Source organism: Micromonospora sp. LZ37 (assembly GCF_059359015.1).
Genome location: NZ_JCADBL010000008.1, coordinates 1 through 111,765, shown reverse-complemented (window position 1 = coordinate 111,765; position 111,765 = coordinate 1). Strand labels below are relative to the sequence as shown.

The 111,765-nt window shown below is 72.5% G+C and carries 106 protein-coding genes, 1 tRNA gene and 2 pseudogenes (1 of these 109 only partly in view); 56 read left to right on the top strand and 53 right to left on the bottom strand.

Annotation, left to right across the window (positions count from 1 at the left end; all coding sequences use genetic code 11):
- Both AC5L3Z_RS17890 and AC5L3Z_RS17885 read right to left on the bottom strand, forming a co-directional pair.
- Positions 1-825, bottom strand: the 5' portion of a protein-coding gene (locus tag AC5L3Z_RS17890; protein ID WP_494843419.1) for an alpha/beta fold hydrolase. Its footprint begins 12 nt before the window's first position; only the first 825 of its 837 coding nucleotides appear in the window; its start codon is at positions 823-825; its stop codon lies off the left edge, out of view.
- Positions 822-1,784, bottom strand: coding sequence for a TIGR03557 family F420-dependent LLM class oxidoreductase (locus tag AC5L3Z_RS17885; protein ID WP_494843417.1), 963 nt, complete (start codon positions 1,782-1,784; stop codon positions 822-824). Before AC5L3Z_RS17885 ends, AC5L3Z_RS17890 begins: the two co-directional genes overlap by 4 nt.
- 369 nt (positions 1,785-2,153) lie before the next feature.
- On the opposite strand from AC5L3Z_RS17885, the gene AC5L3Z_RS17880 reads away from it, so the two are divergent.
- Positions 2,154-3,488: a cellulase family glycosylhydrolase gene (locus AC5L3Z_RS17880; RefSeq protein WP_494843415.1), complete on the top strand. Its 1,335-nt coding sequence runs from the start codon at positions 2,154-2,156 to the stop codon at positions 3,486-3,488.
- Between the two features lie 79 nt (positions 3,489-3,567).
- Here AC5L3Z_RS17880 and AC5L3Z_RS17875 read toward each other — a convergent pair whose 3' ends face one another.
- From AC5L3Z_RS17875 to AC5L3Z_RS17850, 6 genes are all read right to left on the bottom strand, one after another.
- A complete protein-coding gene (locus AC5L3Z_RS17875) occupies positions 3,568-4,836 on the bottom strand; it encodes an RNA polymerase sigma factor (RefSeq protein WP_494843725.1) in 1,269 nt (422 codons plus the stop codon).
- A gap of 1 nt (position 4,837) precedes the next feature.
- Complete coding sequence (locus tag AC5L3Z_RS17870; protein WP_494843413.1) at positions 4,838-5,239, bottom strand: YciI family protein; 402 nt, start codon at positions 5,237-5,239, stop codon at positions 4,838-4,840.
- 104 nt (positions 5,240-5,343) lie between these two features.
- Positions 5,344-7,560: an alpha-galactosidase gene (locus AC5L3Z_RS17865; protein WP_494843411.1), complete on the bottom strand. Its 2,217-nt coding sequence runs from the start codon at positions 7,558-7,560 to the stop codon at positions 5,344-5,346.
- Positions 7,561-7,728: 168 nt separating this feature from the next.
- Positions 7,729-8,640: a carbohydrate ABC transporter permease gene (locus tag AC5L3Z_RS17860; RefSeq protein ID WP_494843409.1), complete on the bottom strand. Its 912-nt coding sequence runs from the start codon at positions 8,638-8,640 to the stop codon at positions 7,729-7,731.
- Positions 8,637-9,596, bottom strand: coding sequence for a carbohydrate ABC transporter permease (locus tag AC5L3Z_RS17855; protein ID WP_494843407.1), 960 nt, complete (start codon positions 9,594-9,596; stop codon positions 8,637-8,639). The genes AC5L3Z_RS17860 and AC5L3Z_RS17855 overlap by 4 nt, the downstream gene beginning before the upstream one ends.
- Before the next feature lie 21 nt (positions 9,597-9,617).
- Positions 9,618-10,946: an ABC transporter substrate-binding protein gene (locus tag AC5L3Z_RS17850; protein ID WP_494843405.1), complete on the bottom strand. Its 1,329-nt coding sequence runs from the start codon at positions 10,944-10,946 to the stop codon at positions 9,618-9,620.
- A 279-nt stretch (positions 10,947-11,225) separates the two neighbouring features.
- On the opposite strand from AC5L3Z_RS17850, the gene AC5L3Z_RS17845 reads away from it, so the two are divergent.
- The 4 genes from AC5L3Z_RS17845 to AC5L3Z_RS17830 all read left to right on the top strand — a co-directional run bounded on the left by AC5L3Z_RS17845 (position 11,226) and on the right by AC5L3Z_RS17830 (position 16,025).
- Positions 11,226-13,274, top strand: a complete 2,049-nt coding sequence (locus AC5L3Z_RS17845) for a beta-galactosidase (protein ID WP_494843403.1) — start codon at positions 11,226-11,228, stop codon at positions 13,272-13,274.
- A gap of 44 nt (positions 13,275-13,318) precedes the next feature.
- Positions 13,319-14,095, top strand: a complete 777-nt coding sequence (locus AC5L3Z_RS17840) for a DeoR/GlpR family DNA-binding transcription regulator (RefSeq protein ID WP_494843401.1) — start codon at positions 13,319-13,321, stop codon at positions 14,093-14,095.
- Between the two features lie 98 nt (positions 14,096-14,193).
- Positions 14,194-14,997, top strand: a complete 804-nt coding sequence (locus AC5L3Z_RS17835) for a hypothetical protein (RefSeq protein WP_494843400.1) — start codon at positions 14,194-14,196, stop codon at positions 14,995-14,997.
- A gap of 98 nt (positions 14,998-15,095) precedes the next feature.
- Complete coding sequence (locus AC5L3Z_RS17830) at positions 15,096-16,025, top strand: sporulation protein (RefSeq protein WP_494843399.1); 930 nt, start codon at positions 15,096-15,098, stop codon at positions 16,023-16,025.
- An 88-nt stretch (positions 16,026-16,113) separates the two neighbouring features.
- Here AC5L3Z_RS17830 and AC5L3Z_RS17825 read toward each other — a convergent pair whose 3' ends face one another.
- Complete coding sequence (locus AC5L3Z_RS17825; RefSeq protein WP_494843398.1) at positions 16,114-16,491, bottom strand: hypothetical protein; 378 nt, start codon at positions 16,489-16,491, stop codon at positions 16,114-16,116.
- 265 nt (positions 16,492-16,756) lie between these two features.
- Between AC5L3Z_RS17825 and AC5L3Z_RS17820 the strand changes: the two genes are divergently transcribed.
- Positions 16,757-17,176 carry a hypothetical protein gene (locus tag AC5L3Z_RS17820; protein WP_494843397.1) on the top strand — a complete coding sequence of 140 codons (420 nt, stop codon included), beginning with the start codon at positions 16,757-16,759 and terminating at the stop codon, positions 17,174-17,176.
- Between the two features lie 67 nt (positions 17,177-17,243).
- Here AC5L3Z_RS17820 and AC5L3Z_RS17815 read toward each other — a convergent pair whose 3' ends face one another.
- The 3 genes from AC5L3Z_RS17815 to AC5L3Z_RS17805 all read right to left on the bottom strand — a co-directional run bounded on the left by AC5L3Z_RS17815 (position 17,244) and on the right by AC5L3Z_RS17805 (position 21,764).
- The gene (locus tag AC5L3Z_RS17815; RefSeq protein ID WP_494843395.1) at positions 17,244-19,598 is read right to left on the bottom strand and encodes a HelD family protein; all 2,355 of its coding nucleotides are present in this window, start codon (positions 19,596-19,598) and stop codon (positions 17,244-17,246) included.
- Positions 19,599-19,736: 138 nt separating this feature from the next.
- Entirely contained in the window at positions 19,737-21,254 is a 1,518-nt protein-coding gene (locus AC5L3Z_RS17810) for a tetratricopeptide repeat protein (protein ID WP_494843394.1), read from the bottom strand.
- 57 nt (positions 21,255-21,311) lie between these two features.
- Positions 21,312-21,764 (bottom strand): MarR family winged helix-turn-helix transcriptional regulator, encoded by a 453-nt coding sequence (locus tag AC5L3Z_RS17805; RefSeq protein WP_494843393.1) that lies wholly within the window; start codon positions 21,762-21,764, stop codon positions 21,312-21,314.
- Between the two features lie 57 nt (positions 21,765-21,821).
- On the opposite strand from AC5L3Z_RS17805, the gene AC5L3Z_RS17800 reads away from it, so the two are divergent.
- Both AC5L3Z_RS17800 and AC5L3Z_RS17795 read left to right on the top strand, forming a co-directional pair.
- On the top strand, positions 21,822-22,343 hold the full coding sequence (locus AC5L3Z_RS17800; protein WP_494843391.1) for a VOC family protein: 522 nt from the start codon (positions 21,822-21,824) through the stop codon (positions 22,341-22,343).
- A 25-nt stretch (positions 22,344-22,368) separates the two neighbouring features.
- The gene (locus tag AC5L3Z_RS17795) at positions 22,369-23,274 is read left to right on the top strand and encodes a hypothetical protein (protein ID WP_494843390.1); all 906 of its coding nucleotides are present in this window, start codon (positions 22,369-22,371) and stop codon (positions 23,272-23,274) included.
- Here AC5L3Z_RS17795 and AC5L3Z_RS17790 read toward each other — a convergent pair.
- From AC5L3Z_RS17790 to AC5L3Z_RS17775, 4 genes are all read right to left on the bottom strand, one after another.
- Entirely contained in the window at positions 23,234-23,752 is a 519-nt protein-coding gene (locus tag AC5L3Z_RS17790; RefSeq protein ID WP_494843389.1) for a potassium channel family protein, read from the bottom strand. The genes AC5L3Z_RS17795 and AC5L3Z_RS17790 overlap by 41 nt on opposite strands.
- Before the next feature lie 126 nt (positions 23,753-23,878).
- Positions 23,879-24,058 carry a DUF4236 domain-containing protein gene (locus tag AC5L3Z_RS17785; RefSeq protein ID WP_208569874.1) on the bottom strand — a complete coding sequence of 60 codons (180 nt, stop codon included), beginning with the start codon at positions 24,056-24,058 and terminating at the stop codon, positions 23,879-23,881.
- Between the two features lie 159 nt (positions 24,059-24,217).
- Positions 24,218-24,673, bottom strand: a complete 456-nt coding sequence (locus AC5L3Z_RS17780; protein WP_494843387.1) for an RrF2 family transcriptional regulator — start codon at positions 24,671-24,673, stop codon at positions 24,218-24,220.
- A 7-nt stretch (positions 24,674-24,680) separates the two neighbouring features.
- Positions 24,681-25,598 (bottom strand): helix-turn-helix transcriptional regulator, encoded by a 918-nt coding sequence (locus AC5L3Z_RS17775; protein WP_494843386.1) that lies wholly within the window; start codon positions 25,596-25,598, stop codon positions 24,681-24,683.
- A gap of 162 nt (positions 25,599-25,760) precedes the next feature.
- On the opposite strand from AC5L3Z_RS17775, the gene AC5L3Z_RS17770 reads away from it, so the two are divergent.
- On the top strand, positions 25,761-26,537 hold the full coding sequence (locus AC5L3Z_RS17770; protein ID WP_494843385.1) for an SDR family oxidoreductase: 777 nt from the start codon (positions 25,761-25,763) through the stop codon (positions 26,535-26,537).
- Between the two features lie 104 nt (positions 26,538-26,641).
- Here the strand turns inward: AC5L3Z_RS17770 and AC5L3Z_RS17765 are convergent, their stop codons facing one another.
- A complete protein-coding gene (locus AC5L3Z_RS17765; protein ID WP_007457244.1) occupies positions 26,642-27,073 on the bottom strand; it encodes an SsgA family sporulation/cell division regulator in 432 nt (143 codons plus the stop codon).
- Positions 27,074-27,367: 294 nt separating this feature from the next.
- Here AC5L3Z_RS17765 and AC5L3Z_RS17760 point away from each other — a divergent pair, with 294 nt between their 5' ends.
- Together AC5L3Z_RS17760 and AC5L3Z_RS17755 are read left to right on the top strand one after the other, a co-directional pair.
- A complete protein-coding gene (locus AC5L3Z_RS17760) occupies positions 27,368-27,943 on the top strand; it encodes a TIGR02611 family protein (protein WP_494843382.1) in 576 nt (191 codons plus the stop codon).
- A 94-nt stretch (positions 27,944-28,037) separates the two neighbouring features.
- Positions 28,038-28,112: transfer RNA gene (locus AC5L3Z_RS17755), tRNA-Val, on the top strand.
- Between the two features lie 172 nt (positions 28,113-28,284).
- On the opposite strand, the gene AC5L3Z_RS17750 is transcribed toward AC5L3Z_RS17755, so the two are convergent.
- Entirely contained in the window at positions 28,285-29,145 is an 861-nt protein-coding gene (locus tag AC5L3Z_RS17750; RefSeq protein ID WP_494843380.1) for a class I SAM-dependent methyltransferase, read from the bottom strand.
- Between the two features lie 228 nt (positions 29,146-29,373).
- On the opposite strand from AC5L3Z_RS17750, the gene AC5L3Z_RS17745 reads away from it, so the two are divergent.
- Entirely contained in the window at positions 29,374-29,985 is a 612-nt protein-coding gene (locus tag AC5L3Z_RS17745; RefSeq protein ID WP_494843378.1) for a hypothetical protein, read from the top strand.
- Between the two features lie 27 nt (positions 29,986-30,012).
- Here the strand turns inward: AC5L3Z_RS17745 and AC5L3Z_RS17740 are convergent.
- Positions 30,013-30,873, bottom strand: a pseudogene (locus tag AC5L3Z_RS17740) (tyrosine-type recombinase/integrase); the annotation flags it as partial.
- Between the two features lie 274 nt (positions 30,874-31,147).
- Between AC5L3Z_RS17740 and AC5L3Z_RS17735 the strand changes: the two are divergent.
- Positions 31,148-32,242: a hypothetical protein gene (locus AC5L3Z_RS17735; protein ID WP_494843376.1), complete on the top strand. Its 1,095-nt coding sequence runs from the start codon at positions 31,148-31,150 to the stop codon at positions 32,240-32,242.
- A gap of 319 nt (positions 32,243-32,561) precedes the next feature.
- Here AC5L3Z_RS17735 and AC5L3Z_RS17730 read toward each other — a convergent pair whose 3' ends face one another.
- From AC5L3Z_RS17730 to AC5L3Z_RS17720, 3 genes are all read right to left on the bottom strand, one after another.
- Positions 32,562-33,551: a hypothetical protein gene (locus tag AC5L3Z_RS17730; protein WP_494843374.1), complete on the bottom strand. Its 990-nt coding sequence runs from the start codon at positions 33,549-33,551 to the stop codon at positions 32,562-32,564.
- A gap of 153 nt (positions 33,552-33,704) precedes the next feature.
- On the bottom strand, positions 33,705-34,034 hold the full coding sequence (locus AC5L3Z_RS17725; RefSeq protein ID WP_494843372.1) for a hypothetical protein: 330 nt from the start codon (positions 34,032-34,034) through the stop codon (positions 33,705-33,707).
- A 72-nt stretch (positions 34,035-34,106) separates the two neighbouring features.
- Positions 34,107-34,346, bottom strand: a complete 240-nt coding sequence (locus AC5L3Z_RS17720) for a hypothetical protein (RefSeq protein WP_494843370.1) — start codon at positions 34,344-34,346, stop codon at positions 34,107-34,109.
- A 567-nt stretch (positions 34,347-34,913) separates the two neighbouring features.
- Between AC5L3Z_RS17720 and AC5L3Z_RS17715 the strand changes: the two genes are divergently transcribed.
- On the top strand, positions 34,914-35,108 hold the full coding sequence (locus tag AC5L3Z_RS17715; RefSeq protein WP_494843368.1) for a helix-hairpin-helix domain-containing protein: 195 nt from the start codon (positions 34,914-34,916) through the stop codon (positions 35,106-35,108).
- Between the two features lie 53 nt (positions 35,109-35,161).
- On the opposite strand, the gene AC5L3Z_RS17710 is transcribed toward AC5L3Z_RS17715, so the two are convergent.
- Complete coding sequence (locus tag AC5L3Z_RS17710) at positions 35,162-35,683, bottom strand: GNAT family N-acetyltransferase (protein ID WP_494843366.1); 522 nt, start codon at positions 35,681-35,683, stop codon at positions 35,162-35,164.
- A gap of 238 nt (positions 35,684-35,921) precedes the next feature.
- On the opposite strand from AC5L3Z_RS17710, the gene AC5L3Z_RS17705 reads away from it, so the two are divergent.
- The 3 genes from AC5L3Z_RS17705 (at position 35,922) to AC5L3Z_RS17695 (ending at position 38,082) form a co-directional block, all read left to right on the top strand.
- Positions 35,922-36,596, top strand: coding sequence for a DUF6368 family protein (locus AC5L3Z_RS17705; RefSeq protein ID WP_494843364.1), 675 nt, complete (start codon positions 35,922-35,924; stop codon positions 36,594-36,596).
- A gap of 59 nt (positions 36,597-36,655) precedes the next feature.
- Positions 36,656-37,363 (top strand): hypothetical protein, encoded by a 708-nt coding sequence (locus tag AC5L3Z_RS17700; protein WP_494843363.1) that lies wholly within the window; start codon positions 36,656-36,658, stop codon positions 37,361-37,363.
- 266 nt (positions 37,364-37,629) lie between these two features.
- Positions 37,630-38,082: a MarR family winged helix-turn-helix transcriptional regulator gene (locus AC5L3Z_RS17695; RefSeq protein WP_494843362.1), complete on the top strand. Its 453-nt coding sequence runs from the start codon at positions 37,630-37,632 to the stop codon at positions 38,080-38,082.
- 41 nt (positions 38,083-38,123) lie between these two features.
- Here AC5L3Z_RS17695 and AC5L3Z_RS17690 read toward each other — a convergent pair whose 3' ends face one another.
- Complete coding sequence (locus AC5L3Z_RS17690; protein WP_494843360.1) at positions 38,124-39,386, bottom strand: PP2C family protein-serine/threonine phosphatase; 1,263 nt, start codon at positions 39,384-39,386, stop codon at positions 38,124-38,126.
- A gap of 108 nt (positions 39,387-39,494) precedes the next feature.
- Here AC5L3Z_RS17690 and AC5L3Z_RS17685 point away from each other — a divergent pair, with 108 nt between their 5' ends.
- Entirely contained in the window at positions 39,495-40,238 is a 744-nt protein-coding gene (locus tag AC5L3Z_RS17685; RefSeq protein ID WP_494843359.1) for an ABC transporter permease, read from the top strand.
- A 42-nt stretch (positions 40,239-40,280) separates the two neighbouring features.
- Here AC5L3Z_RS17685 and AC5L3Z_RS17680 read toward each other — a convergent pair whose 3' ends face one another.
- The gene (locus tag AC5L3Z_RS17680; RefSeq protein ID WP_494843358.1) at positions 40,281-41,603 is read right to left on the bottom strand and encodes an MFS transporter; all 1,323 of its coding nucleotides are present in this window, start codon (positions 41,601-41,603) and stop codon (positions 40,281-40,283) included.
- Positions 41,604-41,748: 145 nt separating this feature from the next.
- Here AC5L3Z_RS17680 and AC5L3Z_RS17675 point away from each other — a divergent pair, with 145 nt between their 5' ends.
- From AC5L3Z_RS17675 to AC5L3Z_RS17660, 4 genes are all read left to right on the top strand, one after another.
- Positions 41,749-42,255, top strand: a complete 507-nt coding sequence (locus AC5L3Z_RS17675; RefSeq protein WP_494843357.1) for an ABC transporter substrate-binding protein — start codon at positions 41,749-41,751, stop codon at positions 42,253-42,255.
- Positions 42,256-42,443: 188 nt separating this feature from the next.
- Positions 42,444-42,911, top strand: coding sequence for a hypothetical protein (locus AC5L3Z_RS17670; protein ID WP_494843356.1), 468 nt, complete (start codon positions 42,444-42,446; stop codon positions 42,909-42,911).
- A 180-nt stretch (positions 42,912-43,091) separates the two neighbouring features.
- Positions 43,092-43,994: a hypothetical protein gene (locus AC5L3Z_RS17665; protein WP_494843354.1), complete on the top strand. Its 903-nt coding sequence runs from the start codon at positions 43,092-43,094 to the stop codon at positions 43,992-43,994.
- A gap of 155 nt (positions 43,995-44,149) precedes the next feature.
- Positions 44,150-44,539, top strand: coding sequence for a hypothetical protein (locus tag AC5L3Z_RS17660; protein WP_494843352.1), 390 nt, complete (start codon positions 44,150-44,152; stop codon positions 44,537-44,539).
- Here the strand turns inward: AC5L3Z_RS17660 and AC5L3Z_RS17655 are convergent.
- A complete protein-coding gene (locus AC5L3Z_RS17655; protein WP_494843350.1) occupies positions 44,497-45,837 on the bottom strand; it encodes a GH1 family beta-glucosidase in 1,341 nt (446 codons plus the stop codon). The two genes, AC5L3Z_RS17660 and AC5L3Z_RS17655, sit on opposite strands and share 43 nt — an antisense overlap.
- A gap of 116 nt (positions 45,838-45,953) precedes the next feature.
- On the opposite strand from AC5L3Z_RS17655, the gene AC5L3Z_RS17650 reads away from it, so the two are divergent.
- Positions 45,954-46,955 (top strand): LacI family DNA-binding transcriptional regulator, encoded by a 1,002-nt coding sequence (locus tag AC5L3Z_RS17650; protein WP_494843723.1) that lies wholly within the window; start codon positions 45,954-45,956, stop codon positions 46,953-46,955.
- Between the two features lie 111 nt (positions 46,956-47,066).
- Here the strand turns inward: AC5L3Z_RS17650 and AC5L3Z_RS17645 are convergent, their stop codons facing one another.
- Positions 47,067-47,927: a helix-turn-helix transcriptional regulator gene (locus tag AC5L3Z_RS17645; RefSeq protein ID WP_494843348.1), complete on the bottom strand. Its 861-nt coding sequence runs from the start codon at positions 47,925-47,927 to the stop codon at positions 47,067-47,069.
- A gap of 96 nt (positions 47,928-48,023) precedes the next feature.
- On the opposite strand from AC5L3Z_RS17645, the gene AC5L3Z_RS17640 reads away from it, so the two are divergent.
- The 3 genes from AC5L3Z_RS17640 to AC5L3Z_RS17630 all read left to right on the top strand — a co-directional run bounded on the left by AC5L3Z_RS17640 (position 48,024) and on the right by AC5L3Z_RS17630 (position 53,726).
- Positions 48,024-48,905, top strand: coding sequence for a phytanoyl-CoA dioxygenase family protein (locus AC5L3Z_RS17640; protein WP_494843346.1), 882 nt, complete (start codon positions 48,024-48,026; stop codon positions 48,903-48,905).
- Positions 48,906-49,028: 123 nt separating this feature from the next.
- A complete protein-coding gene (locus AC5L3Z_RS17635) occupies positions 49,029-51,821 on the top strand; it encodes a LuxR C-terminal-related transcriptional regulator (RefSeq protein ID WP_494843344.1) in 2,793 nt (930 codons plus the stop codon).
- Between the two features lie 111 nt (positions 51,822-51,932).
- On the top strand, positions 51,933-53,726 hold the full coding sequence (locus AC5L3Z_RS17630; RefSeq protein ID WP_494843342.1) for a S8 family serine peptidase: 1,794 nt from the start codon (positions 51,933-51,935) through the stop codon (positions 53,724-53,726).
- Positions 53,727-53,799: 73 nt separating this feature from the next.
- Here AC5L3Z_RS17630 and AC5L3Z_RS17625 read toward each other — a convergent pair whose 3' ends face one another.
- The 3 genes from AC5L3Z_RS17625 to AC5L3Z_RS17615 form a co-directional block, all read right to left on the bottom strand.
- Positions 53,800-54,456: a hypothetical protein gene (locus tag AC5L3Z_RS17625; protein ID WP_494843340.1), complete on the bottom strand. Its 657-nt coding sequence runs from the start codon at positions 54,454-54,456 to the stop codon at positions 53,800-53,802.
- A 357-nt stretch (positions 54,457-54,813) separates the two neighbouring features.
- Positions 54,814-55,911 (bottom strand): hypothetical protein, encoded by a 1,098-nt coding sequence (locus tag AC5L3Z_RS17620; RefSeq protein WP_494843338.1) that lies wholly within the window; start codon positions 55,909-55,911, stop codon positions 54,814-54,816.
- Positions 55,912-56,149: 238 nt separating this feature from the next.
- A complete protein-coding gene (locus tag AC5L3Z_RS17615; RefSeq protein ID WP_494843336.1) occupies positions 56,150-56,827 on the bottom strand; it encodes a C39 family peptidase in 678 nt (225 codons plus the stop codon).
- Positions 56,828-57,285: 458 nt separating this feature from the next.
- On the opposite strand from AC5L3Z_RS17615, the gene AC5L3Z_RS17610 reads away from it, so the two are divergent.
- A complete protein-coding gene (locus AC5L3Z_RS17610; protein WP_494843334.1) occupies positions 57,286-58,257 on the top strand; it encodes an MBL fold metallo-hydrolase in 972 nt (323 codons plus the stop codon).
- A gap of 19 nt (positions 58,258-58,276) precedes the next feature.
- Here AC5L3Z_RS17610 and AC5L3Z_RS17605 read toward each other — a convergent pair whose 3' ends face one another.
- Positions 58,277-59,467 (bottom strand): MFS transporter, encoded by a 1,191-nt coding sequence (locus tag AC5L3Z_RS17605; RefSeq protein WP_494843332.1) that lies wholly within the window; start codon positions 59,465-59,467, stop codon positions 58,277-58,279.
- 206 nt (positions 59,468-59,673) lie between these two features.
- The gene (locus AC5L3Z_RS17600; protein WP_494843330.1) at positions 59,674-61,110 is read right to left on the bottom strand and encodes an MFS transporter; all 1,437 of its coding nucleotides are present in this window, start codon (positions 61,108-61,110) and stop codon (positions 59,674-59,676) included.
- A gap of 86 nt (positions 61,111-61,196) precedes the next feature.
- Here AC5L3Z_RS17600 and AC5L3Z_RS17595 point away from each other — a divergent pair, with 86 nt between their 5' ends.
- On the top strand, positions 61,197-61,724 hold the full coding sequence (locus AC5L3Z_RS17595) for a winged helix-turn-helix transcriptional regulator (protein WP_494843328.1): 528 nt from the start codon (positions 61,197-61,199) through the stop codon (positions 61,722-61,724).
- A 33-nt stretch (positions 61,725-61,757) separates the two neighbouring features.
- Here AC5L3Z_RS17595 and AC5L3Z_RS17590 read toward each other — a convergent pair whose 3' ends face one another.
- The 3 genes from AC5L3Z_RS17590 to AC5L3Z_RS17580 form a co-directional block, all read right to left on the bottom strand.
- Positions 61,758-62,711 carry a TerC/Alx family metal homeostasis membrane protein gene (locus AC5L3Z_RS17590; RefSeq protein WP_494843326.1) on the bottom strand — a complete coding sequence of 318 codons (954 nt, stop codon included), beginning with the start codon at positions 62,709-62,711 and terminating at the stop codon, positions 61,758-61,760.
- Positions 62,712-63,211: 500 nt separating this feature from the next.
- Positions 63,212-63,487: a DUF2283 domain-containing protein gene (locus AC5L3Z_RS17585; protein ID WP_494843324.1), complete on the bottom strand. Its 276-nt coding sequence runs from the start codon at positions 63,485-63,487 to the stop codon at positions 63,212-63,214.
- A 39-nt stretch (positions 63,488-63,526) separates the two neighbouring features.
- Positions 63,527-64,003 carry a MarR family winged helix-turn-helix transcriptional regulator gene (locus AC5L3Z_RS17580; RefSeq protein WP_494843322.1) on the bottom strand — a complete coding sequence of 159 codons (477 nt, stop codon included), beginning with the start codon at positions 64,001-64,003 and terminating at the stop codon, positions 63,527-63,529.
- Positions 64,004-64,109: 106 nt separating this feature from the next.
- On the opposite strand from AC5L3Z_RS17580, the gene AC5L3Z_RS17575 reads away from it, so the two are divergent.
- The 11 genes from AC5L3Z_RS17575 (at position 64,110) to AC5L3Z_RS17525 (ending at position 81,450) form a co-directional block, all read left to right on the top strand.
- A complete protein-coding gene (locus AC5L3Z_RS17575; RefSeq protein ID WP_494843320.1) occupies positions 64,110-64,670 on the top strand; it encodes an NADPH-dependent FMN reductase in 561 nt (186 codons plus the stop codon).
- Between the two features lie 215 nt (positions 64,671-64,885).
- The gene (locus AC5L3Z_RS17570; RefSeq protein ID WP_494843318.1) at positions 64,886-65,989 is read left to right on the top strand and encodes an LLM class flavin-dependent oxidoreductase; all 1,104 of its coding nucleotides are present in this window, start codon (positions 64,886-64,888) and stop codon (positions 65,987-65,989) included.
- Positions 65,986-66,600 (top strand): FMN reductase, encoded by a 615-nt coding sequence (locus tag AC5L3Z_RS17565; protein ID WP_494843316.1) that lies wholly within the window; start codon positions 65,986-65,988, stop codon positions 66,598-66,600. The genes AC5L3Z_RS17570 and AC5L3Z_RS17565 overlap by 4 nt, the downstream gene beginning before the upstream one ends.
- Before the next feature lie 75 nt (positions 66,601-66,675).
- A complete protein-coding gene (locus tag AC5L3Z_RS17560; RefSeq protein ID WP_494843314.1) occupies positions 66,676-67,665 on the top strand; it encodes a D-cysteine desulfhydrase family protein in 990 nt (329 codons plus the stop codon).
- A 161-nt stretch (positions 67,666-67,826) separates the two neighbouring features.
- Positions 67,827-68,831, top strand: a complete 1,005-nt coding sequence (locus AC5L3Z_RS17555; protein WP_494843312.1) for a LacI family DNA-binding transcriptional regulator — start codon at positions 67,827-67,829, stop codon at positions 68,829-68,831.
- A 209-nt stretch (positions 68,832-69,040) separates the two neighbouring features.
- Positions 69,041-70,420, top strand: coding sequence for an ABC transporter substrate-binding protein (locus AC5L3Z_RS17550; RefSeq protein WP_494843310.1), 1,380 nt, complete (start codon positions 69,041-69,043; stop codon positions 70,418-70,420).
- A gap of 79 nt (positions 70,421-70,499) precedes the next feature.
- Positions 70,500-71,456 carry a carbohydrate ABC transporter permease gene (locus AC5L3Z_RS17545; protein ID WP_494843308.1) on the top strand — a complete coding sequence of 319 codons (957 nt, stop codon included), beginning with the start codon at positions 70,500-70,502 and terminating at the stop codon, positions 71,454-71,456.
- Positions 71,457-71,470: 14 nt separating this feature from the next.
- Complete coding sequence (locus tag AC5L3Z_RS17540) at positions 71,471-72,358, top strand: carbohydrate ABC transporter permease (RefSeq protein ID WP_494843306.1); 888 nt, start codon at positions 71,471-71,473, stop codon at positions 72,356-72,358.
- Between the two features lie 29 nt (positions 72,359-72,387).
- Positions 72,388-74,040, top strand: coding sequence for a glycoside hydrolase family 13 protein (locus AC5L3Z_RS17535; protein ID WP_494843304.1), 1,653 nt, complete (start codon positions 72,388-72,390; stop codon positions 74,038-74,040).
- 156 nt (positions 74,041-74,196) lie between these two features.
- Positions 74,197-77,064 (top strand): discoidin domain-containing protein, encoded by a 2,868-nt coding sequence (locus tag AC5L3Z_RS17530; RefSeq protein WP_494843302.1) that lies wholly within the window; start codon positions 74,197-74,199, stop codon positions 77,062-77,064.
- A 99-nt stretch (positions 77,065-77,163) separates the two neighbouring features.
- On the top strand, positions 77,164-81,450 hold the full coding sequence (locus AC5L3Z_RS17525; RefSeq protein WP_494843300.1) for a galactose-binding domain-containing protein: 4,287 nt from the start codon (positions 77,164-77,166) through the stop codon (positions 81,448-81,450).
- Positions 81,451-81,617: 167 nt separating this feature from the next.
- On the opposite strand, the gene AC5L3Z_RS17520 is transcribed toward AC5L3Z_RS17525, so the two are convergent.
- Positions 81,618-82,586, bottom strand: coding sequence for a hypothetical protein (locus AC5L3Z_RS17520; protein ID WP_494843298.1), 969 nt, complete (start codon positions 82,584-82,586; stop codon positions 81,618-81,620).
- A 226-nt stretch (positions 82,587-82,812) separates the two neighbouring features.
- Between AC5L3Z_RS17520 and AC5L3Z_RS17515 the strand changes: the two genes are divergently transcribed.
- On the top strand, positions 82,813-83,199 hold the full coding sequence (locus AC5L3Z_RS17515) for a DUF2267 domain-containing protein (RefSeq protein ID WP_494843296.1): 387 nt from the start codon (positions 82,813-82,815) through the stop codon (positions 83,197-83,199).
- Between the two features lie 432 nt (positions 83,200-83,631).
- Complete coding sequence (locus AC5L3Z_RS17510; RefSeq protein WP_494843294.1) at positions 83,632-85,164, top strand: multicopper oxidase family protein; 1,533 nt, start codon at positions 83,632-83,634, stop codon at positions 85,162-85,164.
- 75 nt (positions 85,165-85,239) lie between these two features.
- Here the strand turns inward: AC5L3Z_RS17510 and AC5L3Z_RS17505 are convergent, their stop codons facing one another.
- Positions 85,240-85,794 carry a dihydrofolate reductase family protein gene (locus AC5L3Z_RS17505; RefSeq protein WP_494843292.1) on the bottom strand — a complete coding sequence of 185 codons (555 nt, stop codon included), beginning with the start codon at positions 85,792-85,794 and terminating at the stop codon, positions 85,240-85,242.
- Between the two features lie 107 nt (positions 85,795-85,901).
- On the bottom strand, positions 85,902-86,300 hold the full coding sequence (locus AC5L3Z_RS17500) for a hypothetical protein (RefSeq protein WP_494843290.1): 399 nt from the start codon (positions 86,298-86,300) through the stop codon (positions 85,902-85,904).
- Positions 86,301-86,598: 298 nt separating this feature from the next.
- On the opposite strand from AC5L3Z_RS17500, the gene AC5L3Z_RS17495 reads away from it, so the two are divergent.
- Positions 86,599-86,988, top strand: coding sequence for a nuclear transport factor 2 family protein (locus AC5L3Z_RS17495; RefSeq protein WP_494843288.1), 390 nt, complete (start codon positions 86,599-86,601; stop codon positions 86,986-86,988).
- Between the two features lie 47 nt (positions 86,989-87,035).
- On the opposite strand, the gene AC5L3Z_RS17490 is transcribed toward AC5L3Z_RS17495, so the two are convergent.
- The gene (locus tag AC5L3Z_RS17490; RefSeq protein WP_494843286.1) at positions 87,036-87,665 is read right to left on the bottom strand and encodes a TetR/AcrR family transcriptional regulator; all 630 of its coding nucleotides are present in this window, start codon (positions 87,663-87,665) and stop codon (positions 87,036-87,038) included.
- A 200-nt stretch (positions 87,666-87,865) separates the two neighbouring features.
- On the opposite strand from AC5L3Z_RS17490, the gene AC5L3Z_RS17485 reads away from it, so the two are divergent.
- Entirely contained in the window at positions 87,866-88,552 is a 687-nt protein-coding gene (locus tag AC5L3Z_RS17485; protein ID WP_494843284.1) for a hemerythrin domain-containing protein, read from the top strand.
- A gap of 178 nt (positions 88,553-88,730) precedes the next feature.
- On the top strand, positions 88,731-89,171 hold the full coding sequence (locus AC5L3Z_RS17480) for a hypothetical protein (RefSeq protein ID WP_494843282.1): 441 nt from the start codon (positions 88,731-88,733) through the stop codon (positions 89,169-89,171).
- Between the two features lie 40 nt (positions 89,172-89,211).
- On the opposite strand, the gene AC5L3Z_RS17475 is transcribed toward AC5L3Z_RS17480, so the two are convergent.
- Positions 89,212-90,189 (bottom strand): GGDEF domain-containing protein, encoded by a 978-nt coding sequence (locus tag AC5L3Z_RS17475; RefSeq protein WP_494843280.1) that lies wholly within the window; start codon positions 90,187-90,189, stop codon positions 89,212-89,214.
- 393 nt (positions 90,190-90,582) lie between these two features.
- Here AC5L3Z_RS17475 and AC5L3Z_RS17470 point away from each other — a divergent pair, with 393 nt between their 5' ends.
- The 6 genes from AC5L3Z_RS17470 to AC5L3Z_RS17445 all read left to right on the top strand — a co-directional run bounded on the left by AC5L3Z_RS17470 (position 90,583) and on the right by AC5L3Z_RS17445 (position 96,604).
- The gene (locus AC5L3Z_RS17470) at positions 90,583-91,089 is read left to right on the top strand and encodes a hypothetical protein (RefSeq protein WP_494843278.1); all 507 of its coding nucleotides are present in this window, start codon (positions 90,583-90,585) and stop codon (positions 91,087-91,089) included.
- Between the two features lie 167 nt (positions 91,090-91,256).
- A complete protein-coding gene (locus AC5L3Z_RS17465) occupies positions 91,257-92,681 on the top strand; it encodes a cytochrome ubiquinol oxidase subunit I (protein ID WP_494843276.1) in 1,425 nt (474 codons plus the stop codon).
- 3 nt (positions 92,682-92,684) lie between these two features.
- On the top strand, positions 92,685-93,719 hold the full coding sequence (cydB, locus tag AC5L3Z_RS17460) for a cytochrome d ubiquinol oxidase subunit II (protein ID WP_494843275.1): 1,035 nt from the start codon (positions 92,685-92,687) through the stop codon (positions 93,717-93,719).
- 281 nt (positions 93,720-94,000) lie between these two features.
- Positions 94,001-94,123 (top strand): ribosomal protein bL36, encoded by a 123-nt coding sequence (locus AC5L3Z_RS17455; protein ID WP_334524974.1) that lies wholly within the window; start codon positions 94,001-94,003, stop codon positions 94,121-94,123.
- 285 nt (positions 94,124-94,408) lie between these two features.
- A complete protein-coding gene (locus tag AC5L3Z_RS17450) occupies positions 94,409-95,974 on the top strand; it encodes a right-handed parallel beta-helix repeat-containing protein (protein WP_494843274.1) in 1,566 nt (521 codons plus the stop codon).
- A gap of 156 nt (positions 95,975-96,130) precedes the next feature.
- Complete coding sequence (locus AC5L3Z_RS17445; protein ID WP_494843273.1) at positions 96,131-96,604, top strand: molybdenum cofactor biosysynthesis protein; 474 nt, start codon at positions 96,131-96,133, stop codon at positions 96,602-96,604.
- Positions 96,605-96,688: 84 nt separating this feature from the next.
- Here the strand turns inward: AC5L3Z_RS17445 and AC5L3Z_RS17440 are convergent, their stop codons facing one another.
- Both AC5L3Z_RS17440 and AC5L3Z_RS17435 read right to left on the bottom strand, forming a co-directional pair.
- Positions 96,689-97,114: a nuclear transport factor 2 family protein gene (locus tag AC5L3Z_RS17440; protein ID WP_494843272.1), complete on the bottom strand. Its 426-nt coding sequence runs from the start codon at positions 97,112-97,114 to the stop codon at positions 96,689-96,691.
- A 226-nt stretch (positions 97,115-97,340) separates the two neighbouring features.
- The gene (locus AC5L3Z_RS17435) at positions 97,341-98,918 is read right to left on the bottom strand and encodes a Na+/H+ antiporter (protein WP_494843271.1); all 1,578 of its coding nucleotides are present in this window, start codon (positions 98,916-98,918) and stop codon (positions 97,341-97,343) included.
- A 235-nt stretch (positions 98,919-99,153) separates the two neighbouring features.
- Between AC5L3Z_RS17435 and AC5L3Z_RS17430 the strand changes: the two genes are divergently transcribed.
- Complete coding sequence (locus AC5L3Z_RS17430; RefSeq protein WP_494843270.1) at positions 99,154-100,230, top strand: NYN domain-containing protein; 1,077 nt, start codon at positions 99,154-99,156, stop codon at positions 100,228-100,230.
- A 190-nt stretch (positions 100,231-100,420) separates the two neighbouring features.
- On the opposite strand, the gene AC5L3Z_RS17425 is transcribed toward AC5L3Z_RS17430, so the two are convergent.
- The 3 genes from AC5L3Z_RS17425 to AC5L3Z_RS17415 all read right to left on the bottom strand — a co-directional run bounded on the left by AC5L3Z_RS17425 (position 100,421) and on the right by AC5L3Z_RS17415 (position 102,501).
- A complete protein-coding gene (locus AC5L3Z_RS17425) occupies positions 100,421-100,813 on the bottom strand; it encodes an MmcQ/YjbR family DNA-binding protein (RefSeq protein WP_494843269.1) in 393 nt (130 codons plus the stop codon).
- A gap of 74 nt (positions 100,814-100,887) precedes the next feature.
- Complete coding sequence (locus AC5L3Z_RS17420) at positions 100,888-101,403, bottom strand: 2'-5' RNA ligase family protein (RefSeq protein ID WP_494843268.1); 516 nt, start codon at positions 101,401-101,403, stop codon at positions 100,888-100,890.
- 135 nt (positions 101,404-101,538) lie between these two features.
- Positions 101,539-102,501, bottom strand: coding sequence for a glycoside hydrolase family 88 protein (locus AC5L3Z_RS17415; RefSeq protein ID WP_494843267.1), 963 nt, complete (start codon positions 102,499-102,501; stop codon positions 101,539-101,541).
- Positions 102,502-102,652: 151 nt separating this feature from the next.
- Here AC5L3Z_RS17415 and AC5L3Z_RS17410 point away from each other — a divergent pair, with 151 nt between their 5' ends.
- Together AC5L3Z_RS17410 and AC5L3Z_RS17405 are read left to right on the top strand one after the other, a co-directional pair.
- Positions 102,653-103,030: an SCP2 sterol-binding domain-containing protein gene (locus tag AC5L3Z_RS17410; protein WP_494843265.1), complete on the top strand. Its 378-nt coding sequence runs from the start codon at positions 102,653-102,655 to the stop codon at positions 103,028-103,030.
- On the top strand, positions 103,027-105,090 hold the full coding sequence (locus AC5L3Z_RS17405) for an amylo-alpha-1,6-glucosidase (protein WP_494843263.1): 2,064 nt from the start codon (positions 103,027-103,029) through the stop codon (positions 105,088-105,090). The genes AC5L3Z_RS17410 and AC5L3Z_RS17405 overlap by 4 nt, the downstream gene beginning before the upstream one ends.
- A 71-nt stretch (positions 105,091-105,161) precedes the next feature.
- Here the strand turns inward: AC5L3Z_RS17405 and AC5L3Z_RS17400 are convergent, their stop codons facing one another.
- From AC5L3Z_RS17400 to AC5L3Z_RS17390, 3 genes are all read right to left on the bottom strand, one after another.
- The gene (locus AC5L3Z_RS17400) at positions 105,162-105,914 is read right to left on the bottom strand and encodes a Pr6Pr family membrane protein (RefSeq protein ID WP_494843262.1); all 753 of its coding nucleotides are present in this window, start codon (positions 105,912-105,914) and stop codon (positions 105,162-105,164) included.
- Positions 105,915-105,971: 57 nt separating this feature from the next.
- Positions 105,972-106,784, bottom strand: a complete 813-nt coding sequence (locus AC5L3Z_RS17395; RefSeq protein ID WP_494843260.1) for a hypothetical protein — start codon at positions 106,782-106,784, stop codon at positions 105,972-105,974.
- A gap of 126 nt (positions 106,785-106,910) precedes the next feature.
- Positions 106,911-107,417, bottom strand: a complete 507-nt coding sequence (locus AC5L3Z_RS17390; protein ID WP_494843259.1) for a DinB family protein — start codon at positions 107,415-107,417, stop codon at positions 106,911-106,913.
- Between the two features lie 120 nt (positions 107,418-107,537).
- Here AC5L3Z_RS17390 and AC5L3Z_RS17385 point away from each other — a divergent pair, with 120 nt between their 5' ends.
- Complete coding sequence (locus AC5L3Z_RS17385) at positions 107,538-108,434, top strand: DUF72 domain-containing protein (RefSeq protein WP_494843258.1); 897 nt, start codon at positions 107,538-107,540, stop codon at positions 108,432-108,434.
- 56 nt (positions 108,435-108,490) lie between these two features.
- Complete coding sequence (locus AC5L3Z_RS17380) at positions 108,491-108,667, top strand: hypothetical protein (protein ID WP_334616358.1); 177 nt, start codon at positions 108,491-108,493, stop codon at positions 108,665-108,667.
- 59 nt (positions 108,668-108,726) lie between these two features.
- On the opposite strand, the gene AC5L3Z_RS17375 is transcribed toward AC5L3Z_RS17380, so the two are convergent.
- Together AC5L3Z_RS17375 and AC5L3Z_RS17370 are read right to left on the bottom strand one after the other, a co-directional pair.
- Entirely contained in the window at positions 108,727-109,116 is a 390-nt protein-coding gene (locus AC5L3Z_RS17375; protein WP_494843256.1) for a hypothetical protein, read from the bottom strand.
- A gap of 117 nt (positions 109,117-109,233) precedes the next feature.
- Positions 109,234-109,860, bottom strand: coding sequence for a hypothetical protein (locus AC5L3Z_RS17370; protein ID WP_334524931.1), 627 nt, complete (start codon positions 109,858-109,860; stop codon positions 109,234-109,236).
- A gap of 190 nt (positions 109,861-110,050) precedes the next feature.
- Between AC5L3Z_RS17370 and AC5L3Z_RS17365 the strand changes: the two genes are divergently transcribed.
- Positions 110,051-110,221 carry a hypothetical protein gene (locus AC5L3Z_RS17365; RefSeq protein ID WP_334524928.1) on the top strand — a complete coding sequence of 57 codons (171 nt, stop codon included), beginning with the start codon at positions 110,051-110,053 and terminating at the stop codon, positions 110,219-110,221.
- A 39-nt stretch (positions 110,222-110,260) separates the two neighbouring features.
- Here AC5L3Z_RS17365 and AC5L3Z_RS17360 read toward each other — a convergent pair whose 3' ends face one another.
- The 3 genes and pseudogenes from AC5L3Z_RS17360 to AC5L3Z_RS17350 all read right to left on the bottom strand — a co-directional run.
- Complete coding sequence (locus tag AC5L3Z_RS17360; RefSeq protein ID WP_494843255.1) at positions 110,261-111,124, bottom strand: alpha/beta hydrolase family protein; 864 nt, start codon at positions 111,122-111,124, stop codon at positions 110,261-110,263.
- A gap of 22 nt (positions 111,125-111,146) precedes the next feature.
- Positions 111,147-111,659: a glycosyltransferase family 9 protein gene (locus tag AC5L3Z_RS17355; RefSeq protein WP_494843721.1), complete on the bottom strand. Its 513-nt coding sequence runs from the start codon at positions 111,657-111,659 to the stop codon at positions 111,147-111,149.
- A pseudogene (locus AC5L3Z_RS17350) lies at positions 111,602-111,765 on the bottom strand (hypothetical protein); the annotation flags it as partial. The pseudogene AC5L3Z_RS17350 and the gene AC5L3Z_RS17355, both read right to left, overlap by 58 nt.

Here is a 111,765-nt window from a genome sequence, read left to right as displayed (position 1 = left end):
GGTTGGGGCGAGCAGGGTGCGGATCGCGCCGGCCACCTGCTCCGGGGCGGTGGTGACGACGTTGTGCGCGGCGCCCGGCACGGTGGCCGTCCGGGCGTGCGGGACGAGCTGGGCGGCCCGGTCCCGCCACGATCGGGGGACGACCGGGTCCCGGTCGCCGGTGAGCACCAGGGTGGGCGCGGCCACCCGGACGAGGTCGGCCTCGATGGCGTTGCGCACCGAGTGCGACAGCGTGGCGTAGACCCGCCAGGGGCGGGCGTCGGCGACGTCCCGGGCCAGGATCGGCGCCTGCAACGGCGCCTCCCGCAGGGTGTCGACCAGCCAGCGGCCGAACTGTCCGCGGCGGGTGCGGGCCGCCGGGTCGCTGGTCGGCCCGGCCAGCACCAGGGCGCGTACCGCCTCGGGGTGGTGGGCGGCGAGCGCGGCGGCCACCTCGGCGCCGAACGAGTGGCCGAGCAGGCAGACCGGCGGCAGCCGGTACGCGGCCAGCCAGGCGGCCAGGTGCGCGGCGTGCTCCCGTACGTCGTAGGCCCGGTCGGGGTGCTCACTGAGGCCGAAGCCGGGCAGGTCGGGCACGTACACCGGATGGGTCGGGGCCAGCGCGACGGCCAGCGGGGTGAGGTAGCGGTGCGAGACGGCGAGTCCGTGCACCAGCACCACCGGGGCGGCGTCCCGGGTGGGGTCGCCGCCGCGCCGGGTATGCGTACGCAGCCCGTTCACCAGCCGCCACTCGCTGGTCAGCCCGGCGGCCGGTCGGGGCGCGGCGAGCGCCAGGCGCAGCTCGGTCGGGCCGAACCGCCCCGGCGCGGTGAGCGTGCCGGTCACAGCTCACGGAGCCGGGGTAGCAACTGCTCCTGCGCCCAGTCCAGGAACATCGGCTGGGTCTCGCCGCCCACCTGCACGATCGCCACGTGGGTGAAGCCGGCGTCGACGAACTGCTTGAACGCCTCGACGTGCCGGTCCACATCGGGGCCGCAGCTGATGCCCTGGGCGACGTCCTCCTCGCGGACGAACTGGGTGGCGGCGGCGAACGCCTCCGGGCCGGGCAGGTCGGCGTTGACCTTCCAACCCATGCCGAACCAGCGGAACTGGTCGTGCACGATCTTGCGGCACTCGGCCTCGTCCGGGCCGTAGCAGATCGCGACCTGGCCGAAGCGGGGCTGGCCGACGCCGCCCGCGTCGTCGTAGAGCTGGATGATCCGGGGGTCCGGCTCGGTGGCGACCAGGCCGTCGGCGTACTCGGCGGCGAGCGCGGCCGACGACGGCCCGGAGGCCGCGACGGCCATCGGGACGGGCCGGTCGGGCCGGTCCCACAGGTACGCCTCGGGCACGTCGAAGTGGTTGCCGGAGAAGGTCAGGGTCTCGCCGTTGAGCAGCGGCCGGATGATCTGGAGCGCCTCCTCGAACATCTCGTGCCGCTGCTGCACGTGCGGCCAGCCGCCGACCACGTGCTCGTTGAGGTTCTCCCCGGCGCCGAGGCCGAGGGTGAACCGGCCGTCGGAGAGCGCCCCGACGGTGCTGGCCTTCTGCGCCACCACGGCCGGGTGGTAGCGGAGGATCGGGCAGGTCACGAAGGACATCAGCTCGGCCCGCTGGGTGGCGTGGGCGACCGCGCCGAGCACCGACCAGGCGTAGGGGGAGTGGCCCTGGGTGTCGAGCCACGGGTAGTAGTGGTCGGACATCACCAGCTGGTCGAAGCCGGCGGCCTCCGCCCGCACCGCGTAGTCGACCAGTTGCTTCGGACCGGCCTGCTCGCACATCAGGGTGTAGCCGACGGTGACCATCCTGGTTGCTCCTTCCGCCCGACGGATCGTCACCGGATACCCCGGTCGACGCCGGCCAACCCCCGGTGTCCGTTTCTCCGGACGCCGGCCGGTGCGCCCTGGACGGAAGTCGGGGTCGGCTGCACGGCGAGACTTAACCGGTTCATCGCTCGCAGGTGGCGTGATGTGGAGAGCCGTCACCATTGGCCGACGCCGTCGAGCGGGCTGCCAACTTAACCGGTTGCTATCCGAAGCGCATCGGCCTACGCTGATGTCCGCGCTGTCAGGGAGTACCGGGCGACGGCTGTCGGGCTGCAGCCGTGCGCCACCGTCACCACCCAACCGCCACCCCGCCAAGGGCAACGGGGTCGACCCTTCCCGAGGAAAGCCATGGAAAAGCGACTCACCGTCGCCGGCGTCGCCCTGCTCACCGTCCTCGCCGCCGTCTTCACCTTCGTTCAGCCGGCCCACGCCGCGGCCGGTTTCTCGGTCGCCAACGGCCGGCTCTACGACGCCAACGGCGCCGAATTCGTCATGCGCGGCGTCAACCACGCCCACACCTGGTACCCCCAGCAGACCCGCTCCTTCGCCGACATCAAGGCGTTGGGCGCCAACACCGTCCGGGTGGTGCTCTCCAGCGGCGACCGCTGGACGAGGAACAGCGCCGCCGACGTCGGCAACGTCATCTCCCTCTGCAAGGCCAACCGGTTGATCTGCGTGCTGGAGGTGCACGACACCACCGGCTACGGCGAGGAGGGCGCCGCGGTCACCCTGGACCGGGCCGTCGACTACTGGCTCAGCATCGCCGGTGCGCTCAACGGCCAGGAGAGATACGTCATCGTCAACATCGGCAACGAGCCGTACGGCAACCAGAACTACGGCTCCTGGACCACGGACACCGCGAACGCGATCAAGCGACTGCGCGCCGGCGGGATCGCCCACACCATCATGGTGGACGCCCCGAACTGGGGCCAGGACTGGTCGTTCACCATGCGGAACAACGCCGCCACGGTCTTCAACGCCGACCCGGCGCGCAACACCGTCTTCTCGATCCACATGTACGGCGTCTTCGACACCGCCGCCGAGATCACCGACTACCTGGGCCGGTTCCGCAGCGCCGGGCTGCCCATCGTGGTCGGCGAGTTCGGCTTCGACCACTCCGACGGCAACCCGGACGAGGACACCATCCTGTCGTACAGCCAGGCCAACCGGATCGGCTGGCTCGGCTGGTCGTGGAGCGGCAACGGCGGCGGCGTGGAGTACCTCGACATGGCCACCGGCTTCGACCCGGCGCGGTTGACCAGCTGGGGGCAGCGCATCTTCAACGGCGCCAACGGGATCAGGGCCACCGCCAGGGAGGCCTCGGTCTACGCCGGCAGCACGCCGACGCCGCCGACCCCCACCCCGCCCACTCCGCCCCCGGCCGGCGGTTGCACGGCCAGCTACACCGTCGTCAACCAGTGGCAGGGCGGCTTCCAGGGTGAGGTGAAGGTGACCGCTGGCTCGGCCGCCATCACCGGCTGGACGACGAGGTGGACCTTCGCCGGAGGCCAGACCGTAAGCCAGTCCTGGAACGTCGCGCTGAGCGGCTCGGGCGGGGCGTACACCGCCCGCAACGTCGACTACAACGGCCGGCTCGGCGCCGGCGCCAGCACCAGCTTCGGCTTCCTCGCCAGCTGGAACGGTACCAACCCCGTGCCGGCGGTGAGCTGCACCGCGAGCTGACGTGCGTCGGTCCACCGGTGGCCGGGTCCGCACGGACCCGGCCACCTCCGGCGAGGCGACCACTTCTTCCCGGAGACCGTCACTGTCGCACTCCACCGGGCGCCGGTCCGGTCGCCAGCCGCGCGGCCCGCATCGTCAGGTAGCGCTGCTCGGGCAGACTGGTCGTCCCGCCCGCCGCCGCCCGGTAGTGCGCCACCGCCCGCTCCCGGTCGCCGGCCATCTCGTACAGGTGCGCCCGGGCCGCGTCGAGGCGGTGGTGTCCGGCCAGCCGCGCATCGTCGGCGAGGGTGGCGAGCGCGTCCAGCCCGGCGGCCGGGCCGTGCACCATGGCGGTCGCCACGGCCCGGTTGAGCGCGACGACCGGGTTGCCGGAGAAACGTTCCAGCACCTGGTAGAGGGCGAGGATCTGCGGCCAGTCGGTCGCCTCGGCGGACGGCGCCTCGTCGTGCAGCGCCGCGATCGCGGCCTGCACCTGGTACGGCCCGACGGGCCCGCGGGACATCGCCCGGGTGACCAGCGCGGTCCCCTCGGCGATCGCGGCGGCGTCCCAGCGGCCCCGGTCCTGCTCGGCCAGCGGGATCAGCTCACCGGACGGGCCGGTGCGGGCGGTGGCGCGGGCGTCGGTGAGCAGCATCAGCGCGAGCAGCCCGGCGACCTCGCTGTCGTCCGGCAGCAGCGCGTGCATCTGCCGGGTCAGCCGGACCGCCTCCTCGGCGAGGTCCACCCGGCGCAGGTCGGGGCCGACGCTGGCGGTGTGCCCCTCGGTGAAGATCAGGTAGAGCACGTGCAGCACCGCGGCCACCCGGGTCTGCCGCTCGGCGTCGTCGGGCATCCGGAAGCCGGTCCCGGAGCCCTTGACGCGGTGCTTGGCGCGGCTGATCCGCTGCGCCATGGTGGCCTCGGGGACGAGGAAGGCCCGGGCGATCTCGGCGGTGCTCAGTCCGCCCACCGCGCGCAGGGTCAGCGCGATCGCCGACGCGGAGGAGAGCGCCGGGTGGCAGCAGAGGAAGAACAGCACCAGGGTGTCGTCCCGGTCCGACGGGCGGGCGAGATCGGCGGGCGGGGCGACGGAGACCGGCTCCCGCCGGGCGGCCCGGTTCTCCCGGTCGCGGCGAGCCGTCTCGGCCCGGACCAGCTCGATCATGCGGCGGTACGCCACCTGGACCAGCCAGCCGCGCGGGTTGTCCGGCAGCCCGTCGACCGCCCACCGGGTGGCCGCGTCCAGCAGCGCCTCCTGCACCGCATCCTCGGCCGTGGCGAAGTCGCCGAACCGGCGGGCGAGCACGCCGAGGACCTGCGGCGCGAGCTCACGCAGCAGGTCCTCGACGGTGCGGCCCCCGACGTCCAGGTCACATCTCCCGGGGCGGGGCCGACATGATCGGGTGCACCTCGACGGGCATGTTCAGCGGTCGCCCGCCGGGCCCGGGCGCGGTGGAGATGTGCGCGGCGATCTGGTAGGCCCGCTCCGGGGTGTCGCAGTCGACGATCCACCAGCCGGCGAGGAACTCCTTGGTCTCGGCGAACGGCCCCTCGGTGACCACCGGAGCGCCGCCCGCGCCGGCCCGGACGATCCGCGCCTGCTGCGGCCCGGCCAGGCCCTCCGCCTGGACCAGTTCGCCCTCGGCGGCGAGCTTGCCGTTGGTGTCGACCATGAACCCGATGTGCGCCTGGATCTCCTCCGCCGTCCAGGTGTCGATCGACGGGAAGTCGGTGCCGGCGGCGCTGAACTGCATCAGCAGCATGTACTTCATGATTCGCTCCTCACGCCCGGGCACCGATTCTCGGTGCCTGCACCCTGAGGTAGAAGCCGCCGCTCCGGTTCTCGACATCCGCGACGAGAAAATCCCGGAGAATCTCAGTCGACCGCGGTGACCTCCAGCAGCAGCGCCTGCTCCGGGTGCAGGGCCGGCAGTTGCAGTCCCACCGCCGCGAGCACCGCCCCGCTCAGCGTGGCCCCCTTCGGCAGCCAGCCGGGCTCGGTCATCTGCAGCACCGCCGGCTCCGGTACGCCCGCCGCCGGCCGCACCGCGTACCGGCGGCGTGGGTCCAGGCCGGGTAGCCGGACCGGCCCGGGGATCTGCGCGGCGGAGGTGTTCAGCCGGGACACCGCGTACACGGCCCGGGAACCGTCGTGGGCGACCACGCCGTGCGCCTGGACGGCCGGGTCGGGGTGGTCGACCCGGACCACCCGCCCGGCGTGCAGCAGCGGGCGCAGCCGCTTGTGCAGCGCCACCCAGGCGGCCAGCTCGGCGCGTTCGGCCGGGGTGATCGACCCGATGTCCCATTCGATGCCGTGGTGGCCGAAGAGCGCGGTCACCGCCCGGAAGGCCAGGTCGTGCACCCGGTGGGTGGTGTGCGAGCGCTCCGGTCCGATGTGCGTGCCGACGAGTTCCGGCGGGAGCAGCAGCCCGGTCCAGCGCTGGATGGCCAGGCGTTCCAGGGCGTCGTTGCAGTCGCTGGCCCAGACCCGGTCGGTGCGGCGCAGGATCTCCAGGTCGACCCGCGCGCCCCCGGAGGAACAGCTCTCGATCTCCACGCCCGGGTGCCGGCGGCGCAGCTCGTCCAGGAGCCGGTAGACCGCGACGGTCTGCGCGTGCACCCCGGGTCGTCCGGCGTGGCCGGCCTCGGTGAGGTCCCGGTTGTGGTCCCACTTGAGGTACGCGATGCCGTCGTGCTCGGTCAGCAGCGCGTCGAGCCGGGACAGCAGGTGGTCGTAGGCCGCCGGGTGGGCCAGGTCGAGGACCTGCTGGTGCCGCCACTCGGGGGGCAGCCGGCCGGGTGCGGCGAGCACCCAGTCCGGGTGGGCGCGGAACAGGTCGGAGTCGGGGTTGACCATCTCCGGCTCGACCCAGAGCCCGAACTGCATGTCGTGCCCGCGCACGTGGTCGATCAGCGGTTGCAGCCCGTCCGGCCAGACGTCGGCGTCGACGTGCCAGTCGCCGAGGCCGGCCCGGTCGTGGCGGCGGCCCCGGAACCAGCCGTCGTCGAGGACGAACCGTTCGACCCCCACCTCGGCGGCCCGGTCGGCGAGGCTCCTGAGCCGGTCCAGGTCGTGGTCGAAGTAGACCGCCTCCCAGACGTTCAGCGTCACCGGTCGGACCGAGCGCGGATGCTCGGGTCGGGCCCGCAGGTGGGTGTGCAGCACGTCGCTGAGCCCGTCCAGGCCGACGGTCGAGTGCACGGCGTAGAGCAGGGGGGAGGCGTACTCCTCGCCGGGGCCGAGCAGGATCTCGCCGGGGGCGAGCAGTTCGCCACCGCCCAGCGTGGACTCCCCGGTGGGGCGGCGTTCGGCGACGGTGACGTGGTCGCCGCTCCACGCGGTGTGCACCGCCCACACCTCACCGTGGCCGAATCCGAAGCCGGGCGTGCCGGCGACGAGCAGCAGGGTGGCGTCGTGGCCGGTGCGGCCGTGCCGGCCCTCGCGTACCCAGGCGCCCATCGGCCACGGGTGCCGCTGCGGCGCGCGTTCCCGGCACCAGCGGCCGGTCAGGTCGAGCAGTTCGGTGGCGACCGCCGGCACCGGCAGCACCGGCGTCAGCTCCCGCACCTCGTAGGGGGCCGCGCCGTCGTTGCGCAGCCGGTGCCGCAGCGTCAGCAGGCCGGTCGCGTCGAGGGTGAGTTCGGTGGTCAGCGTGAGACCGGCGGCCGGGTCCGCCGCCCGCACGGTCACCCGCGCCGCGCCCGGCCCGCCGTGGTCACCGTCCTCTCCGGATACGACCACCGCGTCACCGCCGAGGGCCGTGCGGCCCGGTTCCGGGCCGCCGTCGGACACGTCCACGCCGTCGAGGCGGAAGGCGGTGGACCAGTCCCGGCCGGCGCGGTGGCCGGCCAGGCCGGGGCGCCCGCTCCAGCCGGCGCTCGCCTCGGGCAGCAGGGACAGCACGGTCGGCGCGTCGAAGCTGCTCGGCACGACCGGCGGGATGGTCGCGTCGACCAGCGCGGGCAGCTCGTCGGCGGGGAGTGGGCCGAGGTCGGTGCCCCAGTGCACGACCCGGGGCAGGCCGGGACCGCGCGCGTCGAGCACCAGGCTGGTCCGCGCCCGGCGCAGGTGGATGACGCTCGGATTCGTCATGGCCGCTCATCTTTCCGTGAGGGCACACCCGGTTCCGTCACAGTGGGTGGCGGGACCGGGCGGCCGGATCGCGTTGAGCGACATGCCTGTCGGCCGTGGTCCTGACCGACAGGCATGTCGCTGTTCCGGAGGTCCGGTGGGCCGGGAGTCGGACGCCCGGCCCCGACGTCAGCCCTTCGAGGCGCCCAGGGTCAGCCCCCGGACGAACTGCTTCTGGAGCAGGAAGAAGATCACCAGGGTGGGAATCGCCACCAGCACCGAGCCGGCAGAGACGAGGTTGTTGTCGGTGAAGAACTCGCCGCGCAGGTTGTTCAGCGAGCTGGTCACCGGGAACTTGTCGCCGGTGCGCATCAGCACGGTGGCCCAGAAGAACTCGTTGTAGATCCAGGTGACCTCGAGGGTGGCCAGCGCGGCCAGGGCCGGCCGGCACAACGGCATGGTCACCTGCCAGTACTGCCGCCACACGCTCGCCCCGTCGACCATCGCCGCCTCGTACAGGTCGCGGGGGAGGGCCTTCATGTAGTTGCTGAGCACGAAGACGCAGAAGCCGCACTGGAAGGCCACGTTGACCAGGATCAGCCCCCAGTAGCTGTCGTAGAGCAGCTCCGAGTCGCTCATGAAGGCCGGCAGCGGGACCTGGGTGAAGAGCCGGAACAGCGGGATCAGCAGCGCCTGCTGCGGCAGCAGGTTCGCCGCGGTGAAGAGTCCGAGCAGGACGAGGTTGAGCTTCCAGCTGAACCGGGCGATCACGAACGCCACGCAGGAGGCCAGGAAGAGCGTCAGCAGCACCGCCGGAACCGTGATGTAGACCGAGTTGACGAAGTGCTTGCCGAACTCGGCGGTCTGCCAGGCGGTGACGTAGTTGTCGAAGGTCCAGCCGCCGAGCGAGACGTAGCCGTTGGCGGCGGTGTAGTCGTACGACCGCAGCGAGGTCAGCACCGCCCAGAAGATCGGGAAGAGCCAACCGACGGCCATCGCCCCCAGGAAGAGGTGCAGGGCCACCCGGGCGGGCCGCAACGGCGCGCGCCGCGGGGCCGGCGTGGTGGCCGCCGGCTCACGGGTCAGGGTCGCGGTGCTCATCGCCGGTCCTCCCTCATCACGGTGGTCAGGTAGATGGTGATGAAGACCAGCGAGACGATCAGCATGATGGTCGCCAGCGCGGAGCCGAAGCCGATCCGGCTCGCCTCGCCCACCACGTTCTGGGTGACCAGGGCGGAGATCAGTTCGAGGCCGTTGCGGCCCTTGTTGATGACCCAGACCAGGTCGAACGCCCGCAGCGACTCGATCACCGTCACCACCAGCACGATGATGTTGATGGGCCGCATCACCGGGAAGACCACCCGGAAGAAGGTGCTGGTCTCCGAGGCGCCGTCGACCGCGGCGGCCTCCCGCAGCGACGGGTCGACGCCCTTCAGCCCGGCCAGGTAGAGCAGCATGATGTAGCCGACGTGCCGCCAACCGGCGGCGAAGAGCACCGCCCAGATGTTGACGTTCGGGTCGCCGTACCAGTCGGTGTCGGTGCCGAGGAGGGCGTTGAGCAGCCCCTGGTCGCGGGAGTAGATCAGCTGCCAGACGAAGCCGATCAGCGCCAGCGACAGCACCACCGGCAGGTAGAGCGCGGTCTGGTAGAACCGGCTGCCGCGGATCTCCTTGTCCAGCAGGACGGCGAGGAACATCCCGATCGGGGTGGCGACCACGAAGAGCGCCGCCAGCCAGAGCAGGTTGTTCTGCACGGCCGGGGTGAACGGCGGGTAGATGTTGACCACGTCGGAGTAGTTGCGGCCACCGACCCACTCGATCTCGCTGACCGGGCCGATGCCGTCCCAGTCGGTGCCGGAGAGCGCCACGGTCGCCAGCGCCGGCAGCCAGACCAGGCCGACGACGAGCAGCAGTGGTACGAGCACCATCAGCGTGATGATCACGCGGTCGGTGGTGGACAGGAGCCGTAGCCGGCGGCCGCGACCACCCTTGGTGGTGGTGGTCGCGGCCGGCGACGGCACGGCGGGATCCGCTTGGATCAGGGGCAGGTCGGACACGATGTCCTTCCCCTCTCGCCGTCAGCTTGTGAAGATCGACTTCTTCTGGTTCTCGATGCTGGTCAGCAGCCCGGCGACGTCCTTCGGGTCCTTGATGAACTGCTGGAGCGCCGGGATGATCACCGTGGAGGCGAAGTCCGGCCGGGTGTCGCGGTCGAGGAACTGGGCGATCTCGGTGGCCGAGCCCACCAGCTCCGCGGCCTTCTTCTGCAACGCGGTGTAGCCGCTGGTGTCGGCGCCGGTGTTGGCGACCAGGGTGCTCGGGTCGTTCTTCACGGTGATGTTGGCGGCGTCCTTGGAGCCGACGTACTCCAGCAGCTTCTTGGCGTTCGCCTCGGACTTCGGCTTGCGGGCCATCATGTAGCCGTCGATCGGCGCGTCCAGGGCCTTCGCCCCGATCGCCGGGTCGATCTCCGGGAAGGTGAAGAAGTCCAGGTCGCTCTGCTCTTCGTTGCTGAACTGCTGGGCGACGAAGAGGCCGAGCAGGTACATACCGCTCTTCTTCTGCTGCAGCGACTGGGCGGCCTCCTGCCAGGTGCGGCCGAGGGCGTCCGGCTGGTGCAGGGGCAGCAGGCCGGCCCAGGTGTCGAAGACCTTCTTGACCTTGTCGGAGGTCCAGGCCTCCTTGCCGGCCATCAGGTCGACGTGGAACTGGTAGCCGTTGATCCGCAGGTTGAGGATGTCGAAGGTGCCCATCGCCGGCCAGCCGTCCTTGTCGGCGAACGCGATGGGGTTGAGCCCGTCCTTCTTCATCTGCGCGCCGAGGGCGTTCAGGTCGTCGAGGGTCTTCGGCACCTGGTAACCGCGCTGCTGCCAGACGGACTTGCGGTAGAAGACCGCCCACGGGTAGTACGACGCCGGCACGAAGTACTGCTTGCCGTCGTCGCCGGTGGACGCCTTCTTGAACGCGTCGGAGTAGCCGGAGAGCTTGCCCCACACGTCGCTGACGTCGCCGGCCAGGCCCTTGGCGGCGAAGAAGCGCATCCGGTAGCCGGCGAACCACATGAACACGTCGTCCGGCTTGCCCTGCAGGTAGTTGTTGATGTTCTCCTGGAAGGTGTTGTGGTCGACGGTGTTCACCGCGGGCTGGATGCCGGAGGAGGTCTGGAACCCGGCCATCACCTTGGCGATGACGTCCTTGGGCTTCGGGTCCGACTGGTTCGAGCCGACCGAGACCGACTTGCTCTCCGACCCGGAGCCGGAGTCGGAGCCGCATCCGGCGAGCAGTCCGGTGCCGAGCAGCGCGCCCGCGCCGGCCGTGCCGGCGAGCAGCGAGCGCCGTCCGACGCCGGCGACGGAGGGCGGTACGAGCCGGGCCAGGTACTCGGCTTCGGTACGGGGACGGGACATGGTGCCTCCTGCGTAAGAAGAGGTGCGCTGCGCCCAAGGGCCGTCAGTGGTGGCGGGGTCCGACCTCCGGGAATGCCAACAAAGATCCACCGAGAACCAACATTGGCAAACACGAACTGCCGGTGGCGCTTGAAGCTACCCCTCCCTGCGCCGCTGTCAAGAGGGCAGCTCCGGATCGATATGGCAGTGTTGGCAACGGATTCCGGAGGTAAACGTTGGAAATTCTGCCGGTGTTGGAAAGTGTTGACTTGTTCGATCAGGCGGGGCACGCTCTCCGGCATGCGACAGGACCTCACGTGGCAGGGCGACGGGATCTTCTACGGCGCCGACTACAACCCGGAGCAGTGGCCCGAAGAGGTCTGGGCCTCCGACGTGGCGCTGATGCGCCGTGCCGGCGTCGATCTGGTCTCCGTCGGGATCTTCTCCTGGGCGCTGCTCGAACCGTCCCCCGGCCGGTGGGAGTTCGGCTGGCTGGACCGGGCCCTGGACGTCCTGCACGACGGCGGGATCCGGGTCGACCTCGCCACCGCCACCGCCAGCCCGCCGCCGTGGCTGGCCCACCGGCACCCCGAGACCCTGCCCCGCACCGCCGACGGCACCGTGCTCTGGCCCGGCGGGCGGCAGGCGTACTGCCCCAGCTCACCGGTCTTCCGCGAGCGCTCGCTCGCCCTGGTCGAGGCGGTCGCCGGCCGGTACGCCGACCACCCGGCCGTGGTGATGTGGCACGTCTCCAACGAGCTGGGCTGCCACAACGTGCACTGCTACTGCGACGTCAGCGCCGAGGCGTTCCGCGGCTGGCTGCGCGAGCGCTACGGCGACCTGGACCGGCTCAACGACGCCTGGGGCACCACCTTCTGGAGCCAGCGCTACGGCGACTGGGCCGAGATCAACCCGCCGCGCACCGCGCCGACCTTCGCCAACCCCACCCAGCAGCTGGACTTCCTGCGCTTCTCCTCCGACGAGCAGCGCGCCCAGCTGCGCGCCGAGCGGGCGGTGCTGAAGCGGCTGGTCCGCCAGCCGGTCACCACGAACTTCATGATCGGCACCGGGATCAAGTACCTGGACTACCACTCCTGGGCGTCCGACGTGGACGTGGTCTCCAACGACCACTACCTGACCGCCGCCGACCCCCACTCGCACCTCGGGCTGGCGCTCGCCGCCGACCACACCCGCGGCGTCGCCGGTGGCGACCCCTGGCTGCTCATGGAGCACTCCACCAGCGCGGTCAACTGGCAGCCGCGCAACATCGCCAAGACCCCCGGCCAGCTGCGTCGCAACAGCCTCGCCCACGTGGCCCGGGGCGCCGACGGGGTGCTCTTCTTCCAGTGGCGCGCCTCCCGGGCCGGCGCCGAGAAGTTCCACTCCGCGCTCGTCCCGCACGCCGGCACCGACACCAAGGTGTTCCAGGAGGTCTGTCGGCTCGGCGCCGACCTGAAAGCCCTCGCCGAGGTGCGCGGCAGCCGGGTCGAGGCCGAGGTGGCCGTCCTGTTCGACTGGGACGCCTGGTGGGGAGTGGAGCTGGACTCCCACCCCAGCGTCGACGTCACCTACCTCGACCGGATCGAGGCGCTGTACCGGGCGCTCTGGCGGGCCGGCGTCACCACCGACGTGGTGCACCCCTCGGCCGACCTCTCCGCGTACAAGCTGGTCCTGGCGCCCACGCTCTACCTGGTCCGCGACGCCGACGCCGAGGCCCTGCACCGGTACGTCGAGGGCGGCGGCACCGCCCTGGTCACGTACTTCAGCGGCATCGTCGACGAGCACGACCACGTCCGGCTCGGCGGCTACCCGGGCGCGTTCCGCGAGCTGCTCGGCATCCGCACCGAGGAGTTCTTCCCGCTGCGTGCCGGCGAGACGGCACGCCTCGACGACGGCGCCACCGCCGACGTCTGGACCGAGTGGCTGCACCCGGAGGGCGCCGAGGTGCTCGCGTCGTACGCCGACGGGCCGCTGCCCGGCGTGCCCGCCCTGACCCGGCACCGGGTCGGCGACGGCGCCGCCTGGTACGTCGGCACCCGGCTGGACGAGGCGGCCACCGGCCGGCTGGTGGCCCGGCTGCTCGCCGAGGCCGGCGTGCGCGCACCGGCGGAGGCCCCGAGCGGCGTGGAGGTGGTCCGCCGCCGCGCCGGCGAGCGGTCCTGGCTCTTCGTGCTCAACCACACCGACGCCGAGGTCCGGCTCGACGTGACCGGCGTCGAGCTGCTCGGCGGGGCACGCTGCGCCGGCGACCTGGTCGTCCCGGCCGGTGAGGTGGCGGTGGTGCGCGAGGAAGGCGGCGCGGGGGCACCGCGGCCGGTCGACGCGTCGGACCCCCCGTCCCCGGCCTGACCTGCGTACCGTTTGCCCGTCCGTCCCGTGGAGCAGGAGGTCTGATGCTGGCCCAGCAACGGCAGAGCGCCATCCTGGAGCTGATCCGGCAGCGCGGCGGCGTGCGGGTCAGCCACCTGGTCAGCCGGTTCGGGGTCTCCGACATGACCATCCGGCGGGACCTGGAGGTGCTCGCCGAACGGGGGCTGGTCGACAAGGTGCACGGCGGGGCGACCCTCGCCGGGCCCGGCTCAGCCGAGGAGCCCGGGTTCGCCGCCAAGTCGATCCGGCAGCGGGGGGAGAAGCGGGCCATCGCCGAGCGGGCGGCGGCGATGGTCGAGCCGGGCATGGCGGTCGCGCTCTCCGCCGGCACCACCACCGCCGCGCTTGCCACGCTCCTGGCCGACGTGCGGGGGCTGACCGTGGTCACCAACTCGATCCCGGTCGCCGACGCGCTCTACCAGAACCCGCGCGCGGACCAGACCGTCGTGCTGACCGGCGGCATCCGTACCCCGTCGGACGCGCTGACCGGGCCGGTGGCCGAGGCGGCGATCGCCGCCCTCAACGTCGACCTGCTCTTCCTCGGGGTGCACGGAATGAGCCCGCGCACCGGCTTCACCACGCCGAACCTGCTGGAGGCGGCGGTCAACCGACGGCTGATCGGGGCGGCCCGGCGCCTGGTGGTGCTGGCCGACCACACCAAGTGGGAGACGATCGGCATCGCGACCATCGCACCGCTGGAGGAGGCGGACGTGCTGATCACCGACGCGAAGCTGCCGCCGGACGGGCGCCGGCAGATCGGCGAGCAGGTCGGCGAGCTGGTGGTCGTCGAGGCGGACTGAGTCGGGTCCCTCCACTGTGGTGTGCATCACCGTCGATGGACAACGGTCGGTGTGGCAAATGGCTATGCTCCTGCCGTTCGCCGACGTACGGGGGAGACATGACGACGAACCAGCAGTGGCCGGCTGGGTCGGGCGGACCGGAGCCGGTTCCCGGGCAGCATCTGGACGGCCCACCGGTCGGACCGCCGCTGACCGCCGGCCCGCCGACCGGGACGCCGCCGCAGCCCGCCCGGGGTCCGGGGAAGCGGCGGGTGGTGATCGGCGTGCTGGTGGTGGTCGCCCTCTGCCTCGGCCTGTGCGGGGTTGGCCAGTTCGTGACCAACCTGATCAATGAGGACGACTGGGAGGGCCTGGGTCAGCCGGTGCCGGCGTCGTCGGTTCCCGTCGACCTCAAGCCCACCTGGAAGCGACCGAACGGCTTCATCCCGGGCACCGGGGTCGACCCGCAGATCCGGTACGACCTGGAGACGTGGGTGCTGGCCTCGGCGGGGGTGCGTGAGCCGATGACGAGCAGGTGCGAGGGCACCGTCAAGGTCGGCATCCCGCCGAACCTCGACTGCACGGTCACCTTCGCCGGCCAGCCCGTCGACTACGAGGTCGACCTCACCGACAAGGGCAGTGGGGTCTTCGAGTGGAGGGCGTCGGCCAAGCAGACGGTGGTGACCCGGGCCGGCCTGCTCGCGCTCGTCGACCGACGTTACGGGTCCGGCGCCACGGGCTGGTCCGACCTTCGCTGCGAGGAGTTCCCCGAAATCGCTACCGTGCCCGTCGGCCAGCCTCTGCCGCAGCACTGCTACGCCAAGCGGAAGGACGACATCAAGACCGCCCGGATCAAGCTCACCCCCAGCGACCAGGGCGAACCGGCGCTGGAGACCGAGCTCCAAGAGGAGGGTCTGCGCTGACGTGCCTCCCAGGCACTTCACAGCCGTTCGGGTTACCGTGCCGTCCGTAGCTGTGCGCGCTCAACTGTGCAGCGCGCGTCCGTGAAGCGGGAGTTGTGATGGTGTTCAAGAAGATGCTGAGCGCGTTCGGCGTGGGCGGGCCCAGCGTCGACACGGTGCTGGCCAACCCGAACACCCGGCCCGGCCTGACCCTCGACGGTCAGGTCAACCTGCTCGGCGGGGACGCCCCCGCCAACATCGAGCAGGTGACCGTCGGGCTGGTCACCCGGGTCGAGATCGAGGGCGGCGACACCGAGTACGCCGGCATCATGGAGTTCCAGCGGATGACGGTCAGCGGCCCGCTCCAGCTGGCGCCGAAGCAGCAGCTCGCCATCCCGTTCCAGCTCCCGGTGCCGTGGGAGACGCCGATCACCGACGTCTACGGCCAGCGCCTGCACGGCATGACGATGGGGCTGCGCACCGAGCTGGCGATCGCCCGCGCCGTCGACAAGAGCGACCTCGATCAGGTCAACATCCACCCGCTGCCGGTGCACGAGCGGATCCTGGAGGCGTTCCAGCGGCTCGGCTTCCGGTTCAAGCACGCCGACCTGGAGCGCGGCCACATCCGCGGCACCCAGCAGACGCTGCCGTTCTACCAGGAGATCGAGTTCTTCGCCGCGCCGCAGTACGCGCAGAGCGCCACCGAGGTCGAGCTGACCTTCGTGACCAGCCCGCACGGCGTCGAGGTGATCCTGGAGTGCGACAAGCGCGGCGGCTTCCTCAGCCCCGGGCACGACGCCTTCGGCCGTTACACCGTCTCGCACGCCGACGCCGACCGGGTCGACTGGGCGCAGGTCGTCGACGGCTGGCTGCGCGAGACCACCTCCCGTTACGGCGGCCTGCGCGCCGCCGGCCACGGCCACCACGGCCGGGGCCACGGCATGGGCGGGATGGTCGCCGGCGCGGCCCTCGGCGTGGCCGGCGGGATGGTCGCCGGTGAGCTGATCGAGGACGCCTTCGAGGGCGACTTCGGTGGCGACTTCGAGTGACCCGCTGACGAGAGTGACCCGCTGACGACGTCGGCCCCCGGGACAGCTGTCCCGGGGGCCGATGTACTCAGGAACTGATCTCGTACGGTCAGTGGCGGGCCTTGCGCTCGTCACCGCTGCGGAAGTTGCTCCCGGCCTTGGCCAGACCGCGGCTACCCATGTAGCCGATGGTCAGCAGCGTGATGAAGAACCAGGCCTGCGGGGCGCGGAAGATGTCCACCCCGACGGAGTTCTTCCCGACCAGGTACGACGCGGCGAGGATACCGATCACACCGGCGACGTAGACCCAGAATTCGGTCGTCGCGAACGACGGCTTGGTCTCCGTACCCGGCGCCTGCATCGGCTGATCGCGATGCCCGTCGTGCATCGCCGGCATCGGACGGGTGGTCTCGTTGACGGCCGTCCGGTTGGAGACGTCCTGCATCGGCCGGTTGATCGGCCTGGTGGATGCAGCCTGCGTGCTCATCTGGTCCTCCTCAGGATTTGATGAGTACCTGCACTCCCTCGCCCCGTCACCGCGTATCGGCCACGGCACGGTTCGCCTGCTGTGGCGGGGGCACGAGGGGGTTACCCGGGGGCTCCGAGCAGCTAACACCGGATCCCGGCCGGATCGGCGCCGGTGGCGGGGCCGCGGGCGCGGTGCCACCGCCGGGGTACGTCGGCGCTGCCGGTTTGTCCGTCGGCTCAGCGGGCAGGCAGTGGATTACCGCCAGTTCTGCGAGGTGATGAACGTGCCTGAGAACGATCCGATGCGACAGTCCACCCGCAAGGCCGAGGAACGGCTCACCGCCGGCGTGTACGGCGAGGGCGCCCTGGACGAGGTGACCGTGCCGCAGACGGACGAGCTGCGGGTGATCCAGGAGCTGGACCCGGACGATCCGGCCGACTCGCCGATCGCCGCGGAGGTGCTGCGCGACGGCGGCCCGACCCGGGGGCAGGGTGCGGTCACCACGACCGGTGGCACCGCCGGCCCGGCGAGCGTGCGACGGGTGGCCAGACAGCCGGACCGGCACCCCGACGTGGCCCCGACCACCACCGGTGACGCCACCACCAGCGGCCTGAGCACCCCGGCCGGCGGCTCCACCAGCGACAAGTCCGCCACCGGCAGCCAGGTCGGCAACTTCACCAACGACAAGGCGAATCCGGGCTGACCCGCCGCGCGACGACCGCGGAAGTGGTGGCCTCCCGGGGAGGCCACCACTTCCCGTGTCGGGCGGGTCAGCGGGCGGGGCGGAGGATGCCCAGGCGCTGGGTGGCGCGGGTGAGGGCGACGTAGAGGTCGCTGCGCCCGCGCGGGGACTCCGCGACGATGCCGTCGGGGTCGACCACCAGCACCGAGTCGAACTCCAGGCCCTTGGCCTGGCCGACGGTGAGCACCACCACCCGGTTCTCCAGTTCGGGCTGCTCGCCGACGGCCGCCTCGGGCAGCGCGGCGACCACCGCGCCGGCCAGCTCGTCGATCCGGCCGGCCGGGACGATCACCCCGAGCCGGCCGTCGGCCAGCCCGGCGGCCTCCCGCGTCGTCGCCTCGACCAGCTCCCCGGCGAGCCGCCCGGCGGCGACCGTACGGTCCCACGGCGGCACGCCGCTGGCGCGTACCGAGCGCGGCGGGCGGAGCGCCGGATCGATCTCGGCGAGCACGTCGGCGGCGACCGCCATGATCTCCGCCGGGGTGCGGTAGCTCACGGTCAGCTCCTCCAGCCGCCAGCGCCGCGCCACGTACGGCTCCAGCGCCTCACCCCAGGACGGGGTGCCGGAGAGCGCGCCGGTCTGCGCCACGTCCCCGACGATGGTCATCGAGCGGCTCGGGCAGCGCCGCATCAGCAGCCGCCACGCCATCGGGGACAGCTCCTGCGCCTCGTCGACGATGACGTGCCCGAACGCCCAGCTCCGGTCGGCGGCGGCCCGCTGGGCGGTGGTCAGCCGGTCGGCCTCCTCCTGCCGTTCCAGCAGCCGGTCGGCGTCGATCAGGTCGGTGACGCCGAGGATCTCGCCGCCGTCCGCCTCGTCCTCCACGTCGATCGAGCGGGAACCGCGGGCGATCTCCAGGACGCCCTCGGCGTACTCGCGCTGGAAGGAGCGGATGCGTTCGCGGCGGGCGGCGGCGGCCCGCTCGTCCTCGCCGAGCAGCTCGGCGGCCTCGTCGAGCAGCGGCACGTCGGCCGGTGTCCAGCCGCCGCCCGGCTCGCGGTGCAGCAGCGCCCGCTCCGCCCCGGTGAGCATCGGCGCGGCGGCGGCGATCCGGTCGGTGCAGGCGTACAGGTCGGCCAGCAGCCGCTGCGGGGTGAGCACCGGCCAGAGCCGGTCGAGCGCGGCCTTGACCTCGGGCTCCTCCCGCAGTTCGCGGCGGATCTCGGCGAGGTCCGCCTCGTCGAGCAGGTTCTCCCCGCCCAGCGGGTCGGCGCCGATCCGCTCGGCGACCTGGCCGGCGAGCGCGTGCACGATCTCGACGTCGAAGAGCGCCCGGGCCAGGTTGTGCGGCCGGTCGGCGCGGCGGACCCGGTCGCGGGCCGCCCGGACGGTCTCGGGTTCCAGCCGGAGGATCTCCTGCTGCGGCAGTTCGATCTCCAGCGCCTCGTCGGGCACCCACTGCCGGTCGCGGACGGCGGCGGCGAGCACCTCGGCCAGCACCGCCCGCCCCTTGAGCGCCGCGACCTCGGCCGGCTCGGCCCGCCGCGCGCTCACCCCGGGGAAGAGGTCGCCGGGGGTACGCAGCAGCACGCCCGTCTCGGCCAGCGCCGGGAGCACCTGGGAGATGTAGCGCAGGAACGTCGCGTTCGGCCCGACCAGCAGGACGCCGCGGGTGGAGAGCTGCTGGCGGTGGGTGTAGAGCAGGTACGCCGCCCGGTGCAGCGCCACCGCGGTCTTGCCGGTGCCCGGACCGCCCTGCACCACCATGACGCCCGGCAGGTCGGCGCGGATGATCCGGTCCTGCTCGGCCTGGATGGTCTCCACGATGTCGCGCATCCGCCCGGTCCGCCCGGCGTTGAGCGCCGCGAGCAGTGACGCCTCGCCGGTCAGCTCCTCGTGGGCGGTGGGGGAGGCGGCGGCGATGTCGAGCATCTCGTCGTTGAGCCCGGTGACCTTCCGCTGCCGGGTCCGCAGGTGCCGGCGACGGCGTACGCCCTGCGGGTTGGCGGCGGTGGCGAGGTAGAACGCCCGGGCGGCGGGGGCCCGCCAGTCCATCAGCAGCGGGTCGTAGTCGCCGCTGGTCTCGAAGATCCCGATCCGGCCGATGTAGTGCCGGGCGCCGTCGGCGTCGTCGAGGCGGCCGAAAGCCAGGCCGTTCTCGACCGCGGAGAACTGCTCGACCTGGTCGGCGTACATCCGTACGGAGCTGTCGCGCTGGGACCGGGCCTGCAACGTGCCGCCGGTGGTGCGCAGCTCCTCGGCGAGCCGTCGGGCGGCCTGCTCGCGCATGCCGTCCAGCCGGTCGTAGAGCATGGAGACGTACTCCTGCTCACGGCCGATCTCGTCCTCGTGCCGCTCCAGCTCCCCGGAACCGCCGGATTGCGTTGACAAGCCGTCTCCTTGTCGATTATTATTGCGCCAGGAATGGCTGCGATCAGCCATTCCTTTTTGTGTCTGAACTGAGAAAGATACCGTGCGGCGGGCCACCGCACCAAGCCCCGTGACCACGTCACACTCCCACGCCACGGCCCCGCCGCCCCTACGCGCCGCGCGTTGGCCGGCCCTCAGCGCCGACGGCCCTCAGCCGCGGCGGGTGCAGACCTCGCGGGCCTTGGCCACGGTGTCGGTGTTCCAGACCACGGCCACGGTGAAGCAGTAGTCGGTGGCGCGGTCCAGCCCGTAGACCACGAAGCTGGTCGTCCCGGCCGGCAGCTCCCGGAAGGCACGCGGATCCTGGCCGGCCCGGCCACCGGAGATGACCACCGGCCCCTCGGCGCCCGCCGGGTACGTCCAGTCCAGCGCGATGTTGTCCCGGCGGTCCCGCAGCTTGACCGCGCCCGGCGCGGTCCCCGGCGGGGCCGCCGCCACGGTGGGGGAGGCCGGCGGTGCCGAGGCCGTGGCGGCGGTCGGCGGCTGCGCCGCGGGAGGGCCGTCGTCGCCGTCCACCTGAGACACTCCGGCCACCACCGCGGCGGTGCCCAGCAGCACCACGGCCACCCCGGCGACCACCGCCGGCGTGCCCGGGAACCGGCGCGGCGGCGGCGCGTGGTGCCCGGGCACCACCACCGGCAGCAGGCGGGACCGGTCCGGGCCGGGATCCACCCGACGCACCCCGTCGGCCTCCTCGGCGTACCCGCCGGCCAGCCCGACCACGGACGGGGGGACCGGGTCGTGCGGCGGTCGGTCGGCGTCGGGGGCGGGCTCGGGCGGCCACCGGCCCTCCCGCGGGTCGTCCGGGAACGCGCCGTCGTCCGGGGGGAGCCGCTGCCCGGGCACCGTCGGCGGGTACGTCTCGTCGGGCAGGGTCACCGGCCAGACCGTCGGGTCGGGCGGCCCCTCCGACCACGGCGGGGTCCGGGCGGCCGGCACCACCGGTACCTCCGGCGCCGGCGGCTCCTCGTCGGGGCAGACGTGGTCGGGGTCGGCGGCGGCCCGGGCCAGCGCGGCGACCTGACGGGCCAGCGGGTCGTCGGGGGTGAGGTACGCCGCGGCGAGCTCGCGGGCGAGCGCGAGGTTGTCGTGCCCCTCGGTGAAGCGGCCACAGTCACGCTGCATGGCCCCGAGCCGGGCCAGCATCTTGATGCCGCTGGGCTGCCCGTCGCCGTAGACCTCCCGGTGCAGCTCCCAGGCGTCCTGGAGGCGTTCCCGGGCCTGCCCGCACTGGCCGCGGGCGTACTCCACGGTGGCCAGGTCGGCGTGCGCGGCGAGCACCCGCAGTGACTCCGGACCGTCCCGGGCGGTCAGCTCCAGGATCACCTCGGAGTAGAGCCGGGCCGCGCGCGCGTCGCTGCCGACCCGGTGCAGCACCGCCGCGAGGGTCGCCGCCGCCGAGATGGTCCGCTCGTCGGAGCGGCCGTGGAGCCGGCTCGCCGCCGAGTACGCGAAGGCCGCCCAGCCGCGCGCGGAGTGCGGCTCGCCGAGCGCCACCAGCACCCGCGCCTGGAGCCCGGCGGCGTCGGCCAGCTCGGGCGAGGCGTGGTCCGGGCGGGGGTCGGCGTCGGTCAGCGCGTCGGAGAGCAGCCGCTGGGCGCCGGCCAGGTCGCCCGCGGACACCAGGTGGTGCGCCTGGACAGTCAGTTCACCGAAGCCGGAGGACACGCCCCATCGTGCTCACCCGGCGACGGTAAGTACAACCCTTGCCCGGGCGCAAGTTGGTCAAGAAGCGGTCAGGTGGTCGGTGAGGCTCTCGCTGATCCGGCGCAGCTGGTCGACCTGGGCGGGGGTGAGGGCGTCGAAGAGGTGACGGCGTACCCCTTCGACGTGGCCGGGCGCGGCGGCGGCGAGGGCGTCGAAGCCGGCGTCGGTGAGCACGGCGACCTGGCCGCGCCGGTCGGTCGGGCACTCCTCCCGGCGGATCCAGCCGGCGGTCTCCAGTCGGGCGACGGCGTGCGAGAGCCGGCTCCGCGAGGAGCCGGTCGTCTCGGCCAGCTCGCTCATCCGCAGCTGCCGGCCCGGTGCCTCGGAGAGGCGGACCAGGATCTCGTAGTAGGCGTGCGGAATCCCCGCGTCGCGTTGCAGTTCGCGGTCGAGGGTCTCCATCAGCGCCCGGGAGGCGGTGAGGAAGGCCCGCCAGGTCCGCTGCTCGTCAGGGTCCAGCCACCGGGTCATGAACACATCATACGACATGTGGTTGAATGCTCAACAAAGCCGCGCTAGCCTCGACCCATGGGTATCCACCGCCTGAACCACGCCGTGCTCTACGTCGCCGACCTCGACCGCAGCGTCGCCTTCTACCGGGACGTGCTGGGCTTCCGCCCGGTCGCGATGACCCCGGACGGCTTCCGCGGCGCCACCTTCCTCCAGGCGCCCGACTCCACCAACGACCACGACCTCGGCCTCTTCGAGATCGGCGCGGCGGCCGGGCGGTCGCAGGCCGGCCGGGCCACCGTCGGCCTCTACCACCTGGCCTGGGAGGTGGACACCCTGGACGAGCTGGCCGCCACCGCCGACCGGCTGGCCGCCGCGGGCGCCCTGGTCGGCACCTCCGACCACGGCACCACCAAGAGCCTCTACGGGCACGACCCCGACGGGCTGGAGTTCGAGATCGTCTGGCTCGTCCCGGCCGACCTGCTCGACGACGCCGCGTTGAGCGCCCGCAAGCGGATCGGCCGGCTCGACCTGGACCGGGAGCGCCGGCGCTACGGCGGCCAGACCCGCGGCGGGGTGGGGATCTCCGTCCCGGCCTGAGCCGGCCATAGGGTAGAACGGCAGGATGTCGACCGACGCCGTCCTGCGTGAGCTGCTCGTCCGCCAGCTCGACCACTGGTTGCCGGGGGCGATGCACCGTTCCCGGCGGGCCACCCTCGCGCTGGCGTACGCCGGCGACCCCGGCACCGCCGAGGCGGCCCTGCGGGTGGTGGCCGAGTTCGCCGACCGGCTGCGCGGCCGGCGGCTGACCGTGCTGGTGCTGGCCGGCGGGGGACCGGAGCTGACCGCCCGGCTCGGCGCGGTCGAGGCGACCCTGCCCGCCGACGTCGCCGTGCACGTGGTGCCCGGCGACCCGAGCCGGCTGCCGGTCACCCTGAAGGCCGCCGGGGCCGCCGGCGCGCCACTGCTGACCCTGGTCGACGGCGTCCTGCCCGACCCCGCCGTGCTGGCCGCCGCGGCCGGTGGCCGCCCGGCCGAGCTGCTGGTCACCGGGCCCGCCCCGGCGACGCTGCGCCCGGCGCTGACGGCGGCCGGTTTCCCGCTCGTCACCGAGGTGGAGCTGGTCCCCGCCGACGGCTCGCCGGCCCGGCTGCTGGCGTTCGGCACCGGACTGGACAAGAGCCTGGAGGCGTTCAAGGACGCGCTCTGGGAGGCCGACGAGTTCGCCGGGGTGCGCTACCGCGACCCGGCCGACCCGGCCGGGGGGCTGCTGGAGATCGCCCTGCACCCCGAGCCGGGGCCGCTGCGCCGCGAACTGCTCGCCGAGCTCCACCGGTCCGGCCCCCGGACGGTCACCGAGTTGCGCCGGCACACCCTGACCGCGACCGTCTACCGGGCCGCCGACACCGTCCGGACCCTCGACACCCTGCTCCAGGCCGGCGCGGTGCGCCGCGACCCGGAGCACGGCCGGCTCGGCGGCGACGTGACGATCAGCCCCGGCCCTGCCCCGGACGCTCGGTCAACTGCCTGACCACGATGGACGCGCCGGTGGCGATCACCCCGATGCTGAAGGCCATCTGCGCGCAGACCACCAGCCGGGCGACCTGCCCCTGCGGGTGCACGTCGCCGTAGCCGATGGTGGTGAGGGTGGCCAGGGCGAAGTAGAGCGCGTCGATCCGGGTGTCCAGGTTGGCGAACTCGTCGGGCCGGCTCATCGCGACGACGTAGTCGGCGAGCGCGAAGGTCAGCAGCCCCGCGAACAGGGCGACGGAGAGCCGGATCAGCGAGCGGACCTCGGACTCGCCGCGCGGCGCGGCGGCGGTGAGCTGCCGGCGTACCTGCCGGGTGACCAGCAGCGCGACGGTGGCCACCAGGAGCGCGGCGGCGGTGGAGCGCAGCACCAGGCGGGTGGTGTCCGGGTCGGCCTGGACCGGCACCAGGAAGTAGGCGAGAAGCAGCAGTGCCGCCACCACCAGCGCGTGCCGTCGGTCCCGTCGGTTGCCGCCCATGCGGCGATTGTCCGACGGGGACGCCGCGGCCAGGCCGGAAACGGCGAACCGGGGCCCGTCGTACGGCCGGCGGAACGTCGAGCGGGGTGCCGGTGAATCACCGGCACCCCGCTCGACCTCGGGACGTCATGCCCGGGACTTGTCCTGCTTCCAGGAGAGCGGCCCCGGCAGGTCGACCCGGTGCGCCTTGGCCTTCGAGTTCCAGGACCAGCGACCGATCTTGATGCTCCACGAGGAGAAGCCGTTCTCGGTGAAGTTCAGGATGATCGGCCCGTACTTCTTGCGCTTGCGGAACATCAGACCCATCGTGGGCTCCCTTCGCGTTCCCGGTAATGCCCTGCTGTCTCGATCCCGAACATGCCCGGACGGGCAAATCACGAAACCTGCGCCGGTTCCGTAGTGGACGGTGCCAGCGTGGCCCCTGCCGGGAAGTGCCGCCGGACGACGAACGACGCCCACGGTCTATCAGCGGGGTTCCCAGGCGTCCGGCAGAGCGGTCAGCTTCCGCACGTGCGCCGGCATCCGGCCGCTGACCACCTCGGCCAGGCTCACCTCGTCGAGGACCTGCCGGACGGCGGCCCGCACGGCGACCCAGAGCCGGGGCAGGTTCTCCGCCGCGCCGTCGTAGCGGGTCTCCTCCGGGCGCAGGCCGCGCACGCCGGCCAGCGGACCCTCCACGGCGCGCAGGATCGCCCCGACGGTGACCTCGCGGGGCGGCCGGGCCAGGGTGTAGCCGCCCTCCGCGCCCCGTTGGGCCCGGACGATCCCGGCCCGGCGCAGGTCGGCCAGGACGGCCTCCAGGAACTTGCGGGGCATGTCCTGCTCGGTGGCGATCGCCTGGGTGGAGAGCAGCGACGGGTACGCGGTGGCCAGGCTCAGGGCCGCCCGTACCGCGTACTCGCCGCGCGCGGAGATCTGCACCCCGCCATCATGCCCGGCCGTCACGCACCGGGACGTCGGTGGGCCGGCGCGGCCGGACGATCCGCGCGGGCGGCTGGTCCCGGGCGGCCCGGAACGCGCCCGGGCTCATCCCGACCTCCCGGGTGAAGAAGCGGCCGAAGTTCGTCGGCTCGGGAAAGCCCAGCCGGCGTCCGATCCGGGCCACCGGCTCGTCGGTGGCGGCGAGCAGCCGGCTGGCCTGGAGCGCGACCCGCTCGTCCACCACCTGCTTGGCGCTGCGCCCGGTCACCGCCAGGCAGGCCCGGGTCAGGGTCCGCACCGAGCAGCCCAACCGGGCGGCGTAGTCCTCGACCCGGCGGGTGTGCTGGTAGCCGCGCTCGATCTCCCGGCAGAGCCGGTGGAAGGTGGCCAGCTCGGCCCGCTGCGGGGCGTCCGCGTCGCCGGGCGCACCCTGCCCGCTCCGGGCGCCGCGCGGGAGCAGGGCCAGCCGGAGCAGGAGCACGGCGAGCTGGTGGCGGAGCAGGCCGCGGGCGGCCGGGTCGTCACGGTGCCGGCGGGTGTCCACCGCCAGCTGGCTGACCTCGTTGATCACCGCGTCCTCGTCCTCGCCGGCGAGCTGGTGGTGGGCCGGGACGGCGTCCGGGTCGACGTCCAGGCCGCGCAGCGCGTCGGCGTGCCAGCGCACCACCGTCGCGTCGAGCGGCGTGGTGCGGCGCAGCACCTGCCCGGGGTGGACGCGCAGCAGCGTGCCGGGGCGGCAGGGCAGGGGCCGGAAGTCCAGCTCGGCGGTGCCGTGGCCGCCGGTCACCAGGACGAGCAGGTCCGCGTCGAGCAGGACCGGCCGGCGCCACCCGGGTTCGGGGGCGAGGTCGCCGAGCTCCAGCAGGGTGATCTCGGACCAGGGCAAATCGTTACGGGCCGGGGAGAGCTGACCGGAAGGGACCATCCCGTCGACGGTAACCGGCGGGGCGGGCGGTCGCATCCTGGGCGAGGTACTCCGCCGCCACCCCCGGTGGCCCGCGGCCCGGCGTCGCTCCAGGGTTGTCCGGCCGTCGGGGCCGGGCTAGGTTACCGAGCGGTAGGCAGCCGGCGCGGCGAGGAGATGGGCATGACGGACCTGTTCGCGGTCGACGGCAAGACGGTGCTGGTCACCGGCGGTTCCCGGGGGATCGGGCTGATGATCGCGCGAGGATTCGTCCGGGCCGGCGCCCACGTGATCATCTCTTCCCGGAAGGCCGACGTGTGCGAATCGGTGGCCCAGGAGCTCTCCGCCGAGGGGCGCTGCGAGGCGATCCCCGCCGACCTGGCCGACGACGCGGGCGCCGAGGGGCTGGCCGCCGCCGTCCGCGCGCGCACCGACCGGCTCGACGTGCTGGTCAACAACGCCGGGGCGACCTGGGGTGCGCCGCTGGAGGCGTACCCGGAGAGCGCCTTCGACAAGCTCTGGGCGGTCAACGTCAAGGCGGTCTTCCGGCTCACCACCGCGCTGCTGCCGGCGCTGCGCGCCGCGGCCAGCCCCGACGACCCGGCCCGCGTGATCAACATCGGCTCGGTCGACGGGCTCCGGGTGCCGTTCATGGAGGTGTACGCGTACTCCGCGACCAAGGCGGCCGTGCACATGCTGACCCGCAGCCTCGCCCACCAGCTGGCCGGCGAGCACATCACGGTGAACGCGATCGCCCCGGGCCCGTTCGAGAGCAGGATGATGGCGTTCGCGCTGGACGACCCGACCTCCCGGGCGGCGATCGAGCAGCGGGTGCCGCTGGGGCGGATCGGTCGGCCCGAGGACATGGCCGGCACGGCGATCTACCTGTCCTCCCGGGCGGGGGCGTACCTCACCGGCGCGGTGATCCCGGTGGACGGCGGCATCACCACGCACGGCTGAGCGCCCCCGGGGAATGGTGCGGGGCGCACGGTTTCGGGCGTACCTGATCGTGTAGCCGGAGCCGCGCGGACTCGGCAGATCCGCGCGGCCCCGGTTCGGTCTGGTCAGCGACCGGCGAGCAGCCGGTTCACCGCCGTGTCGACGTCCAGGTGCTCGGCCTCGCGGCCGCGCGGGACGACGACGTAGGTCCGCCGCAGGAAGCGCACCAGGACGCTGCGCGGCACCTCGAAGAGAGCGTTGCCGTCGGGCGACGACAGCGCGAGCGCGACGAAGTCGCCGCGCGGGGTGGCCCAGGGCCAGACCCGGACGTCGCCGATGCCGGCCGGCTCGTCGAGGCCCGTGACCAGCAGTTCGCGGGCGAAGGACCAGCTCACGGCCTCGCCGCCGGCGGATTCGGCGTGGAACAGGACATGGACCGCATACGGGTCAGCAGGGTCGTAGCGCAGGCTGGCACGCACCGGCAAGGCGGTGGCGTCAGGTGCGACGAGCCTTAGCGACGTCTCGACCTCTACGGTCGTCGGTCGGATGACACTCATGGACGTTCTCCCCCCGGCACCGCTGCGGAACGCGCGTGTCCCGCTTTTCCCATACTCAGGTGCTACCTCTGGCTACGCTCCGCCATACGCTGACTTCACCCAGTGGTGGGAAGGGGGTCGGAAACGCCGCGAGAATGTGAGAATTCTTGTAGGATTTCCGGTTCTGCCCAGTGCGGGGGCCCGCCCGAAGTCGGGTGGTTCAGTCGTCGACTTACTCCGGTAACGTCCAGTGGTCTGCAGTAGTGACGGGCCGGGACGACACTGGGGGGTGAAATGGTCACCAACCGTTCCTCAATGGATGCGTCGAGGGCGACCGAATCACCGAAAGTAGGGGTCCTAGCAGCCGAAAGGCGGGGGTACGGGGTGCCGATGGAGCGACACGAACGGGACGGACGGCCGGCGTCGGGGGACGCCCCCCATGGCCGTGGCCCCCGTGCTGCCGCCGGCGGCACCGCGCTGGCCGAGCGGCGCGTCACCGGGTGGCGCGGACGGGTCCGGACCACCCTCGAACTCATCCGGGCGAACCCCACCGGCCGGATCGCGCTCAAGATCTTCATCGCCATCGCCGGCGCCCTCGTCGTCACCGTCGGTATCGCCCTCATCCCGCTCCCCGGGCCGGGCTGGCTGATCGTCATCGGCGGGCTCGCCATCTGGGCGGTCGAGTTCCACTGGGCGCGACGGCTGCTCGCCTTCACCCGGCGACACGTCCACGCCTGGACCCGATGGGTGACCTCCCGGTCACTGCCCGTCCGGTTCGTGCTCGGGGCGGTGGGCCTGGTCTTCGTCGCGGTCGTGGTCTGGCTGTCGCTCAAGTACAGCCTCGGCATCGACCTCGTGGCGCGGCTGCTGCACTACCTGGCCACCAACTGAGCTGCCGATCATCGGGTGAGCCGGGGTCGCCCGCGGCACGCGGACCCCGGATTTCCGGTCCGGTCCCACGATCAGGTAGAGTCATCGTCGCTGAGGGCGATTAGCTCAGCGGGAGAGCGCTTCGTTCACACCGAAGAGGTCACTGGTTCGATCCCAGTATCGCCCACCATGAATATGGCAAGCTCAAGGCCCCTCAATCGAGGGGCCTTGACTCGTATCTGAGGATCAGTCATTCCTCCGAGGCAGCGAGAAGGCAGCAAGGACTTCAACACCCAGCGGTCCCGCTCAGCAAGCAGGCAGCCAAACCGGCGAGCAGGAGCGGACAATCCCGGACCTGGACCTCAGGGCCGCAGCGCGCGTAGGAACGCTATGGCTGCAGTGCGGCGGGTAGGCGTCCTGGCAGCTGCCAGGGCAGCCATGTGCGCGTCGAGGCGCTCGCGCTCGTCGTTGGTCAGCGCGGCGGCGATGGCTTCGCCATACGTCGGGACCAGGGGGTTGGGGGCGACCCGCTTGAGCGCGTCCCAGTCGCTGATCGGCTCGGCGGGTACGTCGAGCTGGGCGCGGTAGTCCAGCTCCACCGCCTCGAAGCCCGAAGTCTCTGCCCAAGTCATGAGGTCGCGCTCGTCGAAGTCGACCATCGGCTGTGTGCGTCCCCGGTACACGTTGCGGACCTTGGCGACCAGGTCGTCGACGGGGGAGCCGCCCAAGCCGAACAATTCGTCGGGGCGGTGCTGCAGCAGGAAGCGGTTGATGGGCTCGAAGAGGGAGAGCCTTCCGTCTGGCCGCAGCACTCGGAAGAACTCCGCGAACGCGGTGGCTTTGCGGTCGGAGTAGATGAGTACTGACCGGGTGGTGACGACGTCGACGGAGGCATCCGCAACGCCGGCAAGGTCCTCGGCCGGCGACCGTACGAAGCTGCACCGCTCATCGCCGTCGGCGATCCGCCGGCACTGGTCGAGCAGGTCCTGCGACACGTCGCTGAAGATGACACGGCCGTCCGGGCCGAGACGGTCGAGCGCACCAAACCCAATTAATCCGGTTCCGCATCCGACGTCGAGGAGGACGTCATCGGGTTTCAGATCGGCTCGGTCGAGGACGCCGTCGCGGAACCACGCCAGGTCTGAGGCGTACCGGGCGCGCAGGGTGGCGCTTCCGCCGTCTCGGCGCGTCAACAACCACTGTGCCCACCTGTCGGTCGTCATCGCGTCACGATAATGCCGGCCCGAGCACCGCACTGGCCCGTCACACAGCGATAGCGGGCCAAGATCCGGACTACCTGCGGAACGAGCGCCCCAAGGTCCGCGTCCAGCGGCTGATTTGATGCCAGCAGTACAGCAGCGAAGTACAGCAGTCGTGCCACACAGCAATGGTCAGCGGGCGGGTGACGACCAGGCGAGGTGATGTCCGCCCGTGCTGTTACCTTGCCGGCCGTGAATGATCAGCTGACGTGGATCGACCGGATCATCGACGTGACCGGGTGGCGCCATGAGCCTGAGGGCGGTGCCGGCTGGGAGCAGGCGGAGGCCGAGCTCGGCGTCACGCTGCCTAGCGACTTCAAGGAGTTGTGCCGGCGGTTCGCGCCGGGCCTGTTCATGGGGGTCCTTGGCCTACTGCGGCCGACCACCGATCACGACTCGACGTCGCTGCTCGGGTGGTGGGCCTCCATGCGGCGTTGGTTGAGCGAGCAAGAGGACTTCGCCGCGCGCGCGTACGACCCGTACGAGCTGTACGGGCCCGACAAGGGGTCCGGGCTGATCGAATGGGGTCACGACTCGTCCGGGGGTCAGTACTTCTGGCTGGCGGACCGCTTGGTGGAGTCTGATCGGTGGCCCGTGGTCGCTCGGCACGACCCGCCAGAACCGTGGCACCGGTACGACATGTCCATGACGGAGTTCGTCTACCGCATGCTCGCGGACCCGGAGTTGGAGTCGTTTTCGATGGTCACTCCGACGTGGCGACCGTTCTACCTGCCGTACTGGCAGCCATTTCCCAGCACCCCTGAGGAGTGGGAGGCTCTCGGCGACCCGAACCGCGAGAACTGAACCAGTACCCGTCTCTGCCCGTGTGGGTCAGATGCGGAGCGAGTCGCCGAGGCGCTTGAGGGCTTCGCGCGTCGCCTTTGATGAGACCTGCGTGTAGATCTCCATCGTCACGGAGAAGCGGGCGTGCCGGAGGACCTGCATGGCGACTCTCGGATGGACGTCGAGGTCCGCAAGGGGGTGGCACAAGTTCGCCGCGCGTCGTGGATGGTGATCGGCCGGACACCGGCCTTCTCGCACCGGGTCTGCCAGGAGCGCTGGAAGTTGCGCGGCTCGATGGGTGTGCCATAGCGGGTGGTGAATAGGGGGCCATTTCCCTGCCATGCCTCACCGGCTGCTGCTCGTGCCTCGCCGCGCTGTTCGCTTCGGAGCTTGAGCGCCGTCAGGCAGATGTCGGGCAGAGGGAGTGTGGCGTCGGATGCCTGGGTCTTGGTGTCGCGGAGAAGGCTGCCCGCGCACCCGTTGCAGTTGGCGGCCGATGGTCAACTTTCCGGCGTTGAGGTCGACGTCTGCCCAGGTGAGTCCGAGGGCTTCGCCCTTGCGTAGGCCGGTGACAAGGACCAGGGCGTAGGCGGCGTAAAGCGGGTCCTCGTCGGCTCGGGCCGAATCGAGGAACTTGCGGGCCTCGTCGCTCGACCAGGACTTGCCCCGCCGTCGGCGGACGGTGGCGGGGGTGACCGGCGCGGCCGGGTTCTTGGCGATGAGGTCTTCGGCCTGGGCGTGGGTGAGGGCGGCCCGCAGCGCGGCGCGGATGTCGCTGACCGTGCGCGTCGATGGGACGGCCTGGCAGCAGCGGCCGACCGCGCAGCAGCTCCGCTTGTGCTTCGGCCGGGCGGCGTCCTTGCCCTGGGCGCAGCACTGGCAGGTGCGGGCCACCTGGTTGATCCAGGTTGATCGCCGCTGCCGCAACGAACGGGACGGGGGAGGCTGCCGACAGCAACGGTGACAGCAACGAGCGGGGACGCCACCAGCCAGCAGCACACTTGGCCAGACGGTCGTTCGAGGTGGGCGACGCGGCAGGACGCGGCAGGACGAAGTGCCCAGAACTTACAAGCGAGGGATCTACCGCGGAAGGCTGGCTGTCAGGGCCAGGGCCTGTCGTCTCGCTCCTGGTCCGGGACGGCGCTGGACACCAATCGGCGTAGAGATCCCCTAGCCTTGTCGCGTGTCTGAGCCGTGGTCTGTGGTGAAGGAAGGCGAGGTGCTGTCGTGTGCCGGCGCGCAAGCGCAGGCGCTACCGGCGGGCGACGTCACCTACGTGGTCGGGCCGTCGGCGACGGTGGTCATTGTTCAAGCCGGGGACCGGCCCGACGGCAGCGCAGTGCAGAACCTCGACGAGCTGACACTGCACGAGCCCTTCCCCGAGGGCCTGGAAGCACGGCTGGCCAGCTCCGGACTTCCGCGCCTCGGATTCGTTCGCCTGCCGCAGGGATACATGTCGCTAGGTGAATTGCGACTTGCAGTCAGCCGTCACAGGCCGGGCGACATAGCGGAGGACAGCCCGTTTCCGTACCGTCTGCCCGGCAGACTTTCGTTCTGCCAGCTGCACATCGTGGACCGTCTGCCGTTCGATGTTCTCGACCGCGTGCGGCCCACACCACAGCATCCGCTTCCCAGCCTCGACTGGCTACGGTTCCTGCCCCGTGACCCTGTCGCCGCGATGCGAGAGTTCGTGGTCGGTTGGTACGCCGACATCCCACGCGGCGACGATGCGCTTGAAGACCTGGACCGGCCGCTTCCCGAACCGTTGCTTGCCTTCTACCGGGTGGCAGCCGGCCGTGAAGAGGTGTACGGGTTGCACAACCAGATCTACACCGCCGACGAGTTGGAGGACGAGGACGACGGGCTGGTGCAGTTCGGGGCGGAGAACCAGGGCGTCTTCGTGATGTTGCTAGATCCGACCGAGGCAGACCCGAGGGTCCAGTACAGCGGACTTCACGCGGAACATGAGCGGGAGCCTCTGAGCGCCTACCTGCTCCAGTTCCTCCTCTCCGAGGCGTCATATTCCAGTCCCTTCGGCGGCCATGCGACGGTCATGGCCGAACAGGCGCAGCGGCTGATCGAATCGCTGCGCCAGGTTCCTCTGCAACCCATGCGATGGCCGGGAGACCCGACCCAGCACTACGTCGCTCCCGGCCTCGTCGTCGCAACCGCGACCTCCCCCGACGGCTCAGTAGAGGTATACGCCGGGAGCCGACACCGGTCGGCACTCCGACCGCTGCGCGACCCAGGCTTCACCTGGGAACGGTTCGACGGCTAGCCCAAGCAGCACTTCGCTGCCGGGGCAGGAAGCAGCGAGAAGGCAGCGAAACGTAGCCGGATCGCCCGAATCCGAACCACCGACTTACTCCAGGCGGGCATGCGTCGCGGCATCGGCTGGGCACGACAGCCGACCCTCGGCCGCCACCGCCGGCAAGGTGGGAGAGCTACGTCGTCACTCGTGACGAGGTCCCGAGTCTGCGCTGACCTGCAGGAACAGTCGTGGGTGGTGGCTGTGGGGTGGCCACCACCCATACTCATCGCGCCTGCGGTGGTCGGTCGCCCGTGACCTCGGCATCATCGACGCCACCCATGCCAGGTCAGGGACCCCACAGCAGAAGCCGGAAGGGGTCCTCGCCGGAGGTGAGCCAGGTGCCGTCGCCGAGCGCCATCGGGTCCTCCGATACGGGCATCGGGTACTCCACCTGGCCGAGCACCTCGCCTCGCGCCGTGTCGATCAGCCAGTGCCGCGGGTGCCCGTACCTCTGCCTGGTGCTCGCGATGACCCTGCCCTCGTCGACGAAGCCGCACTCGTACCCCCAGAAGTGCTCCTCCTCGGCGTCCGACGGCGCCTCAGGGTGCGGTGGAAGCCGGTGGTCCGCGGCGACCTCGTGCACCACCGCGCCGTCGGGAAGACGATGGATCGCCGGCTGCCTCCCTGAGTGAGCGATGGTCAGGAACCGCCTCCCGCAGGGGCTGACATCGACGAGGCAGCGGTCGTCGTCACCGAGGCGGTCGACGGTGAGCCGAGTGCCGTCCCACCGGCCCCACCGCAGCGGCGCACCGTCCTGGCCTTCGCCGACGCTGAGGCCCATCTGGCCCGGGTCCGGGTGAGGGATGTGGTGGGAGCCGGCGGCCGCGGTGCCGGTCGAGGCCCGCCCCAGGACGCGACCGTCGACGGCGTCGAGCACGAGCCACTCCTCGTCGTACTCCGGCTCGACGTCACCCGGCAGCGGGGTACGTACGTGAGCCCACACCGTGGAGCCGTCCGCGCTGATCCAGCAGGAGCCCCGATCGGGGTGGCGGTGCCCGTCGCTGCCCGCGTATTCGGTGTAGGAGTGGTGGATTGACAAGCAGGACGAGGCCCAGCATGAGTGCCGCACCCGCCAGCGCAGCCTGCCGGCTGCGTCGACCGCGTGCAGCGCGTGCTGACCGCTGAAGACCGCCAGGTCGAGGGTGGGACTCACGGCATCACGCCCGCCCGCCCCGCGCGGCCATGGCGCCGGGAACCGGGCGGCGGGGGCGTCGTCACCGGCGAGGAGCCGGCCAAGGTCGTACGCCAACAGCTCGTCGTCCCGGCGGATCACCACGAGGCGGCGATGCGGCCACCGCTGGACGGCGGGCGTGTCTGCGGTCTGGGGGAAATCGGGTACGCGCGGGGCGTTCGCCGGTACGCGAAAGGATGCCAGGAGACGAGGGGTGAGGAGCACGGGGCCATCCTGCCAAGATTTGGCCTACGACCCTCAGGCCGGCGCCTGCCGGGAGAGCCTGATCAGGTACTGCTCGATCCCGGCGCTCTGCTGTTCGAGGTCGTTGACCTGTCGGTTGGTGTTCCCGTCGCGCATCGCTGCGAGGATGGTCCGCTGCGCCCTCTGAGCATGCTCCCGCCCCCGGTGGTACACCGAGACGTGGTAGGCCCCGGGTCCCTGCGGCGGGTCGATGCCGTCGAAGCCCGACCCCGTGCTGTCACTGAGAACCAGCTGCCCGCTGGGGCACTCCAGGCGGGCGGTGTGGGCGAAGGCCCAGCCAGGCGGGGAGGCGCCGTCGTCGGGCCGGGGCTCCCACACCTCCACGGTGACGGCCTGTCGGCCCCACCGCGGGTCCGAGCTGGCAGGCCGTGCGTACGCGAACCGTCGCGCAGGACCTTACGCCGGGTCCCGCAGGTCGTGAATCGTCACGTGCTCCGACGCCAGGGCATCTGCGTGGCAGTCGGGACCATGCAGGTCCAGGGACGCCAGATCAGTGGTGATGGCTGCGGCCGGATCGAAGTAGTCCCGGTCGAGTTCGAAGGTGACACGGGTGCCCCTGCCGGCTGGGCCGTCGAACCTCTCGGGCGCGCTGACGGGCCGAAGGCCGGCGAGTTCCTGGCGAACCGTGGCCGTCATGCCACAACTCCACGGTGGTCCGCATGCTCAGGGCTGCCGCTGCGGCACTGAGCCATCTCTCGGGGCCGAGCAGCGAGCCGTGGTAACTCAACTGAGGCACGCCCTTCCCGTTCCAGGGAGCGGACTGATCGTCCGCCACCGAGAAGGCGAGATCGGTGAAGACCTCAGCGGTGACCCGTGGCATGTGCGCTGGAGCTACCGCGGTGGCCGGATGGAGGGCGTGACTCAGCACGGCGCAGAGCACCCGCGTCGCGAGCTCCGGATTCTTCCGCGCCACCCCGAAGTACATTCCGGGCGTCTCGCGCACGGACTCGTCGAACTCCAACACTCGGACATGTTCGAGGCCGTACGTCATGTGGCTCTCCGGCACACGAGCCACGCTACCGCCGGCAGTTCGCCTGTCCCAGGTCCCTCGGGTGGAGAGCTACCGATGGGGCGATGGCTGCCGGACGACTGGGTTCGCAACGTGGACTGCCCTTGCCCTGCCGGCCGTCGACAGCCCTTCGGCTGGCGCGGACAGCCGTGATCGCGGGGCTCGCAGATACCCATCCGCTTAGGATCCGAGGCGTGAGTTCTTCCCTCGACACCCTGCCGAAGACCAGTGCGCCAGCGACGCGTGCCCTGAACAACGCCGGCTACTTCACGCTGCGCGACCTGGCAGGGGTGCCGCGTGCCGAGCTGGCCAAGCTGCATGGCATGGGCCCGAAAGCGCTCGGGATCATTCAGAGTGCGCTGGAGCAGCACAACCTGAGTCTGGGATAGGACGTGCGTGACAGATCAGTCTCCGAACGTGGTTGACACGTCCGACTGGAGGATCATGCGCTCGGGTTCGGAGGCACGTTGTCCATGAGGGTGTAGCGGCGCAGACGTACGGGTCGGCCGTCAGGGCTGGTCCAGGCGGCGGTGGTGGTGTGGGTGTGCTGCCAGCCGCTGCGCTCGTACAGGGCGATGGCGGCGGCTGACCGGGGATGGTCGACGATCTGCAGAGTGAGGCCGAGTTGGTGCTCGGCGGCCCATTGGCGGGTGTGGTGCAAGAGCATGGTTGCCACGTTGTGGCGGCGGGCGGCCGGGGCGACGAACAGCCGGCTGACCTCGGCGATGGTCGCTGAGGCCGGGTCTGTCGCGGAGCCGGCGCGGTGGACGGCGACGTGGCCGACCAGGGTGCTGGGTCCTGCCTCGGCGATCCAGGCGTGCAGGGCGTTGTCCGGAGACAGCCACCGGTGTGGGTCGGCGGGCCAGTTCAGCGGGTAGCGGTCGAGCCGATGCACGTCGGCGAGGACCGGGAGGCAACGTTGCAGGTCCGCTGGTTTCCGGTCTCGGATGCTGAGGTCGTCCATCCGGTCATCATCGCGGGATGACAGCGAGCCACTACCCGAGGCCGACCGCGGACCGTCCCTTGTTACGCCGGGGCTTCCCGGTGGTCGTCGCAGGGCGGGGGCGATGTTCCTGCCGGCGGGGACTCGCAGGCGCCGTCACTGGTCCCGCCCTGCGGACAGCCTGTCAGCGCGAGACAAACGATCGTCGTCAGGGCGACCGACATGATCCGTCTCATTCCCTCACGCACCCTTCGTCCTCATGACCGTAGCGCTTCCGTGCCTGCCACGAGGGGCCGATTCATTGAGCGCAATCACAACGTACCGTGCGGAGGGTTGCCCAGCCGCCGCCGCGAACGCCGCCGGCATCCTCCTGCTCGGTCCCAGCCGCAAGCGGGAGGCGAATTTCCGCTGCGCCATGTGTGGCGACAGCGAGGGTGATGCTGTCTACTCCTTGCCCATGGGTGGAACGGCGTTGGGGGTGCTGAGCCCCCACACCGCTGAGCGCATCGAGCCGATCGTGGTCGAGGAGATGACCGCTGAGGGGCTGACCCGGTATGAGCGCGACCCGAGCTACTGGTACTCCGCCGACGGACTGCCCTACGGCTATGACATCCACTCGCCGGGCGTCGAGATCGATCCGGAGGAGCTGCGACTCGTCGAGCGAGCCACCGGGGCGACGATGCGCTGCGCCATCGGGCTGCACATTTTCGTCAGCGACCCAACTGGCCGACCTGTCCTGGCTCGGATGGCTCAGCGAGTGGCGCGGCGGACCGACGGCTGGGTGTTCGTCGAGTTCCACGACCCGCCCACGGCGGACCTGCTCCGCCACCTCGGAGGTGCGGGCCGCTGCGTAAGGGTCGACGATGCCGTCCATCTCGACGCGGCGGCGATGGCCGCCTGGATCGCTCACCCCCACTTTCACGTCGTCAAGTGAGTGCGTCCGGTTGTCGGGGCGTCCGTGGCCCGGGGAAGCCGGGCGAGGATGAGCGGGAGATGTCCGCCCACGCTGTTACCTTGCCGGCCATGGATGATCATCTGCCCTGGATCGACCGAATCGTCGAGGTGACCGGGTGGCGCCAGGATCCCGCGGAAGCCGACTGGGAACAGGTGGAGGCCGGGCTCGGCGTCGCGCTGCCGACCGACTTCAAGGAGCTGTGTCGGCGCTTCGTGCCCGGGGCCTTCTACGGGTACCTGGACCTGCTGCGGCCGACCGACGATCACAACGCCCAGCCGCTGCTCCGGACGTGGGCCTTTTGCCGGCAGTACGCGCACGAGCACGGGTCCTCGGGGTTGTGGGCCCCCTATGACATGTACGGGCTCGGCGAAGGGCCGGGACTGATCCAGTGGGGTGGCGACCAGAGGGAGGGGGAGTACTACTGGCTCGCGGACCGCTCGACCGAATCCGACCGGTGGCCTGTGGTCGCCCGGACGGAGGGCGGTGACCCGTGGCACCGGTTCGACATGTCGACCGCCGAGTTCGTCCACCGGCTGATCGCGGACCCGCAGTTCACCCCGTTCACGGTTGCCGATCCGTCGCGGCGGGCCTTCTACCTGCCGTACTGGGGGCCGTTCCCGATGAGCGCGGAGGACTGGGACGCTCTGACCGATCCCAGTCGTGACCCGCTGGAAGGGTCGGGGCCGGGGTCAGAAGACCTGGAAGAAGCAGCCCACGGCGACGGCGGCCGTGAGCACCACCACTGACACGGACGTGAGGGGCTTGGAGATGCGACGCATGGTGATCCTCCGTTGCATGGTCGAGATGCTCACACGCTGTGCCGGATGAGCCAATCGTCCGAGTTGTGGGTGTTTCGCGCCGAGTCCGGCACGGTGACCGGCTGCAGGGCGCGCCGCCAGTTACGAGCATATGCTCGTATTTGCGGAGCTGCCAGGATGCCCGAACGAGGCGAGCGACGCCTCGGAGCCGCGAGCACGACGCGCCGGACGTGGGCGGAGGCCAGGGGAGGATCATGAGCGTTACGCCGACGAACCTCGACGATCCGTGCAACTGCCTGGCGCTGCGCCGGGCCGCCCGGTACCTCACGGCGACCTACGACAAGGCCCTCAGCCCGGTCGGCCTTCGTGCGACGCAGTTCACCATCCTGCGGCAGCTCAGTGCCCACGGCGCGATGACGATCACCAGGCTCGCCGACATGATCTCCATGGATCGGACGACGATGGCCACCAACCTCAAGCCGCTCGCGCGGGAGCAACTGGTGACCATCGCGCCGTCGGCGACGGACCGCCGCGCGAGGGTCGTCACGCTCACGCCGGACGGCCTCACCCGCATCGACGCGGCGCTGCCGCTGTGGCGCGGCGCGCAGGTCCGCTTCGAGGAGAAGTTCGGCGCCGACGAGGCAGCCCGACTGCGGGTGTCCCTCGGCGCTGTCCTCGACACCGGCTTCCAGCCCTGGGCCGAGTGAGGCTCGGCCCTGTCTGCCAGCCCGCCGTCCCGCTTCCGCCCTCAGGCGTACCGAATAGCGCTCGCTCGGTGGGGGTCGGCGCCGGCTGTGGTGGAGCGGTCGTCCCCGTGGTCGCCGTGCCAGTCGAGGACGAGCATGCAGGCGTCGTCGGGCAGGGTGGGTCCGGCCACGTCGAGGACGGCGTCGCCGAGTACGCGGACGACCTCCCTGGGGTGCAGCTCGGTGAGGTCCGGCAGCCGTGCGGGCAGGTCGAGGTGGGCGGCGCCGCGTTCCAGCATGCCGTCGGTCAACAGGACGAGCCGGTCGCCGGGGCGCAGCGGGACGTCGGTCGTGCGGTAGCTCCCCTGTCGCAGTACGCCGAACGGCGGATCGACCGGCAGCGCGACGGGCTGGACGGCTCCGTCGCGGACCAGGAGTGGGGTGGGGTGGCCGGCGTTGACCATGGCCAGTACGCCGGTGCGCAGGTCGAGCCGGCCGAGCAGGCCGGTGGCGAAGGTGAACCCGCCGGGTGGGTCCTCGATCAGCGCCGAGTTCGCGGCCCGGGCCTGGTCGAGCAGCGTGTGACCGCGGCGGCGGGTGTGCCGCAGGCTGCCGACGCAGAGCGTCGCAGTCAGGGCACTGTGTACGCCGTGGCCCACGGCGTCGGTGAGGCTCAGATGCAGCAGGTTGCGCGCGAGGCTGTAGTCGAAGGTGTCTCCGCCGATGGTCGCCGCCGGCTCCAGCCACGCCGCGAGGGTGAACGAGCCGGCCTCGCAGGTGAACGAGGAGGGCAGGAGCCGGCGCTGGATCTCGGCGGCGAGGGTGAACGGAGTGGTTCGCTGACCCCACTCGAAGAGGTCGGTGTGCCGGCGGGCGGCGATCACCACGAACGCCAGCGCGTGTGCGGCCCGGGAGATCTCGGCCAAGGTGGTGTCGTTCGGCGTGGCCGGCAACGATATCTCCAACAGCCCGATCGCTTCGCCCCGTTGCGTGACGGGCGCCATCACGACGTGATCGTTTCCGCTCGGACGGACCTGTACGCGCTGGGAGCGCAGCGCCTGTTCCTGTGGTCCGCCGTCGAAGGGCAGCACGGTGGCGACGTCCTCGTCCTGCCGGCGTCGGCCGGTCGGGTCTCCGAAGGGAACGTGGGCCAGCCGAACGAGAGCCCGACCGCTCATGTCCGCGATGAGGAACGACACCGACAGCGCGCCGAGGTCGACGCCGATCCCTCGGGTCATCGCCTCCACCGCGTCGACCGGGGCGGCGTTCTCGACGGCGCGCAGCACGTTGCCCAGGTCGATGCCGCTCCACCGTTTCTCGTCCACGCGGCAGAGCATAGGCCCGCGCGACCGACAACCACGGCGACCCCGACGGACAGGTCGGTCCGTCCGGCTGCGGCTGCTCGGTACGGCGCCTCGCGGGAGACTGGCCCGATGTCCTCGACGATGCTGGTGGTCGGCCCCAAGCTCGGTGTGGCGCTGGTCGTGCTGACCCTCGCGGCGGCGCTGGCCGTGTCCGTCGGGAAGCTGGGCCACGGTCGGCAGGTCGTCATCGCCGCCGTCCGCGCCGTGGTCCAGTTGGGCGCCGTCTCCCTGCTGATCGCGGCCATCGTCGAGTCGCTGTGGGCCACGGCCGCATTCGTGGTCCTGATGTGGGTGGTGGCGGCGGGCACCTCGGGCCGGCGCATCACCGGCGGCGGGCGCGGGTGGTGGGCCGGCGCGCCGATCGTCGCGGGCAGCGCGCTGGTGGTGGCGGGACTGCTGCTGGCCGGCCTGGTGCCGCTGCGCGGCATCGCGATCATCCCGGTCGCGGGAATCCTGACGGGCGGGGCGATGACCGCCACCTCGCTGGCCGGCCGCCGCGCGCTGGACGAGCTGACCATCCGGCGCGGCGAGGTGGAAGCCGGCCTGGCCCTGGGTCTGCTGCCCCGGGACGCCGTACTGCTGGTGTGCCGTCCGGCGGCCGGACAGGCGCTGGTCCCGGCACTGGACCAGACCCGGACGGTGGGCCTGGTGACCCTGCCCGGCGCGTTCGTCGGGGTGCTGCTCGGCGGGGCGAGCCCGCTCGCCGCCGGAGTGACGCAGCTGGTGGTGCTCGTCGGACTCCTCGCCGTGGAGGCCGTCGCCGTCGTCCTCACCGTCGAGTTGGTGGCCCGCGGCCGACTCCACCCCGCCTGACCGGGGACCGGACCCGACGAGGGCGGTGGACGCCGGTGGCGGTCACTGATCGGCGGCGTTCCGGTGTGCGGAGGGAGCCCACTGCTCGCCCAGCGGGACGGGCCCCTCCGTCGCGCCGGAGGTGCTGCCGGGCGGAGCGGGCGGGTACCGCGGTGGTTCGTCCAGCATCCGGAGCACCGGCAGGGGCGCGGCGATCACCGCCGCCAGCAGCAAAGCCGAGGCCAGCACGAGGAAGGCCGACCGCAGCCCGAGCCACTCCACCAGGGGACCGGCGAGCAGGTACCCCGCCGGGCCGGCGGCGTAGGCGAAGGAGGTCATCACGCCGACCACCCGTCCGCGCAGCCGTTCGGGGGTGCGGGTCTGCATGGCGTAGTTGGACAGCGGGTTCACCGGCCCGTAGGCGAGGCCGATCACCGCGGCGAAGCCGAGCATCGCCGGGTAGGGCGGCAGGAACGCGAGCCCCAGCAGGGCCGCGCCGGTGACCACCAGGGCGACCGCCATCAGGGTACGGCGACGAACCCGCCGGCCGGCGGCGCCGGAGGCGAGCGCGCCGACGACCGACCCGGCGCTCATCGCCATCAGGACCACCCCGAGCCGGGCGGGTTCCCCCTGGGCGACGAAGAACGCCGGCAGCAGGACGCCCTCGACCGGCAGGTAGAGCGCGACCAGGGCCATGGTGATGAGCGCGATGGCCCGCAGCAGGGGATCCCGCCAGACGAAGCGCAGACCCTCGGCCGTGCCACGCCACAGACCGGCCGGTGGCCGTTCCGGCCGGCCGGCGCCGGGCACTCGCACGGCGGCGACGAGCAGGACCGCCAGGGCGAAACCCACGGCGGTGACCCAGAAGGTCGGGCCCGGCCCCATCGTGGCGATCAGCACGCCGCCGACGCCGGGGCCGACCAGGAAGGCCACCCCCCACACCGCCTCGTGCACCCCGTTGGCCCGCTCGATGCGCCAGCCGGCGGCCTGCGCGGCGGCCGGCAGCAACGTCTCCCGGGCGGTCAATCCGGCCGGGTCGAAGACCGCCCCGAGCACGGCGAGCCCCACGATCCACCCGAGGTTGAGCCCGAGCAGGGCGTCGACGACCGGGATCGCGGCGACCGAGACGGCGGAGAGGCTGTCGGAGACCAGCGCGGTCCGGCGCCGGCCCAGCAGGTCGACGACCGTTCCGGAGATCAGGCTGGACAGCAGCAGCGGCAGCGCGGCGGCCGCCGCGACCACCCCGGCGGCGGTGGCGCTGCTGGTGCGCTCCAGCACCAGCCAGGGAAGCGCCACTATGGCCACCCCGTTGCCGATGCCGGAGAGCAACGTCGCCGCCTCGAGCAACAGCAACGGGGTACGACGGCGTCGTCCGGACTCGGTCATGGTGATGATCAGCCTAGTCCCGCGACCGCCGTCGGCGTTCGCGTCTCCGGGTCGCGGGTGGTCGGACACGGGCGTCGTCGTCGGGGGCGGCCGATGCCCCCGAGGGCTCGGCTCGGCCCCGCGCTCGGTCACGGAACTACTTAGGTTGGCCTACACCGTCATCGGGCGGGTCACCGGCGATCTCGCCGCGCTCAAGAAGGACCTCGCCGGATCCCCGTTCGCCGGCAAGCCGGTCAGCGTGCTCAGCCAGAACCAGGGCATCTACAGCGTGCCCGAGCGCTCCGGGCTCGGCTCCCTGCTGCGCGACGCCGGCCTGGACCCCGCGCCGCAGAAGGCCGCCACCGACGCCACCTCGCCGTTCGTCCCGGTGTCGGCCGAGAACCTCAGCAGTCACGACGGCAGCGCCATCTTCCTGATGACCGGCGGGGCGTACGACCCGAAGCCGATCACCGACTCGGCGCTCTGGCCCCGGCTGGGCGCGGTGAGCAGCGGCAAGGTCTACGAGGTCAACGCGGAGCTGTGGTTCGGCACCTCACCCTTTGCGGTCGACTGGATCATCGACGACATTCGGGCCGCCCTGCTCGGCCAGGGCAGCATCGGCGACGGCGCACAGGCCGGCCGCAAGCTGCGCGAGTTCGTCGACGCCGGCTGACGACCGGGCGGGCCCACCGGCCGGCGGAGGCTGCCGATGGGCCCGTGCCTCCGGCCGCGACGAGTCTGCCCGCCGCGGCCCGGCCGGGGTCATCCGCCCGGCGGGCACCGGTCGTCGCACTCGGACCACCCCGCAGGAGTGACCACCCGGCGTGGGCGTCGACGCCGACGTCGGGCATCCTGAGCGCCGTGAGCGACGGTTACCTCCGGCTGATCCCGACCGACCTGAACTGGCAGCCGACCCCGGAGGCCGCCGCCGCGGCCGTGACCTACGTGGCGCGGCTCTTCGCCGACCCGGGCGACTCGGTCGAGCAGGTCGACCACGAGTTCCACGACCGGGTCACCCTGATCGACGCCGGCGAGAACACCACCCGGATCACCTGCTCCCGATGCGACGCCGACATCGACCTGGAGTGGTTCCACGACCTGGTCGAGGAGCGGGGCGAGAGCTTCGACGACCTGGCCGTGACGGTGCCGTGCTGCGGCGCGGTGGTCCGGCTGGACTCGCTCCGCTACGACTGGCCGGTGGGCTTCGCCCGATTCGAGGTGACTGCCCTGAACGCGACCCGTGCGAAGTACGAACTCGACGACCGGGAGCTCGCCGACGTGGCCACCCTCCTCGGTCACCCGGTCACCCAGATCCTCGCCCACTACTGATGCGGTCAGCGCGTCTCGGCATGCGCAGTCGACTACTGGACGTAGTCGAGTTGGAGATAATGCCTGTTCGGCGAGTTACCTAGCGTAAGCCCGTCAATGAATCGGCCCCGGTGTCCGGGAGAGGCGACCGCCAGCAGGTGGTCGACCCACCGCCGTCGGGGTCACAGACGGGAGAGCAACATGCGTCAACAGAAGGAATCCCGGCGGTTCGGCGCCCGTGCGGGCGTACTCCTGCTCGGTCTCACCGCCGCCGCGGTGGTCGTCCCGGCGAGCCCGGCGTCCGCCGCGGTCCCCGGCCTGGTGCGGGTCACGACGACCAGCGCGACGAACTCCAACGACTTCCACACCACCACCGCCACCTGTCCGGCCGGGAAGGTGCTCACCGGCACCGGCTACGAACTCAACGGGGCGACCGGTGAGGCGGTGGTCGACGACCTGCGCCCCAACGGCGGTCCCGCCGTCGCGCCGACCGCCGTCACCGTGACCGCGTACGAGGCGGACGCCTATGCCGGGAGCTGGTCGGTGACCGCGTACGCCATCTGCGCCAACCCGGTGCCCGGGCTGGTGCGGGTCTCCGCCACCAGCGTCAACAACTCCAACGACTTCCGCAGCATCACCGCGGCCTGCCCGGCCGGCAAGGTGCTGACCGGCACCGGCTACGAGCTGGTCGGGGTGACCGGTGAGGCGGTCGTCGACGACTTCCGCCCCAACGGTGGCACCGCCGCCGTCCCGACGAGCGTCAACGTCGGCGCCTACGAGGCTGACGTCACCGGCCTGAACTGGGACGCGACCGCGTACGCCATCTGCGCGAACCCGCTGCCGGGCCTGGTGCGGATCAGCGCGGTGAGTGCCAGCAACTCGGCCGACTTCCGCGGGATCACCGCGACCTGTCCGGCTGGGAAGGTGCTCACCGGCGCCGGCTACGAGGTGGACGGGGCGACCGGTGAGGCGGTCGTCGACGACTTCCGCCCCAACGGTGGCGCCGCCACGGCCCCGACCTCCGACACCGTAGGGGCGTACGAGGAGGACGCGTTCGCCGGCAACTGGTTCGCCACGTCGTACGCCGTCTGCGCGACGGCGTGAACCGTCCCGGTGCTCCGGTCGAGCCGGCTCCCGACGGAGCCGGCTCGACCGGCGTTGGTGACCCGTGGCGGGGACTGCTCTATTCAGGCGACGAGGGCGGCTGTCGCGCTGCGTGCGCCGGGTGTGAACGCCCGACCGGCGGGTAGGTCCCGGCAATGCTGAAGCGTGCGGTGTGGCAGGGGCTGGTCGCGGGCCTGGCCGGGGCGGCGGTGATGACCGCGGCGGAGAAGGTGGAGCAGCGGGTGACCGGCCGGCCGGACTCCCACGTGCCGGCCCGGGTGCTGGCCCGGCTGACCGGCCTGCCGGAGTCGTCGCCGACGCCCTGGCCGCGCAGGACGGTCCCGGCCCCGGCCAGCGGCACGCCGCGCTGCGTCCCGGTCGCCGTACCGGCGTCGGCCCGCTGCCGCGGGCCGCGGCCCACGCCGTACGGGCGAAGCCGTCGCCTCGCCGGTCGGTCCCCTGGGCGTAGCCGTACGTCGCGTCGAGTTAGGTGGAGCGCCGGTCAGTCCAGGCCGCCGCGCGCGATCACGTCCCGGTACCAGTAGGCGCTCGACTTCAGCGTGCGCCGCTGCGTGGGGTAGTCGACGTGGACGAGGCCGAACCGCTTGGCGTAGCCCTCGGCCCACTCGAAGTTGTCCAGCAGCGACCAGAGGAAGTAGCCGCGCAGGTCGACCCCCTCCTCGATGGCGCGGTGCGCCGCGCGCAGGTGCCCGCGGAGGAACTCGACGCGCTGCGGGTCCTGCACCCGGCCCTCGGGGTCGGCGTAGTCGTCGTAGGCGGCGCCGTTCTCGGTGATGTAGAGCGGGACGGGACCGTAGTCGTCGCTGACCCGGTGCAGCAGGTCCGCCAGCGCGTCGGGCTGCACCGGCCAGTTCATCGCGGTGAGCGGCACCCCGTGGGGGATCTGCACGTCGGCGCGGAGCGGGTCGGCGCTCTCCGGCCGGGCGGCGACCGTGTTGGCCCGGTAGTAGTTGACGCCGAGGAAGTCCAGCGGCGCGTTGATCGTGGCCAGGTCGCCGTCGCGCACGAAGGCGTAGTCCGTGTGCTCCCGGTACAGGTCGAGCACGTCCTGCGGATAGCTGCCCCGGCGCAACGGGTCGAGGAAGAGGCGGTTGAGCTGGCCGTCGACGCGCCGTGCGGCGGCGCGGTCGGCCTCGGTGTCGCTGGCCGGCACGCAGGGCGACAGGTTGAGCGTGATGCCGACGCGGGTCGACGCCTCGCCCTCGCGCAGCCGGGCGGCGGCCAGGCCATGGGCCAGCAGGAGGTGGTGGGTGGCGGCGAGCGCCATCGCGGCGTCGGTGTGCCCGGGGGCGTGGACGCCCAGGTCGTACCCGCACCAGGCGGAGACCCAGGGCTCGTTGAAGGTCGTGAAGTGCTGGACCTGACCGGCGAGCGCCTCGTGGACCACGTGCGCGTAGTCGACGTAGCGCAGGGCGGTGTCCCGGGCGGTCCAGCCGCCGCGGTCCTCCAGGGACTGCGGCAGGTCCCAGTGGTAGAGCGTGACGAACGGCCGCACCCCGCGCCGGTGCAGGCCGTCGACGAGTCGGCGGTAGAAGTCCAGCCCCTTCTGGTTGACCTGGCCGGCGTCGTCCATCACCCGGGGCCAGGCCACGGAGAACCGGTAGGCGTCGACGCCGAGCTGGGCGATGAGGTCCAGGTCCTCCTCGACGCGGTGGTAGTGGTCGCAGGCGATCGCGCCGGTGTCGCCGTTGCGCACCTTGTCGGGCCGGGCGCTGAACACGTCCCAGATGGAGGGGGTACGACCGTCCTCGGCGACCGCTCCCTCGATCTGGTACGCGGCCGTCGCGGTACCCCAGACGAAGCCGTGCGGAAAGCGGAACATCGGCCCTCCTCACTCGATCGAAACTCCTTCGATCGAAGTTTGAGCCTATGCTGCCCGTGCCGAACGAACAACCAGGGTCGCCGCCTGCGACCCTCGAGAGGAGGGGTGGCGTGGCCATGCACCGCCCGACCCGCCCGACCCTCGCCGCCATCGCGACCGAGGCGGGTGTCTCGGCGCCGACGGTGTCGAAGGTGCTCCGGGGCCGCTTCGACGTGGCGGAGCGGACCCGGGAGCGGGTCACCGGCCTGCTCGAGAAGTACGGCTACGAGATCAGCCGGAGCGTGCGCGGGACGGGCGTCATCGACCTGCTCCTGGCGGACCTGCGCAGCCCCTGGGCCGACGAGGTGGCCCGGGCGGTGGTCGAGACCGCCGCCGAAGCCGACCTGAGCGTGGTCCTCTCCACCTCGAAGGTCCGCCGCACCGGCAGCGACTGGCTGGAGCTGATGCTGACCCGTGGCACCGAAGGGCTCATCGCCGTGGTCGACCCGCTCGGCACGGTGGTGGAGGAGCGGCTGACCAGCTGCGGCGTGCCGGTGGTGCTGCTCGATCCGCTCGGCGAGCCGGCCGCGGGGCTGCCCAGCGTCGGCGTCACCAACTGGCAGGGCGGGCTGAGCGCGACCGAGCACCTGGCCGGGCTGGGTCACCGGCGGATCGCCGTCATCGGCGGGCCGGAGGACTTCTGGTGCACGCGGGCCCGGATCGACGGGTGGCGGGCCGCTCTGGCGGCTCACGGCATCCGGCCGGACCCCGGCCTGGTCCGGTTCGGTGACTTCACCGAGGCCGGCGGTCGTCAGCACGCGCTGGCGCTGCTGGACCTGCCGGACGCCCCCACCGCCATCTTCTGCGGCAACGACGATCAGGCGCTCGGTGCCCTGCGGGCCTGCCGGGAACGGGGCCTGGACGTGCCGGGCGACGTCTCGCTGGTCGGGTTCGACGACGTGCCGATGGCCGGCTGGGTGAGCCCGAGGCTGACCACCGTGCGCCAGCCGCTGGCGGCGATGGCGGCCGAGGCGGTGCACCTGCTGCTGCGGCAGATGGAGGGCGGGCACGTGCAGGATCTGCGCATCGAGCTGGCCACCTCGTTGGTGGTGCGGGACAGCACCGCCGCGCCGCGTTGACCGCTACGCCCGCCCCCGCCCGGTCAGCGCCGGGGCGCGGTGGGGGCGGTCATCCTCGACTGCCGGACGCGCTCCGGGCGGTGCCACACGGCGGGGCGGCAGGGCGAGCTCTCAACTGTGCCGCTCCGTCAGCCGCCAGGCGAGCGGCCCCAGCCCCCACCGGTCGAGCAGCACCCGTGGATCCCGGCCGCCGGCCCGCCACGCCGAGGGCGCCAGCCCGAAGCGCAGCCGGAACCGCCGGGAGAAGTACAGCGGATCGTCGAACCCGACGCCGCGGGCGACCTGGCCGACGCTCAGGTCACTGCGGTTGAGCAGGTCGGCGGCGAGGGTCAGCCGGACCAGCTCCAGCGCGACGCCCACCGAGGTGCCGTACCGGGCGGTGAACGTGCGGGACAGGTGGGCCGGTGACGTGGCGCAGGCCCGGCCCAGCTCGGTCAGGGAGACCGGCCGTGGTCCGGCGGCCCAGGCCACGGCCACCGCGTCGAGCAGCCGGTCGACCGGCCCGTGCTCCACCGGTGGCGGCTCCTCGATCGGGCCGTGGACGAACAGGTCCACCACCGCGCCGACCACCTGCGCCACCCGGGGATGGGTGGCGCCGTGGTGTCCGCCCAGCCAGAGCAGGTAGCGCAGCAGGGCGTCGATCGGATCCTGAGCGGTCAGCCGGCGCCGCCACGGCCAGGCGACCCGGTCGGCGTCGACCGGCAGGGTGAAGTGGACGTAGCCGTGGCGGGTGGGCCGCCGGGTGCTCCACCGGAACTCGTCGTGGACGCCCGGCCGGGCGAGCACCAGCTGACCCGGGCGCAGCTCCAGCTCGCCGCGCTGCCCCGCGTGGCGCCAGCTCCACCGCGCCTCACCGGCGAGCAGCCAGACCAGCTCGAAGTCGGTGAGCCGCCGGGGCCCGTAGCGCGAACCGGGCGGGTAGCCGACCACCGAGGGCCCCGCCCTGACCACCACCTCGGCGCCCGTCCACATCAGGATCGTCCATGCCCGGGGCAGGAAGCTCCATGGTCAGGTAGCCGGTACGGCCAGCATGCTTGCCGCATCTCCGCGAGCCGAGAGGAGCGCACCATGGCTGCCATCATGGCGTCATCCATCTCCCCCGCCCAGCGCGAACTGGCCGGGCGATTCCACACCGACGGCTACGTCGTGCTCCCCGACGCGCTCGACGCGGCCGCGGTCCGACGCCTGCGCCACGAGGCCCTGCGCATCTGCCGGGGCGAACGCGGGCCGGTGCCCGGCCTGCGCCCTGCCGACCCCCTCGACTCCGACGAGGAGGTGATCCGCCGGCACGCCTGCATCCACTTCCCGCACAAGCTGTCCCGCCCGATGCACGACATGCTGGCGCATCCGGCGATCGTCCCGGTCCTCACCGCCGTCGTCGGACCGAACGTGAAGGCCATGCAGTCCATGCTCTTCACCAAGGGCGAGGGAAGACCCGGCCAGGCCTGGCACCAGGACGAGTTCTTCATCCCCACCCGGGACCGCTCGCTGACCGCGGCGTGGATCGCCCTCGACGACGCCACCGTCGACAACGGATGCCTCTGGGTCCTGCCCGGCTCGCACCGGCCGGGCGTGCTCTATCCCGACCGCGAGCACGACGACGCCCGCTTCGACTGCACCAGCGAGGCGTACGACTTCCCGTTCCGCGACGAGGACGCCGTACCGGTGCCGGTGGCCGCCGGCTCGATCGTCTTCTTCAACGGCTACCTCCTGCACCGGTCACTGCCCAACCGCGGCCCGCGCGGCCTGCGGCGGGCCCTGGTCAACCACTACATGAGCGCGGAGTCGCTGCTGCCGTGGTTCGTGCCGCCGGCCGGCACGCACATCGGCAAGTGGGACTACCGGGACGTGGTCATGGTCGCCGGCCGGGACCCGTACGCCCACAAGGGATATGCCGACGCCTCCGAACCGCTGGTCCGGCCCGACCGGGACGGCGGCTGCGCCCGATAGCCTTCGGCGCGCTCCGGGCACCACCGGCGGTGACGAGCGCGCCGGAGCGATTGGCTGTCCCCGGATCGACGATTAGGGTGGGCGGCACCCTTTCATGCGGCGCCGAGGTGACGTGGGTGCGGGATGCCGGCTTTCGTCGGGCGGGAAGTGGAGTTGCGGATCGCCGCCGCCGTGGTCCGCGCGAGTCCGGCCGTGCTCCTCGTGGCCGGCCCCGCCGGAGCGGGCAAGACGACCCTGATCTTCCGGGCCCTCGCCGATCCGCCGGCGCCGGTCGTGGCCGTGACGTGTCCGGCGCTGGACCCGTCGCCGTACGCCCTCGTCACCGACATCCTCGCGGCGGTGGGCGGCCAGGGTGGGCGGGGCCCGCGGACCGGATCGGCGGCGCCCCTCGGTGGCTCCCGGCCGGCGGGCGCGACGTCGACGGCTCCGGGCGGCGGCGGACAGGCCACCCTGCGGCTGCTGCGCGAGGCGCTGCTGGCCACCGGAGCGCTGACCCTGGTGGTGGACGATCTCCAGTACGCCGACGAGCGCTCCCGCGAGCTGCTCGGTTGCCTGGCCGCCGCCCCACCGCCCGGGCTGCTGCTCGTCGTGGCCTACCGGTCGGAGGAGATGCCGACGCCGGTCTTCGGCCGCCCCTGGCGTCCGCCCCCGACGGTCCGCACGGCGGTGCTGGAGCTGCCGCCGCTCGGCGCGGCCGAGGTGGCGGAGCTGGCCCGGGCGCTCACCGGTCGCCCGGTGCCGGCGGCCGTCGCCGCCGACCTGCACCGGCTGACCGCCGGTAATCCACTGCTCGTCACGCAGCTCTGTCAGGCGCTGGAACCGCGGCCCGCCGACGCCTCGACGGCGGGGGAGGGCCTGCGCCTGCCGCCCACCGTCCCGGTGCCGTTGCCGGTCCGGGAGCTGTACGCGGCCCGGCTGGCCGCCCTGCCCCCGGCGGCGCGGCAGGTCGCGCGGGTCGCCGCCGTGCTGGAGGTGCCGGCCGGTGAGCCGACGCTGCGCCGGGTCGGCGGGCTCCGGGAAGGCGCGGTCCGGCACGCCCTGCGCCACGCCCTGGACGCCGGTGTGCTGGCGGAGGTCGCGGTCGACCGGTACGGCTTCGCCAGCGGGCTGGCCGCGCTGGCCGTGTACCGGACGATCCCCGGCCCGGAACGGCGTCGCCTGCACCTGGCGGCGCTGCGGGTACTCGACGACGGCACCCCCGACCGGCCGCTGCCCGACCTGCTGCGGCACAGCCGCGCGGTGGGCGACCCCGAGCGCGTGCTGCGGTTCACCGAGGCGTCGGCGGACCGGGCGGTCGCCGCCGGAGAAACCCCACGGGCCGTCGGGCTGCTGCGCGAGGCGCTGGCCGACCCGATGGTCACCGGGCCGGCCCGCACCCGGCTCGCGCTGAAGCTGGGCCGGGTGGCGCTCACCGGCCTCGGCTACCGCGAGACCCAGGCGCTGCTGGAGCAGATCCTCCAGGACCCGCACCTGCCGGCGGGCAGTCGGGGCGAGCTCCGCCTCGCCCTGGGCCTGTTGCTGATGAACCAGGCCGGGCTCGCGGAGCGGGGCTGCGCCGAGATCACCCGGGCGGTGGGCGAGCTGCGCCGTCGGCCGGCGCTGGCGGCGCGGGGGATGGCGGCGCTCGGCATGCCGTACTGGGGCACCCGGCACGTCGACGAGCATCGCTGGTGGGTCGGGCAGGCGGAGCAGGCCGCCGCGCGCGGGCGCGACCCGGCCCTGTCCACCGCGGTCTTCGTCAACCGGCTCTCGCTGCTCGCCCAGCTCGGCGAGCCGGAGACGTGGTCGCTGGCCGAACAGCTCACCGGGCATCTGGACACGGTCGGGCAGCGCCAGCAGGTGGCCCGCGCCTACGGCAACCTGGCCGACTCGTGCGTCTGGTTGGGCCACCACGAGCGGGCGGGGCGTTACCTGCGGGAGGCGCTGCGGGTGGCCGCCGACGCGGGCGCCTCGTACCAGGCCATCTCCGCGCGGGCCAGCGGCCTGCTGCTGGACTACGCCACGGGCAACTGGCACGGCCTCGCGGAGCGGGCCGCCCAGGTGGCGATGGAGGCCCGGGACATGCCGCTGATCGCCGGTGACGCCCGGCTGGTGCTGGGGCGGCTGGCCATCGCCCGTGGCGAGTGGGAGGAGGCGGCCCGGTACCTGGACATGCCGGTGCTGCGCAGCGCGGCCGACGGCTCCGCGCCCCAGGTCGCCGCGGCCGCGGCGGCCCACACCCGGGTGCTGCTCGCCCAGGGCGCCGACACGGTCGCGGCCCACGCGCTGAACGCCCTGGACACCGCGCGGGTGAAGGGAACCTGGGTCTGGCACGGGGAGCTGGCCCAGGCCGCGGTCACCGCCCTGCACCGGTCCGGGCACCTGGACCAGGCACGTCGGGTCGTGGCCGATCTCCGCGACGGGACCGCGGGCAAGGACTGCCCGTACACCGCCGCCACCCTGCTCATGTGCCGGGCGTCGGTGGCCGAGCAGGCCGGCGAGCTGGTCGCGGCGGGCGAGTGGTACCGCGCCGCCGAGGACGCGTTCGCCGCCCTGCCGACGCCGTACGACGCGGCCCAGGCCGCAGAGGCGTCGGCGCGCTGCGCCCTGGCCCGGGGCGAGCCGGCCGCGGACGGGCTCGTCGCCGCGGCGGAGCGCTTCGCCGCCCTGGGCGCGGTCTACGACGCCGCCCGCGCTCACCGGCTCGCCCGCAGCCACGGTGCCGCCCCGGCGCAGCGGCGGGGCCGGCGCGGGTACGGCGTCGGGCTCTCCCCCCGGGAGCAGGAGGTGGCCCGGCTGCTCACCCTGGGGCGGACCAACCGGCAGATCGCCGAGGTGCTGTTCCTGTCGCCCCGCACGGTGGAGCATCACGTCGCCAACGTGCTGCGCAAGCTGGGCGCGGATTCCCGGCACCGGGTGGCGCTGCCCGGGCATTAGATAGGTACCCCTACGTACCGATGCCCCGATTGTTCCTCACAGTGACGGACGTGGATGGTGTGGGGACGCGGCCGCGTACCCCGTCCCCTTCATCCGCAAGAAGGAGCAACCGTGCGACCCACGAAGCTTGGGGCCTGTCTGAGCGGGCTCGCGCTCGCCCTGGTCCCGATGGCGGCGGCGACCCCCGCCCACGCCGCGGAGAGTGCCCGGACCACCTACATCGTCACCCTGCGCGAGGGGGCCGCCGACCCCGGCGCACTCGCCGCGGACCAGGCCCGCCGCCACGGGGGGCGCGTGCAGCACGTGTACCGGCACGCGCTGAGCGGCTTCGCCGTCACGCTGCCGGACCGGGCCGCCGAGGCGTTGCGACGGGACTCCCGGGTCGTGTCGGTGCAGCGCGACCAAGTCGTCACGATCGCGGCGCAGGACACCCCGACCGGCATCCGGCGGATCTTCGCCGACGACAACGCCAACCTGAAGCTCAACGGCACGGCCGACTACGAGGCCGACGTCGACATCGCGATCATCGACACCGGGGTCGACGCCGACCACCCGGACCTCAACGTGGTGGAGCGCACCGACTGCGTGAACAAGACCTCCTGCACCGACGGCGCGGGCGACGACGGCAACGGTCACGGCAGCCACGTCGCCGGCACCGCCGCGGCCATCGACAACGGCATCGGCGTGGTCGGGGTCGCCCCGGGGGCCCGGATCTGGTCGGTCCGGGTGCTCGACAACGGCGGCAGCGGCCAGCTCTCCGGCGTCACCGCCGGCGTCGACTGGGTCGCCGCGCACGCCGACGAGATCGAGGTGGCCAACATGAGCCTCGGCTGCGACGGGTGCACCGACAACGCCCTGACCACCGCCCTGACCAACGCGGTCGACAAGGGCGTGGTCTTCGCCGTGGCGGCCGGCAACAACGACAAGGACGCCAAGTCGTTCTTCCCGGCCAACCACCCCGACGTCATCACCGTGTCGGCGCTGGCCGACTTCAACGGCGAGCCGGGCGGCGGAGCGGCCAGCACCTGCCGTACGGACACCGACGACACGCTCGCCGACTTCAGCAACTTCGGCTCCACCGTCGAGATCGCCGCGCCCGGGGCGTGCATCTACTCCACCTACAAGGACGGCGGGTACAGCACCCTCTCCGGCACCTCGATGGCGTCGCCGCACGTCGCCGGAGCCGCCGCCCTGCTCGCCACCGGCGACAACGACCCGACCGGCCGCGACGAGGTGGAGGACATCCGGGAGAAGCTGCTGGAGACGGCCAACACCAACTGGACCGACGAGTCCGGCGACGGGGTCAGGGAGCCGCTGCTCGACGTCAGCGACGAGAAGAGCTACCCGGCGCCGCCGCGCGACCCCGGCCGTCCCACCGCCGCCTTCACCGCCGCCTGCTCCAACGACGACACCACCTGCTCCTTCGACGCCGCCACCGCCACCGACTCCGACGGCACGGTGACCGGCTGGACCTGGGACTTCGGTGACGGCAGCACCGGCACCGGCAAGACCGTCTCGCACACCTACGCCAAGGCGGGCTACTACAGCGTCAAGCTCACCGTGACCGACGACGAGGGCAAGACCGACTCGGTACGCCGCCAGGTGAAGGCCGGCGACGTCCCACCGACCGCCGCCTTCGACGGCTTCTGCCAGGCGCAGAACTGCACCTTCAACGGTGACGACTCCACCGACCCCGAGGGCGACATCGCCGGCTACTCCTGGAACTTCGGCGACGGAACCACCGGCAGCGGCGAGAGCGTGCGGCACACCTACACCAGCAACACCTTCAAGCAGTACCAGGTCACGCTGACCGTCCGGGACAGCCGCGACCAGACGCACCGCACCACCCGCCAGGTCACCTGCTACCCGCACATCGGCACGCCGCTCTGCTACGGACCGTTCTGACGATCGGCCGCCGGCGGCCGGGCTCCCGCCCGGCCGCCGGCGACGCGGTGACCAGTGGTTATCTCGATGCGCCTCAGGTCGCCGTCAAGCGCGGCTCCTTCCTCGGTCGCTGCGGTCGACTGTTGCGTGATCTGACCGCCGGAAAGGCCCGGTGGCCGGACGGCAACCGCCACAGCGGGTGCACGGTGGTGCCGTCGGGGAGCGCGAAGGGATCGCGGGCGACGTAGCCGTGCCGGGTGTAGATGGCGGCCTCGACGGTGGTGGTGGCCTCCGCGTAGGCGGGCAGCGCGACCCGGTCCATCCGGACCAGACTGGCGGCGAGCAGGGCGGACGCGCGGGCGGGTGACGAGGCGGCGAGGAACGCCAGGTGGTTGTGGGCCTCGGTGGGGCGGTGGGCGTTCAGGATCAGGTCCAGGGTCTGGAAGCGATCCACATGGCGACCGCAGGCCGCCTCGAGGCGCTGGCGGTAGTTGGCCGGCGGCGGGAGGGGGCGGTAGCGGTGGAACCACACAGCGGCCGCGCTGCGGTCGGCGAGGAGGAAGACCTCGCCGAAGAGCAGGGCGTGTTCGACCCAGATGCGGGCGGCGGCGGTCAGGACGACACCTCGTCGGTCCTCCTGGGGCACGAGCCAGGCGCCGGTGGCTGAGGTGCGCAGGGAGGCGGCGACGAGGTCAGCCGTATCGGCGATGTCGTGCCAGCGGGCACGGATGGTGGGCACTGCGTCTCTCATGGTGGATCTCCTGTGCCAGCGATGTGCCCGGTGGGAGCGCGGTTGCTGTCCCGTCGGGCGAAAGATGTGCTCAGGCCGCGTCGTCCGCTCCGGGCGGGCCGGCGCGCGCCGGCCGCCCGGCGTGAGATCGAGGCGGCGAGGGACACCGGGCAGCGCGGTGACCGGGCGTGGGACGCCACGGGTCACCGCAGGGCGGTGTCGCCGTGAAGGTGCGCGGGGCGATGCCGGTGCTCGCCGTTCATCGACGGCTCACCGAGGCGTCGCCCGATCGGTGATCGGCGGGGCGCGCGCGACCCGACGGGTCGGGTCGCGGCTGCCGGTCCGGGCGTGGACCAGCCGTCACCGCAGGGGGGACGGTCAGGCAGGTCTGGTGCCGGGCTGCGGCGATCGTTGCGCGTACGCGTCGCACCGGGACGGGACGCAGCGCCCGGATGTCAGCTCCGGCATCCACGGTCGGGGCGAGATGTCCGCCGCGGCGCCGTGGCCCGCGGCGGCGGAGTTGGTGGCACTGCCGGCGGAGCCCGCCGTCCGGACGCCGACGCCGGCGAGGTGCACGGGACCGGTGTCCACGTCGGCGGCGGCGTCCACATCCGCCCGGTCACCGCCGAACTGCCGCTCCGCCGCGGTCCGGTGAGACGCGGCCGGCGAGGACGCCGCACGCGTGGGGGTCAGCACCGCGGCGCGGACCGGGTTCGCGGTAGCGCCTGGAACGGTGGTGGTGGGCACGGCGCCGGGCGGCCCCGGCGGCGGGGCCACCGGGTCACCGGGCGGGACCACCGGGTCGCCGGGCGGGATCACCGGGTCCACCGGGTCCACCGGGTTCACCGGGTCCAGTGGTTCCGCCGGCGGGCCGAGGATCGGCCGGGTCACCTCGAGCACCGGCGCGAGTACGGGGTCCAGCGTCTCGAGGATCGGCTCGGTGACCGGGCGGACGACCGCGTCGACGGGGGCGAGGAGTTCGGTCCGGGTGACCTCGCGCAGCACCGGGGACGCGGCGTCCACGACGGGACGCGGCACCTGCGTGACGGCGTCCACGACCTTGGTCAGCCCCGGGCCGGCTGCCGCGTCCACCGTGCGGCCGGCCGGCGCCGTCGCCGGCGACCGGTCGACGCGCGGAGCCCGTACGGCCGGGTGCGGCTTGACGCGGGCGGGTGGCCGGGCGTCGGCCGGTTTCGTGGGCTTGGCGGCCGGCTGGCGTACCGGGTCCGGCCGGGCGGGACGGGGAGCGACCGTGGCCGCCGGTGCGGGCGGGGCGCTCGGGGGTGGGAGGAGGCTGTCGACGAGTGCCCCGGTGCCGCCCAGCAGATCGCCGACGATGCTCGGGCGCGGCTCGTCTGCGGCGTGCGCGGCGTCGTCCGCGAGCGTGTCGTAGGCACCCCAGGTGGCGATCACGCCGCCGAGCAGGAGTAGTCCCCGCACCGTCGCCCGGGCGAGTCGAGGGCCGCGACACCGCATCCCGGGCACCCTCCCGACTCATCCGCCTGCACAACCGGCAACAACCGCTGATTGTTGCCGCACGTGCGCGATCGGTCACCTTCCGACACGCGGGATTGGCGTCATCCGCACAACCACCGACGTGCTCTTGCGCGTCGCGCGCATCGACGTCTTCGCCGTCGGCCCGGCGTGGGCCCGGACAGGGGCGCGGGCCGGGTTCCCGCTCCGGGGTCCCGGCCCGCTCCGTGCCGCGGTCGGATCAGCTGGAGTAGCCGCGTTCGGCGATCCAGTCGGCGACCTTCTTGTCGGTCATCCAGTAGTGCTTCTCCGGGTCGTACGGGTCGGCGATCTTCAGGATCTCGCCGCTGTCCCGGTATCCGACGATGCTCGTGTAGTGCCCGGCCGGGAACGAGTGTCGCTCGCCCTCGGTGTCGACGGCGGTCCCGGTGGTGTTGGCGACCACGCCGCGCCGGGCGTCGATGGCCTCGACCACCTCGGTACGCAGCTTGTCGACATCCTCGGGGCGGGCCGTCGGGCCCTCGATCCTGGTGGTCTCGTAGCCGCCGCCGGTCACCTCGTTGAGCACGCGGGTGGTGTCGTCCGCGGAGTTGGTGCCGTCGGTGGTGGTGCCGAGCTTCTTGGCGACCTCGCGCTGGGGCAGGGCCTTGCCCTGCGTTGACAGCGCGATGCGGGTCGCCGCCGGTGCGCAGTAGTACTCGTTGGGCTGCCTCTGGTAGTCGTGCGGCAGCACCCGCTTGTCCTCCTCGCCCGCAGGCGGCGGGGGCTGCGCCTGAGGCTGGGGCTGGGGTTGCGTCGTGATGGCGGGGCGGCTGTCGACCGGGACGTCCGGCGTGGTGATCGCCGGACCGGCGACGGCGCCGCCGGTGAACACCAGACCGGCAACGGAGAGGGCACTCTTGCGGAATAGCGAGTTCATCGTGAAGCTCCCATCGGGTTGGCTTCCCGCGCTGTCGACCGTCGGTTACCCGACCCGGTTCCGCGAAAACGCCGGGAGCATACGCGGGCCGGCGAGGAGGCGGAGCCGGTTTCGCGCAATCCCGCCCCGCGGGTCCCGGGTCTGGCCCGGGCGTCGGCTTGGTCGGCGGTGCGGAAGGTGTCGTACCTGTCGTCTCCGGGCGCGGCGTCCCGATCAGCCGTGCCCTTCCGGGGCGCTCCCGCCCAGCTGCGGCGTCTCGCATCGTGTGGGAGGGCGCCGGCCGGATGTCCGGTTGCGTCCCGGCGTACCTCGTCGGGGTGAGTGGGGTGCGTACCGCGCCGTCGTGGGTGTCGTCGCCAGGATGATCGGCGGTCGTGGGGCGTGGCGGCGCTGCCGCGGACCCGACGTACCTTCCAGCAGCCCCGCCAAGGACCCGGGCACGGTCGAGGGAGAGCGAAATGTCGACGTCCCCCTACTCCGACGACGCGCGTCGTGCCCGGGAGCTGTCGAAGGCGCCGGTGCCACCGGTGGCCCGAGGACCGGAGATACCGGAGGCCGGGTACGCCGTGGAGGAGATCGCCGACGGTGTCTTCTGGGTGTCGGAGGGCATGTACCAGATGATGTTCGTGGTCACCGACGAGGGCGTCATCGCCGTCGACGCGCCGCCCACCCTCGGCCACAACATCCTTCGGGCGATCCGCGGCGTCACCGACCGCCCGATCACCCACGTGGTCTACAGCCACCAGCACTCCGACCACACCGGCGCGATGTCGGTCTACCCCGATGACGTGCCCCGCTACGCCCACCGCATCACCGCGGAGCGGCTGGCGCTCCTGGCCGACCCGAACCGGCCCCGGCCGACGCACGTCTTCGACGACACCCTCACCATCGAGGCGGGGGACCACAGCCTCCAGCTCGACTACCGGGGGCCGAACCACGCGGAGGGGAACATCTTCATCTTCGCCCCGACGCAGCGCGTCCTCATGCTCGTGGACGTGATCTTTCCCGGCTGGGTGCCCTTCTCGAACCTCGCGATCTCCGCGAGCGTCCCGGGCTTCGTCGCGGCGCCGGAACAGACCCTGGAATACCCCTTCGACAAGCTCGTCGGCGGGCACGTCAACCGGGTCGGCACCCCGGACGACGTCAGAACCCAGATCGAGTACCTAAACGACCTGCGCGCCACCACGGAGGCGGCGCTCTCCTCGGTCGACCTGGAGGAGATCATGGCGCCGGTCGACCCCCACAACGTCTGGGCGGTCTTCAAGACGTACCTCGACGCGGTGGCCGCCCGTGCGGCGGACGAGATGGTGCCACGGTGGGTGGACCGGCTGGGCGGCGCCGACCTGTTCACGCTGCCGAACGCCTGGTCCATGGCGGAGGCCCTGCGCCTGGAGTACGGCCGGATGGGCCCGTTCGGCATCGCACCCTGACCGTCCGGCCCCGGAGGGCTCAGCGGGGGGACGCCCTCCCGGCCCTGCGCAGGCCGAGCAGGGCGACCAGGGCGAGGAGGATGACGGCGACGGCGAACTCGTTGGCGGTCCGGGGAAGGCCGCCGCCGTGGACCACGAGGAAGCCGGCGATGACGGTGGGCAGGCCGAAAGCGACGTAGGCGACGATGTAGAGCAGGGAGAGCACACTGGCGCGTTCGTGCGCCTCGACCTGCGGCATGACGGTCTTGAGAGCGCCCTGGAACCCGCCACCGAAGCCGACGCCACCGAACACGAGGCCGACGAAGTAGCCGGGGATGGATTCGGCGGTGACCGACACCACCGTGATGATCATGCCGATGATGAGTGCGGTGATCGCGGTGAGCATGACGGTCCGCGCGGCGGCGTTGCGCAGCAGGAGGACGGCGCCCGTCCCGCAGAGGGAGAAGACGAAGATGGCCAGGCCGCCGACCACGACCGACATCTCCATGAGGGCGCGCACGAGCGCCGGGCCGAGCGCGAGGAAGAAGCCGGCCAGCGCCCATACCGCGAAGACCACCGGAGCGACGGCCAGGACCGGACCGCGCGCGGCGCGGGGCAGCTTGATCTCCGGTAGCAGGCTCCGGAGCGCTCCCGCCATCGGCGTGACCGTCTCCGGCATCAGCACGACCCCGATGCCCTGGATCACCAGGATCACCAGCAGTACGACGTAGACCAGCCGGGTCGGCGCGGGCAGGTACTGGATGAGCAGCGCCGAGAGCAGGGCACCGATACCGGTACCGAGACCGGGGGCGATCGAGTTGGCGATCGTGCCGCGCACGCGGTTGATGTCGAGCATGGCGGCACCGACGGCGCCGGTGGCGGCGCCGGCCGCCAGCCCCTGCACGACGCGGGCCGCCACCAGCGCGGGTACCCCGTTGGCGAGGATGAAGATGATCAGCGAGAGGATCTGGACCGCGATCGTGACGAGCAGGACCGGTCGTCGACCGACATGGTCGGACAGTTTGCCGAAGATGAGCAGCGAGGCCAGCACCGCGCCGGCGTAGACGGCGAACACCACCGTCGTCGTGGTCGGCGAGAAGTGCCAGAGCTCCTGGTAGATGCCGTAGAGGGGGGTCGGGGCCGCCGACGCGGCCACGAAGGACACGAGGATCGAGGCGAGCAGGAACAGGGAGACTCCGGGCGAGTGGCGTCCCGGTACGGCGGTGCTCATCAGAGGTGCTCCTCGGGTGTGCGGCATGCGGAGGCCCGGCGCGGTCGACCTGACGGGCCGCAGCGGACTACCCGGTGCGACCCCTCGCACGCGACCCGAATCAGCCCGGCGGCACCCGGCTCGCCCAACGGGTCGGGTCCGGCCCGGCGGTGACCGGCGCGGGACCACGCCACCCTCGGCGTCGGTCCCCGCGCCGGACCGCTGGATCAGGCCGTGGCCGTGGCCGGGGTGCCGGCGCGCCGACGGATCAGCGCCGTCGCGGCGCCGATCAGGGCCACTGCGGCGCCGAGCAGCAGGACGGCGTCGGCGCCGGGCGCCGAGAAGCCGCCGGTCCGGCCCGCCGGCAGCAGGCTGGAGGCGACGGTGACGCAGACCGCCACGCCGAACGCGGAGCCGACGTAGCGGGCTGTGTTGTTGGCGCCGGAGCCCATCGCGACCCGGTCGGCCGGGACGCTGGTGACGGCGAGCCGGGCGAGTGCCGCGTTGAGCAGCCCGCTGCCCGCCCCGGAGATGAGCAGCCCGGGAATGGTACGGATCCAGGAGTGCGCACCGGCGTAACCGAGCATGGTCAGGTAGCCGACGGCGGTCAGGGCGAAGCCGAGGGCGAGTTGCCGGGTGGGCGCGGAGCGGGTGCCGAGGTGGCGCATCTGGTTGCTGACCACGAACGCGGTGCCCGCCCAGACGAAGGCCAGCCCGGCGGTGCCCAGCGCGCTGAGGCCGACCAACCGCTGCACCAGGGTCGGCAGGACGGTGCTCGGGCCGATCGCGGCGAGCCCGGTGAAGAACGCGCCGATGGTGGCGATCCGGAAGTCCGGCCGGCGGAACAGGGCGAGGTCGAGCATCGGTGCCCGGCCGCGGGCCTCGATCGCCACGAAGGCGGCGAGCAGCAGGGCCCCGAGCGCCAGCGGGATCAGCACCGCCGGCCGCAGCCAGCCGGTGCGTCCGGCGGTGACGGCGACGAGCAGCAGCGACAGGCCCGCGCCGAGGGTCAGCACCCCGGGTACGTCGATGTGGGCCATCCGATCGGCGCGGGACTCGGGGAGCAGCCGGCCGCCGAGCGCCGCGAGCACCGCTGCCAGCGCCGCGAGGAGCAGGTGGGACCAGCGCCAACTGCCGAGAGCGGTCAGCGCGGCCGCGACGATCGGGCCGAGGGCGATGCCGGCGCCGAGCATCGACGCCCAGCGGGCCGTGGCGTGGGAGCGTCCCTGGTTGCTGTCGAAGGCGTGTCCGAGCAGGCCCAGCCCGGCGGCGAGGATCCCGGCGCTGGCCACACCCTGGAGCACCCGGGCGGCGATGAAGAAGGTGGCGTCGGGGGCGACGGCGGCGCCGACCGTGCCGGCGGCCAGCAGCGCGAGGCCGACCCGGAATATCCGGCGTCGTCCGAAGTCGTCGCCGAGGCTGCCGGCCACCAGCAGGGTGGCCGCGAGTCCGAGGGTGATCGCGTTGATCAGCCAGGTCTGGGTGGTGAGGCCGGCTCCGAGGCTCCGCGCGGTCTGCGGCAGCACGGCCAGCGGCGCGGTGTAGTTCATGAGCACGAGCAGGGTCGCGGCGCAGACCGCGAAGAGGGCCCGGGAGCCGGAGCGGCTCGTGTCCGGGACCGGGGCGTCGGCGGACGGTGGGGTGACGCCGGTGGATGTCGACATGCGGGATGAGCCTCTCGGTTCGGTGAACGAACCGAGGCTAGCAGCAATGGTTCGTTGAATGAACCGACCGGGGGTAGGATCGCGGTGTGGCACTGGGGAAGAAGTACGAGGGGCAGAACTGCTACCTGGCCAGGGCGCTCGAACTGGTCGGTGAGCGGTGGACGCTGCTCGTGATCCGCGACGCCTTCTACGGCGTACGTCGCTACGGTGACTTCCTCGGCCACCTGGACATTCCCCGGGCCGTGCTCGCCGACCGGCTCGCCACCCTGGTCGAGGCGGGCATCCTCGCGCGCCACCGCTACCAGGACTCCCCGGCCCGCGACGAATACCTGCTGACCGAGCGGGGCACCGAGCTCTGGTCCGTGATCTTCCCGCTGATGCGGTGGGGCGAGCGGCACTTCTCCACCGGCGAGTCGCTGCGGACCTTCCGGCACGCCGCGTGCGGCACCGAACTCGACCCGGTGAGCCGCTGCCCGGCCTGCGGCCTCACCGACGTGGCTCCCGGCGACATCGAGGCCGACACCGGCCCGGGGGTCCCCGCCCAGCCGCGCCAGGACCCGGTCAGCGTCGCACTGCGCCGCCGCCCGCACCGGCTCCTCCAACCGCTGCTCTGAGCCGTTGGAGCGGAGGTCACGCCCCTGGCGGGCTCAGGGGCCGGCCTGGCGGCGTCGTTCCCGGTGCGCGGCCACCACGCTCCAGCCGATGGAGGTCGAGAGGGTCAGCACCACCACCAGCAGGGTGAGCCAGAGCGGCAGCTTTCCCACCGGCGTCTCGGCCAGGATCAGCTTCGTGCCCGCGAACGCCAGGAGCACCGCCAGGCCGTAGCGCAGGTACCCGAAGTGACGCAGCAGCCCGGCCAGGCAGAAGTAGAGGCTGCGCAGCCCCAGCACGGCGAACGCCGTCGACGTCCAGACGAGGAACGTGTTTGTGGTGATCGCCAGGATCGCCGCCACGGAGTCGATCGCGAAGACGACGTCGGTCGCCTCGATCGCCACCAGCGCCAGCAGCAGGAGCGTGGCCCGGCGCCGGCCGTCGATCCGTACGACGAACCGGCTGCCGTGGTAGTGCGGCTCGGTCGGGACCACCCGCCGGAAGAGCCGGACCACGACGTTGCGCTCGGGGTCCACGTCGGGCTCGCCGCGCACCGCCAGGCGCCATCCGGTCCAGATCAGGAAGGCTCCGAGCGCGAAGCCGGCGACGGCCAACCGGTGCAGCAGCTCCGCCCCGGCGAAGATGAAGACCAGCCGGAACACGAGCGCACCGACCACCCCCCAGAAGAGCACCTTGTGCTGGTACTCGGCGGGTACCCGGAAATAACCGAACAGCAGCGCGAAGACGAAGACGTTGTCGACGGAGAGGGCCTTCTCCAGCAGGTAGCCCGAGTAGTACGCGACCGCCGGCTCGCCGCCCCACCCCAGCCAGACGACCACGCCGAAGGCCAGTCCGGCGGCGATCCAGACGCCGCTCCAGATCAGCGCCTCGCGCAGCTCGATCACATGGTTGTCGCGGTGGGAGAGCACGTCCACCGCGAGCATGACGGCGATGACGGCGCCGATCGCCGCCCAGGCCCAGAGTGGGGCCGCGAACGTCCCTTGGTCCATCTGGTGCCCCTCCGCATCCCACCGAGGCATGGCCGGCGGCTGTAGCCGCCAAGGCAGCCGGATCGGGCAGGCGGCTACTGCGAGCGGAGCAGCCAACGAGCCGGTGGTGTCCGGTCGACGCGACGCAGCGCCGCTGAGCCTAGCCAGCTGGTCGGGGCGGACGAGGCGGTTGCGGCACCGTCGTCACCCGTCCGGGGGGCGGTCCGGGCAGGCGCGGGTGCGGCGGCGGGCGGCGGGCGTTCGCGTGATGAGTGGAGGGCGGCTCCTGCCCGGTGCGGTGAGCGGGTCCATGCCGGTGTGCCGACCCGCCGGGCACGGCCTGGCGGGATGACGCCGTGGCCACCGGCGACATCAGCGAGTACGGGCCGGCCAGGTCGAGGTTTTTCGACGAGGTGGGCGCGGATCGGGACCGGCCGGTGGCGCGGCGCCTGCTGGCCCACGCGGCCGATCCGCGTCCGGCCGTACGACTGACCTCGCCACCGGCTCCCAGCTCGCCGCCCTCACGTGACCGGCGGTGGCCGCCGTCCCGCCGGTTGATCCTGGTCGCGGATCGCGCGCAGGAGTGCCGGGGGCAGCCGGGTGCTCGCGCCGAGGACCTCCAGGCCGACGACGTGGCCCTCGGCGTCGAGGTCGAGGACGAACATGCCGTCAGCGGGGTCGAACGGCACGACCCGCTGTACGGCGCCGGGTGGCAGGGCGTGGTCGAGATAGAGGTAGGCCGCGTCGGCGACGCTGTCGTAGGTGCAGACCAGCGTCACCCGTGTTTCCTGGTACACGTGCGCCAGGCTCGCACAGGGGCGGCCCGCGCCGTCTGCTCAGGTGGCGACGTTCTCCAGGGCCCTGGCGAGCGCCTTGAGGTCCAGGCCCGCCAGGTGGTCGAGGAAGTGCCGGCGCACGGCGGCCACCTGGGTGGGCCAGGCCTCCTCGAGGCGGGCGAAGCCGGCGTCGGTGAGGACGGCGTTCCAGCCGCGGGCGTCCTCTTCACACCTGACCCGCTGGACGAACCCCTGGCCCTCCAACTTCTGCACCACGCGGGTCATGCCGCTGAGCGACATCTCGCAGGCGCTGGCGAGTTCGCTCATCCGTAGCTGCCGCTCGGGGGCCTCGGAGAGGTGCATCAGGACCAGGTAGTCGATGGAGGGGAGCCGCTGCTCGCGGACCATGTAGGCGTCGAGGGCGCGGGGCAGCGCGTAGATGACGCGGTTGAGGGACCGGACGACGGCCTCTTCGTCCGGGTTGAGTGGTTGCACCCCTTCCGGGGCTGACTTCGGCTCAGGTGTGACGGTGGACATGACCCCAGCCTACTTGCTTGACGAAGGAAATGCACGGTCTATAGTTGCGACGTCAAGCAAGGAATGCCCGTGTCCGGGTGTTCTGTCGCCAAGGAAGGAACCACAGATGGCCAGGATCGGAATCATCATCGGCAGCACCCGGCCGGGGCGTAACGGCGCTGCCGTGGGCCAGTGGGTGTACGACGTGGCTTCGCAGCGTACGGACGCCGAGTTCGAGCTCGTCGACCTGCTGGACTACAAGCTGCCGCACCTGGACGAGATCTACCCGCCGTCGATGGGCCAGTACCAGCAGCCGCACACGCTGGAGTGGGCCAACAAGATCGCCTCGTTCGACGGGTTCATCATGGTGACCCCGGAGTACAACCACTCCACCTCGGGCGCGCTCAAGAACGCGATCGACTTCCTCTACAGCGAGTGGACCAACAAGGCCATCGGCTTCGTCAGCTACGGCTCCGTGGGCGGTACCCGGGCCGTGGAGCACCTGCGCCTGATCGCCGGTGAGCTGATGATGGCCGACGTGCGGTCCCAGGTGGCCCTGTCGCTCTTCACCGACTTCGAGAACTTCAGCGTCTTCAAGCCCAACGCCCACCAGCAGGACGCCCTCACCACCACGCTGGACCAGGTCGTGGCCTGGAGCAAGGCCCTCGCGCCGCTGCGCAACAAGTAGTCACGCCGCCCTCGGGCCGGACCGACGCGCAGCATCGCGCGTCCCGCCGGCTCGACGGTGACGGAATCGAGAGAGGCCGCTCCGAGGCGGTGGTGCCGGGCGTTCCGCCCGGCACCCGCGCCGCTCGGAGCGGCCTCTCTCGCCATCCGGGTGTGGCACCGCCCACCACCAACCGCTCGCAGGGGCGAGCGACGGCGACGAGGCAGGGATGTCAGATGCAGTTCGGAATCTTCGGCGTAGGGGACCTGCAGCGCGACCCGCTGACCGGGCGGACGCCCTCCGAACACGACCGGATCAAGGCGGTGGTGGAGTACGCGAAGCTGGCCGAGGACGTGGGCCTGGACGTCTTCGCCATCGGCGAGCACCACAACCCGCCGTTCATCCCGTCCTCGCCCACCACGCTGCTCGGGTACGTCGCGGCGCGGACGAACCGGATCCTGCTGTCCACGTCGACCACGCTGATCACCACGAACGACCCGGTGAAGATCGCCGAGGACTACGCGATGCTCCAGCACCTGGCCGACGGTCGGGTGGACCTGATGATGGGTCGGGGCAACACCGGTCCGGTCTACCCGTGGTTCGGGCAGGACATCCGCAACGGCATTCCGCTGGCGATCGAGAACTACGACCTGCTGCGCCGGCTGTGGCGGGAGGACGTGGTCGACTGGCAGGGCCGGTTCCGTACCCCGTTGCAGTCGTTCACCTCGACGCCGCGTCCGCTGGACGGCGTGCCGCCGTTCGTCTGGCACGGCTCGATCCGCAGCCCGGAGATCGCCGAGCAGGCCGCCTACTACGGCGACGGCTTCTTCCACAACAACCTTCTCTGGCCCAAGGAGCACGTCCAGCGGCTGGTCGGGCACTACCGCCGCCGCTTCGAGCACTACGGGCACGGCCCCGCCGACCAGGCGATCGTCGGCCTGGGCGCGCAGCTGTACGTGCGGAAGAACTCGCAGGACGCGATCCGGGAGTTCCGGCCGTACTTCGACAACGCCCCGGTCTACGGGCACGGCCCGTCGCTGGAGGAGACGATGGCGCAGACCGCCGTCGTGGTCGGCAGCCCGCAGGAGGTGATCGACCGCGTGCTGGCGTACCGCGAGGTGGCCGATGGCGACTACCAGCGTCAGCTGTTCAACGTGGACGGAATCGGCGTACCGCACCGGGCCGTGCTCGAGCAGATCGAGATGCTGGGCGAGATCGTGCCGGTGCTGCGCAGGGAGTTCGCCGTCGGTCGTCCCGCCCACGTCCCGGACGCCCCGCTGCACCCGGCCCTGAAGGCGGCGCAGGCAGGGGCGACGGCCGCGGAGGAGGCGGCGCGATGAAGCGGACCCTCGCGGTCGTCTCCGCCGGGCTGCGGCTGCCGTCCTCGACCCGGCTGCTGGCCGACCGGCTCGCCGACGCGGCCCGGTACGAGTTGGAGCGGCTCGGCGCGGAGGTCGACGTCGACATCATCGAGGTACGCGACCACGCGCACGATCTGGTGAACCACTCGCTGGCCGGCTATCCGTCGCCGGAACTCGGGTCGGTGTTCGAGACCGTCGCCCGGGCGGACGGCCTGATCGCGGTGACCCCCACCTTCACCGCCTCGTACAGCTGGCTGTTCAAGGCGTTCTTCGACAACCTCGACGACACCGCGCTGGTGGACAAGCCGGTGCTGATCGCCGCCACCGGCGGCACCGGGCGGCACTCGCTGATCCTGGAGCACGCGCTGCGGCCCATGTTCAGCTACCTGCGCGCGGCGACCGTGTCCACCGGGGTCTTCGCCGGGCCGGAGGACTGGGGCGGCGGCGACCCGACCCAGGGGTCGCTGGCCAGCCGGATCGCGCGGGCGGCCCGGGAACTCGCGGGTGAGGTGGACCGGCGGGACGCACCGACCGTCGACGACCCGTACGACGACCCGACGCCGTTCGACCGCATGCTCCGCGGCGAGTGAGGCGGGCCGCGGCGGGGTTGGCCGGCGGTCGTGACATGCTCGCCATCCCACCGCATGAAGGCTGCTGGAGCACCGATGTCACTGCCACCCGGATCCGCCCGCGACGTCGTACCGGTGCGACTCGGCACCTGGCCCACGCCGGTGGAGCCGGCGCCCCGGCTCGCCGCCGCGCTCGGCCTCGGCCCCGATGACCTGCTGGTCAAGCGGGACGACCTGACCGGGCTCGGGGTCGGCGGCAACAAGCTCCGCAAGCTCGAGTGGACGGTCGCGGAGGCGCTCGCCGGCGGGGCGGACACCCTCGTCACCACCGGTGCGCCGCAGAGCAACCACGCCCGGCTGACGGCGGCGGTGGCCGCGCGCCTGGGGCTGCGGGCGGTGCTCGTGTTCCCCGGGGCGCCCGGTGCGTCACGGACGGGAAACCTGGTCCTGGACGCCGTTCTCGGCGCGGAGATCGTCTTCACCGGCGTCACGGGCCGGGCCGCCCTGAACCAGGCAGCCGCCCAGGTGGTCGAGCGGCTGCGGGCGGCGGGCGCCCGTCCCGCGCTCCTGCCGTTCGGCGGGTCGAGTGTGCTGGCCGCGCGGGGCTACGTGGCCGCGGCGGAGGAGCTGCTGACCCAGGCGCCGGACCTGCACACCGTGGTGGTCGCGCTCGGATCGGGGGCGACCATGGCCGGACTCGTCGCCCGCCTCGGGTCCGAGCGGGTGCTCGGGGTGCACGTGGGCGCGGTGGACGACCCCCGCGCGGTCGTCGCGTCCTTCGCCGCCGGGCTCGGGGCGTCCGCGCCGGCCGAGGGACTCCGCGTCGACGACGAGCAGGTCGGCCCCGGGTACGGGTCGTTCACCGAGCCGGTGCGGGAGGCGCTTTCGCTCGCCGCGCGTCGCGAGGGGATCATCCTCGACCCCACCTACACCGGCCGCGCGATGGCCGGGCTGATCGCCGCGGCGCGACGAGGGGAGATCCGTCCGGGCCGGCGGACCGTCTTCCTGCACACCGGTGGCGTGCCCGGACTGTTCGGGCACGCTGCGGCGCTGACGTGGGCCGACAGCATCCCGCCCACCGGATGACCGCCCGGTCCACGCGGGTCGCCCGCGCCACCGATCCGGGTGGCGGTGGTGGCAGCGCCGCGCGTGGCACGACCGTCGTGCCCGCAAACGATCTCAAGTTTTTGCCGTCACACCGCATCTGGCGGTTCAGTTCTTGCAGGAACCCCGCGTAGAGTTGCGGCGTGACCAAGCGGTTGACGGAGGTGGCCCGCAAGGCGGGCGTCAGTGAGGCGACCGTGAGCCGGGTGCTCAACGGCCGTGGCGGCGTGTCGGAGGCGACCCGGACGGCGGTGCTGACCGCGCTGGACGTCCTCGGCTACGAGCGCCCCACCAAGCTGCGGGGCGAGCGGGCGCGGCTGGTCGGTCTGGTGCTGCCGGAGTTGCAGAACCCGATCTTCCCGGCGCTCGCCGAGGTGGTGACCGGGTCGCTGGCCCAGCGCGGCTTCACCCCCGCGCTCTGCGCCCGCACCATCGGCGGCGTCCCGGAGTCGGACTACGTGGAGATGCTGCTGGACCACCAGGTGTCCGGGGTCATCTTCGCCGGTGGGTCGTACGCGCTGGCGGACGCGTCGCACGAGCACTACCGGCGGCTCACCGACCGGGGGTTGCCGGTGGTGCTGGTCAACGCGGGCGTCGACGAGCTCGGGTTCCCCCGGGTCTCCACCGACGACGCGGTCGCCGTGGAGCAGGCGTACGGGCACCTGCGCTCGCTGGGCCACGAGCGGATCGGCATGGTGCTCGGTCCGGAGGACCACGTGCCGTCCCGGCGGAAGCTGGCCGCGATGATCCAGGTGGCCGACTGGACCGACGGCGACGAGTGCGTGGAACGCTCCAGCTTCTCCATGGAGGGGGCCCGCGTCGCCGCGACCAAGCTCGTCGAGCGGGGGGTGACCGGCGTCATCTGCGCCAGCGACGTGTTGGCCCTCGGCACCATCCGGGCGGCCCGCCGGTTGGGTCGTTCGGTGCCGGGCGACATCTCGGTGGTGGGGTTCGACGACTCCGCGTTCATGACCTGCACCGACCCGCCGCTGACGACGGTCCGGCAGCCGATCGAGACGATGGGACAGGCCGCCGTCGACCTGCTGGTCACCCAGATCGAGGGGGCCGGCGCGTTCACCGACGAGCTGCTCTTCGAGCCCGAGTTGGTGGTGCGGGGCTCCACCGGGCCGGTGCGCGGCGCCGGCTGATCCGTTCCGGCACCGGGGTGTAGGACAAAAAGGGCGGACCCCTTCGGGTCCGCCCTTTTCGCTGCCCATCGACGCTGCGATCGTTCTCTTTCAAGTTTTAGTCCAGTTATTGCGGACAGCCGTACGGCTTTGTATCGTCAGCGCCACGAAACATCCGAGCAAGAGAGCCAGACCCTCATAGCGACGCCCGTTCCCGAAGGGGTGGACAGATGTCCGTACCGAGATACCGGAAGGCTGCGGCGTTCGCGCTCGTGGCCGGCCTGGGGCTCAGCCTCACGGCTTGCTCCACGAAGGGTGACGACGCCACGACCGATGCCGGCGGCAAGGTCACCATCACCGTCGACTGCCAGCCGGTCGGCTCCCAGAAGGAGCTGCTGAAGAACTGGAACGACGACGTCGCCGAGTTCCAGCGGCAGAACCCCGACATCGTCGTCAAGAGCGTCAGCGTCGGCGAGCAGTGCAACAACCCGCCGGACTTCGCCGCCCGCCTCGCCGGCGGCACCGTGACCGACGTGTTCTACGGATACATGACCGATCTCCAGCAGGTGCTCGACTCCGGTCAGGCCATGGACATCACCGAGTTCGCCACCAAGGAGACGATCCCGACCTGGGACAGCGTCGACCCGGCGCTCAAGGAGGTCTTCAGCGACGGCGGCAAGCTCTACGCCGTCCCGGTGAAGAACTACTCGATGGGTCTGATCTACAACAAGGTCCTGTTCCAGCGGGCGGGGCTCGACGTGAACAACCCGCCGAAGACGTGGGCGCAGGTCCGGGACGCGGCCAAGAAGATCTCCGCGCTCGGCAACGGCGTCGCCGGCTACTCGGAGTACAGCGCCGGCAACACCGGAGGCTGGCACTTCACCTCCCTGCTCTACTCCCAGGGTGGGCAGGTCCTGACCGGGGACGGCAAGAAGGCCGACTTCAACAACGCGATGGGCCGGCAGGTCCTGCAGAACCTCAAGGAGATGCGGTACGGCGACAACAGCATGGGCTCCCGCCAGCTGCTGCAGTGGGGCGACCTGCTGACCAACGCGGGCGCCGGCAAGGTCGGCATGTTCATCGGCGCGCCGGACGCCACCCAGGCGATCGTCAGCCAGTTCCAGGGCAGGTTCCAGGACTGGGCGATGGGCCCGCTGCCCGGCCAGGACGGCCCGGCAAAGGCGACGCTCGGTGGTGGCGAGGGCTACTTCTTCAAGAAGGGCCTCACCCCCGAGCAGGTCAAGGCGGGTCTGAAGTGGATCGCCTACCAGAAGCTGACGCCGGGCAAGGGCCAGTTCGACTACGTCCGGGCCAAGCCGCAGAACTACCCGGTGGGCCTGCCCCAGCCGCTGCTCTTCACGGCCGGCAGCGACGCGCAGAAGCAGGAGGTCGAGCTGCGCAAGGCGAACGCGAACCTCGACACCACGAACTTCGCGGTCTTCGAGGCGAACCCGGTACCGATCAAGGGCGAGCCACGCAACGCGCAGGCAATCTACGCCGTACTCGACGCCGCGATGTCCGGTGTGCTGACGAACCCGAACGCCAACATCGACGCGCTGCTCAAGACGGCCGAGGACAAGGTCAACCAGCTGCTGGCCGCCGAGAGCTGACCCGGTGGGTGGGGGCCGGCACGCCGGCCCCCACACCCCGCGCCGCACCGTCCGGTCACCGACTCTCGCAGGAGTTGCCTTGGCGATCACCACCGTCCCGGGTGCCACCAGAAACCCGGGCCGCGCAGCGCCGCCGTACCCGGCCGGGCCGGGGCGCACCAGCCGCGGCCGCAAGGTACGGGACAACCTCACCGGGCACGCGTTCCTGATCGGGGCGTTGCTCTGCTTCGCGGTCTTCTCCTGGTACCCGATGGTCCGCGGCGTCGTGATGAGCTTCCAGCGCACCCGGCGTGGCGAGACCACCTGGGTGGGCTGGGACAACTACGCCCGCATCCTCGACGACCCCAGCTTCTGGACCGCCTGGCGGAACACGCTCCTCTTCACCGTCCTCGCGCTCCTGCTCGGGTACGCGGTGCCGTTCTTCGTGGCGATCCTGCTCAACGAGTTCCGCCACGCCACGGGCTACCTGCGGATCCTGGTCTACCTGCCGGTGATGCTGCCGCCCGCCTCGGCGCTCTTCCTCTTCAAGTTCTACGCGTACGACCCCAGCGACGCGGGACTCTTCAACGCGATCCTCAAGGCACTGCACCTGCCGACGTCGCAGTGGATGCAGTCGCCCGAGATGACGATGCCGGCGATGGTGATCGCGTCGACGTGGATGAACATGGGTGGCGCGGTGCTCATCTACCTGGCGGCACTGCAGAACATCCCCGGCGAACTCTACGAAGCGGCCGAGCTCGACGGCGCGGGCGTCTGGCGGCGCATCGTCCACGTGACGATCCCGCAGACCCGGTTGATCCTCGCGCTCCTGGCGATGCTGCAGATCGTCGCCACGATGCAGTTCTTCATCGAACCACTGATCCTCGCCAACGGTGCGGGTGCGGAGGATTCCGCGACCTCGGTGGCGTACCTCATCTACCAGCACGGGTTCTTCCAGAACGATCTCAACGGTGCCGCGGCGCTCGGCGTGATCATGCTGGTGGTGCTGGCCGGCTTCTCCGCCGCCTACCTGCGGCTGAGCGCGAAGCAGGACTAGGACGGGGCGAGGAAATGGCACAGGACTCCGGGACCCGGACCCTCATCTCCCATGCCCAGCTCAGGCGGGGGCGGGGCAGGTTCATCTACTGGACGCTGCTGGCCGGCGTCGTCGTGGGCTTCACGCTCGTCTTCCTCGGGCCGCTCTACTGGATGGTCACCGGCGCGCTCAAGTCCGGCCAGGAGATCGCGCAGACCCCGCCCACGCTGGTGCCCCAGGATCCGCAGTGGCAGAACTACGCCGACGCGTGGAACAACCTGGACCTCGCCAAGCTGTTGTTCAACACCTTCTACTACGCGGCCGGCGCGGTGCTGTTCCAGCTCGTGCTCGACACCGCCGCGGCGTACTCCCTGTCGAAGCTCCGACCGATCTTCGGCAACGTCATCCTCGGCCTGATGCTGGCGACGCTGATGATTCCCGCGATGGTCCTCATCGTCCCGCAGTACGTGACCGTGATCGACCTGCCGATCCTGCACGTCAACCTGCTCGACTCGCCGTTCGCGATCTGGCTGCCCCTGGTCGCGAACGCGTTCAACATCTTCCTGCTGAAACGGTTCTTCGACTCGATTCCCGAAGAGCTGATGGCGGCGGCCCTCATGGACGGGGCGACGCCGCTACGCACGCTGTGGTCGATCATCCTGCCGATCTCCCGCCCCATCCTCGGCGTCGTCTCGATCTTCGCCGTGACGGCGGTCTGGAAGGACTTCCTCTGGCCGAAGCTGGTCATGCCGTCGCCCGAGACCCGGACGGTCAGCGTCGGCATCTACGCCTTCTCGGGTGGCACTCCCATGAACGTCGTGATCGCCGCGTCGGTCATCGCCGCGCTCCCGACCGTCGTCATCTTCCTGATCTTCCAGCGGAACATCATGTCCGGTCTGACCACAGGCAGCCTCAAGGGTTAGCCCTGAAGACCTTCAGAAAGCAGGTGCCTGTGTCCACAGCAGACGGTGGCCCGTGGTGGCGTGGAGCGGTGATCTACCAGGTGTATCCCCGTAGCTTCGCCGACGGCAACGGCGACGGCATCGGCGACATCGCCGGCATCCGGTCCCGGCTGGACCACCTGTCCGCGCTCGGGGTCGACGCCATCTGGTTCAGCCCCTGGTACCCCTCCCCGATGGCCGACGCCGGCTACGACGTGGCCGACCACCGCGACATCGACCCGGTCTTCGGCACCCTCGCCGAGGCGGAGGCGCTGATCGCGGAGGCCCACGCGCTCGGCATCCGGACCATCGTCGACGTGGTGCCGAACCACTGCTCGGCCGCGCACCCGTGGTTCCAGGCCGCGCTCGCCGGTGGGCCGGGCGCGCCCGAGCGGGACCTGTTCTGGTTCCGTCCCGGCCGGGGCCCGAACGGCGATCAACGACCCACCGACTGGGTCGGCGAGTTCGGCGGCGAGACCTGGACCCGGACCACCAACCCCGACGGCACCCCCGGTGACTGGTACCTGCACCTGTTCACCCCCGAGCAGCCGGACTTCAACTGGGACCACCCCCGGGTGCGGTCGGAGTTCGAGGACATCCTGCGGTTCTGGTTCGACCGGGGAGTGGACGGCATCCGCATCGACTCGGCCGGCCTGCTCGTCAAGGACGGGACGCTGCCCGAGACCCTGCCGGACCGGCCGCACCCGTTCCGCGACCTCGACGGGGTGCACGAGATCTACCGCGACTGGCGGCGGATCGCCGACTCCTACCCCGGCGACCGGGCACTGATCGGTGAGGTGTGGATGCCGGACCGGCAGCGGTTCGCCAACTACCTGCGCCCGGACGAGCTGCACGCGGCGTTCAACTTCGACTTCCTCGGCTGCGCCTGGGACGCCGACGCGCTGCGCGAGAGCATCGACGGGACGTTGAGCGCGCACGCGCCCGTCGGCGCCCCGGCCACCTGGGTGCTCTCCAACCACGACGTCACCCGACACGTCACCCGGTACGGCCGGGAGGACACCACCTTCAGCTTCGCCAAGAAGCGTGAAGGGATCTTCTCCGACCTCGAACTCGGCACCACCCGGGCCCGTGCGGCGGCGCTGCTCTCACTCGCGCTGCCCGGTGCCGCCTACGTCTACCAGGGTGAGGAACTCGGGCTCGCGGAGGTCGAGGACATTCCCCCGGAGCTGCGTACGGACCCGATGTGGCCGCGCTCCGGCTACGTCGACCCGGGCCGGGACGGCTGCCGGGTGCCGTTGCCCTGGTCCGGCGAGGAGCCCCCGTTCGGCTTCAGCCCGGACGGGTCCGCGTCGCCCTGGCTGCCGCAGCCGGCCGACTGGAAGGACCGGACGGTGCGGGCGCAGACCGGCGACGCGCACTCCATGCTCGAGCTGTACCGGGCGGCGATCGCGATCCGGCGGGCCGACCCGGCGCTCGGCGACGGCGACCTGCGCTGGCTGTCCGCCCCGGCCCGGGTGCTCGCGTTCAGCCGCGGCGGGGGCTTCCGCTGCCTGGTCAACCTCTCCGACGCGCCGGTGCCGCTGCCGGCGCGGGGGCTGCTGCTCCTGGCCAGCGGACCGCTCGACGACGACCTGCTGCCGCCGGACACCGCCGTCTGGCTGCGTACCCCCGAGAAGTCCGTGGTCGGACCCGAACCGGCCTGACGTCACGCCTCGGTGCCGGCGGCCCCGTCCCTGCCGCCGGCACCGAGCCACCCGGCCGGACCGACCGGCCCGAGCCCGAGAGGAGGTGCCCCGCCCCACGCCCAGCCGTACCGCACGGGGGGACCTGCACCAGCCACGAAAGGGAGAGCCTCGCTCATGCCCGAGCACGCCACCGCCGTCCCGCGCCCACCCCGAAGAGTCCGCACCCGCGCGGGGGCCGCCGCCCTGGCCGCCGCCCTCGTCGCCGCCTCGCTCACCGTCGTCACGCTGACCAGCACCGCCACCCCGGCCCACGCCGCCGGGCTGTCCCCCTTCGACATCCCCGGCCGGGGCGCGACCGTCCCGTTCGTCGAGCACGAGGCGGAGGAGGTCGCGCACAACGGCACGAAGATCGGCCCGGACCGCCGCTACGGCACGCTGCCGTCGGAGGCGTCCGGCCGGGAGGCCGTCACCCTCGACGCCGTCGGCGAGTACGTCGAGTTCACCCTCACCGCGCCGGCCGACGCGGTGACCTTCCGCTACAGCCTGCCGGACAACGCCGCCGGCACCGGCCGGGACGCCAGCATCGACCTGCGGGCCAACGGCGCCCTGGTCAAGGCCGTCCCGGTCACCTCCCGGTACGGCTGGTACTACGGCGGCTACCCGTTCAACAACAACCCCGGCGACACCAACCCGCACCACTTCTACGACGAGACCCGGACCCTCTTCGGGACCACCTACCCGGCCGGCACGAAGATCCGCCTCCAGGTGTCCTCGACCGCTCAGTCGCCGACCTTCACCATCGACCTGGCCGACTTCGAGCTGGTCGGCGCGCCGATCGCCAAGCCGGCCGGCGTCCTGGACGTGGTGGCCGACTTCGGCGCCGACCCGACCGGCGCCACCGACTCCACCGCGAAGTTCCAGGCCGCCGTCGACGCCGGCCGGGCGCAGGGGAGGACGGTGTGGATCCCCACCGGCACCTTCACCCTCTGGGACCACGTCGTGGTCGACGGGGTGACCCTGCGCGGCGCCGGGCCGTGGCATTCGGTGCTCGGCGGCCGGCACCCCACCGACCGCAAGCGGGCGGCCGGCATCTACGGCAAGTACGTCCCCGGTGGCGGCTACTCCGGTGAGATCCGGCCGCACGAGGCCGGCGGGCCCAGCCGCAACGTCACCCTGCGGGACTTCGCGATCATCGGCGACATCCGCGAGCGGGTCGACGAGGACCAGGTCAACGCGATCGGCGGGGCCATGACGAACTCGGTCGTGGACAACGTCTGGATGCAGCACACCAAGGTCGGCGCCTGGATGGACGGGCCGATGGACAACTTCACCATCCGCAACAGCCGGATCCTCGACCAGACCGCCGACGGGGTGAACTTCCACTGGGGCGTCACCAACTCCACGGTGACCAACACCTTCGTCCGCAACACCGGCGACGACGCGCTCGCCATGTGGGCGCAGACCGTGCCGAACGTCGGCAACTCGTTCACCTTCAACACCATCGGCGTGACCATCCTGGCGAACCACCTGGTCACCTACGGCGGGCGGGACATCCGGATCACCGACAACGTCACCGCCGACTCGGTCACCAACGGCGGCGGGATCCACGTCGCCAACCGCTATCCCGGGGTCCAGGGACCGACCGCCGTCTCGGGGACGATCACCGTCGCCCGTAACACCCTGATCCGCAACGGCAACTCCGACTACAACTGGCAGTTCGGCGTCGGCGCGATCTGGTTCTCCGCGCTCAACGAACCGATCCAGGGCGCGGCGATCGCCGTCACCGACACCGACATCCTGGACAGCTCGTACGCCGCGTTGCACTGGATCGAGGGCGCCACCAGCGGGATCAGCTTCACCAACGTGCGCATCGACGGCGCCGGCACGTACGCCCTCCAGGTGCAGGCGCCCAGCCAGGTGTCCTTCACCAACGTGCGCGCCACCGGGATCGCCCAGGCCAACCCGATCCACAACTGCGTCGGCAGCGGCTTCCAGATCACCCAGGGCGCCGGCAACTCCGGCTGGTACACCGCCACCCCGTACTGCGGGCCGTGGCCGGAACCGCGGTGGGGCGGCGGCCCGACCAGCCCGCCGCCGACCACCCCACCGCCCACCACCCCACCGCCCACCACCCCGCCGCCCACCACCCCGCCGCCGACCGGCGGGAACCTGGCACTCGGCCGGCCGGTGGTCGCTTCCAGCGCCACCCAGAACTACGCCGCGACCAACGCGGTGGACGGCAACGCCGCCAGCTACTGGGAGAGCGCCAACAACGCCTTCCCGCAGTCGCTGACCGTCGATCTCGGCGCGGCGCGCTCCGTCGACCGGGTGGTGCTGAAGCTCCCGGCCGGCTGGGAGCGGCGTACCCAGACGCTGTCGGTGCTCGGCTCCACCGACGGGTCATCGTTCGCCACGGTGAAGCCCTCGGCCGGCTACCCGTTCGACCCGGCCGGCGGCAACACCGTGTCGATCCCGCTCCCGGCGGGTGAGCGCCGGTTCGTCCGGATCACCGTCACCGGCAACACCGGCTGGCCCGCCGGCCAGGTCGCCGAGTTCGAGGTGTACGGCGGCACGACCACCACGCCCCCGCCCACCACGACGCCCCCGCCCACCACCCCGCCGAGCGGCAACCTGGCGGCCGGGCGACCGGTCGCCGCGACCAGCCACGCCGACGTGTACGTCGCGACCAACGCGGTCGACGGCAACGCCGGCACCTACTGGGAGAGCGCCAACAACGCCTTCCCCCAGTCGCTCACCGTCGACCTGGGCGCCGCCCGACCGGTGTCCCGGGTGGTGCTGAAGCTGCCACCCTCGTCGGCCTGGCAGACCCGCACCCAGACCCTGGCCGTGCTCGGCTCGACCGACGGCACGACCTGGACCACCCTGAAGCCCTCGGCCGGCCACACCTTCGACCCGGCCGGCGGCAACACCGTGTCGATCGCGCTGCCGGCCGGTGACCGCCGGTTCGTCCGCCTGACCTTCACCGGCAACACCGGCTGGCCCGCCGGCCAGCTCTCCGAGTTCGAGGTCCACGCCACCTGACCGGTGCGGCGGGACTCCGGCCGACGGACGGAGTCCCGCCGCCCACTCGCCTCACCGCACACGCCTCTCCACGTCCCCGGAAGAAGGTGTACCCCCACCATGTCCAGATTCCGTACCCGCATGATCGCGGTGCTCGCCGCGGTCGGCCTGGCCGTCACCGCGGCCCCGGCGCCCCCGGCCGCCGCCGCCGGCGGCCCGAACCTCGCCGCCGGCCTCAGCGCCACCGCCAGCAGCACCAACGGTCCGTACGTCACCGCCAACCTGACCGACGGCAACCAGGGCAGCTACTGGGAGAGCGGCGGCGCCCTCCCGCAGTGGGCCCAGGTCGACCTCGGCGCCAGCCGGTCCATCGACCAGGTGGTCCTGAAGCTGCCCGCCACGTGGGAGGCGCGTACCCAGACGCTCTCCGTGCAGGGCAGCCCGGACGGCAGCGGCTTCACCACCATCGTCTCCTCCGCCGGCCGATCCTTCAGCCCGGCCAACGGCAACACCGTGACCATCGGCTTCCCCGCCACCAGCACCCGGTTCGTCCGCATCGCGCTCACCGCGAACACCGGTTGGCCCGCCGCCCAGCTCGCCGAGGTGGAGGTGTACGGGGCGGCCACCTCGTCGACCAACCTGGCGCTCGGCAAGGCGATGGCGGAGAGCAGCCACGCCGACGTGTACGGCGCCGGCAACGCCAACGACGGCAACGCCGCCAGCTACTGGGAGAGCGCCAACAACGCCTTCCCGCAGTGGATCCAGGCCGACCTGGCGGCCACGGTGAACGTCAACCGGCTGGTGCTCAAGCTGCCGGCCGGCTGGCAGGCGCGTACCCAGACGCTGACCGTGCAGGGCAGCACCAACGGGTCGACCTTCAGCACCCTGGTCGCCTCGGCGGCGTACGCCTTCGACCCGGCCGCCGGCAACACGGTCACCGTCACCGTGCCCACCGCGGCCACCCGTTACGTCCGGCTGCTCATCACCGCCAACACCGGCTGGTCCGCCGGGCAGCTCTCCGAACTGGAGGTCTACGGCCCGGCGGCCGGGGACACCCAGCCGCCCTCGGCGCCGGGGAACCTGGCCTTCACCGAACCGGCGACCGACCAGGTCCGGCTGACCTGGACCGCGTCCACCGACAACGTCGGGGTCACCGGCTACGACGTGTACGCCAACGGCGTGCTCCGGACCAGCGTCAACGGCACCACGCTGACCTTCACCGACACCCAGCCGGCCGGCGCGACAGTCGCGTACCACGTCCGGGCCCGGGACGCCGCGGGCAACCAGTCGGCGAACAGCAACACGGTGACCCGCACCGGCAACACCGGCGACACGGTGGCGCCGACCGCGCCGGGCAACCTGTCCCACACCCGGCCGGCCGCCGGTCAGATCCGGCTGACCTGGACCGCGTCCACCGACAACGTCGGGGTCACCGGCTACGACGTGTACGCCAACGGCACGCTCCGCGGTAGCGTCAACGGCTCGACCCTCGCCTGGACCGACAACCAACCGGACACCGCCACCGTCTCCTACTTCGTCCGGGCCCGGGACGCGGCGGGGAACGTGTCGGCGAACAGCAACACGGTCACCCGCGAGGGCACCACCCCGGGCGGCGGCAACCTCGCCGTCGGCAAACCGATCACCGCCTCCTCGACGGTGCACGTCTTCACCGCGGCGAACGCCAACGACGACGACGTCAGCACCTACTGGGAGGGCGCGCCCGGGGCGTACCCGAGCACGCTGACCGTGGCGCTGGGCGCGAACGCGCGGATCAGTTCCCTGGTGGTGAAGCTCAACCCCGACCCGGCCTGGGGTCCGCGTACCCAGACCTTCCAGGTGCTCGGCCGCGACCAGTCCGCGTCCGGGTTCAGCACGCTGGTCGGCGCGGCCACGTATTCGTTCGCTCCGACCAGCGGCAACACGGTGACCATCCCGGTCTCGGCGACGGCCGCCGACGTCCGGCTCCAGTTCACCGCGAACTCCGGCTCCACCAACGGGCAGGTGGCCGAGCTCCAGGTGATCGGCGTCGCGGCGCCGAACCCGGACCTGACCGTCACCGGCCTCACCGCGTCGCCCGCCGCGCCGGTCGAGACCGACACGATCACCCTGTCGGCCACCGTCCGCAACGCCGGCACCTCGGCCTCCGCCGCCACCGCCGTCGGCCTCTACCTGGGTACGACGAAGGTCGGCACGGCCGCCGTCGGCGCCCTGGCCGCCGGCGCGTCCACCACCGTCTCGACGAGCATCGGCCCGCGCAACGCCGGCCGGTACGAGCTGGTCGGCAAGGTCGACGAGGCGAACACGGTGATCGAGCAGGACGAGGCGAACAACAGCTACACCAGCCCGACCGCGCTGACCGTCAGCCCGGTGTCCAGCTCCGACCTGGTCGCCTCGGCGGTGACCTGGTCGCCCGGCACGCCGAGCGCCGGCGCCCCGGTCAACTTCGCGGTGACCCTGCGCAACCAGGGCACGGTCGCCTCGGCGAGCGGCGCCCACGGCATCACGCTGACCGTGCTCAACGACCAGGGCACCGTGGTGCGCACGCTGACCGGCTCGTACAGCGGCACCATCGCCGCCGGGGCGACCGCCGGCCCGGTCGACCTCGGCACCTGGACGGCGGCCAACGGCCGGTACACCGTCCGGGTGGTGCTGGCCGACGACGCCAACGAACTGCCGGTGAAGCGGCAGAACAACACCAGTGAACGGTCGCTCTTCGTCGGCCGCGGGGCGAACCTGCCGTACGACATGTACGAGGCCGAGGAGGGCTCGGTCGGCGGCGGGGCGCGGGTGCTCGCGCCGAACCGGACCATCGGCGACCTGGCCGGTGAGGCGTCCGGCCGGCGGGCGGTGACCCTCGACAGCACCGGCGCGTACGTCGAGTGGACCACCAAGGCGCCGGCCAACGCCCTGGTCACCCGCTTCTCCATCCCGGACGCGCCGGGCGGCGGCGGGATCGACTCGACGCTGAACATCTACGTCAACGGGGTGCTGCACAAGCCGATCAGCCTCACCTCGAAGCACATCTGGCTCTACGGCGCGGAGGCCAGCCCGAGCGACTCGCCCAGCGCGGGCCCGCCCCGGCACCTCTACGACGAGGCGAACGTGCTGCTCAACTCGACGGTCCCGGCGGGCAGCCGGATCCGGTTGCAGAAGGATCCGGCGAACGGCACCACGTACGCCATCGACTTCATCAACCTGGAGCAGGTCGCGCCGCGGGCGAACCCGGACCCGGCCCGGTACGCGGTGCCGAACGGGTTCGGCCAGTCCGACGTGCAGAACGCCCTGGACCGGGTCCGGATGGACACCACCGGCAACCTGGTCGGGGTCTACCTGCCGGCGGGCACCTACGAGACCGCCCAGAAGTTCGAGGTCTACGGCAAGGCGGTCAAGGTGGTCGGCGCGGGCCAGTGGTTCACCCGCTTCCAGACGCCCACCACGCAGCAGAACACCGACGCCGGCTTCCGGGTGCAGTCCTCGGCGAGCGGGTCGTCCTTCGAACACCTCGCGTTCTTCGGCAACTACACCGTCCGGCAGGACGGGCCGGGGAAGGTCTGGGGTGAGCTGAAGGACGTCGACAACATGACGCTGGACAACGTCTGGGTCGAGCACACCGTCTGCGCGTACTGGGGGGTGGGCGTCAGTGGTCTGAAGATCACGAACAGCCGCTTCCGGAACACCTTCGCCGACGCGGTGAACATGACCAACGGCAGCACGAACAACCTGGTCGCCAACTCGGAGGGCCGGTCCAACGGGGACGACGCGTTCGCGCTCTTCTCGGCCACCGACCAGGGGGCGTCCGAGGCCAACCACGGCAACGTGTTCGAGAACCTGACCGCCACGCTGACCTGGCGAGCGGCGGGTGTCGCGGTGTACGGCGGCTACGACAACGTGTTCCGCAACCTCTACATCGCGGACATGCTGACGTACTCCGGCATCACGATCAGCTCGTTGGACTTCGGCTATCCGTTCATCGGGTTCGGGGCCAGCCCGCCCACCCGGTTCGAGAACATCTCACTGATCCGGGCCGGTGGCCACTTCTGGGGCGCACAGACCTTCCCGGCGATCTGGGTCTTCTCGGCGTCCAAGGAGTTCCGCGGCATCCGGGTGTCGGACGTCGACATCGTCGATCCGACGTACTCCGGGATCATGTTCCAGACGAAGTACACCGGCGGCCGGCCGGAGAACCCGATCACCGACACGGTCTTCACCAACGTGTCGATCTCCGGGGCGCGGCGTAGCGGTGACGCCTTCGACGCCAAGTCCGGCTACGGCATCTGGGTCAACGAGATGCCCGAGGCCGGACAGGGCCCGGCGGTCGGCTCCGCCACCTTCGTCAACCTCCGGCTGAGCGACAACTACCAGGACATCCGGAACACCACCAGCACGTTCACGATCAACCGAAGCTGAGCGACGAGGGAGCGGGGTGGTCCCGGCCGGCGCCGCGCGGCGCCGGCCGGGACCGCGTCCGGCTCCGGCCAGCCCCTGGCCGACGGCACGATTCGTCCTGACAAGCGGGGGCTCCCGGGCCGTGGCCCGGGAGCCCCCGCGGTGGTGGGCCGGTCAGGGTGCGGACGTCACGCGTCGAGGGACATCCGGGATCGGCGGACGATCATCCGGGCCGCCGCGCCGACGACGATCAACGCGGTACCGGTGCCGAGGAGCCACCACAGGCCGGACGCGTCGCTGCCGGTGACGGGCAGGATCGGGGTCGGGCTGACCGTCGGGGGCTGCGTCGGCTGACCCGTCGGCGCGGCGGTCGGCTGGGTCGGAGACGGCGTCGGCTGGGTCGGAGACGGCGTCGGTTGGGTCGGGCTCGCGGTCGGCGACGGGCCGAGCGGGCGCTCGCAGCGGGCCTCGGCGAGGATGACGGTTCCGACCGGGATGTTCAGCAGCGGGCCGCCGACGACGGTGCCGGTCAGTCGCAGGGTGGCCAGCACGGCGATGGCGGTGGCGCCGTCGGCGGTGACGGTCTCCACGTTGGTCAGGGTGGCGTTCAGGGCGGCGCCGGTCAGTCCGGGGACGGTGACCGCGGCGCTGGCGCTGACACCGGGGGTGTTGGGGAGCAGGTCGACCGGCTCACCGAACAACTCCAGGCCGGTGAAGGTCGTGTCGGCGGACTGCGCGCCGACCTGGGGGCAGGTGACCGCGGCGGTGATCGCCTCCGCGTCCAGGACCGGGGTGCCGAGCACGGCGAGGGCCACGTCGGCGATCTCGGCGCTGGCGGACGAGGCGGTGGCCCCGCGGGTGGCGGTCACCTCGACCACGGTGCCGGAGGCGGTGACGCCGAGGGCGCCGGGGATGGTGATGGCCAACGCGGTGTCGCTGTCCGTGCCGCCCCCGGCGGGCGCGGTCGCGGTGCCGATGACGGCCCCCGCGGTGATCACGGGAACCCCCGCCACCGTGGCGGCGAGGCCCACCACCACTCCTCGGGCACTGGCGTCGCCGGGTTGTGCGAGCGCGGGGGTGCCGATGGACGCCACCACACCACCCGTGGCCGCGATCGCCAGCGCAGCGGTGGTGGAAAGTCGCCGGATTAGTTTCACGTTCTCGCCTCTACTCGATCGATCCCCTCTCGACTGTCGAGAAGGCAGGTCCGACGCTATCGACATAGAAGGTATTTTTCGGGCAAATAAGACAACAGATCCAAGCAGATTGTTGTTCGGATTTCCCGACCAGGGGGCTCGATCCGCCAGCCTCCTGCTCCGTCCCGTCACGTTTGTGGCCGGTAGCCGAGGGTAGCCAGTTGCCTCCGCCACGGAAGGACATGGCATGGTCGAGCTGAAGTTCTTCGACAAGGTCGCCGCACGGGCGGGCGTACCGCCGGAGACGGCGCAGTCGCTGACCGAGGCCACTCTGAGCACCCTGTCGCAGCGGATCAGCGGCGGCGAAGCGGCGGCCGTGGCCGACCACCTCGCGGACCCGCTGCGTGCGCTGCTGGTCAAGGGCACAGAGGACGCAGAGCCGTTCGGGTACGACGAGTTCCTGCGCCGGGTGGCGGACCGCTCCGGAGTGGAACGCGCCGTGGCGGAGCGGGGCGTGCGCGCCGTCCTCCAGACCATGCACCGGGTGGTCGGGCATCGCGAGTTCCAGCGGGCCATGGCGCAGCTTCCGGCGGATCTGCGGGCGCTGGCCGAACCCCTGCCGCACGGCCCCTGACCGGCCCGACGCCGCACCACCACGAACTTGTCACCACCAGCGCAACGGCCTGGCACCGACCGGTACCCCGGTCGCCGGGCCGTTCGCGTCGGGCTGACCCCTCCCTGATCCGGCGGCGCCGGTGCTCCGGGCGCTGCCCGACAGCGTCCGGCGGCGGCGGAACGCCCCCGACTGCGCCCCGGCGGCGGCGGAACGCGCCCCCGGTGGCCCCGAACTGCGCCCCGGCTGCGCTTCGTGCCGGGGCGCCAGCTGCCACCCCGTGCTGCCGGCGGCGGGCCGGGCCGGCCGGTCGCGCCGGGCCGATGGGCGGGTGATCCCGGAGCCGCCCGATCAGGGGCATCCCGGAGCGGTCCCGGAACTCGGCCCGGGCCGCTGGCAACGCCGCTGATATGAAGTCACGCTACTGGTACCGACCCCACCGGAGGTGCCACCGTGACCGCACGACGACCCCTGGCCCGCGTGCTCGTCGGCGTGCTCGCCGTCGTCGCCGTCCTCTGCTGCGGCGGCGTCGCCGTCGGCGGCTGGGCGTTCGCCCGCGCCGGCACCGACACGGTGGGCGAGGTCGACTTCGTCCGGCCGCTCGCCGTACCCCCGTTGGCGGCCTCCCGGGTCGACGGGCAGGGGCGGCGGGTGTTCGACCTGCTCGCGCGCGAGGGCGGTCGCGACTTCCGCGGCGACGGCCGGCGTACCCGCACCGCCGGGTTCGACGGCGACTTCCTCGGCCCGACGCTGCGTGCGAAGCGGGGGGAGCGGGTGGTGGTGAACGTGGTCAACCGGCTCGCCGAGGAGACCAGCGTGCACTGGCACGGAATGCACCTACCGGCCCGGATGGACGGCGGCCCGCACCAGACGATCCGCCCGGGCGCCACCTGGTCACCCACCTGGACGGTGGACCAGCCGGCGGCGACCCTCTGGTACCACCCGCACCCGCACGGCGCGACCGAGGAGCACGTCTACCGGGGCCTGGCCGGCCTGTTCCTGCTCGACGACGACCGCGAGGCGGCCCTGCCGCTGCCCCGCCACTACGGCGTGGACGACATACCGGTGATCGTGCAGGACCGGAGCTTCTCGGGCAGCGGCCAGTTCCGCAGGACCCGCAACAGTATCTCCAGCGTCGGCGTGCTGGGCGACACCCTGCTGGTCAACGGAACCGTCGGGCCGTACCTGGACGTCACCACCGAGCGGGTCCGGCTGCGGCTGGTGAACGCCTCCACCGCGCGCCTCTACGACTTCGGCCTCGCCGACGGCCGCCGCTTCGACCTGATCGCCGGCGACGGCGGGCTGCTGCCGCGTACCGCCCGACTGGACCGGGTGCGACTCTCCCCGGGAGAGCGCGCCGAGATCGTGGTGACCGTACGCCCGGGGGAGCGGATCACCCTGCGCAGCACCGGTCCCGACCTGGGCGCCGGGGCGCTGGCCGACCGGTTCGCCGGCGGCCGGGACCGCTTCGACGTGCTGGAGCTGCGCGCGGCGGACCGCCTCGTCGCGTCGCCGGCGGTGCCCGACGCGCTGGCGCCGATGGACCGGCTCGACCCCGCGTCGGCCGCGACCACCCGCACGCTGGAGTTCCTGGGGCGCGGCATCAACGGCCGCTCGATGGAGATGGACCGGATCGACTTCGCCGCCACCCGCGACACCACCGAGGTGTGGGAGGTGGTCAACCGGGACGGCACGCCGCACAACTTCCACGTGCACGACGTGCAGTTCCAGGTGCTGACGGTCGGTGGCGAGGCGCCGCCGCCGGCGCTGAGCGGATGGAAGGACACCGTCTACCTCCCACCCCACCGGCCGATCCGGATCGCCCTGCGCTTCACCGACCACAGTGACCCGGACGTGCCGTACATGTACCACTGCCACCTGCTGTACCACGAGGACGCCGGAATGATGGGCCAGTTCGTGGTGGTCGCACCGGGCCAGTCCGTGGGCAGCCCGCCCCGGCACGGCGCCCACGCCCCGCACCGCTGAGCGGCGGCCGGCGAGGACGGGGGTGGCCGAGCGCCGCCGTGGCCCGGGTGTCCCCGGGCCACGGCCGGGCGGTCGTCACTGCCCGGCGACCGGCCGGTAGGAGGCGATGATCACGCCACTCTTCATGACCCGGGTGTCGGCCAGGGCGAGCGTGGTCGGCACGTCGCCCAGCGGGGAGGAGATCGACGGGCCGCCCTGGAGCACCGGGTGGATCCAGAACCGGACCTCGTCCACCAGCCCCGCCTTGACCAGGGCGTGGGTGACCACGCCGTAGCCGTACATCAGGATGTCCTTGCCCTCGCCGGCCTTGAGCTTGGTGACCTCCTCGATCAGGTCCCCCTGGAGCACCTCGGTGTTGTTCCACTCCGGGTCGGTCAGGGTGGTCGAGGCGACGTACTTCTTGACGCTGTTGAAGTAGGCCGCGCCGGTGGTCGGGTCGCTCTCGTCCATGTTCGGCCAGGCGGCGGCGAAGCCGTCGTACGTGCGGCGGCCCATCAGCAGCGCGTCGGCGGCGTCCGTCTGCTCGCCCGCGAAGGCCGCGGCCTCGTCGTCGAAGTACGGCATGGTCCACGCGGGGTTCTCGATGACGCCGTCGAGGGTGAGGTAGGTCGAGTTGATGATCCTGCGCATCGTGATCTCCTGGGATGTCCGGTCCGGGTTTCGGTGACACCCGGAACACTGCCAGAGCCCGCTTACGATTCGCTTCAGGTGCGCTTGCGACCGGCCGCCGGACCGGGTCAGCCGGCTGCCAGGACCGCTTCGACGCCGGCGCCGTCGGCCACGACCACCGTCTCGGCACGCAGCTCCTGGGGAAGGTCGTCCCGCTGGTCCTCGACGGTCAACATCGTGGGGCAGTCGGGCGGAACCACCACCGCGTCGGCCCGCCGGGCGAACTCGACCAGCAGGTCCAGCACCTGACCGGGGGAGAAGTGGCTGATCATCAGGCTGTCGAACTCCACGTCGGACAGGCCGCCGTAGAAGGTCGCGTCACCCCCGTCGGGGACCGTGACGTGCGCGCAACCGTACTCCGGCTCCAGCCGGTCGACGTACGGCCCGAAGACGGCCCCGAAAGCCGCCCCGGGCATCGGGGCCGGCCCGCCCGCGACGAACCGCTGCACCCACATCTGGTAGCTCACCACGCGACGGTATTCCATGGCCACGGCCGGGTGGTGCCGGCAGAAGTCGCCCGAGTGGCGCCCGGTCGAGCCGCCGACCCAGCCTCGGGCCGCCGCCGGCCGGTTCGAGGTTCGGCGGATGGCGCAGGAATCCCGGACGATCTCGCATGGTCGCTCGCGCGGCCCGGGTCTAGCGTTGCGGACCGGCGTCAGGGGGCGGTTCGCCGACTGACCCGTCCACGCCACCCGGAGCTGGGCGTCTGTTCCTCGGTGATGGGCGGTGGCCGCCAGTGGTGAGTCGAGCCGGAAGGGATCAGCAATGTCGTCCGATGATGTCGTCGCTCGCGCCGAGCGGGCGTACGAGTATTTCTGCCAGGGCCTGTCGACCGGTCGGTGGCAGGAGTTCTTCGGCCTCCTGGCCGACGAGGTCGAGGTGGTGTGGCCGTATCCCCCCGCCCAGGGGCGGTACGTGGGCCGGGACGGGCGGGACAAGCTCGTCCAGTTCTGCGGCCAGCTCGGCGGCGAGGGAAACCGGATCACCGAGATCCTGTCCGTGCGGGGGACGGCCACCGAGGACGGCATGGTCTTCGAGGACCACAGCCGCGGGGAGTTCTTCGGTCAGCCGTACGAGGGACGGCACAGCATCCGCCTCGTCGTGCGCGGTGGGCAGGTGGTGGGATTCCACGAGTACCTCGCACCGGTCTCCTGACCCTTTGGGCGGGCTCGGCGGGCCGGCAGCCGGGCGCCCGGCGGGTGTCAGCCCGCCGGGGCCGGTCGCGGCCGGTCGATCCTGGCCGCCGCGGTGAAGGCGTGCAGGGCGATCTCGGCGGACTGCTCCAGCTGAGCCCGCGACACTCCGGCGGCGGCATGGATGGCGTGGCCCTCGGAGACGACCATGACGAAGCGGGCGAGCGTCTCGGGGTCGCTCTCCTCGGGCAGGTCACCCTCCTCGACGGCCCGGACGAAGCGGTCGGCGAGCTGGCGTTCACCGGCCAGCCGGCTGGCGGCGAGGAACTCCGCGACGTTGGTGTTGTCGGTGCCGCAGGCGGTGCCGCCCTGGATGGACAGGCAGCCCGCGGGGCGGTCCAGGCGGGTCAGGGCCGCCACGTTGGCCCGCAGGAAGGCGGCGACCACCTCGTAGGCGGTGGGCTGGTCCAGGGCGTCGCGGGCGTAGGCCATCTCGGTCTCCGCGTAGCGGCCGACCGCCTTGCGGAAGAGCTCCTCCTTGTTGCCGTACGCCGCGTAGAGACTGGGCTTGTTGATGCCCATCGCGGCGGTCAGCTCCGCCAGCGAGGCGCCCTCGTAGCCGTGGCGCCAGAACACCTCCATCGCCCGGTCGAGCGCCTGCTCGTCGTCGAATGCGCGCGGTCTGCCCCGCTGGGTCACGGTGCCACCTCCATCTCGATGTCAGGGTAGCTCGGCACAACCGTCCGGTACAAAAATTTGTCGGCGGCTGCCCCGCCCTGCTAGTGTCCAATTCCTTACCTATTGGTACATAAGAGGGTCCCGCGGGCGCGCCGCGACCCGCCCCACCGCCAGCCGCTCGGCCACCCTGGCCGGGCGCCACCGTGACCAGGGAGCACCACATGACCGGACCGGAACCGCGCGCCGACGTGCGCGAGATGTACATGGCGCACACGATGATGCGCCGCGAGTTCACCCTGCTGCCGGAGCTCGTCCGCGGCGCCGCCCCCGGCGACCGGCAGCGCGCGGAGGTCCTCGTCCGGCACATCGAACTCATCGAGGGGGTGCTGTCCCACCATCACCACAGCGAGGACACCCACCTCTGGCCGAGGCTGCTGGAGCGCGGCGCGGCGGAGATCGCCCCGGTGGTGCGTCTCATGGAGCAGCAGCACCACACCATCGATGAGCTGACCGTCGAGCTGCGCGCGGCCACGGCGGCGTGGCGCGACACCGCCACCCGCGAGGCCGCACAGGCCGTCGCCGCCGTCCTCGACCGGATGCGCCCCGCCCTGGACGAGCATCTCCGGGTCGAGGAGGAGCAGGTCCTCCCGCTCATCGAGAAGCACGTCACCGCGAGCGAGTGGGACCGGATGGTCGCCGAGGGCGCGGGCGACACCCCGGTCGAGCTGCTGCCGCTGATGTTCGGGCTGATGATGTACGAGGGCGACCCGGAGGTGGTCCAGAAGGCGATCTCCCAGATGCCCGAGGAGGCGCGTCCGGTCATCGCCGGCGTGGCGGCGCAGGCGTTCGCGGCGCACTCCCGGACCATCCACGGCACCCCGACCCCGCCGCGCGTCGGCACGGCGTAGGGCGGGACCCCCCGGATCCCGTAGCGCCGGCCGTGCGCCGCCGGCGCTGCCCGAAGTTTGGCCCCCAGGGGCGGGGGAAGACACCGGCGCCGGTCGGCCCGACCCGGCCGGACAGGGCCTGTCCCGTCGGCAGCACCGTCGGTGCGGGCCTCGGCAACCCACCCGAGGAGGAGCGACGATGGCCGATGCCCGACGGAGCGAGACCGGGGCCACCACCAGGCCCACCTCCGCCCGGAAGGGCATCGGGGCCAGCAAGGCCCCGATGAACCGGAAGGCGGCGGCGAAGAAGGTCGCGACCGCCACGAAACGGGCCACCGGGGCGAGCGCGGCCAAGTCGCCGGGGGAGAAGCCCACCCCGACCACGGCCCGGGTGGCCCGGAAGAAGCACACCTCCGCGACGGCGGTCCCGGCGCGCAAGCCGACCGCGAAGGCGACGGCCGCCAAGAAGGCGACCGCCGCGAAGGCGCCCGCGACGAGAGCGCCCGCGAAGAAGGCGCCGGCGAAGAAGGCCACGCCCTCGCGGGCCCGCGCGACCACGGCGACCCGGGCACCGGCGAAGAAGGCCACCACCATGGAGTCCTTCGGCAACCGGCGGACCGTCCACAAGACGAACCGCTGACCCGGCTCGGCGCGGGACGCCGCCCCCGGGATCGGGAGCGTCACCCGCGTGGAGCGGCCCGGTGCCGGTCCTGCTTGACCCGGTAGAGGCGCTGGTCGGCCACCTGCATCAGGGCCTCGAGCGTGTTCCCGTCGTGCGGGGCCGTGGCCGCGCCGATGCTGACGCCCGTGTGGTGGCGCACCGCCGCACCGATCCGCGTCCGCACCGTCTCCGTGATCGCCGCGTCCGCGTCCACCAGGACGACGACGAACTCGTCGCCGCCGATCCGGGCGACCGCGTCTCCGTCGCGGAGCGCTCCTCGCACCGCCGCCACGGTCCGCTGGAGCAGCTCGTCGCCGGCGGCGTGCCCGAGCCGGTCGTTGACGAGCTTGAAGTCGTCGAGGTCCAGGCAGAGCAGGGACGGGCCGGGCCGGCCACCGCCGGGCAGCCGCCCGGCGAACTCGGCCAGGCCGCGCCGGTTCAGGGCGCCGGTGAGCGGGTCCAGCGCCGCGAGGGTACGCAGCTGGGCACGCTGCCGCGCCAGCATCCGCGCCTGCGTGGAACAGACCGAGACCAGGACCAGCATGCCCGCGACGTAGAGGAAGACGTGACCGGGCCGGGTCGGTTGGCCGGTGGCGGCGACGGCGAGGTACGCCCCGATGATCACCGCTTCGAGCCCCATCGTCAGCGGCAGGTGTGGCGTGTAGTTGGCGACGAAGACGGTCGTGGTCACGAAGCCCAGGGCGGCCGGTGACGCGGCCCCACCGTCCCAGTAGGCGCCCAGCGTCACCGCGACGAGCGCGATCAGCAGGATCGTGAACGAGACGCGGTATCCGGAGGCCTTCGTGGTCACCGTCCGCGCGGCCCAGATGCCCACGATGCCGGACGCCATCCCGCAGCCGTAGGCGGTGAGCATGAGGGCCCGGTTCGGTTCGTGGAGGGTGGTCAGGCAGTAGCCGATGGCCATGGCGTGCGACACGACGTGCAACGCCGCGCTGAGCAGCATCCTCCGGCGGCGCCCGTGCACCCGATCGTCCACCGCGGCGACGGCCCCGTGTCGCCGTCTCCAGGTGACGGGGCGGCGCGGCCGGTCGAGGTGAGTCGTGTCGGTGGTGCGTGTCGAGGCCGCTCCGAAGGCGGATGTCACCACCCCGACATTCAAGGGTGTGCGTCAGTTCACCGTCAATACCGGTGCGGTCACCGGTCGGTCGAACCGGGGTTCCACCCGTCCCGTGTTCCCTCCCGGTGGCGGCGCGGCTACCCGCAGCCACCGACGGCGCCCCGGGAGGGCCGGGGTGTAGGGCCGCGACCTCGGGGTACGTCCGTGGCCCGGCCGGCGACGGTCGGTGTCCGACGCCGAGAGGATCTCGCCTTGGGGGTAGGCAGGACGGGGTGGAGAGCCGGCGACCGGGCCCGGCCCGGCCACCGGCCGATGACGAGGCTCGCCACCGCGGGGGTGGCGGCGCACGTCTTCTTCGAACTCGGGGCCGGGGTCGGCATGCCGGCCGCGTCGATCCTGGGTCCGTTGCCCGCCGCCGGGGTGTGGGCCCTGGGCACCGGGACGGTGTGGCGGGCGGCCGGGACCCGCCCGGCGTCCGGCGACGCCGCCCTCGCCGTCTGCAACGCGGTCGGCCTGGCCGCGGTGCTCGCCCACCTCCGTGGCTGGCCGCGTCGGCGTACCCGCCTCGGCCTGCCCTGGTTGCAGGAGTGCGAGGGGCTCGGGCCGGAGCTCATGCCGTTCTACAACCCGATCCTGTACGTCTCCGGCGGCGCTGCCCTCGTCGCGCTGGCCCGGGAGAACCGGACGGCGCCGCGCTGGCTGGCGCTGCTGACGCTCGGGCTGGTGCCGGTGCTCATCGCGACGCAGCACGCCGAGCACTGGCGACTCAGGGAGCGGGCTGAGCGGCAGCCGGGCTGGTGGAACCGCCGACTCCGGTGACGGCGCCGACCCGGCCGGCCGGCGTCGCGCGCGGCAGAGCGTACGTTATCCGGTTGTTTGCCGGATTTCCCGCGCCCCAGCCCCGCGACTGGTTACCGTGACTGCGCGGTGCGGGTCCCCGCGCGACTCGCGGCCCTCATCCGGTGGCCGCCCAGGAGGTCACGGCCATGGATGTGATCGAGCTCTCGCGATTCCAGTTCGCGTCCACCAGCATCTTCCACTTCTTCTTCGTCTCCCTCACGGTCGGCCTCGCCCTGTTCATCGCCGTCCTGGAGACCATCGCGTTCGTCCGCAAGGACCGGCGCGGCACGTACGCGAACATGACCAACTTCTTCGGGCACCTGTTTCTGATCAACTTCGCGGTGGGCGTGGTCACCGGGATCGTGCAGGAGTTCCAGTTCGGCATGAACTGGAGCGAGTACGCCCGCTTCGTCGGTGACATCTTCGGGGTGCCCCTCGCGCTCGAGGTGCTGATGGCGTTCTTCCTGGAGAGCACCTTCATCGGCCTGTGGTGGTTCGGCAAGGACCGCCTGCCGGCGTGGGCGCGGCTGGCGAGCATCTGGCTGGTGGCGATCGGCACCCAGATCAGCGCGTTCTGGGTCGTGCTGGCCAACGCGTGGATGCACCGTCCGGTGGGCTACCGGATCGTCGGCGACCGCGCGGAACTGGTCAGCTTCAGCGAGGTCTTCTTCAACTACAAGGCGTGGCTGTACTTCGCCCACGTCACCGGCAGCGCCTGGACCGTCGCGGGTTTCTTCGCGCTCGCGATCTGCGCCTTCCACCTGCTGCGCCGGCAGAACGCCGAGGTGTTCGGCCCCGCGCTGCGGGTGGCGCTGGTGTTCGCCGCGATCGGCACGGTGCTCTCCGCGACGAGCGGGCACACCGAAGCCCAGGTCGCCCGCGTCGACCAGCCGATGAAGTTCGCCGCGATGGAGGCGCAGTGGGAGACCTCGGCGTCCCCGGCCCCCTGGTCGCTGATCGCGAGGATCGACGAGGAGCAGCGGAGCAACTCGTTCAACATCGAGATCCCGTACCTGGGCTCGGTGCTCGCCTTCAACCGGCTCGAGGGCCGCTACCAGGGCATGATCGAACTCAACGAGGAGTACCAGCGTCGCTACGGGCCCGGCGAGTACGTCCCCCCGGTGACCCCGGTCTACTGGTCGTTCCGGCTGATGGTCACCATCGGAGGGCTCCTGCTGCTGACCGCCTTCACCGGCCTGTTCCTCTGGTGGCGAAGACGCGACGGCCTCGACCGCACCCGCTGGTACCTGCGCCTGCTGGTGTTCCTGGTGCCGCTGCCGTGGGTGGCGAACTTCCTCGGCTGGATCGTCACCGAACTGGGCCGGCAACCCTTCATGGTCTACGGCCTGCTCACCACGGCCGAGGGCGTCAGCGCCAACTCCGTCGCCGAGGTGCTCACCGGCCTGGTCGGCCTGTGGGTGGTCTACCTGGGCCTCATCGGCCTGGACATCTACCTGCTGACGGTCACCGCCCGCGCCGGCATCCGGCACAAGCCCGAAGCCCAACTGGTCTCCACCCCGGCGCCGAGCTACTTCGGCGACGGCTTCCAGGGCTACGACAGGAAGAACTGACGCGTGGACCTGGTGACGCTGTGGTTCTGGTTGGTGGCCCTCACCTTCACCCTCTACTTCTTCCTGGAGGGCTTCGACTTCGGCGTCGACATCCTGCGCCCGCTGCTGGCCCGCACCGAGGCCGAGGAGCGGGCGCTGACCGGCACCATCGGCCCGTTCTGGGACGGCAACGAGGTCTGGGTGATCGCCGCGGCGGGCATCATGTTCTCCACCTTCCCCGCCTGGTACGGCGCCGTCTTCAGCGGCATGTACCCGCTCTTCGTCCTGATCCTGCTGGCCCTGCTGCTGCGCGGCGTCTCCTTCGAGTACCGCAACCAGGTCGACCACCAGCGGTGGCGCGACTTCTGGGACCGGATGTCCTTCGCCGGCAGCCTCATCCCCTCGTTCCTGTGGGGGCTCATCATGGCCAAGATCATCGAAGGGCTGCCGGTGAACCAGGAGGGCCGGGTGGTCAGCGACCTCGGCGACCTGTTCACCCCCTTCTCGATCGTCGGCGGCCTCGCCACCCTGCTGCTGTTCATGCTCCACGGCGCCAACTTCCTGCTGCTGCGGCTGCATGTCGGCTCCCCGCTGCACGACCGCGCCCGCACGGCGGCCCTGCGCTGGGGGGCGCTCGCGACCGTCGCCACCGTGGGGTTCGTCGTGCTGGGCTACGTCACCGAAGGGCTGTTCGCCAACTTCGGGATCCTGCCGTGGCTCTTCCCCATCGCGGCGTTCGCCACCCTGGCCAGCATCTGGCTCGCCCTGTCCCTGCGCCGCGACACGCTCGCGTTCGCCATGAGCGGTCTCACCATCGTCTTCGCCACCGTCACCGTCTTCATCGCCCTCTTCACCCGGGGCGACGTGCTGCCGTCCACCATCGACCCGGCCTACAGCCTGACCCTGGACGAGACGGCCAGCCGCCACTACACCCTCGTGCTGATGACCTGGGTGGGCGCCATCTTCCTGCCCCTGGTCATCGGCTACCAGGCCTGGAACTACCACGTGTTCCGCGAACGGGTCCGCCCCCACCAGGGCGGGCTGGACCAGGGCTACTGACCCGCCGCGCCGCGCCGCGCCGCGCCGCCGCTCCCGCGGTGGTGAGCGCGATCGGCGGTGGCGGCGAGGTCACGCGGCGACCGGCTGCTCCGGCTCCATCCGCTCCACCCAGCGGGCCCGCCAGGCCGGCGGCTCCCACGGCGATGTCGGCCTCGCCGCGGACGCGTGCGCCGCCCTGGGCCGGCCGGCGCCCGACGAATGGCCGGATTCCCGGCGGGTACGCGGACTTCGGTACGCGACAAAGGCAGGCCCTGACACGCAGCCGGAATGAGGTGTTCGCGATGAAGGTGAGGAACTCCCTGCGGGGGCTGAAGAACAAGGCGAACTCGATCGTGGTACGCCGCAGAGGCAGGACGTACGTCATCAACAAGTCCGACCCCCGGCAGAAGACCCGCCAGGGCTGACGGCGCCCGGCACCCACGGGGGTTGATCATGCAGTTGTGGTGGGCGTCATGCCCCGCTCCGCGGCTTTCGCGGGGCACCACAACTGCATGATCCACGGAGGGGGTCGGCCGCCGGTTTCGGTCATGTTGGTTTCGTTATCAATTTCTCGGAGGGATGCGGGGCTGGTCTTAAAACTGTCATAAGTGGGGGGTTCCGGCGGCTTTCGATGCCGTTACGGAACCCGTTCTTCGCTATCGTCCCCGGCGTTCAGTCATCCGCTGAAACAGTTCCGGGAGGATATGACGATGTCGGTTCGTGCACGCGGTGCGCGGTGGCGTTCCTGGTCGGCTCGGGGGCCCGTCTCCGGCGCGGTCGTGGCCCTGGCCGTGGCGGTGGCCCTGGCCGGCTGCAAGGACGCCAAGGTGGAGCCGGTGGGCCGGAGCTCGCCGTCGGCGGAGGCGACCCGCACCGACGCCGCGCCCGGTCCGTCGCCCGATGCGGCGACCTCCGCGCCGAGCGCGCCGGCGTCGACCGGGGCCCCGGCGCCGCGGCCGGCGGGTGCGTCGGCCGGCGCCGGCATCGGAGGACCGAACTGGTCGGCCACGCAGTTGCCGCCCACCCAGGGTGGCCGTCACCTGTACGTCTCCGGCCGGGGGCGGGACAGCAACAACGGGCTCTCCCGGGCCACGCCGGTGCGGACCCTGCAACGGGCCGCGGACATGACGCGGCCCGGTGACACGGTGCTCGTCGGCGACGGGGAGTACACCTCGCCGGAGAACTGGAACGTCCTCAACATCACCCGCCCCGGCACGCCGGACCGGTGGATCACCTACGCCGCCTACCCGGGCGAGCGGCCGGTGGTGCGGCCGATGCGGAAGAACTGGCAGGGCATCCACGTCGGCGCCGGTGCGGCGTACATCCGGGTGGTCGGCTTCACGGTGAAGGGCCAGCGTGCCAACCTCACCCCGCAGCAGATCCGGAAGGCGCAGCGGGGTGACGGCTCGGATCCGGCGATCTCCGCGAACTGCATCGCCGTGGACGTGCAGAAGAACCAGCGGCCGATGGTCCGGCCGCACCACGTGGTGATCTGGGGGAACACCGCGACCGACTGCCCGCTGGTCGGCATCTCGGCCCAGTTCGCCGACCACGTGACCGTCGAGAACAACGTCACCGCCTTCAACGGCTTCTACTCCCCCTACGGAGGCAGTGGCATCTCGTTCCACGGCAGTTGGAACTCCGACGCCGGCACCGGCCACAAGATGATCATCCGAGGCAACGTCTCGTACGGCAACAAGATGCTGGTGAAGTGCATCTGCGTCGATTTGAAGGCGGTGACCGACGGCAACGGCATCATCGTCGACTCGACGAACAACAAGAGCTTCGCCGCGCCGCCGCTGAGCCAGGCCCCCTACGCGGGCCGGACGCTGGTCGAGAACAACATCACCTACGACAACGGCGGCCGGGGCATCAACGTCTTCCAGAGCCTGCACGTCGACGTCGTCAACAACACCCTGTACCGCAACGCCACCCACCCGGCGATCGACTCCGACCTCGGCGTGGTCCGCGCCGAGGACGTCACCGTCGCCAACAACATCGTCGTGGCGGGCCGTGGCGAGAAGGCCGTCGGCACCGGCGACAGCCGGAACGTCCGGTTCGACAGCAACCTCGTCGTCGGGTCGTACCAGGGGCCCAGGGACGCCCGGTTGCTGACCGGTGACCCCGGTTTCCGCGACCCCGCCGCCGGCGACTTCCGCCTGACCAGCGGCAGCCCCGCCATCGACAGCGGCACCGGCGCGCTGGCCCCGAAGATCGACGCCACCCGCTCGGCGCGGGCCGGGAAGGTCGACCGGGGCGCGCTCGACCACCGCTGACGGATCCGCCGCACCCGGCGTCCCCGCTCCCGCCGCAGGCCAGTGGGGACGCCGGTCGGTCGGCCGACGACGGCCGGACGGGCCCGCCGGCCGTGCCCGGCGGCGGGGTCGCGCGATCGAACTCGGCGGCGCGGCGTGCTTCGTAGAATCGCTGCCATGCCGCGCATCGTCCAGCTGCTGGCCTCGCCCGTGCACCGCTACGTGGGCCGGCCCGCGGACGGCCCGGCCCCGGCCCCGCCCGGCGAACTGGTCGACCGGGTCCGGCTCCGGGCCGGCCTCGGCATCGTCGGTGACCGGTACTTCGGCAAGGCGGCGCACCGCGAGGCGAGCGTGACCGTGATCGCTCAGGAGTCGTTGCCACCCGGCGTCGGCCTGGCGCAGGTCCGGCGCAACGTCCTCACCACCGGCATCGCCGTGGACGAGCTGGTGGGGTCCGTGCTGACCCTCGACTCCGGAGACGGCCCGGTCAGCCTGCGGGTCCACGGGCCGGCGCGACCGTGCGCCTGGATGGACGTCAGCGTCGGCCCGGGCATGTGGAAGGCGCTGCGCGGCCGGGGCGGCATCCGCTGCTCACCCCTGAACGACGGCATCCTGCGCGTCGGTCCGGTCGAGGTCCGCGTCGACGGCTGACCGGTCACCACCGGGGCGCCGTACCCACCCCCGCAGCGGGCTGGGTGGGGCGCCCTCGGGGGCCGGGCCGGCGGTGGGCGCTCGTCAGCCGGTGACGTCCATCGCCCGGGACACGGCGTAGGTGTCCTCGTACAGGTGCAGGCGCACGAGCTTGCCGTCGGCCGCGGTGAAGTGGAAGGCGACGGGGGTGTCGAACCGGCGGCCGGTCGCCTTCGCCGTGTGGGTGAAGTGGCCCAGTGCCACGGCGTCGGCGCCGTCGACGAGAACCTTGTCGAAGGTGATCTCGCTGGCGCCGGCGACGAGGGCGGGCCACAGCAGCTTGAAGTACTCGGGCACCTCCTCGCGACGGGAGCGACGGCCGACCCAGGGCAGCCGCTCGTCGCCCGGCACGAGCCAGTCGATCTCCTCGGCGAAGACGTCGGCGACGCCGTCGGCGTCCCCCTCGCCGAGCAGGCGGAAGAACGTCCCGACGGTCTCGCGGACGCTCTCCTCCTGGGTGTGCTGCGACATTGCTACCTCCGGTGTGTCGGGAGGGATCCGCACCGGTGTCTGCCGGGCACGGGTCGCCTCCGGTGCTGCGAACGGGTCGCCGGCCGAGGGGGCGCCTGCCCGACCTGCGCCGACGTCTCCCCGCGGTTCGTGGATCTATTCAGTACCGATCGGTACGGCAGCCGACGCTAGCAGCCCCGCCGCCCGCCGCCAAATTTCCGTACCGATCGGTTGTGGGGGTGCCCGCTCAGTCGATGGCCTCCGGTCCCAGCAGCCGGATCTCCTCGATGTCCAGCGCGGCCTGCACCTCCCGCAGCACCGCGTCGTCGATCTCGTTGTTGTCGCGCAGCCGGGTGACCTCGCGGCGCTTGTGCTCCAGCACACTGAGCCGCAGCCGGCGGTCCAGCTCTCCGACCCGGGCCGCCTCCTGGTCCGCGCCGGCGGCGAGGGTGTCCTCCAGGTGGCGCTGGTAGTCGGAGCGGAGCCGCTCTACGGTGTCCGCCCCGACGCCCAGCCCGGCGGCGACCTCCGGCAACGCCGCCAGGCCCGCCCGGGTGGCGGCCGCTCTGGCCCGCCGGACCTCGTGCTCGCGTTCCACGTCACCCGTCAGGCCCGCCCAGCTGACCACCGCCGGCAGGGTGATCCCCTGGACCAGCATCGTCAGCACGATGACCACCGCCGTGCAGAAGACGATCAGGTCGCGCTCCTCGACCAGCGCCCCCGACGTGGTCGTCATCGGCACGGCCAGCGCCGCCGCCAGGGACACCGCGCCCCGGAAACCCGCCCACCCGGACGCCGTCCGGATCCGCCACCCGTCGCGGCGGTCCCGCTGCGTCGCCCGCCGGTCGAGCAAGCGGACGGGGTACGCGGTCAGGTGCACCCAGATCATCCGGGTGGCCATGATGACGCCGGTCACCACCACCGCGATGATCAGCGCCTGCGCCGTCGACGTGCTGGTGATCGATTCCACCGCCCGGGGGATTTGCAGGCCGACCAGGACGAAGAGAGCGCCGTTGATCAGGAACGTGGTGAGGTCCCAGAAGGTGTACGCCAGCACCCGGGAGCGGGCCCGGATGATCCGGGGCTGCACGTAGGAGATGATCAGGCCCGCCACCACCACCGCCAGGACTCCGCTGGCGTGGACGAGCTCCGCGAGGAGGAACGCGGCGAACGGCGTCATGACGCTCAGCGCGCCCTCGCGCAGCGGGTCGTCGAGGCGGCGACGGATCAGGATCACCACCCCGGCGGTCAGCAGGCCGGCGGCGACGCCCAGGAGCGCCGACCCGGCGAACCGGCCGAGCAGGTGGGGGGCGTCGGGCCAGGTGCCCCCCGCGATCAGGCCGACCGCGACGGAGAAGAGCACCAGCGCGGTCCCGTCGTTGATCAGGCTCTCCGCGCGCAGGGTGGTCAGGACCCGCCGGGGCATCCGCTTCGCCAGGCCGGCGACCGCCGCGGCGTCGGTCGGCGCCAGCACCGCGCCCAGCACCCAGGCCGCGGCCGGCGCGACGCCGAGCCGCTGCGCGACCAGCGACACCACGACCATCGTCACCGCCACCAGCGCCACCGCGAGCAACGCGATCACCGGGAGGTTGGCGCGGATCTCCCGCAGGCTGACGACGAGGCTCTCCCGGTAGAGGATCGCCGGCAGGAACAGCAGCAGCACCACCTCGGGGTCCAGCACCACGTGCGACAGCGGCGGAAGGAGCGCCAGCAGCGCGCCCATGGTGATGAGCAGGACCGGCGGGGCCACGCTGTACCGACCACCGAGGGTGGTGCCGACCAGCACCGTGGCGCCCAGCACCACGATCAACAGGAGGGGGCTCACCTCGTACTCCCGGGCCACGGCCACGCCCGGCCCCGCCGGTCGCGGCGGCCGGACGGCGGTCCGCCACGCGGCGTCGCGGAGCGCCCGCGCCGGTCGTGTGCCACTCCGACATCGTGGTACGGCTGCCGGACGAGGCAGGGGAGAACGGTCGATTTCACGGTGCGTGGCCGACGGTCAGGCCGCGCGCCCGGTTGACCGACCGGGCCGCGGGCCCGCGACCGCGTACCCTGGCCACGTGGATCAAGAAGACCGCATCGCCCTGTTCCTCGACTACGAGAACCTCGCGCTGGGTGCCCGTGAGCACCTCGGCGGCATGGTCTTCGACCTGCGTCCCATCGCCGACGCGCTGGCCGAGCGGGGGCGGGTGGTGGTCCGCCGGGCGTACGCGGACTGGTCGTACTTCGACGAGGACCGCCGGATGCTGACCCGGTCGCACGTCGAGCTGATCGAGATGCCGCAGCGGATGGGCGCGTCGCGCAAGAACGCCGCCGACATCAAGATGGCCGTGGACGCCGTCGAGCTGGCGTTCGAGCGCCAGTACATCTCCACGTTCGTCATCTGCACCGGCGACAGCGACTTCACCCCGCTGGTGCACAAGCTCCGCGAGCTGAACAAGCGGGTGATCGGCGTCGGGGTCGAGAAGTCCACCTCGGCGCTGCTCCCGCCCGCCTGCGACGAGTTCCTCTACTACGACCGGCTGGAGGGTGTAGACGTCCCGCCGGCGCGTAGCCGCCGGACCCGTCCGGCGCGGCTGCCCAGCCCGGAGACGCCGCAGGTGGAGCAGGAGCCGGAGCTGGCGCCGGCCGTCGAGGAACCGGTACGCGACGTCGACACGCTGTCCGTCTTCGTGGCGCAGACGGTGGCCGGTCTCCAGGGCAGCTCCAGCGGTGAGGTGACCGCCTCCACGTTGAAGCGCACGCTGCTGAGGAAGGATCCCACCTTCAGCGAGTCCGACTACGGGTTCCGCACCTTCGGCGAACTGCTGCGGCACCTCGCCGAGCGCAACGTGGTCGAGCTGGCGGAGGGCCCGGCCAAGGGCGACCCCGAGGTCTCCCTGCCCGAGCACGGCGATCGGGAGGTGGCCTTCGGGCTCCTGGGCTCCGTGGTCCGGGACCTGGCCGGCGACGACGGCGCGGTGGCGCTCTCCGGCCTGAAGAACCAGCTGCGCCGGGCGCGGCCCGACTTCAGCGAGAAGAAGCTCGGCTACCGCAGCTTCCTCCAGTTCTGCAAGGCGGCGGCGACCAGCGGCATCGTCGACCTGCGGTGGAGCCCCGACGCCGACGACTACCTGCTCACCACACCCACTTCGTGACCGCGCCGACGGCCCCCGCCGGGGCCGCGAGCTGCCCTCGCGCCCAAGATCGCGCTCGATCCAGGAAGTAGTGGCCTCCCCGACGCTGGGAGGCCACTACTTCCATGTTCGAGCGCGATCTCTCGCGTCGCGCCCGCAGCCGGGGGCGGGGGGTCGGACAGCCGTGAGCGGCGGGGCCGGCCGCCCCGCCTCAGGGCAGGTCGGCGCGGTAGGCGGCGGCGAGGCGTTTCGGCGCGCGGGCGTACCAGGCCTCCAGCACGAGCTCGGTCAGCTCCGGCAGGGCGATCCGGTCCAGCCGGACCAGGACCGCCGGGTAGTCGTCGAAGTGCGGGGTGGTGAAGTAGACCGCCGGATCGTCGGCGAGCAGCGCCTCCTTCGCGCCGAGGTCGGGCACCTGCGCGCCGAGGATCGGCCCGTCCGGCGCGTCCTCGCCGAGGGCGGCGAGGTCCGTCCGCCGCAGCGGCCGTTCCCAGACGAAGTGCCTGTCCCGTACCCGCCAGGCCGGCAGGCCGTCGTGCGACGGCCGCTCCGTCGTCTCCGGCAGCGCGAGCGCGATCCGGCGTACGTCCTCCCAGGTGGCCATGGGCTCACGATACGTCCGTCGGCGTCGCCGGGACGCCCGCCGCCGTCGGCGCGGCGGGGCCCCGGGGTGGCGGGTCAGGGCAGTGGACGGGTGATGTCCCGCGCGTGGTCGGCGAGCGCCGCGCCGACCACCGTCGCCTCCAGCGGCAGCACCTCCAGACAGCGGCGTACGGCCGCGGCCATCAGCGTGTTCGGCACCCGCATGGAGAGCGTGCAGTGCGGCACCCAGCGTCCCGGCCGGTACTGCTCGGCCAGCTCGATCCCGGCCCCGGCCAGCCGCTCGTGCACCAGGGCGTGGTGGGCCAGCAGCTCGGCGGTCGGCGTCACACCCAACCAGAGCACCCGCCCGACGAACTGCCCGGCGTGCTCGAAGCGCAGCCGCAGCGGGGCGGCCACCACCGTTCCGCGCAGCGCCTCGGCGACCCGGTCCGGGTCGAAGCGCGGCGCCACCGCGAGCGAGACGTGCGGCCGGTGCCGCTGCGCCAGCAGGGACCGCATGCTCTGCACGCCCTCGGCCTCCAGGGCGTCCCAGAGCACCCGGACGCGCCGGGTGGCGTCGGTGTCCAGATAGAGCTCCAGCGCCGCGACCACGTGATCACCCTAGAGCCCGGGCGTTCACCGCCCCGCGCCGGCGGTACCGGGCGGCGAACCGGAGCGGTGACCGGCCAGGGTGGATGACCGGCCGCCCGCATCCCTACGGCGCACCCGGCCCGCTCGGCGTGACCGTCACCCGTCGGCGCGGCGCCGGGCCGCCCGGGCGAGCAGGTGGAACGCCTGCGCCTCGGGCGACGTGCCGGGGCGCGCGAAGTCCGGCGCGCCGCTGACCGGGGTCACCATCCCGTGCGCGTCGACCTGCCGTTCGGCGGTGGCGAGCAGGTCCCGCCCGGTGTCGGCGTACGACGGCGGCAGCCAGCCGTCGGTGGCGCCGGTCAACGTCGCGTACGCCAGCATCTGCGCCGCGTTGGTCTCGACGAAGGTGGCCGGGTCGTCGAGCACGTCGTGGAAGAGCCCGTCGGCGCGGCGGTGGGCCAGGGCGGCGTCGAGCACCTGCCGGGCGTGTCCGGCCAGCTCCGCCCGGGCCCCCGCCGGCCAGTCCACCGGCGGGCGCAGTGCGCGGGCGATGCCGGCGACGACCCACCCGTTGCCGGTGCCCCAGTGCTCCGGACGCACCCGCACGCCGCGGTCCTCGTCCCACCGCGCGGCGTAGAGGCCGCTGCGGTCGTCGTGCAGCCGGCGGCGATGGCCGTGCACCTGCGCGGCCGCCCGCGCGGGGTGGCCGCAGCGGGCCAGCGCCGGCACCACCATGTACACCGTGTCCGCCCAGACCTGCCGGTTGCCGAGCAGGTGGAACAGGGTGCCGTCGGCGGCCCGGGGCGCCCGGGTGAGCAGCCAGTCGAGCTGCCGGTCCAGCGCCGGCGACCAGCGACCGCCCGGATCGGCGAGCGCGGCGTGCCGGACCGCCTCGACGCAGGCCGCGCCGTTGACCGCGCCGTCCTCGCCCGACACGTCACCGAGCCGGCCGTCCGGGTGCTGCCGGGTGACCGCGGCGTGGGCCAGCAGCACCGCCTCGTCGTCCAGACCGAGGTCGAGCAGCGCGTGCGCCGCCACCCCCTGCTCCCAGGACTGCCGCTGCATCGCCAGCAGCGCCGCCAGCACCCGTGCGGTCCGTCGGTCCTCCAGTGCGCGCATCTCGCCCTCCCGTCCCTGCGGGTACCCCGTTCCGCCGGCTGCCGCGCCTTCGACGAGCAGGGAGTTTCACCCGCAGCGGGTGAGCCGGGGTCACCCCCTCGCCTGCGATCGTCCTCGAGCGTGCACCGTACGGACCGGGGGAGGGGCAGCGATGGCGTCGTCGGTGACGGAGCAGCTCGAACGGCTCGACCCCGCGCGGCGGCCCGACCTGCCGGAGACCACCGCCGGCACGCTGCGCCTCGACCTGCGCGACGACGGTCACACGGAGCACTGGTACCTCACCATCCACGACCAGCGCGTGACCGTCAGTCGGTCGGCCGAGGAGGCGGAGCTGGTGGTCAGCGCGGACCGGTCGGCCTTCGACCGGCTGGCCACCGGGCAGACCCACGTGGCGGCGGCGCTGGTGCGCAACGAGATCAGCGTGCGGGGCGACATGCGGCTGCTGATGGCGCTCCGACGGATCTTCCCCGGCCCCGCCGGCGCGCGGCATCCCCGGGAGGTCGGCCGGCGACGGGACGGGCACCGGTGAGGCAGGAGCGGGTCTGCGTCATCGCCGGCAACGTCTTCGCGGTCAGCGACTCCCACGGCGACATCGAGGTGGACCCCCGCGTCCCGGTGGGGCTCTTCTCCTTCGACACCCGTTTCCTGTCGCGCTGGGTGCTCACCGTCGACGGGGAGCGGCTGCACACCCTCTCCCGTGACGAGACGGCCTACTTCGAGACCCGGTTCCTCCTGGTCCCCGGCGCCGCCAGCCACTACGTCGACGCCGACCTGTCGGTGATCCGGCACCGTTCGCTCGACGACAGCTTCACCGAGCGGATCACGGTGCTCAACCACGGCGCCGAGCCGGCCCACCTGGTCGTGCGGATGGAGGTCGGTGCCGACTTCGCCGACACCGCCGAGATCAGTGACCTGCCGCCCCGACACACCACGGTGAGCGCCCGTTCCGACGACGGGGTGCTGCGGCTGCGCTACGAGCGGGAGCGGTTCAGCCGGGAGACGATCGTCTCCAGCACCGCCCCCGCCGAGGTGGACCGGGGTGGCCTGACGTACCGGATCAGCGTCCCGCCGCACGGCCAGTGGATCACCGACCTGCACGTCGGGATGGCCATCCGCGGCGAGGGCGGCCGGGACATGCGGGCGAGCCTGGAGTCGCACCGCCAACGGGTCCGTCATGACATGCGCGAGGAGCTGCGCGGCTGGCTGGACCGCGCGCCACAGCTGGTCGCCCAACGCAGCGCGCTGCCCGCGGCGTACGAGGGCGCGCTGACCGACCTGGCCGCGCTCTGCTACGAGCCGCTGTCGATGGCCGGGCGGGTGCCGGTGGGCGGGCTGCCCTGGGGAATGGCCCTGTACGGCCGGGACGCCCTGGTGACCTGCCTGCAGACCCTGCCGTTCACCCCCGAGCTGACCTCGACCACGCTGCGGCTGCTCGCCCTGCTGCAGGGCGGACAGCTCGACGACTACCACGACGAGGAGCCGGGCAAGATCCTCGCCGAGCTGCGCTACGGCGAGGCCGCCGGCTTCGACGACCAGCCGACCGCGCTCTACTACGGCGCCGCCGACACCACCCCGCTCTTCGTGATCCTGCTCGACGAGTACGAGCGCTGGTCCGGCGACACCGCGCTGGTCCGGCAGCTGCGCCACCCGGCCCGGATGGCGCTGGACTGGATCGACGAGTACGGCGACCTGACCGGTGACGGCTACCTGCGCTACCAGCGCCGCAACCTGCGCAACGGACTGGTCAACCAGGCCTGGAAGAACTCGCCCGACGCGATCGTGCACGCCGACGGACGGGAGCCGGAGTTCCCCCGGGCGACGTGTGAACTCCAGGGGTACGCCTACGACGCGAAGATCCGCGGCGCCCGGCTGGCCCGGGAGTTCTGGCACGACCCGGCGTACGCCGACCGGCTGGAGCGGGAGGCCGCCGCGCTCAAGGAGCGCTTCAACCGGGACTTCTGGCTGCCGGACCTGGAGTACTACGCGCTGGCCCTGGAGCCGGACGGGACCCCGGTGCGGGTGCTCTCGTCCAACCTGGGGCACCTGTTGTGGAGCGGGATCGTCGCCGAGGAGCGGTCCGCCGCGCTCGCCGGCCACCTGCTCGGGCCGCGGCTCTTCTCCGGCTGGGGGGTGCGCACCCTCGCCGAGGGCGAGCGCCCGTACAACCCGGTCGGCGTGCACCTGGGTGCGGTGTGGCCCTCGGACAACTCGCTGATCGCCGCCGGGCTGCGCCGGTACCGCCACGACGAGGAGGCGGCCCGGGTCGCGGCCGGCATCTTCGCCGTGGCCGAGGTGCTCGGCGGGCCGCTGCCCGAGGCGATCGCCGGCTACCCGCGCGCGGTCACCAAGTATCCGGTGCAGCTGCCGTTCGCCGGCCGCCCGCAGTCCTGGTCCTCCGGCGCGCTGCTGATGCTGCTCGGCACGGTGCTCGGCCTGCGGCCGTGCGGGGACAACCTGCTGGTCAACCCGGCCCTGCCAGAGGGCTTCGGCCGCGTCGAGCTGCTGGACGTGCCGGGCCGGTGGGGGCATGCCGACGCGTACGGCCGGGACCGCTCCGAAGCCCGGGGCCGCCGGCCCCGCCTACGCTGACCGGCCCGCTTCCCGCGCAATGCCGTCGCGCCCGGCGACCGCCACCGTCCGGCGACCGGACCGGCGGCGGTTCAGCGCCGGCCGGCGGACGCGTCCGGCGTGACGCCCCCGACCGGCTCCGGCGCGGCGTCGCCGACCGGCTCCGGCGCGGCGTCGTCGGGGGCGGGGAGCACCGTTCCGCCCGTGGGTCGCGCGGCGGCCCGGCGGGACAACCCGCGGTCGACGCCGACGAAGAGCAGGCCGAGCAGCCAGAACGTGACGGCGAAGAAGACGGTGCTGACCGAGACGCCGTCGTAGCCGAGCCGCCCGGCGTCGAGGAACGGGTACGGGTACCGGTGCACGATCAGCCCGCGCACCAGCGCGAACCCCAGGTACGCCAGCGGAAAGGCCAGCCACCAGGCGGCGTACCGCGGGCGCAGCCGGCCGCGTCGGTCGAACAGCGTCCAGTCGGCGATCGCCAGCAGCGGCACGATCGTGTGCAGGAACTGGTTGCCCAGCGCCTCGCCGAGCGCCCGGTCGGGCTGCGCCATCGCGAACGGGCTGGCGGGGTTGGCCAGCACCAGGTGGTACACCACCCCGGTGATGGTGATGTAGAGGGTGACCGCGCCCTTGAGCGCCGACGGCGGTTCGGGTCGGTCCCGGGCGGCCCGCCAGGCGGCGTAGCCGGCGAGGAGTCCCACCGCCACGTTGCTCTGGATGGTGAAGTACGGCAACAGGCCGGTGACCGTGGCAGGGCCGAGCGCGGTGAGCACGACCCCCGCCAGCACGCCGAGGGCGATCGTGAGGCGGAGGGCCATCGCCGCCCGTCGACGTCGCAGACTCATCGGGGCACGTTACCAGCCGGTACGGTCACCAGCCCGGCGGCGTCGTCGGGCGGGTGGTCAGCGGGGACCCGGGCCCCGCGGCGTGCGCCGGCCCGCCGGGGTGTCGTCCAGGCCCGGCGGGGTGCTCGGGGCCGGGGCGGGGACGCTCGGCTTGCCGGCCGGGGTGGGTCTGGCCGGTTCGTGTGACGCCCTGCCGCTCGGCCGGGTCCCGGGTGCCGAGCCCGGGCGGCCGGTGGTCGGATCCGGCGACGCGTCGGGGTCGTCCCGGTCCGCCACGGCCTGCTCGCAGTAGTCGGCGACCTTGTCGCGGCCTCCGGCGCTGGTGATCAGGTCGGTGAAGACCGGGTTCTCCAGGGTCCGGCCCGGGTTGTCGCCGGCGTCCGCACGGTAGGCGCGGCAGAGCCCGAGTATCGCGGCGTCGGGCGTCGGGCGCCGCGACTCCACGGTGGACGGCGGGGCCGAGCGTCCGGGGCGGGAGCTGGTCGGGGAGATCAGGCCCGGGGCGGCCGACGGGACGGAGGGCCGGTCGTCGGTGCGGTCCAGCGGACCCGGCAGCGTGTCGGTGGCGGCGGCCAGCGCGACCCCGCCCGTGGCGGTCACGGCGAGCGCGGCCAGGGCGACCTTCAGCCCGGCCAACCCGGCCAGCGCACGCGGCCGGGCGGGACGGCTCGGCACGGGCAGCGGCAACCCGGCGCGCGCCCTCCGGAACGCCTGCACGGCGTCGCTCTCTCCGCGCAGTTCGTCGGGGTGGGGCGCGGCGCGAACCGCGGTCAGGAGCGCCACGAGGGGCCCTGGGCCGTCCTGCGGGTTCACGACCGGCCCGCCGAGCAGCCGCTCGACGGTTTCCTGGTCGATGCCATGTGCTTTCATCTCGTGTCCCTCAGCGCCAGCAGGCCGTGGGACGTCACACCACAGGGCTCCCGGGTGGCGCTGATCACGCCAGGTCAGGGGCCGGTCGCCACCCCGTGACCCGGGGCAGCCGGGTCGCCCCCGGGCTCAGCCCATCGTCCTGGCCCCGTCGGTGGCCTCGCGCAGGATGTCGGCGTGCCCGGCGTGCTGCGAGGTCTCCGCGATGAGGTGCAGCACCACGCGCCGCGCCGACCAGCGCGCGCCCGGCTCGAACCAGGGCGCGGCCGGCAGCGGGTGCGACGCGTCGAGGTCGACGGTGGCGATCAGCTCGTCGGTGCGGGCCGCGACCTCGGCGTAGCGGTCGAGCAGACCGGCCAGCGTCTCGCCCTCGGTCATCCGGAACGCGGCCGCCCAGTCGACCGGCTGTTTCTGCATCGCCTCGGCGCCGCCGACCATGAACCACGCCCACCGCTCCTCGGTGACGGCCACGTGCTTGATCAGGCCGCCCAGGCACAACTCGCTGACCGTCGTCCGGGCCGCCGCCTGCTCGTCGGTGAGGCCCCGCACGGTGTGCCGCAGGAAGCCCCGGTGCCGGCCCAGGGTCTGGGTCAGATCCGCCCGCTCGTCGGTGAGCACCCGCTCCGAAGTGGTCATCGGTCCGCCTTCCGTCGATGTCGTCGGTGCCCACCCTAGGGCGGCCCACCGACGATTCCGGGTAGGTCACGCGGTCGTCAGCGGTTGCCGATCCGGCCGGGTGGCGGTGCACTGAACTACATGGCGGTAATCAAGGTCGGCACGTCGTCCTGGGCGGATGCGTCCCTGCTGCGCTCGGGCTGGTACCCCCGCACCGCGAGGACCCCCGCCGACCGGCTCGGCTTCTACGCCGGACGGTTCGGGCTGGTCGAGGTGGACACCTCCTACTACGCCGTACCGGCGCCGGAGACCACCGCCGGCTGGGTCGAGGCCACCCCGGACGGGTTCACCTTCGACGTCAAGGCGTTCAGCCTCTTCACCGGCCACCCGACCCCGGTGTCCATGCTGCCCAGGGACCTGCGGCCCGACTCCGGTCCGGCCCGCGTCCGCCAGCGGGACCTGCCCGAGTCGTCGTACGAGGAGCTGTGGGCCCGGTTCCGCGCGGCGCTGGACCCGCTCGCGGCGGCCGACCGGCTCGGCGTGGTGCTGCTGCAGTTCCCGCCGTGGCTGGTGCGCGGCGAGCGCGCCCGACGGCGGATCGTGGAGCTGGCGCGGCGGTGCCGGCCCTGGCGGGTCGCGGTGGAGCTGCGGCACGGCTCCTGGTTCGACGGTGCGGCCGCGGCCGAGACGGTGACCTTCCTGCGCGACCACGACCTCACCATGGTCTGCGTCGACATGCCGCAGGGCCATCCCTCGTCGGTGCCGCCCATGATGACGGCGACCGCCGAGCCGGCGATGGTCCGCTTCCACGGGCACAGCGCCGAGTGGGTGGGCGGCAGCAAGGAGGACCGGTTCCGGTACGCCTACTCCGACGACGAGCTGGGCCGGTGGGCCGAGCTGCTGACCGACCTGGCGCGGGACGCGGGGGAGCTGCACGTGCTGTTCAACAACTGTTGCGAGGGCCAGGCCCAGCGGGACGCGGGGCGGCTCGGCGCGCTGCTCGGCCTGGCCCCGGCCGCCCAGCGCGCCGCCGTCTGACCGGTTTGTCGCTTCGCCGGCCGGGTACCGCCGTCTCGACGACAGGAGGTGCGGCGATGAGCGAGGAGCCACGGCGGCCGGGCGTACCGGACGACGCGCGGGCCCGGCAGGTGCGCGAGGCCGAGGAGGCACACGGCGGCAGCATGGCGCCCGGACTGGTGGACGAGGCCGGCCGCCCGGTCGCCGAGCCGCCGCCGGGGCCGGGCGGTGACGAGGACGGCACCGGCTCCTGACCGGTCCTCGCCCGGGGTGCCGCCGCGACGGCGGCACCCCGGGCGTCGCGCTGTCGGGGTCAGTCCCGGATGACGCCCTCCGGGCGCATCGCGGTCTCCTCCTCCAGGGCGTTGTCGGGCAGGTCCCCGCCCACCGAGTCGTCGGGGAAGGTGCGGCGGGAGGGGGCCGGATCGGGCGGGGCGCCCGGTCCCGCCTCGATGAAGCGGGTCGGCTCGACCGGGCCGAAGCCGTGCCGACCGGCCGGGCCGGTCGGCGCCGCGGCCGCACCGGCCCGGCGGTCACCCCGCCGTCCCTCGGGCACGGCGGTCTCCTCGCTGCCCTCGTCCATCGGGTCGTGCTCGCCGGCGCCCCAGGGCGGGTCGGCGTCGAAACCGTCGGTGGTGCCCCAGGGAGCGGCGGATTCCGGTCCGCGTCCGGCGCCGCCCCTCGGTGCCTCGTTCGCCGTCATGGCCACCTCACTGGTCGTCGTGGTCCCGACTGTCCGTCCAGGCCGCCCGACCGGCCGGCGGGGCCGCCGTCGGCGTGCGACGGCCCGCCCCCGCGCCGGCCGGGTCGGGTAGGGCGGTCAGCCCGCCATGGCCATCCGGCGCTTCCCCGCGCCCATCGTCGCCAGCTTCCCGATCGTCGCGGGCGCGCTCAACATCCCGCCCGCGCGGCCGAAGACCCCGCGGAACACCTGGCCGGGCTTCTGCTGCTCACCCATGTACGAGGTGACCACGATCAACGCCCCGGTCAGCGCCGGGATCGTCCACTGCAGCAGCTTCATCTGCCGCTGACAGGATGCCACGTCGGCCGGGGTCTGGTGGTTCGGCTCGGTGGTCCCCCCGACCGGCGAGGCGCCGGCCTTCTCCAACTTCATGCCGAGCAACCGGCTGTACCCGGTGACCGCGAGCGCGCCGACGGTGAGCGCCGTCTTGAGCGCGCTCACCTTCCCCACCCCGGCCTGGGAGAAGACCCGCGGGCTCTCCGCGGCCAGTTCCCCCACCGCGCCGGCCAGATGGGCGCCGATCGCCGCCGCGTTGACCGGGGTCCAGCGGGCCCATCCCGCCGAGGCCACCGGGAGCCGCTGGGTCGAATCGCTGATCCGCGAGGCCGCGCCGTTGACGCCGAAGGCTCCCATCAGGGAGCCACCGAACCAGGCCGCCAGACCCAGATCGTGCATGGAGCGCAGTGCGGTGTGCCGTTCGGACATCTGATCCCCCTCCACCGTATTCGGGCGCAGCGGCATACCCGCCGTTCACCCTCCTACTCATCCGATCCGGACCGGTGGACCGGGAGGGCGTCCCGTTCGCGGCGTCCGTCCGGGTCCGCCCGGCCCGGACAGGAGTCGACCGCCGGCCGGCGGGTAGGCAACCGCACGGAACGAGAGGGAGGAGATCGGGATGACGCAGCCGGACGAGAGCCGCGAGAAGACCGCCTCGACCGACGCGGTGCTGATGCACCCGGGCAGCGACCCGCGTCGCAAGACCAAGCAGGAGCCCCCGCCGCCCGAGCGGGGCGAGGTGCGGGTGGAGCGGGACGGGAAGCTGGTCCCCCTCGACCAACTCGACTGATCCCACCGGGCGGGCGACCAGCTGTCGCCCGCCCGCAGGTCAGCCGGGAGGCAGGGTGGCGGCGAAGTCGGCCACCCGGCGGGCCAGCGGCCCGCCGGCGCGGACCCAGGTGAAGTGGTCCAGGGGTACGCCGGCCTCGGCGACCGTGTAACGGTGCCGGGTGACCGGCGCCGCGGTGAGCTTGGCGCAGAGCAGATCCAGCGTGCCGTGCGGGGTGTACTGGTCGTCGTCCACGCTGACCGCCAGCACCGGAGTGGCGACCCGGCGCACCGCGGCCTCGGCGTCGACCCCGTCCAGCACCGGGAACCGCCCAATCCGCGCGGTGTGCGCCCAGTCCCGGATCACCCCGCGGGCCTGCCGTCCGCCGAACCCCCATCCCGGCCAGACGCCGAGCACGCGGGAGACCGCCGCGATGCCCTGGGTGTACGGCAGCACGCCGTACCGCCGGGCGCCGGGATAGCCGCGCCAGTAGGGCACGCCCACCGCGAGCAGGGCCAGCCCGTCCACGGCGGCGGAGCCGTGCAGGGCGAGGTGCAGCAGCGCCGCCTGCCCACCGAGGGAGTGCCCGAGCAGCAGCCGGGTCCGGCCGTCCAGCCGGGGCTTGAGCGCCTCCAGGACCGCGCCCACGTCGCCGGCCAGCTCCGCGTAGCCGTACCGGCTGGCCCGGCCGGGCGGGGGAGTGCTCGCGCCGGTGCCCCGCAGGTCGGCCACGACCACGGCCAGGCCGGCGGCGCGCAGCGCGGCGGCGAACGGCCGGTAGTACCGGGCCCGGACGCCCATCGCCGGCCAGAGCACCACCACCGGCGCTCCGGGCGGCCCGTTCGGTTCCGGATAGGTCTGGATGCCGATCCGTGCCCCGTCGACGTCCACGAACTCCTGGCTGTACTCCGGTTCGCCGCTCACCGGTGCAGCCTACGGCGGCAACCTACCGGCGGGTAGCCAAGGGCGCGGCGCGCTCGACCCGCCGCGCCGCGACCCGTTCCACCCGGTCCACCGCGGCCAGCACCGCCGGTACGTCCAGCGCCGCCAGCGCCGGGTGCACGGCCACCTCCTCGACCGGCTCGCGCGGCCCCACCCAGAGCGCCTGGTGCCACGGCCGGTCCGGGGGTGGGCCCCACTGGGCGGGCGGGACGGGGCCGAAGAGCAGTACGGACGGGGTGGCGTAGCCGGTGGCGAGGTGTCCGATGCCGGTGTCGCCGCTGATGACCAGGCGGGCGTGGGAGACCAGCGCGGCCAGCTCGCCGATCCCGGTCTCCCCGGCCAGCACCGCGTCGGCGGGCAACCCGGCCAGGGCGCACACCTGCTCGGCGGTGCTCCGCTCGCCGGGCGTCCCGGTCACCACCACCCGGTGCCCACGGGCGGTGAGGGCGCGGGCCACCTCGGCGAACCGGGCCGGCGGCCAGCGCCGCTGCGCCGCCTTCGCTCCCGGGTGGACGATGCTGACTCCGGTGGGCAGCCGGCCGGGGGGTGGTCGGTGCAGGGTGAGGTCGGTGCGGTCGGTGGGGATGCCGTACCAGGCGAGCAGGCGGCACCAGCGGTCGACC

Coding starts and splice junctions, on each gene's coding strand:
- AC5L3Z_RS17885 (WP_494843417.1), bottom strand. CDS start 1,784: ATGGTCACCGTCGGCTACACCCTGATGTGCGAGCAGGCCGGTCCGAAG.
- AC5L3Z_RS17880 (WP_494843415.1), top strand. CDS start 2,154: ATGGAAAAGCGACTCACCGTCGCCGGCGTCGCCCTGCTCACCGTCCTC.
- AC5L3Z_RS17870 (WP_494843413.1), bottom strand. CDS start 5,239: ATGAAGTACATGCTGCTGATGCAGTTCAGCGCCGCCGGCACCGACTTC.
- AC5L3Z_RS17865 (WP_494843411.1), bottom strand. CDS start 7,560: ATGACGAATCCGAGCGTCATCCACCTGCGCCGGGCGCGGACCAGCCTG.
- AC5L3Z_RS17860 (WP_494843409.1), bottom strand. CDS start 8,640: ATGAGCACCGCGACCCTGACCCGTGAGCCGGCGGCCACCACGCCGGCC.
- AC5L3Z_RS17850 (WP_494843405.1), bottom strand. CDS start 10,946: ATGTCCCGTCCCCGTACCGAAGCCGAGTACCTGGCCCGGCTCGTACCG.
- AC5L3Z_RS17845 (WP_494843403.1), top strand. CDS start 11,226: ATGCGACAGGACCTCACGTGGCAGGGCGACGGGATCTTCTACGGCGCC.
- AC5L3Z_RS17840 (WP_494843401.1), top strand. CDS start 13,319: ATGCTGGCCCAGCAACGGCAGAGCGCCATCCTGGAGCTGATCCGGCAG.
- AC5L3Z_RS17835 (WP_494843400.1), top strand. CDS start 14,194: ATGACGACGAACCAGCAGTGGCCGGCTGGGTCGGGCGGACCGGAGCCG.
- AC5L3Z_RS17830 (WP_494843399.1), top strand. CDS start 15,096: ATGGTGTTCAAGAAGATGCTGAGCGCGTTCGGCGTGGGCGGGCCCAGC.
- AC5L3Z_RS17825 (WP_494843398.1), bottom strand. CDS start 16,491: ATGAGCACGCAGGCTGCATCCACCAGGCCGATCAACCGGCCGATGCAG.
- AC5L3Z_RS17815 (WP_494843395.1), bottom strand. CDS start 19,598: ATGGCTGATCGCAGCCATTCCTGGCGCAATAATAATCGACAAGGAGAC.
- AC5L3Z_RS17805 (WP_494843393.1), bottom strand. CDS start 21,764: ATGACCCGGTGGCTGGACCCTGACGAGCAGCGGACCTGGCGGGCCTTC.
- AC5L3Z_RS17800 (WP_494843391.1), top strand. CDS start 21,822: ATGGGTATCCACCGCCTGAACCACGCCGTGCTCTACGTCGCCGACCTC.
- AC5L3Z_RS17795 (WP_494843390.1), top strand. CDS start 22,369: ATGTCGACCGACGCCGTCCTGCGTGAGCTGCTCGTCCGCCAGCTCGAC.
- AC5L3Z_RS17790 (WP_494843389.1), bottom strand. CDS start 23,752: ATGGGCGGCAACCGACGGGACCGACGGCACGCGCTGGTGGTGGCGGCA.
- AC5L3Z_RS17785 (WP_208569874.1), bottom strand. CDS start 24,058: ATGGGTCTGATGTTCCGCAAGCGCAAGAAGTACGGGCCGATCATCCTG.
- AC5L3Z_RS17775 (WP_494843386.1), bottom strand. CDS start 25,598: ATGGTCCCTTCCGGTCAGCTCTCCCCGGCCCGTAACGATTTGCCCTGG.
- AC5L3Z_RS17770 (WP_494843385.1), top strand. CDS start 25,761: ATGACGGACCTGTTCGCGGTCGACGGCAAGACGGTGCTGGTCACCGGC.
- AC5L3Z_RS17765 (WP_007457244.1), bottom strand. CDS start 27,073: ATGAGTGTCATCCGACCGACGACCGTAGAGGTCGAGACGTCGCTAAGG.
- AC5L3Z_RS17760 (WP_494843382.1), top strand. CDS start 27,368: ATGGATGCGTCGAGGGCGACCGAATCACCGAAAGTAGGGGTCCTAGCA.
- AC5L3Z_RS17750 (WP_494843380.1), bottom strand. CDS start 29,145: ATGACGACCGACAGGTGGGCACAGTGGTTGTTGACGCGCCGAGACGGC.
- AC5L3Z_RS17720 (WP_494843370.1), bottom strand. CDS start 34,346: ATGACGGCCACGGTTCGCCAGGAACTCGCCGGCCTTCGGCCCGTCAGC.
- AC5L3Z_RS17710 (WP_494843366.1), bottom strand. CDS start 35,683: ATGGACGACCTCAGCATCCGAGACCGGAAACCAGCGGACCTGCAACGT.
- AC5L3Z_RS17705 (WP_494843364.1), top strand. CDS start 35,922: ATGACCGTAGCGCTTCCGTGCCTGCCACGAGGGGCCGATTCATTGAGC.
- AC5L3Z_RS17700 (WP_494843363.1), top strand. CDS start 36,656: ATGTCCGCCCACGCTGTTACCTTGCCGGCCATGGATGATCATCTGCCC.
- AC5L3Z_RS17695 (WP_494843362.1), top strand. CDS start 37,630: ATGAGCGTTACGCCGACGAACCTCGACGATCCGTGCAACTGCCTGGCG.
- AC5L3Z_RS17685 (WP_494843359.1), top strand. CDS start 39,495: ATGTCCTCGACGATGCTGGTGGTCGGCCCCAAGCTCGGTGTGGCGCTG.
- AC5L3Z_RS17680 (WP_494843358.1), bottom strand. CDS start 41,603: ATGACCGAGTCCGGACGACGCCGTCGTACCCCGTTGCTGTTGCTCGAG.
- AC5L3Z_RS17665 (WP_494843354.1), top strand. CDS start 43,092: ATGCGTCAACAGAAGGAATCCCGGCGGTTCGGCGCCCGTGCGGGCGTA.
- AC5L3Z_RS17660 (WP_494843352.1), top strand. CDS start 44,150: ATGCTGAAGCGTGCGGTGTGGCAGGGGCTGGTCGCGGGCCTGGCCGGG.
- AC5L3Z_RS17655 (WP_494843350.1), bottom strand. CDS start 45,837: ATGTTCCGCTTTCCGCACGGCTTCGTCTGGGGTACCGCGACGGCCGCG.
- AC5L3Z_RS17650 (WP_494843723.1), top strand. CDS start 45,954: ATGCACCGCCCGACCCGCCCGACCCTCGCCGCCATCGCGACCGAGGCG.
- AC5L3Z_RS17645 (WP_494843348.1), bottom strand. CDS start 47,927: ATGTGGACGGGCGCCGAGGTGGTGGTCAGGGCGGGGCCCTCGGTGGTC.
- AC5L3Z_RS17640 (WP_494843346.1), top strand. CDS start 48,024: ATGGCTGCCATCATGGCGTCATCCATCTCCCCCGCCCAGCGCGAACTG.
- AC5L3Z_RS17635 (WP_494843344.1), top strand. CDS start 49,029: ATGCCGGCTTTCGTCGGGCGGGAAGTGGAGTTGCGGATCGCCGCCGCC.
- AC5L3Z_RS17625 (WP_494843340.1), bottom strand. CDS start 54,456: ATGAGAGACGCAGTGCCCACCATCCGTGCCCGCTGGCACGACATCGCC.
- AC5L3Z_RS17620 (WP_494843338.1), bottom strand. CDS start 55,911: ATGCGGTGTCGCGGCCCTCGACTCGCCCGGGCGACGGTGCGGGGACTA.
- AC5L3Z_RS17615 (WP_494843336.1), bottom strand. CDS start 56,827: ATGAACTCGCTATTCCGCAAGAGTGCCCTCTCCGTTGCCGGTCTGGTG.
- AC5L3Z_RS17610 (WP_494843334.1), top strand. CDS start 57,286: ATGTCGACGTCCCCCTACTCCGACGACGCGCGTCGTGCCCGGGAGCTG.
- AC5L3Z_RS17605 (WP_494843332.1), bottom strand. CDS start 59,467: ATGAGCACCGCCGTACCGGGACGCCACTCGCCCGGAGTCTCCCTGTTC.
- AC5L3Z_RS17600 (WP_494843330.1), bottom strand. CDS start 61,110: ATGTCGACATCCACCGGCGTCACCCCACCGTCCGCCGACGCCCCGGTC.
- AC5L3Z_RS17590 (WP_494843326.1), bottom strand. CDS start 62,711: ATGGACCAAGGGACGTTCGCGGCCCCACTCTGGGCCTGGGCGGCGATC.
- AC5L3Z_RS17580 (WP_494843322.1), bottom strand. CDS start 64,003: ATGTCCACCGTCACACCTGAGCCGAAGTCAGCCCCGGAAGGGGTGCAA.
- AC5L3Z_RS17575 (WP_494843320.1), top strand. CDS start 64,110: ATGGCCAGGATCGGAATCATCATCGGCAGCACCCGGCCGGGGCGTAAC.
- AC5L3Z_RS17570 (WP_494843318.1), top strand. CDS start 64,886: ATGCAGTTCGGAATCTTCGGCGTAGGGGACCTGCAGCGCGACCCGCTG.
- AC5L3Z_RS17565 (WP_494843316.1), top strand. CDS start 65,986: ATGAAGCGGACCCTCGCGGTCGTCTCCGCCGGGCTGCGGCTGCCGTCC.
- AC5L3Z_RS17560 (WP_494843314.1), top strand. CDS start 66,676: ATGTCACTGCCACCCGGATCCGCCCGCGACGTCGTACCGGTGCGACTC.
- AC5L3Z_RS17550 (WP_494843310.1), top strand. CDS start 69,041: ATGTCCGTACCGAGATACCGGAAGGCTGCGGCGTTCGCGCTCGTGGCC.
- AC5L3Z_RS17540 (WP_494843306.1), top strand. CDS start 71,471: ATGGCACAGGACTCCGGGACCCGGACCCTCATCTCCCATGCCCAGCTC.
- AC5L3Z_RS17530 (WP_494843302.1), top strand. CDS start 74,197: ATGCCCGAGCACGCCACCGCCGTCCCGCGCCCACCCCGAAGAGTCCGC.
- AC5L3Z_RS17525 (WP_494843300.1), top strand. CDS start 77,164: ATGTCCAGATTCCGTACCCGCATGATCGCGGTGCTCGCCGCGGTCGGC.
- AC5L3Z_RS17515 (WP_494843296.1), top strand. CDS start 82,813: ATGGTCGAGCTGAAGTTCTTCGACAAGGTCGCCGCACGGGCGGGCGTA.
- AC5L3Z_RS17505 (WP_494843292.1), bottom strand. CDS start 85,794: ATGCGCAGGATCATCAACTCGACCTACCTCACCCTCGACGGCGTCATC.
- AC5L3Z_RS17495 (WP_494843288.1), top strand. CDS start 86,599: ATGTCGTCCGATGATGTCGTCGCTCGCGCCGAGCGGGCGTACGAGTAT.
- AC5L3Z_RS17485 (WP_494843284.1), top strand. CDS start 87,866: ATGACCGGACCGGAACCGCGCGCCGACGTGCGCGAGATGTACATGGCG.
- AC5L3Z_RS17480 (WP_494843282.1), top strand. CDS start 88,731: ATGGCCGATGCCCGACGGAGCGAGACCGGGGCCACCACCAGGCCCACC.
- AC5L3Z_RS17470 (WP_494843278.1), top strand. CDS start 90,583: ATGACGAGGCTCGCCACCGCGGGGGTGGCGGCGCACGTCTTCTTCGAA.
- AC5L3Z_RS17465 (WP_494843276.1), top strand. CDS start 91,257: ATGGATGTGATCGAGCTCTCGCGATTCCAGTTCGCGTCCACCAGCATC.
- AC5L3Z_RS17455 (WP_334524974.1), top strand. CDS start 94,001: ATGAAGGTGAGGAACTCCCTGCGGGGGCTGAAGAACAAGGCGAACTCG.
- AC5L3Z_RS17450 (WP_494843274.1), top strand. CDS start 94,409: ATGTCGGTTCGTGCACGCGGTGCGCGGTGGCGTTCCTGGTCGGCTCGG.
- AC5L3Z_RS17445 (WP_494843273.1), top strand. CDS start 96,131: ATGCCGCGCATCGTCCAGCTGCTGGCCTCGCCCGTGCACCGCTACGTG.
- AC5L3Z_RS17440 (WP_494843272.1), bottom strand. CDS start 97,114: ATGTCGCAGCACACCCAGGAGGAGAGCGTCCGCGAGACCGTCGGGACG.
- AC5L3Z_RS17425 (WP_494843269.1), bottom strand. CDS start 100,813: ATGGCCACCTGGGAGGACGTACGCCGGATCGCGCTCGCGCTGCCGGAG.
- AC5L3Z_RS17415 (WP_494843267.1), bottom strand. CDS start 102,501: ATGCGCGCACTGGAGGACCGACGGACCGCACGGGTGCTGGCGGCGCTG.
- AC5L3Z_RS17410 (WP_494843265.1), top strand. CDS start 102,653: ATGGCGTCGTCGGTGACGGAGCAGCTCGAACGGCTCGACCCCGCGCGG.
- AC5L3Z_RS17400 (WP_494843262.1), bottom strand. CDS start 105,914: ATGAGTCTGCGACGTCGACGGGCGGCGATGGCCCTCCGCCTCACGATC.
- AC5L3Z_RS17395 (WP_494843260.1), bottom strand. CDS start 106,784: ATGAAAGCACATGGCATCGACCAGGAAACCGTCGAGCGGCTGCTCGGC.
- AC5L3Z_RS17390 (WP_494843259.1), bottom strand. CDS start 107,417: ATGACCACTTCGGAGCGGGTGCTCACCGACGAGCGGGCGGATCTGACC.
- AC5L3Z_RS17385 (WP_494843258.1), top strand. CDS start 107,538: ATGGCGGTAATCAAGGTCGGCACGTCGTCCTGGGCGGATGCGTCCCTG.
- AC5L3Z_RS17380 (WP_334616358.1), top strand. CDS start 108,491: ATGAGCGAGGAGCCACGGCGGCCGGGCGTACCGGACGACGCGCGGGCC.
- AC5L3Z_RS17375 (WP_494843256.1), bottom strand. CDS start 109,116: ATGACGGCGAACGAGGCACCGAGGGGCGGCGCCGGACGCGGACCGGAA.
- AC5L3Z_RS17370 (WP_334524931.1), bottom strand. CDS start 109,860: ATGTCCGAACGGCACACCGCACTGCGCTCCATGCACGATCTGGGTCTG.
- AC5L3Z_RS17365 (WP_334524928.1), top strand. CDS start 110,051: ATGACGCAGCCGGACGAGAGCCGCGAGAAGACCGCCTCGACCGACGCG.